Annotated in this window: 82 protein-coding genes and 3 pseudogenes (1 of these 85 running past the window's edge); 30 read left to right on the top strand and 55 right to left on the bottom strand. The window is 72.8% G+C overall.

Annotation, left to right across the window (positions count from 1 at the left end; genetic code table 11):
• Window positions 1-498: response regulator transcription factor (locus tag R6Y94_RS02765; protein WP_318394146.1), on the top strand; the 498-nt coding region annotated here is incomplete at its 5' end.
• A 5-nt stretch (window positions 499-503) separates the two neighbouring features.
• Here the strand turns inward: R6Y94_RS02765 and R6Y94_RS02760 are convergent.
• Window positions 504-2,228, bottom strand: a complete 1,725-nt coding sequence (locus R6Y94_RS02760) for a GAF domain-containing sensor histidine kinase (protein WP_318394145.1) — start codon at window positions 2,226-2,228, stop codon at window positions 504-506.
• A 196-nt stretch (window positions 2,229-2,424) separates the two neighbouring features.
• Here R6Y94_RS02760 and R6Y94_RS02755 point away from each other — a divergent pair, with 196 nt between their 5' ends.
• The 7 genes from R6Y94_RS02755 to R6Y94_RS02725 all read left to right on the top strand — a co-directional run bounded on the left by R6Y94_RS02755 (window position 2,425) and on the right by R6Y94_RS02725 (window position 10,088).
• On the top strand, window positions 2,425-2,589 hold the full coding sequence (locus R6Y94_RS02755) for a DUF397 domain-containing protein (RefSeq protein ID WP_318394153.1): 165 nt from the start codon (window positions 2,425-2,427) through the stop codon (window positions 2,587-2,589).
• Between the two features lie 484 nt (window positions 2,590-3,073).
• Window positions 3,074-3,844, top strand: coding sequence for a Sir2 family NAD-dependent protein deacetylase (locus tag R6Y94_RS02750; RefSeq protein WP_318394144.1), 771 nt, complete (start codon window positions 3,074-3,076; stop codon window positions 3,842-3,844).
• A 206-nt stretch (window positions 3,845-4,050) separates the two neighbouring features.
• Window positions 4,051-5,520, top strand: a complete 1,470-nt coding sequence (locus R6Y94_RS02745; protein WP_318394152.1) for an OFA family MFS transporter — start codon at window positions 4,051-4,053, stop codon at window positions 5,518-5,520.
• The gene (locus tag R6Y94_RS02740; RefSeq protein WP_318394143.1) at window positions 5,517-5,639 is read left to right on the top strand and encodes an MFS transporter small subunit; all 123 of its coding nucleotides are present in this window, start codon (window positions 5,517-5,519) and stop codon (window positions 5,637-5,639) included. The genes R6Y94_RS02745 and R6Y94_RS02740 overlap by 4 nt, the downstream gene beginning before the upstream one ends.
• A 252-nt stretch (window positions 5,640-5,891) precedes the next feature.
• Window positions 5,892-7,688: a hypothetical protein gene (locus R6Y94_RS02735; RefSeq protein WP_318394142.1), complete on the top strand. Its 1,797-nt coding sequence runs from the start codon at window positions 5,892-5,894 to the stop codon at window positions 7,686-7,688.
• Window positions 7,685-9,154 carry an NADH-ubiquinone oxidoreductase-F iron-sulfur binding region domain-containing protein gene (locus R6Y94_RS02730; protein WP_318394141.1) on the top strand — a complete coding sequence of 490 codons (1,470 nt, stop codon included), beginning with the start codon at window positions 7,685-7,687 and terminating at the stop codon, window positions 9,152-9,154. Before R6Y94_RS02735 ends, R6Y94_RS02730 begins: the two co-directional genes overlap by 4 nt.
• A 109-nt stretch (window positions 9,155-9,263) precedes the next feature.
• Window positions 9,264-10,088: an inositol monophosphatase gene (locus R6Y94_RS02725; RefSeq protein ID WP_318394140.1), complete on the top strand. Its 825-nt coding sequence runs from the start codon at window positions 9,264-9,266 to the stop codon at window positions 10,086-10,088.
• Here the strand turns inward: R6Y94_RS02725 and R6Y94_RS02720 are convergent.
• Window positions 10,080-10,751, bottom strand: a complete 672-nt coding sequence (locus tag R6Y94_RS02720; RefSeq protein ID WP_318394139.1) for a class I SAM-dependent methyltransferase — start codon at window positions 10,749-10,751, stop codon at window positions 10,080-10,082. The two genes, R6Y94_RS02725 and R6Y94_RS02720, sit on opposite strands and share 9 nt — an antisense overlap.
• A gap of 168 nt (window positions 10,752-10,919) precedes the next feature.
• Window positions 10,920-12,611 (bottom strand): cholesterol oxidase substrate-binding domain-containing protein, encoded by a 1,692-nt coding sequence (locus R6Y94_RS02715; protein WP_318394138.1) that lies wholly within the window; start codon window positions 12,609-12,611, stop codon window positions 10,920-10,922.
• A 316-nt stretch (window positions 12,612-12,927) separates the two neighbouring features.
• On the opposite strand from R6Y94_RS02715, the gene R6Y94_RS02710 reads away from it, so the two are divergent.
• The 4 genes from R6Y94_RS02710 to R6Y94_RS02695 all read left to right on the top strand — a co-directional run bounded on the left by R6Y94_RS02710 (window position 12,928) and on the right by R6Y94_RS02695 (window position 16,627).
• Window positions 12,928-13,866, top strand: a complete 939-nt coding sequence (locus R6Y94_RS02710) for a ribose-phosphate pyrophosphokinase (protein WP_318394137.1) — start codon at window positions 12,928-12,930, stop codon at window positions 13,864-13,866.
• A 22-nt stretch (window positions 13,867-13,888) separates the two neighbouring features.
• On the top strand, window positions 13,889-14,365 hold the full coding sequence (gene rnhA / locus R6Y94_RS02705; RefSeq protein ID WP_318394136.1) for a ribonuclease HI: 477 nt from the start codon (window positions 13,889-13,891) through the stop codon (window positions 14,363-14,365).
• A gap of 70 nt (window positions 14,366-14,435) precedes the next feature.
• Window positions 14,436-15,308: a Clp protease N-terminal domain-containing protein gene (locus R6Y94_RS02700; protein ID WP_318394135.1), complete on the top strand. Its 873-nt coding sequence runs from the start codon at window positions 14,436-14,438 to the stop codon at window positions 15,306-15,308.
• Window positions 15,305-16,627, top strand: coding sequence for an MFS transporter (locus R6Y94_RS02695; protein ID WP_318394134.1), 1,323 nt, complete (start codon window positions 15,305-15,307; stop codon window positions 16,625-16,627). The genes R6Y94_RS02700 and R6Y94_RS02695 overlap by 4 nt, the downstream gene beginning before the upstream one ends.
• A 148-nt stretch (window positions 16,628-16,775) precedes the next feature.
• Here the strand turns inward: R6Y94_RS02695 and R6Y94_RS02690 are convergent, their stop codons facing one another.
• Window positions 16,776-18,266 carry a PQQ-dependent sugar dehydrogenase gene (locus R6Y94_RS02690; RefSeq protein ID WP_318394133.1) on the bottom strand — a complete coding sequence of 497 codons (1,491 nt, stop codon included), beginning with the start codon at window positions 18,264-18,266 and terminating at the stop codon, window positions 16,776-16,778.
• Window positions 18,267-18,956: 690 nt separating this feature from the next.
• Between R6Y94_RS02690 and R6Y94_RS02685 the strand changes: the two genes are divergently transcribed.
• Entirely contained in the window at window positions 18,957-21,494 is a 2,538-nt protein-coding gene (locus R6Y94_RS02685) for a glycoside hydrolase family 3 N-terminal domain-containing protein (protein WP_318394132.1), read from the top strand.
• Window positions 21,495-21,717: 223 nt separating this feature from the next.
• On the top strand, window positions 21,718-22,467 hold the full coding sequence (locus R6Y94_RS02680; RefSeq protein ID WP_318394131.1) for a DUF72 domain-containing protein: 750 nt from the start codon (window positions 21,718-21,720) through the stop codon (window positions 22,465-22,467).
• A 57-nt stretch (window positions 22,468-22,524) separates the two neighbouring features.
• Here the strand turns inward: R6Y94_RS02680 and R6Y94_RS02675 are convergent, their stop codons facing one another.
• From R6Y94_RS02675 to R6Y94_RS02650, 6 genes are all read right to left on the bottom strand, one after another.
• Window positions 22,525-22,953, bottom strand: coding sequence for a DUF2267 domain-containing protein (locus R6Y94_RS02675; RefSeq protein ID WP_318394130.1), 429 nt, complete (start codon window positions 22,951-22,953; stop codon window positions 22,525-22,527).
• A gap of 98 nt (window positions 22,954-23,051) precedes the next feature.
• A complete protein-coding gene (locus R6Y94_RS02670) occupies window positions 23,052-23,921 on the bottom strand; it encodes a DUF72 domain-containing protein (protein ID WP_318394129.1) in 870 nt (289 codons plus the stop codon).
• Between the two features lie 97 nt (window positions 23,922-24,018).
• Window positions 24,019-24,417, bottom strand: a complete 399-nt coding sequence (locus tag R6Y94_RS02665) for a TraR/DksA family transcriptional regulator (protein WP_318394128.1) — start codon at window positions 24,415-24,417, stop codon at window positions 24,019-24,021.
• A 156-nt stretch (window positions 24,418-24,573) separates the two neighbouring features.
• Window positions 24,574-25,212: a uridine kinase gene (locus R6Y94_RS02660; RefSeq protein WP_318394127.1), complete on the bottom strand. Its 639-nt coding sequence runs from the start codon at window positions 25,210-25,212 to the stop codon at window positions 24,574-24,576.
• A gap of 135 nt (window positions 25,213-25,347) precedes the next feature.
• On the bottom strand, window positions 25,348-26,172 hold the full coding sequence (locus R6Y94_RS02655; protein ID WP_318394126.1) for an ABC transporter permease subunit: 825 nt from the start codon (window positions 26,170-26,172) through the stop codon (window positions 25,348-25,350).
• Between the two features lie 5 nt (window positions 26,173-26,177).
• Window positions 26,178-27,218, bottom strand: coding sequence for an ABC transporter ATP-binding protein (locus R6Y94_RS02650; RefSeq protein WP_318394125.1), 1,041 nt, complete (start codon window positions 27,216-27,218; stop codon window positions 26,178-26,180).
• Window positions 27,219-27,361: 143 nt separating this feature from the next.
• Here R6Y94_RS02650 and R6Y94_RS02645 point away from each other — a divergent pair, with 143 nt between their 5' ends.
• Both R6Y94_RS02645 and R6Y94_RS02640 read left to right on the top strand, forming a co-directional pair.
• Window positions 27,362-28,786, top strand: a complete 1,425-nt coding sequence (locus R6Y94_RS02645) for a histidine kinase (RefSeq protein WP_318394124.1) — start codon at window positions 27,362-27,364, stop codon at window positions 28,784-28,786.
• 1 nt (window position 28,787) lies between these two features.
• The gene (locus R6Y94_RS02640; RefSeq protein ID WP_318394123.1) at window positions 28,788-29,444 is read left to right on the top strand and encodes a response regulator transcription factor; all 657 of its coding nucleotides are present in this window, start codon (window positions 28,788-28,790) and stop codon (window positions 29,442-29,444) included.
• Window positions 29,445-29,484: 40 nt separating this feature from the next.
• Here the strand turns inward: R6Y94_RS02640 and R6Y94_RS02635 are convergent, their stop codons facing one another.
• Window positions 29,485-30,108 (bottom strand): winged helix-turn-helix domain-containing protein, encoded by a 624-nt coding sequence (locus tag R6Y94_RS02635; protein WP_318394122.1) that lies wholly within the window; start codon window positions 30,106-30,108, stop codon window positions 29,485-29,487.
• A 193-nt stretch (window positions 30,109-30,301) separates the two neighbouring features.
• Here R6Y94_RS02635 and R6Y94_RS02630 point away from each other — a divergent pair, with 193 nt between their 5' ends.
• Window positions 30,302-31,225 carry an AEC family transporter gene (locus R6Y94_RS02630; RefSeq protein ID WP_318394121.1) on the top strand — a complete coding sequence of 308 codons (924 nt, stop codon included), beginning with the start codon at window positions 30,302-30,304 and terminating at the stop codon, window positions 31,223-31,225.
• A gap of 106 nt (window positions 31,226-31,331) precedes the next feature.
• Here the strand turns inward: R6Y94_RS02630 and R6Y94_RS44980 are convergent, their stop codons facing one another.
• From R6Y94_RS44980 to R6Y94_RS02580, 10 genes and pseudogenes are all read right to left on the bottom strand, one after another.
• Entirely contained in the window at window positions 31,332-31,988 is a 657-nt protein-coding gene (locus R6Y94_RS44980; RefSeq protein ID WP_412102677.1) for a winged helix-turn-helix domain-containing protein, read from the bottom strand.
• 207 nt (window positions 31,989-32,195) lie between these two features.
• Window positions 32,196-32,459: pseudogene (locus R6Y94_RS02620) on the bottom strand (cysteine dioxygenase); the annotation flags it as partial.
• A 156-nt stretch (window positions 32,460-32,615) separates the two neighbouring features.
• A complete protein-coding gene (locus tag R6Y94_RS02615; protein WP_318394120.1) occupies window positions 32,616-33,788 on the bottom strand; it encodes an ABC transporter substrate-binding protein in 1,173 nt (390 codons plus the stop codon).
• An 87-nt stretch (window positions 33,789-33,875) separates the two neighbouring features.
• Window positions 33,876-34,745 (bottom strand): ABC transporter permease, encoded by an 870-nt coding sequence (locus tag R6Y94_RS02610; protein WP_318394119.1) that lies wholly within the window; start codon window positions 34,743-34,745, stop codon window positions 33,876-33,878.
• Window positions 34,742-35,749: an ABC transporter ATP-binding protein gene (locus R6Y94_RS02605; RefSeq protein WP_318394151.1), complete on the bottom strand. Its 1,008-nt coding sequence runs from the start codon at window positions 35,747-35,749 to the stop codon at window positions 34,742-34,744. The genes R6Y94_RS02610 and R6Y94_RS02605 overlap by 4 nt, the downstream gene beginning before the upstream one ends.
• 5 nt (window positions 35,750-35,754) lie before the next feature.
• On the bottom strand, window positions 35,755-36,636 hold the full coding sequence (locus tag R6Y94_RS02600; RefSeq protein ID WP_318394118.1) for an ABC transporter permease: 882 nt from the start codon (window positions 36,634-36,636) through the stop codon (window positions 35,755-35,757).
• A gap of 7 nt (window positions 36,637-36,643) precedes the next feature.
• The gene (locus tag R6Y94_RS02595) at window positions 36,644-37,705 is read right to left on the bottom strand and encodes a TIGR03842 family LLM class F420-dependent oxidoreductase (RefSeq protein ID WP_318394117.1); all 1,062 of its coding nucleotides are present in this window, start codon (window positions 37,703-37,705) and stop codon (window positions 36,644-36,646) included.
• A 7-nt stretch (window positions 37,706-37,712) separates the two neighbouring features.
• Window positions 37,713-39,194 (bottom strand): CoA-acylating methylmalonate-semialdehyde dehydrogenase, encoded by a 1,482-nt coding sequence (locus R6Y94_RS02590; protein WP_318394116.1) that lies wholly within the window; start codon window positions 39,192-39,194, stop codon window positions 37,713-37,715.
• Between the two features lie 9 nt (window positions 39,195-39,203).
• Window positions 39,204-40,607, bottom strand: a complete 1,404-nt coding sequence (gene hydA, locus R6Y94_RS02585; RefSeq protein ID WP_318394115.1) for a dihydropyrimidinase — start codon at window positions 40,605-40,607, stop codon at window positions 39,204-39,206.
• A gap of 14 nt (window positions 40,608-40,621) precedes the next feature.
• Complete coding sequence (locus tag R6Y94_RS02580) at window positions 40,622-41,461, bottom strand: nitrilase-related carbon-nitrogen hydrolase (protein WP_318394114.1); 840 nt, start codon at window positions 41,459-41,461, stop codon at window positions 40,622-40,624.
• A gap of 174 nt (window positions 41,462-41,635) precedes the next feature.
• Here R6Y94_RS02580 and R6Y94_RS02575 point away from each other — a divergent pair, with 174 nt between their 5' ends.
• Window positions 41,636-43,018: an aminotransferase class I/II-fold pyridoxal phosphate-dependent enzyme gene (locus tag R6Y94_RS02575; protein ID WP_318394113.1), complete on the top strand. Its 1,383-nt coding sequence runs from the start codon at window positions 41,636-41,638 to the stop codon at window positions 43,016-43,018.
• Between the two features lie 64 nt (window positions 43,019-43,082).
• Here the strand turns inward: R6Y94_RS02575 and R6Y94_RS02570 are convergent, their stop codons facing one another.
• From R6Y94_RS02570 to R6Y94_RS02520, 11 genes are all read right to left on the bottom strand, one after another.
• On the bottom strand, window positions 43,083-44,255 hold the full coding sequence (locus R6Y94_RS02570) for a PQQ-binding-like beta-propeller repeat protein (RefSeq protein ID WP_318394112.1): 1,173 nt from the start codon (window positions 44,253-44,255) through the stop codon (window positions 43,083-43,085).
• A 101-nt stretch (window positions 44,256-44,356) separates the two neighbouring features.
• Window positions 44,357-45,613 (bottom strand): glycosyltransferase family 87 protein, encoded by a 1,257-nt coding sequence (locus R6Y94_RS02565; RefSeq protein ID WP_318394111.1) that lies wholly within the window; start codon window positions 45,611-45,613, stop codon window positions 44,357-44,359.
• A 142-nt stretch (window positions 45,614-45,755) separates the two neighbouring features.
• A complete protein-coding gene (locus R6Y94_RS02560) occupies window positions 45,756-45,944 on the bottom strand; it encodes a DUF397 domain-containing protein (protein WP_318394110.1) in 189 nt (62 codons plus the stop codon).
• Window positions 45,932-46,738 (bottom strand): helix-turn-helix transcriptional regulator, encoded by an 807-nt coding sequence (locus R6Y94_RS02555; protein WP_318394109.1) that lies wholly within the window; start codon window positions 46,736-46,738, stop codon window positions 45,932-45,934. Before R6Y94_RS02555 ends, R6Y94_RS02560 begins: the two co-directional genes overlap by 13 nt.
• Before the next feature lie 788 nt (window positions 46,739-47,526).
• Window positions 47,527-48,246, bottom strand: a complete 720-nt coding sequence (locus R6Y94_RS02550; protein WP_318394108.1) for an SDR family oxidoreductase — start codon at window positions 48,244-48,246, stop codon at window positions 47,527-47,529.
• 10 nt (window positions 48,247-48,256) lie between these two features.
• Window positions 48,257-49,072 (bottom strand): helix-turn-helix domain-containing protein, encoded by an 816-nt coding sequence (locus tag R6Y94_RS02545; protein ID WP_318394107.1) that lies wholly within the window; start codon window positions 49,070-49,072, stop codon window positions 48,257-48,259.
• Window positions 49,073-49,081: 9 nt separating this feature from the next.
• The gene (locus tag R6Y94_RS02540; protein ID WP_318394106.1) at window positions 49,082-49,900 is read right to left on the bottom strand and encodes an ABC transporter ATP-binding protein; all 819 of its coding nucleotides are present in this window, start codon (window positions 49,898-49,900) and stop codon (window positions 49,082-49,084) included.
• Window positions 49,897-50,898: an ABC transporter ATP-binding protein gene (locus R6Y94_RS02535; RefSeq protein ID WP_318394105.1), complete on the bottom strand. Its 1,002-nt coding sequence runs from the start codon at window positions 50,896-50,898 to the stop codon at window positions 49,897-49,899. Before R6Y94_RS02535 ends, R6Y94_RS02540 begins: the two co-directional genes overlap by 4 nt.
• Window positions 50,895-51,779 (bottom strand): ABC transporter permease, encoded by an 885-nt coding sequence (locus R6Y94_RS02530; protein ID WP_318394104.1) that lies wholly within the window; start codon window positions 51,777-51,779, stop codon window positions 50,895-50,897. The genes R6Y94_RS02535 and R6Y94_RS02530 overlap by 4 nt, the downstream gene beginning before the upstream one ends.
• Complete coding sequence (locus R6Y94_RS02525; RefSeq protein WP_318394103.1) at window positions 51,772-52,773, bottom strand: ABC transporter permease; 1,002 nt, start codon at window positions 52,771-52,773, stop codon at window positions 51,772-51,774. The genes R6Y94_RS02530 and R6Y94_RS02525 overlap by 8 nt, the downstream gene beginning before the upstream one ends.
• Entirely contained in the window at window positions 52,770-54,368 is a 1,599-nt protein-coding gene (locus R6Y94_RS02520; protein ID WP_318394102.1) for an ABC transporter substrate-binding protein, read from the bottom strand. The genes R6Y94_RS02525 and R6Y94_RS02520 overlap by 4 nt, the downstream gene beginning before the upstream one ends.
• A 335-nt stretch (window positions 54,369-54,703) precedes the next feature.
• Here R6Y94_RS02520 and R6Y94_RS02515 point away from each other — a divergent pair, with 335 nt between their 5' ends.
• Complete coding sequence (locus tag R6Y94_RS02515) at window positions 54,704-54,835, top strand: hypothetical protein (RefSeq protein WP_318394101.1); 132 nt, start codon at window positions 54,704-54,706, stop codon at window positions 54,833-54,835.
• Window positions 54,836-54,921: 86 nt separating this feature from the next.
• Here R6Y94_RS02515 and R6Y94_RS02510 read toward each other — a convergent pair whose 3' ends face one another.
• The 3 genes and pseudogenes from R6Y94_RS02510 to R6Y94_RS02500 all read right to left on the bottom strand — a co-directional run bounded on the left by R6Y94_RS02510 (window position 54,922) and on the right by R6Y94_RS02500 (window position 56,294).
• On the bottom strand, window positions 54,922-55,413 hold the full coding sequence (locus R6Y94_RS02510) for a DinB family protein (protein ID WP_318394100.1): 492 nt from the start codon (window positions 55,411-55,413) through the stop codon (window positions 54,922-54,924).
• Between the two features lie 57 nt (window positions 55,414-55,470).
• Window positions 55,471-55,779 (bottom strand): annotated as a pseudogene (locus R6Y94_RS02505) (nuclear transport factor 2 family protein); the annotation flags it as partial.
• A 278-nt stretch (window positions 55,780-56,057) separates the two neighbouring features.
• A complete protein-coding gene (locus R6Y94_RS02500) occupies window positions 56,058-56,294 on the bottom strand; it encodes a hypothetical protein (protein WP_318394099.1) in 237 nt (78 codons plus the stop codon).
• Between the two features lie 189 nt (window positions 56,295-56,483).
• On the opposite strand from R6Y94_RS02500, the gene R6Y94_RS02495 reads away from it, so the two are divergent.
• Window positions 56,484-57,593, top strand: a complete 1,110-nt coding sequence (locus R6Y94_RS02495) for a cellulose binding domain-containing protein (protein WP_318394098.1) — start codon at window positions 56,484-56,486, stop codon at window positions 57,591-57,593.
• 4 nt (window positions 57,594-57,597) lie between these two features.
• Here R6Y94_RS02495 and R6Y94_RS02490 read toward each other — a convergent pair whose 3' ends face one another.
• Window positions 57,598-57,966: a signal peptidase I gene (locus R6Y94_RS02490; protein WP_318394097.1), complete on the bottom strand. Its 369-nt coding sequence runs from the start codon at window positions 57,964-57,966 to the stop codon at window positions 57,598-57,600.
• A gap of 95 nt (window positions 57,967-58,061) precedes the next feature.
• Window positions 58,062-59,519 carry a hypothetical protein gene (locus tag R6Y94_RS02485; protein ID WP_318394096.1) on the bottom strand — a complete coding sequence of 486 codons (1,458 nt, stop codon included), beginning with the start codon at window positions 59,517-59,519 and terminating at the stop codon, window positions 58,062-58,064.
• Between the two features lie 308 nt (window positions 59,520-59,827).
• Between R6Y94_RS02485 and R6Y94_RS02480 the strand changes: the two genes are divergently transcribed.
• A complete protein-coding gene (locus R6Y94_RS02480; RefSeq protein WP_318394095.1) occupies window positions 59,828-60,781 on the top strand; it encodes a DUF3500 domain-containing protein in 954 nt (317 codons plus the stop codon).
• A 42-nt stretch (window positions 60,782-60,823) separates the two neighbouring features.
• Here R6Y94_RS02480 and R6Y94_RS02475 read toward each other — a convergent pair whose 3' ends face one another.
• From R6Y94_RS02475 to secA2, 3 genes are all read right to left on the bottom strand, one after another.
• Complete coding sequence (locus R6Y94_RS02475; RefSeq protein ID WP_318394094.1) at window positions 60,824-61,330, bottom strand: DUF2231 domain-containing protein; 507 nt, start codon at window positions 61,328-61,330, stop codon at window positions 60,824-60,826.
• Between the two features lie 98 nt (window positions 61,331-61,428).
• Window positions 61,429-62,166 carry a GAF and ANTAR domain-containing protein gene (locus R6Y94_RS02470; RefSeq protein ID WP_318394150.1) on the bottom strand — a complete coding sequence of 246 codons (738 nt, stop codon included), beginning with the start codon at window positions 62,164-62,166 and terminating at the stop codon, window positions 61,429-61,431.
• A gap of 244 nt (window positions 62,167-62,410) precedes the next feature.
• Window positions 62,411-64,705: an accessory Sec system translocase SecA2 gene (gene secA2 / locus R6Y94_RS02465; protein WP_318394093.1), complete on the bottom strand. Its 2,295-nt coding sequence runs from the start codon at window positions 64,703-64,705 to the stop codon at window positions 62,411-62,413.
• A 261-nt stretch (window positions 64,706-64,966) separates the two neighbouring features.
• Here secA2 and R6Y94_RS02460 point away from each other — a divergent pair, with 261 nt between their 5' ends.
• The 4 genes from R6Y94_RS02460 (at window position 64,967) to ctaD (ending at window position 69,965) form a co-directional block, all read left to right on the top strand.
• Window positions 64,967-65,977 carry a glucosyl-3-phosphoglycerate synthase gene (locus R6Y94_RS02460; RefSeq protein WP_318394092.1) on the top strand — a complete coding sequence of 337 codons (1,011 nt, stop codon included), beginning with the start codon at window positions 64,967-64,969 and terminating at the stop codon, window positions 65,975-65,977.
• Between the two features lie 121 nt (window positions 65,978-66,098).
• Entirely contained in the window at window positions 66,099-67,247 is a 1,149-nt protein-coding gene (locus tag R6Y94_RS02455; RefSeq protein WP_318394091.1) for a glycosyltransferase, read from the top strand.
• Between the two features lie 106 nt (window positions 67,248-67,353).
• Window positions 67,354-67,809, top strand: a complete 456-nt coding sequence (locus tag R6Y94_RS02450; protein ID WP_318394090.1) for a DUF4383 domain-containing protein — start codon at window positions 67,354-67,356, stop codon at window positions 67,807-67,809.
• Between the two features lie 137 nt (window positions 67,810-67,946).
• Window positions 67,947-69,965 carry a cytochrome c oxidase subunit I gene (gene ctaD / locus R6Y94_RS02445; protein ID WP_318394089.1) on the top strand — a complete coding sequence of 673 codons (2,019 nt, stop codon included), beginning with the start codon at window positions 67,947-67,949 and terminating at the stop codon, window positions 69,963-69,965.
• A 36-nt stretch (window positions 69,966-70,001) separates the two neighbouring features.
• Here ctaD and R6Y94_RS02440 read toward each other — a convergent pair whose 3' ends face one another.
• Window positions 70,002-71,138 (bottom strand): SigB/SigF/SigG family RNA polymerase sigma factor, encoded by a 1,137-nt coding sequence (locus tag R6Y94_RS02440; RefSeq protein ID WP_318394088.1) that lies wholly within the window; start codon window positions 71,136-71,138, stop codon window positions 70,002-70,004.
• Between the two features lie 225 nt (window positions 71,139-71,363).
• Window positions 71,364-72,767 carry a hypothetical protein gene (locus tag R6Y94_RS02435; RefSeq protein WP_318394149.1) on the bottom strand — a complete coding sequence of 468 codons (1,404 nt, stop codon included), beginning with the start codon at window positions 72,765-72,767 and terminating at the stop codon, window positions 71,364-71,366.
• A gap of 197 nt (window positions 72,768-72,964) precedes the next feature.
• Here R6Y94_RS02435 and R6Y94_RS02430 point away from each other — a divergent pair, with 197 nt between their 5' ends.
• Window positions 72,965-73,420 (top strand): hypothetical protein, encoded by a 456-nt coding sequence (locus R6Y94_RS02430; protein ID WP_318394087.1) that lies wholly within the window; start codon window positions 72,965-72,967, stop codon window positions 73,418-73,420.
• Between the two features lie 43 nt (window positions 73,421-73,463).
• Here R6Y94_RS02430 and R6Y94_RS02425 read toward each other — a convergent pair whose 3' ends face one another.
• Window positions 73,464-75,329, bottom strand: coding sequence for a thiamine pyrophosphate-binding protein (locus tag R6Y94_RS02425; RefSeq protein WP_318394086.1), 1,866 nt, complete (start codon window positions 75,327-75,329; stop codon window positions 73,464-73,466).
• A 16-nt stretch (window positions 75,330-75,345) separates the two neighbouring features.
• Window positions 75,346-76,470 (bottom strand): Vms1/Ankzf1 family peptidyl-tRNA hydrolase, encoded by a 1,125-nt coding sequence (locus tag R6Y94_RS02420; RefSeq protein ID WP_318394085.1) that lies wholly within the window; start codon window positions 76,468-76,470, stop codon window positions 75,346-75,348.
• Window positions 76,471-76,685: 215 nt separating this feature from the next.
• Between R6Y94_RS02420 and R6Y94_RS02415 the strand changes: the two genes are divergently transcribed.
• Window positions 76,686-77,231: a hypothetical protein gene (locus R6Y94_RS02415; protein ID WP_318394084.1), complete on the top strand. Its 546-nt coding sequence runs from the start codon at window positions 76,686-76,688 to the stop codon at window positions 77,229-77,231.
• 18 nt (window positions 77,232-77,249) lie between these two features.
• On the opposite strand, the gene R6Y94_RS02410 is transcribed toward R6Y94_RS02415, so the two are convergent.
• On the bottom strand, window positions 77,250-77,612 hold the full coding sequence (locus R6Y94_RS02410; protein ID WP_318394083.1) for a DUF3817 domain-containing protein: 363 nt from the start codon (window positions 77,610-77,612) through the stop codon (window positions 77,250-77,252).
• A 299-nt stretch (window positions 77,613-77,911) separates the two neighbouring features.
• On the opposite strand from R6Y94_RS02410, the pseudogene R6Y94_RS02405 reads away from it, so the two are divergent.
• Window positions 77,912-78,733 (top strand): annotated as a pseudogene (locus R6Y94_RS02405) (DMT family transporter); the annotation flags it as partial.
• Window positions 78,734-78,809: 76 nt separating this feature from the next.
• On the opposite strand, the gene R6Y94_RS02400 reads toward R6Y94_RS02405, so the two are convergent.
• The 8 genes from R6Y94_RS02400 to R6Y94_RS02365 all read right to left on the bottom strand — a co-directional run bounded on the left by R6Y94_RS02400 (window position 78,810) and on the right by R6Y94_RS02365 (window position 88,583).
• Window positions 78,810-79,769: a PrsW family intramembrane metalloprotease gene (locus R6Y94_RS02400; protein ID WP_318394082.1), complete on the bottom strand. Its 960-nt coding sequence runs from the start codon at window positions 79,767-79,769 to the stop codon at window positions 78,810-78,812.
• 145 nt (window positions 79,770-79,914) lie between these two features.
• Window positions 79,915-81,087, bottom strand: coding sequence for a zinc-dependent alcohol dehydrogenase (locus R6Y94_RS02395; protein WP_318394081.1), 1,173 nt, complete (start codon window positions 81,085-81,087; stop codon window positions 79,915-79,917).
• A gap of 28 nt (window positions 81,088-81,115) precedes the next feature.
• Complete coding sequence (locus tag R6Y94_RS02390; protein ID WP_318394080.1) at window positions 81,116-82,081, bottom strand: SRPBCC family protein; 966 nt, start codon at window positions 82,079-82,081, stop codon at window positions 81,116-81,118.
• 229 nt (window positions 82,082-82,310) lie between these two features.
• A complete protein-coding gene (locus R6Y94_RS02385) occupies window positions 82,311-83,039 on the bottom strand; it encodes an acetate uptake transporter family protein (RefSeq protein WP_318394079.1) in 729 nt (242 codons plus the stop codon).
• Between the two features lie 199 nt (window positions 83,040-83,238).
• Entirely contained in the window at window positions 83,239-84,522 is a 1,284-nt protein-coding gene (locus R6Y94_RS02380; RefSeq protein ID WP_318394078.1) for a citrate synthase, read from the bottom strand.
• 309 nt (window positions 84,523-84,831) lie between these two features.
• Entirely contained in the window at window positions 84,832-86,955 is a 2,124-nt protein-coding gene (locus R6Y94_RS02375) for a sulfatase-like hydrolase/transferase (protein ID WP_318394077.1), read from the bottom strand.
• Window positions 86,948-88,417 (bottom strand): class I SAM-dependent methyltransferase, encoded by a 1,470-nt coding sequence (locus tag R6Y94_RS02370; RefSeq protein ID WP_318394076.1) that lies wholly within the window; start codon window positions 88,415-88,417, stop codon window positions 86,948-86,950. Before R6Y94_RS02370 ends, R6Y94_RS02375 begins: the two co-directional genes overlap by 8 nt.
• 16 nt (window positions 88,418-88,433) lie before the next feature.
• Window positions 88,434-88,583 carry a hypothetical protein gene (locus R6Y94_RS02365; RefSeq protein WP_318394075.1) on the bottom strand — a complete coding sequence of 50 codons (150 nt, stop codon included), beginning with the start codon at window positions 88,581-88,583 and terminating at the stop codon, window positions 88,434-88,436.
• 265 nt (window positions 88,584-88,848) lie between these two features.
• Between R6Y94_RS02365 and R6Y94_RS02360 the strand changes: the two genes are divergently transcribed.
• Complete coding sequence (locus tag R6Y94_RS02360) at window positions 88,849-89,250, top strand: VOC family protein (protein ID WP_318394074.1); 402 nt, start codon at window positions 88,849-88,851, stop codon at window positions 89,248-89,250.
• Here R6Y94_RS02360 and R6Y94_RS02355 read toward each other — a convergent pair.
• Window positions 89,247-89,939 (bottom strand): helix-turn-helix domain-containing protein, encoded by a 693-nt coding sequence (locus tag R6Y94_RS02355; RefSeq protein WP_318394073.1) that lies wholly within the window; start codon window positions 89,937-89,939, stop codon window positions 89,247-89,249. The genes R6Y94_RS02360 and R6Y94_RS02355 overlap by 4 nt on opposite strands.
• Window positions 89,940-90,042: 103 nt before the next feature.
• Between R6Y94_RS02355 and R6Y94_RS02350 the strand changes: the two genes are divergently transcribed.
• Entirely contained in the window at window positions 90,043-91,197 is a 1,155-nt protein-coding gene (locus tag R6Y94_RS02350) for a phospholipase D-like domain-containing protein (RefSeq protein ID WP_318394072.1), read from the top strand.
• A gap of 640 nt (window positions 91,198-91,837) precedes the next feature.
• Here the strand turns inward: R6Y94_RS02350 and R6Y94_RS02345 are convergent.
• Window positions 91,838-92,531: the 3' portion of a LysR family transcriptional regulator gene (locus tag R6Y94_RS02345; RefSeq protein WP_318394071.1), read on the bottom strand. 299 nt of this gene lie beyond the right edge of the window; the window shows 694 of its 993 coding nt (coding positions 300-993); its start codon lies off the right edge, out of view; the stop codon is at window positions 91,838-91,840.

Raw genomic sequence — 92,531 nt, 5'->3', positions numbered from 1 at the left:
CCGGACGTGGCGATCCTGGACGCACGGCTGCCGGACGGCAACGGCATCGACGTGTGCCGGGACGTCCGGGCGATCGACTCCACGATCAAGGGCCTCATCCTGACCTCCTATGAGGACGACGAGGCGCTGTTCGCGGCGATCATGGCCGGTGCCGCCGGGTACGTCCTCAAGCAGATCCGCGGCACCGACCTGGTCGACGCGGTCCGCCGGGTGGCCGCCGGCCAGTCGCTGCTGGACCCGGCGGTCACCGCCCGGGTCCTCGAACGCATTCGCAGCGGGGTCGAACAGCCGCGGGAGTTCCAGTCGTTGACCGAGCAGGAGCGCCGGATCCTGGAGTACGTGGCGGAGGGGCTCACCAACCGGGAGATCGCCGGCAGGATGTTCCTGGCCGAGAAGACCGTGAAGAACTACGTCTCCAGCCTGCTCGCCAAGCTCGGCCTGGAGCGGCGCACCCAGGCTGCGGTGCTGGCCACCCGGCTGCTCGCCGAGCGGCACTGACCGGCTCAGTCGCGCAGCGGCACCCGCCACACGATCGTGGTACCGGTCGGCTCGGTCCGGTCGATTCCGAAGCTGCCCCCGCGGCGCTCCGCGCGTTCTCGCAGGTTGACCAGGCCGCCCCGGGCCCGTGCCGGATCGGTGCCCACCCCGTCGTCGGCGACCCGTACGCAGAGCTCGCCGTCGCGCACCTCGACGGTGACCGCCACCCGGGTCGCCCGGGCGTGCCGGACGGCGTTCGAGAGCGCCTCGCCGAGCACCGCGAGCAGGTCGGGGCGCATCCCGTCGGGCACGGCGCTGTCCACCGGCCCGGTCATCTCCAGCCCCGGACGGAATCCGAGCGCCTCGGCGGCGCCGGCGACCAGGTCCCGGATCTCGGTCCGCAGCGCCGCGGTCATCGGGGTACGCAGCTCGAAGATCGCCCGCCGGATGTCCCGGATGGTGGAGTCGAGGTCGTCGACGGTGGCGTTGAGCCGCTGCCGCACGTCCGCCCGACCGGCCAGCGGGGCCACCGTCTGCAACTGGAGCCCCATCGCGAACAGCCGCTGGATCACCACGTCGTGCAGGTCCCTGGCGATCCGCTCCCGGTCCTCCAGGACCACCAGCAGTTCCCGCTCCTCCTGTGCCCGGGCCCGCTCCAGCGCCAACGCCGCCTGGCCGGCGAACGTTGCCAGCAGGGTGCCCCCGGCGTCGGTACCCGCCTGCTCCCCGGCGCGGTAGCCGACGACCAGCACCCCGTGCAGTACGTCGCCGACGATCAGCGGAGAGATCAGTCCCGGCCCGGTGCCGACCGCCACCGGCCACGGCGCCGCCTTCGCCAGGCTCTCCGCCACCGCCTGCCGGCGGCGGGTCACCGGCTCGACGAAGGCCGTGTCGTCGGCGGCCAGTACCGCGCCGACCAGCCCCTCCGCCGTCCCGTCACCGTCGGCGACCTCGACGGTGAACTCCCCGGCGTCCTCGTCGTAGAGCAGCACCATGGCGACGTCCGCCTCGGCGACCTCGCGGGCCCGACGGGCGATCAGCCGCAGCGCGTCGGTACGGCGTACCTCGCCGAGCAGCACGCCGGTGATCTCGGCGGCGGCGGCCAGCCAGCGTTCCCGCCGGTGCGCCATGGCGAAGAGGCGGGCGTTCTCTATGATCACCCCGGCGGCGGCGGCGAGCGCGACGACGATCTCCTCGTCGTCGTCGGTGAACTCCGTCGCACCCTGCTTCTCGGCCAGGTAGAGGTTGCCGAACACCTGGTCGCGGATGCGGATCGGCGCGCCGAGAAAGCTGTGCATCGGCGGGTGGTTCGGCGGGAAGCCGTACGACTGCGGATGCCGGGTGATGTCCGGCATCCGTACCGGACGGGGGTCGGCGATGAGCAGGCCGAGGACGCCCCGGCCGTGCGGCAGGTCGCCGATCCGGGCACGGGTCTCCGGATCGATCCCGTACGTGATGAACTCCGTCAGCTGCCGGTCGGGGCCGATGACCCCGAGGGCGGCGTACCGGGCGTCGGCCAGCCGGCAGGCGGCCGCGACGATCCGGTCCAGCGTGCTGTGCAGGTCGAGATCGGTGCTGATCCCGACCACGGCGGTCAGCAGCGCCCGCAGCCGTTCCCGGCTGGTGACCACCTCGCCGACCCGGACCAGCGTCTCCTGGAGCAGTTCGTCCAGCCGAACCCGGGACAGCGGCGTGATGCCCAGCGACGGGGCCGGAAAACCCGACCCGGCGGGCGGGCTCGACTCGGTCATCCGGCGATGCTATCGCCGGGTCTCCGCCTCACCGCCGCCGACCACGGCGACGGCGAGCAGGTCGGGGCTGTCCATCACGGCGCCGTGGTCCGGCCGTTCCGGCAGCGTCTCCCGGAGTGCCCGCACCTGGCAAGGTAGAAGTGCTCCGGGCCTTGGGTGCCGTCGCGCCGCTGTTCCCGCCCCCTGAGGTGCACCCATTCCAGGGCGAGCAGGTCGGCATTGCAAACCCGTGGAGGTCGCCGACGACCTTCCCGGCGTGGTCGCCGTCCGGGACAGCAAGGACCGGGATGGTGCGGCCCTGGTCTTCGCGGCGGCGGCGTGGCGCGCCTTCGTCTCCGGGGCGCGCCGACCGGCCCGATAATCACGTCGCTTGCCCGCACCGCCGGGTGCCCGGCTCTGGTCGGCCGATCAGGATCAGCGACCCCACGGCCGACCGGGGAGCGGTAGTCCGGTTCGGGCACTGTCGAGCTGGGTGCACAGACGGGGCACGGCGAGCCGGGCGGCCGGGACGGCACATGATGGCGGTTCGGGTCGAGGAGCGAGTCCGGTTCGGGTCGGCCGACCAGTGGCCCGCTGGTCGGGGCCCGGACAGCCCAGACGGCTTGCACGGCCAGCACAGCTGGGACGGCTGGGGCGGCTGGGGCGGCTGGGGCGGCTGGGGCGGTGGGCGCCCAAGCGGGGCAGCTCGACAGTGCCTCGGCAACTATCCCACCCCGGCCCGGAACCACCTCGTACCCGACCCCACGAGAGATCGCCAACCCGGAGGATGCCCGGCACCAATGGGCTACCGGACCAATGGGCTACCGGACCAACCTTCACGGGACCGGGCACTACCATCGCTCCTCGTGGAGGACGTCGAGATCCCAGACTGGTGCCGGGACGTACGCCGGGTGGCGGTGCTGACCGGGGCCGGCATCTCCACCGACTCCGGAGTGCCCGACTACCGGGGACCGGACGGGGTCTGGACCCGGGACCCGAAGCTCGCGGACGCGTTCACCCACGACCGCTTCATGGCCGACCCTCAGGTGCGGGCCAGGTTCTGGCGTACCTATCTCGGGCACGCGGCCTGGCGGGCCGAGCCGAACGCCGCGCACCATGCGCTGGCCGAGCTGGACCGGGCCGGCCTCGCGGTGCGGATCCTGACCCAGAACGTCGACGGCCTGCATCAGATGACCGGGATCGCCGCCCGCAAGGTGCTGGAGCTGCACGGCAGCATGCGCTCGGTGGTCTGCACCGGCTGCCGGGCCCGGTCCGACGCGCGGGCCGCCCTGGACCGGGTGGCCGCCGGCGAGGCCGATCCGCCGTGCCGGGACTGCGGGGGCATCCTTCAGCTCGCGGTCGTGCTCTTCGGCCAGTACCTCGATCCGGACACCGTCGACCAGGCCAAGCGGATCGCGGCGGCGAGTCAGCTGATGCTCGCGGTCGGCAGTTCGCTGCTGGTCGAGCCGGCCGCCTCGCTGTGCCGGCTCGCGGTGGGGGCCGGTGCCCGGCTGGTCATCGTCAACCGGGACCCGACCCCCTACGACGGCCTGGCCGACGAGGTGATCCGGGAGCCGATCGGCAGCGCGCTGCCTCGGATCGCCGCCGCGCTCACCGCCACCGTCCGGGCGGACTGACGACCGCGTACGGTATACGAACGACCGTTCGTCTCAGCCGATCGACCGTCCGCCGATCGGCGAGGCATCGATGATCAAGGCGGCGCGTACCGGGGACTAGGTTCCGGGCGAAGAGCAAAGCCACCGCGGCCGGCGTCGACCCGGGACGACCCATCCGGAGCACCGCGCCACGCCCGCCCTGCCCGCAAGCGAGGTACGCCGTGTCGCTGATGTCCGCACTCGACCACCAGCACACCGTCGCCCCACCGGGATACAGTCGCTGGCTGATACCACCGGCGGCACTCTCCGTACACCTGTGCATCGGTCAGGCGTACGCGACGAGCGTCTACAAGAACTCCCTGATCGCGCACTTCGACGCCAGCCAGACCGCGATCGGGGTGATCTTCAGCATCGCCATCGTGATGCTCGGCCTCTCGGCGGCGCTCGGCGGGACCTGGGTGGAGTCGAACGGGCCGCGCAAGGCGATGTTCGTCTCGGCCTGCTTCTGGGGCGCCGGTTTCCTGGTCGGCGCGCTCGGCATCGCGACCGGGCAGCTCTGGCTGGTCTACCTCGGCTACGGCTTCCTCGGCGGCATCGGGCTCGGCATCGGCTACATCTCGCCGGTCTCCACGCTGATCAAGTGGTTCCCGGACCGCCCCGGTCTGGCCACCGGTCTGGCGATCATGGGCTTCGGCGGCGGCGCGATGGTGGCCAGCCCGCTCTCCCGGCAACTGCTCTCAATCTACGACTCCGGGTACGACCCGGCCAACTCCGCCTCGGTCGCCTCCGGCGGTGCCCTGGTCGGGCTCTTCGTCACGCTGGGCGTCGGTTACTTCGCGATCATGATGTTCGGAGTGGTCAACGTCCGGGTACCGGCGCCGGGCTGGCGCCCCGCCGGCTTCGATCCGGGTACGGTGGCCGCCAAGCCCCTGGTGACCACGGCGAACGTCTCGGCGTCGAACGCGATCCGGACCCGGTCGTTCTGGCTGCTCTGGATCGTGCTGTTCTGCAACGTCACCGCCGGGATCGGGATCCTCGAACAGGCCAGCCCGATGATCCAGGACTTCTTCCGGGACGGCAGCACCTCCAGCGTCACCATCGCGGCGGCCGGCGGTTTCGTCGGGCTGCTGTCACTGTTCAACATGGCCGGCCGGTTCGTCTGGTCGTCCACCTCGGACCTGATCGGGCGCAAGCCGATCTACCTGGTCTACCTGGGCGTCGGCATGGTGCTGTACGCCCTGCTCGCCCTGGTCGGCTCTACCGCGACCGCACTCTTCGTCCTGCTGGCCTGCGTCATTCTCTCCTTCTACGGCGGCGGCTTCGCCACCGTGCCGGCGTACCTGCGGGACCTGTTCGGCACCTACCAGGTCGGCGCCATCCACGGCCGGCTGCTGACCGCCTGGTCGGCCGCGGGGATCGCCGGACCCTTGATCATCAACGGCTTCCTGGACGCACAGGGCAAGCCGGGTACCCTCACCGCCTCCGCCTACCGGCCGGCACTGTTCACCATGGTCGGTGTACTGGCCATCGGGTTCGTGGCGAACCTGCTGATCCGGCCGGTGCCGGACCGCTTCCACGAGCCGGCCCGGACGGCCGACACGCCGGTTCCGGACACCACAGAGGGTGAACGGTCCGACACCCCCGACGCCGCCACGGCCGCCGAGGCGACCGGGACCGAGAGGAGCACCACCCGATGACCGGGCAACCGAACAACCAGTCCGGCCGACTCTGGATCTCGTGGCTGCTGGTCGCCGCACTCCTCGGGTACGGCGTCGTACAGACCGTCATCACCGCGGCGAAACTCTTCACCGGTTGACCCCGGATTGCCCACCCCCGGGGGGCAGCCAACTCCACCGATCGTGAAACATAATCGGCACGGGACTCATCCCCCCGGCCCGTTTTCCCGTACCTGATGTGGGTCGGACCGCCGTCGAGCGACGCGCGGCGGTACGACTCCACCCAAAGTGGCGCGATCAGGACGGGGCACAATGGGCGGCCGTGCTCGTCGCGCGACGAGCGGGCAGGCGGGGCGCGGTGGTGGGCGCCGAGGCGGAAGATCGAGGAGCAGATGGCCCGGACGAGACAGATGCAGCGTGCCAGCGTCCCCATGAGCTTCACCAGCCGGGGAAGCACACCCAAGCCGCAGGGTGCGGTAGCGGTGCTCGTCGTCTCGACACTGGCGGCGGCGTGGGCGGCGGCGATGCTGAGCCCGATCGGCGGGCTGATCAACGCCTACATGTTCGTCTACATGACGTTCTTCGCCGGGCCGGCCACCCTGGTGTCACTGAGCCTGACCGTGATGGTCGGTCTGGTGGCGACCGACCGGATCGTCCTGCTGATCCGGCACCGGGTACTGCTCCAGTCGGCCCACCGGTCACTCGGCATCATCGCGGTCTTCTGCCTGGTGCTGCACGTGCTGACGAAGATCGCGGCCGGGCACATCAGCCCGGACAAGGCGCTGCTGCCGTTCGTCAACGGCGCCAACGTCTACGTCGGGCTGGGCACCGTCGCCGGGGCGATGATGGTGGCGGTGCTCTGGACCGGTCTGGTCCGGGCCCGGTTCGCCGGAGTCGGCAAGCCGTGGCTGTGGCGGACGCTGCACAGCATCTCGTACGCCGCCTGGCCGATCGCGCTGGTGCACGGGCTCCAGGCCGGTCGGGCCGCGGCTACCTGGGTCACCCTCAGTTATCTGCTCTGCGTGGCTCTGGTGCTGACGTTGCTGGGTGTCCGGCTATCGGTCACGCTCGGTCGCAAGCGTGCCGAGCAGGGCCAGATCACCGGTGCGCTGTCGCCGGTCGGCCGGCCCGGCAAGCCGGGGCGGCCGGGCAAGCCGGGTAAGCCGGGCCCGATCGGCCGGACCAGTTCGATGGCGCCGGCCAAGCGCCGGACCGCCGACGAGATCCGGGCCAGCCGGGCCAACTCCCCGGGCCGGGACAGCGGCCGGAGCCGGCGCACCCGGTGGGAGGACGACACCTTCGCCGGCCGGCGCGGCGGCCGGGGCAACCGCTGGGACGACCCGGACACCCTGAGCGGCCGGCGCGGCGAGCCGGGGAGCAGATCCGCCCGCGGTGACCGGGACACCTACGACGGCCGGATGGACGACACCCAGGCCGGCGGCCGGCGTCGCCGGGAGAGCCTCTCCGACCTGCGCGGCGGTTCGGAGGCGGCGATCGACGCCTGGGCCCTGGCCGGAGAGCTGGACAGCACCCACGCGCCCCGGGGCCGGTCCGACCGGTTCGCGGTGCCCGAGGTGCCGCCGCCCGGCAGCATGTCGGCCGGGACGGACTCCGACGGCGACCTCACCGACGCCGAGGTGCCCTGGGACAGTCCACGGCGCTGGGCCGCCGACGGGGCGGGAGACCCGTGGGAGCGTCCACGGGGCGGCGAGGACGACGCGATGTACCGCAGGCCGCGCGCCTGGGACGACACGGCGGCCGGCACCGGCCGCGACGAGCCCGGCGAGAGCCGGCGGTCGCGCCGGGACACCGACGGATCGGGACGGCGCTCGTGGCGGGAGCCCGAGGACGAGCCGACGTCGACCGGTGCCACCCGGGCGGGCCGGCGACGGCGGGCCGCCGACGAGGAACCGGCCGACCGTTCCGGACGGCACAGCCGGGCGCGTGGCGGGGACGACGCCGAGGAGAGCACCGCGGAGTGGGGCCGGGCCGCCCGGTACGAGCCCAACCTCGTCGCCCGGGCGGACGACGAGGATGACGACGACAAGCCTGCCCTGATCGACCTCGCCACCCGCCGGTCCCGCAGGTCCGACGAGCCGCCCAGCCGGTCCTCCCGGCGCGGGGACGACTCGGACGAGGCGGCCGAGGAGGGCGCGTACTGGACCAGTCTGAAAGGTGAAGCGCGGTGAGTCTGACCGCCGTACCCCCGGTCGCCTGCTTCGGCGAGCCCCGGCTCACCGTCGGGTTCGACGAGTTCGGCCGGCTCGACCTGGCCGCGCACGAGATGGTGCACGGTGCCGTCAATCCGCTCTCCCCCAAGGGCCTGCTCCGGCTGGTCGAGGGAATCGAGCTGAAGGGCAAGGGTGGCGCCGGCTTCCCGTTCGCCCGGAAGTTCCGGGCGGTGCTGGAGTCGGCGGACCGCCAGGACCTGCCGACCGTCGTGGTGGTGAACGCGACCGAGGGCGAGCCCGGCGCCTGGAAGGACAAGGCGCTGCTGACCCGCGCGCCGCACCTGATCCTGGACGGGGCCGCGATCGCCGCCTACGCGCTGGACGCCGACGAGATCGTCATCGGCGTCGCCGACGACGGCATCGGCGAGGCGTCGCTGACCGCCGCGCTGGCCGAGCGCCGGATGCCGGTACGCACCGGCATCGTCACCGTGCCGCACCGGTTCATCTCCGGCGAGGGCGGCGCCCTGGTGCGCGGGATCAACGGCGAGGCGCACATCCCGCCGGGGCGCAAGGTGCGGGCCAGCGACACCGGGGTGGGCGGGCTGCCGACGCTGCTCTCCAACGCCGAGACGTACGCCCAGCTCGCCCTGGCGGCCCGGCTCGGCCCGTACGAGTACGGCACGGTCGGCACCGCCGACGAGCCCGGCACGGTACTGCTCACCGTGACCGGCGCCGCGGGACGGCCGGCGGTGGTGGAGTGCCCGACCGGCATTCCGCTGCGGGACGTGCTGGAACTCTGCGAGACGCCGGAGGGGCCGGGTGTGCTGACCGGCGGTTACCACGGCAAGTGGATCAGCGCGGAGGGCGCCGCCACCGCCGAGGTGTCCCGGGCCGGTTTCGCCAAGGTCGGCGGCGCGCTCGGCGCCGGCATCATCATGCCGCTGAGCGCCGAGGTGTGCCCGCTCGGCGAGGCCGCCCAGGTCGTCACCTACCTGGCCGGGGAGTCCGCCGGGCAGTGCGGGCCGTGCCGGCTCGGCCTGCCGGACCTGGCCCGGTCGCTGGACCTGATCGTCGGCGGCAGCGCCGCCGCGGAGGTGGTCCGGGCGGCCGCCGGTGCGGTGAAGGGTCGCGGTGCGTGCAGCCACCCCGACGGCACGGCGCGGTTCGCCACCTCGGCGCTGGAGATCTTCACCGCCGACCTGGAGGCGCACGCCGCCCGGGGCACCTGCGGCAAGAAGGTGAAGGGCATCCTCGGGCTGCCCAACGCGGCCGACGCCCCGACCTCGAAGCTGGTGGTGGACTGGTCCCGCTGTGACGGGCACGGTCTCTGCGCCAGCGTGGTGCCGGAGTTCGTCCGGCTGGACTCCAACGGCTTCCCGTCGTTCCCGTCCACTCCGGTACCGACCTGGCTGGAGGGGGGCGCCCGCAAGGCGGTACGGATGTGCCCGGCCCTGGCCCTGCGGATGACCCCGGTCAACGGCTGATCGTTCACCGGCGCCAACGGCTGATCGTTCACCCGCCCGGAAGGCTCCCTTCCGGGCGCCCTCGCCACCCGGCCGCGTACCGGACAGCGGCACGGGCGAGGATGGGTCCATGGAAGACGATCTTCTCCTTGCCCGGCGGGCCGCGCTGACCGGTGCCGCCGTCGCCCTCCGGTACTTCGCCGACCTCGGCCGGCTCGACCGGGAGCGCAAGGCGGACGGCAGCGTGGTGACCGAGGCCGACCGGGCCGTCGAGGCCACCATCCGGGAGGTACTGGCCGGGGCGCGGCCCGACGACGCGATCCTGGGCGAGGAGGTCGGGCAGACCGGGCGGGCCGCCCGGCGGTGGATCGTCGACCCGATCGACGGTACGGCCCAGTTCGTCGCCGGGGACGACCGCTGGCAGGTACTCGTCGCACTGGAGGAGGCCGGCGAGATCGTCGTCGGGGTGGCCGCGCTGCCGGCACAGCGGACGATCTGGTGGGCCCGGCGCGGCGCGGGTGCCTACCAGGCGGAGATCTCCGGGACCGAGGTGACCGGAGAACGGCTCCTCCGCACCGGCGAATCCGGCGCGGCCGACCCGCTGCCCGGCAGCCGGCTCGGGGTGGTACCGCCGGACGAGCAGGTCTACCCGGCCGAACGCGAGATGATCGCCCCGCTGCGGGCGGTCACCACGCCGACCTCGTGGCGTACCCACCCCGCGCTGCTGGTGGCCCGGGGCGAACTGGACCTCGCGGTGCAGACCCGGGGGCAGGTCTGGGACTTCGCCGCCACCTCGCTGATCGTGACCGAGGCGGGTGGCCGGTACAGCGGATTCGACGGGCGGTCCCGACCGGCCGCCGGCCCGTCGCTGTTCGCCCGGACCCCGGCGCTGCACGACGCCGCGCTGCACCAACTCGGCGCCGACGGCCAGGGCCGGGCGATCGGTTCAGCCTGACCGGCGGGCCCGGACGGCGAAGACGATCGGGGTGGGTGCGCCGCCCTCGGCGAACCGCTCCAAGGCCAGCCCGGCGTCCAGGAACATGTGCAGCAGTTCGGCCAGCGGACGGTGCGTCGCGCCGACCTTGTCCCGGATCCCCTGGTCGGTCCAGGACTCCTTCGTCCAGGCGCTGTCCCGGTAACCCGGGCGGATCAGCACCGCGTTCCGGTCGGCGCGGTCGGCGAAACCGCCGCAGAAACACGGGTGGACCCCGACGTGCACGAAGGTTCCGCCGGGGGCCAGCACCCGGGCCGCCTCCCGGAGCACCGCCGGATAGCCGGGCATGTCGGTGTGCACCATCACCGCGACGACCGCCGGCAGCGCACCGTCCCGGACCGGCAGCCGGGTGGCGTCGCCCCGCACGATCGGCAGGCGGCCGCGGGCGTACCGGAGCATGCCGGCCGAGAGGTCGACCCCGAGCGGCGTCCGGCCGAGGGCGCGGACCGTGCCGGCGTACGCACCGGTGCCGCAGCCGAGTTCCAGGCAGGGTCCCTCGCCGGGGCCCAGCAGCAGACGCAGGGTCCGGCCGATCTCCAGATCGTCGTCGGCGACGGTACGTTGGGGCAGGAACTCCGCCTCGTACCAGTCGGCGATCTCGTCGTACGCCGCGCCACCACGCATCGGTTCCTCCCCCGGTCGGCTGCCCGGTTCCGGTTCCATTTCCGCATCACGTGGCAGTGCCGGGCCAGCCGTGTTCGCTCAGGGCGCAGGCCGACCTGGGCAGCAGGCCCGGATGGCGACGGTCGGCCGGGCACCCGGCCGACCGTCCGGATCAGCGGGTGGGCGGCATCAGGGCGTGCCGGGCAGCAGCACGTCGAGGAAGGCGTTGCTGAACACCCGGTGTGGGTCGTACCCGTTCAGCTCCGCCACCGCCCGGTCCCAGGTCGGGTCGGGCGCGTGCCGGTAGGAGTCCGGCACCGTCCGGGTCAGCATGGTCGGGTCGGCCCAGGCGGCGGAGTCGGTGTAGCCCCAGCCCTTCGACCACTCGACCCGGCTGCCCGCGTACGAGCCGGTGTAGTTGGTGAAGAAGAAGATCTCCATCTCCCGGTAGAAGGCGTGCGCCCGGGGCGCGGTCGGGAAGGTCAGCACGTCGAACCAGACCACGGTGTCCCACTCCGGGTGGTCGGCCCGGGGCCGGGCCGCGGAGAGCGCCGGCGGCTCCGCCCCGGGTACGCCGACGTCGGCGGCCCGGTCCAGCCCGGCGACCCGGATCTCCACCTGGCCGGTGACCGGGAACTCCCCCCGGGCCTGGTACCCGGCCAACTGCCGCTGGTAGAACCGGGCGAACTCGTGCACCACCCGCTGGATCGAGCCCCGGTTGGTGTGCACCGCGTACCCGTTGGCGGTCTCCCGCAGGGTGGTCGGCTTGACGTAGAGCAGCAGGTTCTTCGACGGCCCCCACAGGTCGGTGGCGAGCGTGCCGGTCAGCCCGGCGGCGGCGGTGGTGTACTGGACCTGCCCGAACGTCGGGGTCAGCGCCCATGCCCCGGTCAGCAGTTGCTCGGCCAGCTCCGAGACCGGCTCCGGCACGTTGTCGGAGAAGACGTAGTTGTACGGGGTGACCACCGGGCGGGAGGTCAGCGGCCGGGTCGGGCTGACGCTCCAGACCTTGAGCCACGGGTTGTCGGTGAAGGCGAACCAGATCGCCTCGACCCGGCCGGCCGCCGCGACGTGACTGGCCAGGGTACGGCCGCCGGTGCCCGGGGCGGCGAACAGTTCCGGCGCGGGGATGTCGACCCGGCTGACGCACCGGAGGTTCTGGTTGGCCCCGACCCGCATCGTCACCTCGGTGACGAACGCCCGGCCGACGTGGGCGAGCAGCGCCGTACAGTCCGGATCCGAGCGGTCGAAGGTGCGCAGCGCGTACCCGCCGGCCGCCGCGTCCCAGACCACGGCGGTGAGCGACAGGATGAGGTTGCTCAGCGACCCGTAGGTGTGCCCGGGTGCCAGCGTCTCGCCGTCTGCCGGCACGCTGGTGCCGTGGCCGTTGATCGCCAGCACCCCGCCGACGCTCAGGTCGCCGGGGGCGGGAGTGTTGGTCACGCCGAGCCCGTGCTCCTCCAGGAACGCGAGGAAGTCGTCCATCGAGGCGCCGGCCTGCACGCGTACCGCCGCGGGCGCGGTGGAGAGTACCGCCATCGAGGTCAGGTGCCGGGTGGTGTCCACCAGGATGGTCCGGTCGGCGGCACCGTCGGCCGGGACGGTCAGCGGTGCCCAGGTGTGCCGGTAGCCCCGGGCCCGCACCGAGTAGCCGTTCCGGTACGCCCAGTTGGTCACCGTCACCACGTCGGCCGCCGTCCGGGGGGTACAGGTCCAGACGCCGTCCGCCTGGATCTCGCCGGCCCAGTTGCGGTACGGCGCGCGCTCGACGGGTACCTCCGGCGGAAAGTCCGGCGGCGCCGGGCGGTCTCCCGGCGTCCACAGTGTGCCCAGTGCCGTCACGGCGGACGCTTCGAGGAAGCCGCGTCGGGTGAGAGCCATCTCGTTCCCCTCTGCTCGGACAAGGTCGACGCCGGCTGCGAAAGATCGTTGCCGGCGCGAAATGATCGCGCCTTACCCCCGGGGCCGCTCGACGGAACTCGGCCGGGCGGACAAATGGGGGTCGCTGAGCAAAGCGACAACGCCGGCACATCGCCGTCAACAGCAGCACACCGCCGTCAACAGCAGCACACCGCCGTCAACAGCAGCACACCGCCGTCAACCCGGCAGGCGTCATCCGGGGGTTGCCGACGGGATCCGATCGCGGCACTCCGCGCCCGACACCGGCCGCCGGGCCGCCGTTCACTAGAGTGGCCCCGTGCGTGACATCGCGGTCTTCACCGGCAGCGCCCACTCCGAGCTGGCCACCGAGATCTGCCACCACCTCGGGGTGCCCCTGCTCCCGACCCGGATCTCCCGGTTCGCCAACGACTGCCTCGAGGTGCAGTTGCAGGCGAACTGCCGGGAGCGGGACGTCTTCCTGATCCAGCCGCTGGTGCCGCCGGTGCAGGAGCACCTGGTGGAGCTGCTGCTGATGCTGGACGCGGCCCGGGGGGCCTCGGCGGGCCGGATCACGGTGGTGATGCCGCACTACGCGTACGCCCGCAGCGACAAGAAGGACGCCCCGCGCATCTCGATCGGCGGGCGGCTGGTCGCCGACCTCCTCACCACCGCCGGTGCCAGCCGGATTCTGGCGGTCACCCTGCACTCGCCGCAGGTGCACGGCTTCTTCAGCATCCCGGTCGACCACCTGCACGCGCTGCGTGAGCTGGCGACGCACTTCCGGGGGTACGACCTCACCGACACGGTGGTGGTCTCGCCGGACCTCGGTAACGCCAAGCAGGCGGCCGCGTTCGCCCGGATGCTGAAGGTGCCGGTGGCGGCCGGGGCCAAGCAGCGGTTCTCCGACGACAAGGTGGTGATCAGTACGGTGATCGGCGACGTGGTCGACCGGGACGTCATCGTGCTCGACGACGAGATCGCCAAGGGCAGCACGGTGTTCGAGCTGCTCGACCGGCTGCGCGAGCAGAAGGTCCGCAGCGTACGGGTGGCCTGCACGCACGGCCTGTTCGCCTCGGCGGCGCTGCGCCGGCTCTCCGCGGAGCCGGACATCGCCGAGATCGTCTGCACCAACACGGTGCCGATCCCGGCGCGGGACCGCACCGACAAGCTGACCGTGCTCTCCGTCGCCCCGGCGCTGGCCGAGGCGATGCGCCGGATCCACAACGGGGAGTCGGTCAGCGCCCTGTTCGGCTGACCGGGCAGGGTATGTTGCCCGGGTGACAGAGCAGGTGGTGCAGATCTACACCGACGGCGCGTGCAGCGGCAATCCCGGTCCCGGCGGCTGGGGCGCCGTGTTGCGGTACGGAACGGTGGAGAAGGAGCTCCACGGCGGCGAGGCGGTGGCCACCACCAACAACCGGATGGAGCTGATGGCGGCGATCCAGGCCCTGGAGAGCCTGACTCGGCCGGTGACGGTGCAGATCTACGTCGACAGCACCTACGTCCGGGACGGCATCACCAAGTGGCTGCCGAACTGGAAGCGCAACGGCTGGCAGACCGCCGCGAAGCAGCCGGTCAAGAATGCCGACCTGTGGCAGCGGCTGGAGGCTGCCGCCGCCCCCCACCAGGTGCGGTGGCACTGGGTCAAGGGGCATGCCGGGCATCCGGAGAACGAGCGGGCCGACCAGCTCGCCGTCCGGGGCATCCGGGAGGCCACCGGCGAGCGCGATCGTTCGCGGGCCGTCCCGGCCTGACCCGCGCGGTACCGGGTGATCGGTCAACCGTAGGTTGACGAAGAGCAGAGCGTCAACCTACGGTTGACGCATGGAGCGACTACCGGTACGCCTCGACGACCTCATCGAGTACGTCCGCCGCCAGCACCCGACCGGGGACGCCCTGGAACGGCTCACCGACGCGGTGCTCGTCGGCGAGTACCTCGGCGACCTCGCCGACCACCTGATCGGACACTTCGTCGACCAGGCCCGCCGCTCCGGTGCCTCCTGGACCGACATCGGCCAGAGCATGGGGGTCAGCAAGCAGGCCGTGCAGAAGCGCTTCGTGACCCGCCGGTCCGACCAGGACGAGCGGATTCCGGCCAGCGCCTTCGCCCGGTTCACCGACCGGGCCCGCAACGTGGTAACGCAGGCCCAGGCGGAGGCCCGGGACGCCGGCAGCGCCGAGGTCGGCACCGAACACCTGCTCCTCGGCATCCTGCACGAACCCGACGGCCTGGCCGGCCGGGCGATCGCGGCGCTGGGCGTTTCCGCCGAGGCGATCCGGGCGGGCGTCCGCGCCGCCGCCGGGCCCACCCCGGCCGAAACCACCGCGTCCGACGCCACCATGGCCCGGTCGACCACCGACGGGCCCGACCCGGCCGGAACCCTGCGCCGACCCGTCCGGCGGCACGATGCCCCCGCCGAGCCCGGCTCCACGGCATCCGACGATCCGGCCCGGCAGCCGGACCACCTGCCGTTCTCCCCCGGCGCCAAACGGGTACGGGACCGCACCTTCGCCGAGGCACTGCGGCTCGGCCACAACTACGTCGGCACCGAGCACATCCTGCTCGGCCTGCTGGCCGCCCCGACCGAGCCGGGCGCCCGGATCCTGATCGGGCTGAGCGTGACCCGGGACCGGGCCGAGGAGTGGATCGTCGACACGCTGCGGGACCTGTCCCGGTCGGCCAGTTCCGGCAGGTGAGCACCGGGACACCGGACGCCGGGACGCTCTGGCGCAGCCGCGACTTCCCGCTGTTCTGGGCCGGTCAGGCGCTCTCCGCGCTCGGGGACTCGTTCTCGCTGCTCGCCGTACCGCTGCTGGTGTTGCACGCGACCGGCTCGGTGACCCGGATGGGCCTGCTGACCGGACTGGTCGGGGCGGCGTCGGTGGCAGCGGGGATCTTCGCCGGCCACCTGGTCGACCGGATGGACCGGCGGCTCCTGCTGCTCGGCTGCGACCTGTTCCGGGCCGCCGGGTACGCCAGCATCCCGGCGATCTGGCTCTTCGCGCCGCAGCTCTGGCTGCTCTACCTGGTCGCGCCGGCCTGCGCCGCCGCGGGAATGGTCTTCCAGGTCGGCTACGTCGCCGCCGTGCCGGCGCTGGTCGGTCCGGCCCGGATCACCCGGGCGAACGGCCAGCTCTACGCGACGTACGCGGCGGCCGGGATCATCGGTCCGGTACTAGCCGGGCTGCTCTCCTCGGCCGTCGGGCCGACCGCCGCGCTCGCCGTCGATGCCGGCACCTTCGCCCTCTCCGCGCTCGGCCTCTGCTTCGTCCGGTTCCGCAGCCGGCCGACGCACCGGGCCGGGGACGCGGTGGCGGAGACCCCGCCGGCGGACGTACCCGACTCCGGGCCGACTCCCGGGGCCCGGGCCGGCCGGACCGGCTGGTCGGACCTGCTGGTCGGGATCCGGTTCCTCTGGCGACATCCGGTGCTGCGCACGTTGACGGTCCTGCTGTCGTTCCTGACCTTCCTCACCATCGGGTTGACCGACGTCTTCATCTACCACGTCAAGCACGACCTCGGCGGCTCCGACGGCAACGTCGGGCAGGTCCTCGCCGCCGCGGCCGGGGGCACCATCGTGGCCGCGCTGCTGGTCGCGCCGGTACGCCGGTCGCTGGGCTTCGGCACCTGCTGGATCGGGGCGTACGCGCTGGGCGGGCTGGCCGTCGCCGGTGCCGGACTGACCCGGGACGTACCGGCGCTGGCCCTGCTGGTCGCCGCCTACGCGTTCGGGACCAGCCTCGCCGGGATCTGTTCGATGTCGCTGCGCCAGCAGGTCACCCCGGATCATCTGCTCGGCCGGGTGACCTCGGCGTTCTGGACCCTGCACTCCGCGCTCGGCCCGCTCGGCGCGGCCGTGCTGACCGGTGCGGTGGCCCGGTACGGCACCGCACCGGTCTGCCTCGCCGCCGGGCTGACCTGCCTCGGCATCGCCGCCGCCGGCACGCTGACCCCGATCCGGGTGCCGCGTCCGGAACTCGTACCGGCACGGACCGCCGATCCCGCCTCGGGCTGAACATCTCGGGGCCTGCCTACTCGTCCGCAGGTAATCACACCCGAGGTCCGGCGAGCGTTGTCCCGTGGCGGCGCCGAATATCAGCGCGGCCGCACCGGGACGCTGACCGGTCGAAACGGTGGCCGGACGGCCGGCCACCGACGACCACTCAGGGGCTGGTGCAGGTGAGGTCGCTGGGCGGGGTGTTGGTCCCGGTCCACGAGCCCTGGAAGCCGAAGCTGGCCGACCCGTTGACGCCGAGCGTGCCGTTCCAGCTCACGTTCCGGACCGTGACCGACGATCCGCTCGCGGTCAGCGTCCCGTTCCAGAGCTGTCCGATCGTCTGTCCGTTGGCGAAGGTCCACCGCACCGTCCAGCCGTTCAGCGTGCCGGTGCCGTTGTTGCGGACCGTCACCTCGCCCTGGAAGCCGCCCTGCCACTGGTTGATCTGCCGGTAGGTCGCGGTGCAGGCGGTGCCGCTGGGCGGCGGGGTGCTGGTCGGCGGCACGCTCGGTGTCGGAGAGGAGGTGGGCGGCCGGGTGGTGGCGGTGGGCTCCGGGGTCGCGCCGACCGGCGGGAAACGCAGGATCCGGTCGTCGGTGGCGGCCGGCGTGCCGCGGCCGTCCCGGTTGCTGGTGGCCACCCAGAGCGAGCCGTCCGGGGCGCGTTCGACGGTACGCAGCCGGCCGTACTGGCCGGTGAGCTGGGCGGTCGGGCTGCCGGCGACCCCGCCGCTGCCGTTCAACGGCACCTGCCAGAGCCGGGTGCCGCGCAGCGCGGCGACGAAGAGCATGTTGCCGTCGATCGCGGCACCGCTCGGCGACGCCTCGGCGGTCGACCAGGTGACGATCGGGTTGCGGAACCGCGGATCGTTGCCCTGACCCTCCACCGTCGGCCATCCGTAGTTGCCGCCGGGCACGATGTAGTTGACCTCGTCCCAGCTGTTCTGCCCGAACTCGCTGGCGTAGAGCCGGCCCTGGGCGTCCCAGGCGAGCCCCTGCACGTTGCGGTGGCCGAGGCTGTAGACCAACGAGCCGGCGGTCGGGTTGTCCGGCGGGGCGCTGCCGTCCGGCCGCATCCGCAGGATCTTGCCGTTGCGGCTGGACGGGTTCTGCGAGTTGGCGGTCTGGCCCGCGTCGCCGACGCCGGCATAGAGCATGCCGTCCGGACCGAAGGCGATCCGGCCGCCGTCGTGGAAGTTCGCCCGGGCCAGCCCGGTGAGGATCGGCGTCTGGGTCTGCGGCGCGTCCAGCCGGAACCGGACGATGCGGTTGTCGCTGGCCGAGGTGAAGTAGGCGTACACGTAGCGGTCGCTGGCGTAGCTCGGCGAGACGGCCAGGCCGAGCAGCCCGGCCTCTCCGCCGGGCGAGACGCCGGAGATGGTGGCGACCTGCTGCGGGGTCTGCCCCGGGCGGATCTGCAGGACCCGGGCGGTGTCCCGCTCGGCGACCAGCGCGCTGCCGTCCGGCAGGAAGGCCATCCCCCAGGGCGCCTGGAGGTTGGTGGCGACGGTCTGCGGCCGGCCGAAGTCGAACTCGCCGGCGGCCAGCACCCCCATCCCGCCGCCCGGTGCCGACGTCGTGTCAGCGACGGCGAACCCGGCGCCACCGAGCACGACGGCGAGCGCCGCACCCGTGACGAGAAGCCGACTACTCCTCATGCCGCACCTCCAGGCGGACCAACCTCTTCCCCGGGCACGGCCGCCCGACGACACAGAGATGGTTGTCAATGTATCACCGCCGCCCGGCGCGGTCTAGATCAGCTCCGCCGAGGGCGGACGAGCCGGTCCCCGCCCGGCCGGCCCGCCCGCGTCCTCGGCGGGTTCCCCCGCCCGTCCTTCACCCGGGTGCGACCACACCACACCGGGCGACGGTCCGGTCGGACCGGGCGCCCACCTCCCCGGCCGCCTGCGCGAGTACGAAACCCGGCGCCCGCCGCCCGCCGGACCAGAGATGATCATCACGCTCGACGCGCCCTGCCAGTGGGATACCGTTCTGTTGGTCCCGACGTCGTCGCATGAGTCACCATCCCTGCCATCCGTCGGCGCGGGCCCGCTCGGCCCGGGTCGGCGGGGTGTCCCACCCCGCCGGCAGAGCCGAACGATCCGCAAACTTTCGGTGCCAGCCCGATAATTCGCTGTGATGCGGCGCACGCTACGACGCTGTGAACGAACGGTCAAGGATTGCGCCAGCCGGAAACCTTCGAGCTACTTTCGGCCTAAGTAGCCTCTCGACGCGGGCACGACTTTCCGGAAACATGTCGGAAGTACGTGTGCGCGCCCGCGTCCAACCTCACTTCGACGTGCGGGCGGCTCTGGAAGAGGCCAGCAACAAGCGACAGGAGGCTGCCCGTGAGCAGCAACCGCAACGCCGCCGACACCGGTCGGACAACCACCGACGTCGAGCGGCTTGAGGTCACGGGGGTGCACGATGGGCATCCGCACGACGGACAGCTCACCGCTACCGTCGCGGCGGACGCAGCACCCAGCGACAGCCCCGCTCCCGACGCCCTGCCCCGCTGGCAGGATCCGCGGCTGCCCGTCGCACAGCGGGTCGACGACCTGGTCGCCCGACTCTCGCTGGAGGAGAAGACAGCGCAGCTCTACGGCATCTGGGTGGGTGGCGACGCCACCGGTGAGGACCTGGCGCCGCACCAGCACGAGATGGCCAGCGAGGCCCCCGACTGGCGAGGGCTGATCAGCGCCGGCCTGGGCCAGGTCACCCGAGCGTTCGGCACCGCACCCGTCGACCCCGCCCTCGGCGCCCGGGCACTGGCCCGGATGCAGGAGGAGATCGTCGCCGCCAACCGGTTCGGCATCCCGGCGATCGCGCACGAGGAGTGCCTGACCGGCATCATGACCTGGAAGGCGACCGTTTATCCCACCCCGCTGGCCTGGGGCGCGACCTTCGACCCGGAGCTGGTCGAGCGGATGGCCGGGCAGATCGGCTCGGCGATGCGGATGCTCGGCGTGCACCAGGGGTTGGCCCCGGTGCTCGACGTGATCCGCGACCTGCGCTGGGGGCGCTGCGAGGAGTCGATCGGCGAGGACCCCTACCTGGTCGCCACCATCGGCACCGCGTACGTCCGGGGCCTGGAGTCCGCCGGCGTGGTCGCCACTCTGAAGCACCTCGTCGGATACTCGGCCTCCCGGGCGGGCCGCAACCACGGGCCGGTCGGCGCCGGCCCGCGGGAACTGGCCGACGTGCTCCTCCCGCCCTTCGAGATGGCCCTGCGGGACGGCGGCGCCAGATCGGTGATGCACGCCTACAACGAGATCGACGGCGTACCGCCGGCCGCCGACCCGGAACTGCTCACCCGGCTGCTCCGGGACGACTGGGACTTCACCGGCACCGTCGTTTCCGACTACTTCGGGATCAGCTTCCTGCAACGGCTGCACAGCGTCGCGGCCGACCTGGGCGAGGCGGCGGCGCTGGCGCTGGCCGCCGGGGTAGACGTCGAGTTGCCGTCGGCACACTGCTACGGCAGCCCGCTGGTCGACGCGGTCCGGGCCGGCACCGTACCGGAGGCCCTGGTCGACAGGGCGGTGACCCGGGTCCTGCGGCAGAAGTGCGAACTCGGCCTGCTCGACCCCGAGTGGTCGACGGTGCCGCCGGCACTCGCCGCAATCGCCGAACGGAGCAACGGCGACGCGCCGGGCATCGTCGAGGGCTCCGTCGACCTCGACCCACCCGCCAGCCGGGCGCTGGCCCGGGAACTCGCCGAGGAGTCGGTGGTGCTGCTGGCAAACTCCGGGGCGTTGCCGCTACGCCCGGAGAGCCGGATCGCCATGGTCGGGCCACTCGCCGACGACGTCGCCGGGATGCTCGGCTGCTACACCTTCCCCAGCCACGTCGGCAGCCAGCATCCGGAGCTGTCGGACGGGGTCGAGATCCAGACTCTGCTCGCCGCGCTCCGGGCCGAGCTGCCCGAGACTCCGATCAAGTACGCGCCCGGCGGCACCGTCGACGGCCCGGCCGACCTCGACGCCGAGGCGATCAGCGCGGCCGCGGCGGTGGCCGCCGAGTCCGACGTCTGCGTGGCGGTACTCGGCGACCGGGCCGGACTCTTCGGCAGAGGCACCTCCGGCGAGGGCTGCGACACCGACGACCTGCGGCTGCCCGGCGCCCAGGCGGAGCTGCTGGCGGCACTGCTGGACACCGGAACCCCGGTGGTGCTGGTGCTGCTCGCCGGCCGCCCGTACGCACTCGGCGACTCGGTCGACCGGCTCGCCGCGGTGGTGCAGGCGTTCTTCCCCGGCGAGGAGGGCGGGCCGGCGGTGGCGCGGGTGCTCAGCGGAGCGGTCTGCCCGTCCGGCCGGCTGCCGGTCGGTATGCCGCGCAACCCGGGCGGCCAGCCGAACAGCTACCTCAACCCGGTGTTGGGCCAGAAGACCGAGGTCAGCAGCGTCGACCCGACCCCGCTCTTCCCGTTCGGCCACGGCCTGTCGTACACCACGTTCAGCTGGCCGGAGGTGCGGGTGGAGGATGCGGTGCCGGTCGCGGAGCGGCCGGTGCAGGTACCGACCGACGGTGCCGTCACCGTCTCGGTCTCGGTCCGCAACGACGGCGACCGACACGGCACCGAGGTGGTACAGCTCTACCTGCACGATCCGGTGGCCCAGGTGACCCGCCCGGTGGTCCGGCTGATCGGGTACGCCCGGGTGCCGCTGGATCCGGGCCAGACCCGGCAGGTGGATTTCCGGGTGCACGCCGACCTCTCCTCCTTCACCGGCCGACTCGGTCACCGGGTGGTCGAGCCCGGCGACCTGGAACTGCGGCTCTCCGCCTCCAGCGCCGAGCACCGGCACACCGTCCCGGTCCGGCTGACCGGCCCCGAACGGCGGGTGGACCACCGCCGGCAGCTCGTCGCCGAGGTGACGCTGCGCTGAACCCCTTCCACCTCCCCCTGCAGTCCGTGGCCGAGGTGGGAACGCGGGGCGCCCGCGCGCCGCTGCCCAGGTTGACATGGGTTCGCTGACGCCGCCGCCCGCGCCAGGACGACGGGTACCCAGCCGCCCGGCGCCCCGATGGTCGGCGGTCGGGGCGCCGGGCCCACCCGGTCGGCCGGCGGTCGCCCGACGGGTGGCCGGTCGACCGGGCATACTGACCGGGGTGATCCTCGTCGGCACCTCCGGCTGGCAGTACCGCGACTGGCGGGACCGGTTCTATCCGACCGGCCTGCCGCAGCGACGCTGGCTCGAGCACTACGCGGAACGGTTCGGCACGGTAGAGGTGAACAACGCCTTCTACCGGCTGCCCGAACGGGACGTCTTCGCCGGCTGGCGCGCCCGTACCCCGGACGACTTCTGTGTGGCGGTGAAGATGAGCCGCTACCTGACGCACATCAAGCGGCTGCGGGAGCCGGCCGAACCCGTCACCCGGTTCCTCGACCGGGCCACCGCGCTCGGTGACCGGCTCGGTCCGGTGCTGCTGCAACTGCCGCCGAACCTTCCCGCCGACCTCTCCGCGCTGGCCGAGGTGCTGTCCCGGTTTCCGTCCGGCGTACAGGTCACCGTGGAGCCCAGGCATCCGTCCTGGTGGACCGACCAGACCCGGCGGGTGCTGGAGCGGTACGGCGCCGCGCTCTGCTGGGCGGACCGGGGCGGCCGGCCGGTCACGCCGCTGTGGCGTACCGCCGACTTCGGTTACCTGCGGTTGCACGAGGGCCGAGCCGAGCCGCGTCCCCGGTACGGCCGGGCCGCGCTGCGCTCCTGGCTGGACCGGATCGCCGCGGCCTTCCCCGGCGACGAGCCGGTCTTCGTCTTCTTCAACAACGACCCGGGTGGGGCCGCGATCGTCGACGCCGGTGTGCTGGCCGCGCTCGCCCGGCGCCGGGGCGTACCGGTCAGCCGGACGCCGTGAGCGTCCCGACCGACCGGCGGCCGCCCGCCCGGCACCACGGCAGGCGGGAATGCCGGGCTACGGCATGATCTTGACGAGGTCCTTCGGCATGCTCGACTTGACGTCGTCCCACTCGCCGTCGGTGACGTGCCGCCGCAGCGCGTTCAGTACCGTGTTGACCACAGTCGCCGGTCCGCCCTCGACGTCGAACGGGAAGCCGGCGCGTACCTCGTAGAGGAACTCCTCCCGATTCAGCTTGATCGGGACGACGCTCGGGTCCCAGCCGTCGAAGTAGAGCCCGCGCACCAGCAACGGCAACTGGGCCGCGAAGTGCGCGCTCTCCTGCACCGGCAACCGGTCCCGCAGCAGGTGCAGTACGGTCCGCAGCGCCGCGTACGACTGGTTGCGGCGTTCCTTCGGCCACCCGTACGCCTGCTCGATGTCCTTGAGGATGAGGTTGGTCTTGTCTATCGATGTCTCGAAGGCCGAGTACGAATTGTTCGTCACGACTGATCCCCCGTCCCGTCTCGGCTACTGGCCACCCTTGCCATGCTCCCCGGAGGGCGGGTGAGCCCCGCTCACCCGGGGCGGGTGATTCCGGCCGGCTACGCCGACAGGAGGTCGCGGAGCTTCTCGGCGTTCGTCTGGGCGTAATCGCGGTAGCAGTTGTTGAACAAGACGTGCGTCTGCGCGGTGTCGCCGGCCAGTTCGCGCAACTTCGGCGCCCAGTCCGCCAGCTCCCGCTCGGAGTAGTGGTAGCCGAACTTCTGATAGATGTCCTTGCTGGTCCACTTGTCGCTGTGCCCGTGGAACCGGACCACCGCCAGATCGGCGGTCGCGGCCAGCACCGGCGGCACCGACGAACGGTGGCCCTGCGGCATGTCGACCGAGACGTACGCCAGCTCGTGCTTGCGGAGGAACTCCAGCGTCTCCTCCCGGTTGCCGTCGGCGAACCAGGAGGCGTGCCGGAACTCGAAGACCGGCCGCAGCGGGCCGCAGCGTCGCCGCACCTCCAGCAGGTACTGTTTGTTGTCCCGGCGGATGGTGAACCACGGCGGGAACTGGAACAGCAGCGCGCCGAGTTTGCCCGCCTCGGCCAGCGGCTCCAGCGCGGAGAGGAAACGCGTCCACACCTCCTCGTACGCCTGCGCCGGCAGGTCGCCGGGGTAGACGTTCTTCTTCTCCGTCTCCGGCCGCAGGTCCTTGTAGAGCGCGGAGACCCGGGTCGGGTGCCCGGTGAGCAGGCTGAACGCCTTCACGTTGAAGGTGAACCCGGCCGGGGTGCGCTCCACCCACAGCTCGGCGGTGCGCTCGGCCGGCGGCGAATAGTAGGTGGCGTCGACCTCGACCAGCGGAAACCGTTCGGCGTAGTAGCCCAACCGCCGTTCCGGAGTGTCCGCGCCCGCCGGATACCAGCCGGATTCCAGCAGCGTCCGGTCCGTCCAGGAGGCCGTGCCGACCCTGATCTCACCCATGACTCCAGTTCACCCGCCCCGGCCGGGACGGGCAAGCCGGGCGCGGTCGGGGCGGACGAGCCGGGCGCGGCCCACCCCCGTCGTCGGTCGGGTCCGCTCAGGCCGCCCTGCGTTCCCGGGACTGCTTACAGGTGACGCAGGTGGTCGCGGAGGGGAAGATCTCCAGCCGCTCCACCGGGATCGAGTCGCCGCAGCCCTCGCACCAGCCGTACGTCCCCTCGGCCAGCCGGCTGAGCGCGTGCTCGAACTGGGCCCGACGGTCGAGGATGGTCCGCAGCAGCGACTGTGCGGTGTCCCGCTCGGCCGTTTTCGTACCGCTGTCCGCCTGGTCGTCGCCGGCCGTGTCGCCGACCTCCACCAGTCGCAGCACCTGGCTCTGCGCCAACGCCTCGTCGTATTCGACGGTCAGCTCGTCGTAGCGGACCTGCAGGGCACGGCGGATCTGGTCGCTGTCGGCCGCCGAGCGGCGAGTACCGATTGCCTCGTTGACGAGCATGCGCTGCCTGCCTTTCCGTCGAAGGTACGGATCTGCGGTCCTGGACGGTACTGTCCGGGTCGCTCCGTCATGAGCAGCGCGATTACCCCGCCGCCGTCGCCGGCAAACCGCCGATTTCCCGCCCCGCCGTCGGCCCTGGCAGGCCGTGCCGAGCGGTCAGCGGACGCTCTGCGACTCGACCAGCGCCGGATGCCGGGGATCGTCCAGCCGGACCACCACGTCGGCGAAGGACGCCGGCCCGACCTCCTCGGCGTACCGGGCGAACGCCGGCAGGGTCCAGCGCTGCGCCGGCGGCGTACGCCGGGCCAGCGCACCGGGCGAGAGCACCAGGTGGACTGCCAGGTCGAACGGGAGGCCGCCGCCGAGCAGCAGCGGCCCGCTCACCAGTACCACGCCGCCGGGCGGCAGCGTGACGTAGTCCGCCCGGGTGGCCCGGTCGGTCTCGGCGTTCCACAGCGTCGGCAGGATCCGCCCCGAACCGGCCGGGCCGGCGGGGTCGAGCACCTCCCGGCGCAGCCCGGCCTCGTCGAGCCAGCCGAGGTAGTACGCGTCCGGGTTGGTGCGGCCCTGCTCGTAGCGGAGCGACGCCGGCCGGAGGAAGTCCGCCGCGTCGACGCGTACCGCCGGGCGGCTCCGGACCCGCAGCGGGTCGACCAGCGCGTCGCCGAGCCGGCCCGGCTCGGCGGCCGGCGGCCCGTCGACCGCCACCCGCAGCCGGCCGCCGGCGCGCTCGCCGGCCAGCCGGTCGGCCAACTCCTGCACCAGCAGTTCCGGGCTGATCGGGCGGACCCTCATCCGACCATCCTGCCCCGGCCCGGGTCGGCGCCGACCGCCCGGGGCCGTGGTCGCGGCGGATCCGCCGGCGGTCGGGCGGCGGGACCGCCCGGGGACCGTGGTCGCGGCATCCGCCGGCGGTCGGGCGGCGCCCGGTCAGGTGTCGCGACGGCGCAGCACGAGGTAGCCGCCGAGCAGCGAGGCGGCGGTCCAGAGCACGAGGATGCCGATCCCGGTCCACGGTCCGTAGTCCCGGACCCACCGGCCCTCGTCCTGCGGCCCGGCGAGGTGCAGGATCACCCAACTGGTCTGGTCCGGCAGGTACTGGGTGACGGTACGCAGTCCGGGGATGTTGCCGAGGCCCTGCGAGCCGAGGAAGAAGACCGGCAGCAGCACCGCCAGCGCGCGTACCGGGCTGCGCAGCATCGCCGCCACCCCGAGCGCGAAGAGGCAGAGCAGCACGAGGTGCAGGCAGCCACCGATCACGGCGGGCAGCGCGCCGTCGGCGCCGAGCCCGACGCCGTACCGGCCGAGCGCGGCCTGGGCCGCGAAGAAGCCGACCAGCACGGTGGGCACCGCGACCGCGCCGGCCAGTAGTGCGGTGGCGAGCACCTTGCCGGCGTAGCAGCGGCCCCGGCGCGGTACCGCGACCAGGCTGGCCCGGATCGTGCCGGAGCTGTATTCGCTCGCCATCACCAGCACCCCGAACACCACCAGGGCGAGTTGGCCGAGCGTGAGGCCGTAGAAGGCGGGGAAGAGCGGGTCGAAGAAGCCGGCCCGCTGCTCGGGGGACTGCGCACCGAAGCTGAGCCCGGCCAGCAGGCTGATGCCGACGCCGACGACGAAGGTCGGCAGCAGGGTCCAGACCGTCGACCGGACGGTCCGGATCTTCGTCAGCTCGGCCCGCAGCACCGCACCGAGCCCGGGCTGGGCGGCCCGGTCCCGCACCGGCCCGCCGGTCGTCGCGCTGGTTTCCGTCACCGCACTCACCGCTCTCCCCCGTCCGCCCGCTGACCGCCCCGCACCCGCTGACCGCCGTGCACGCCTGAACTCCCGTGCACGCCCGAGCTGCCGTCCGCCCTCCGATCTCCGGCCGCGCCGCCGTCGACGCACGCCGGCGGGTCGTCGCCGGCCCGGTAGTGCACCGCCGTCGCGGTGAGCCGCATGAACGCCTCCTCCAGGGACGCCCGCTGCACGCCGACCTCGTGCACGGTCAGCCGGTTGGCCGCGACCAGCTCCCCGATCCGGGCGGCCTCGCTGTCGTACGCCAGCAGCGTCCCGTCCGGCTCCGCCTCGACCCGGATGCCGGCGGCCGCCAGTACGCCCCGCAGCCGCTCCGGCTCCGGAGTCCGGATCCGTACCGCCGTGCCGGAGTTCGCCTCGACGAACTCGCGCATCCCGGTGTCGGCGAGCAGGCGGCCCTGCCCGATCACCACCAGGTGGTCCGCGGTCAGCGCCATCTCGCTCATCAGGTGGCTGGAGACGAAGACCGTCCGCCCCTCGGCGGCGAGCCCGCGCATCAACTCCCGGATCCACCGGATGCCCTCCGGGTCGAGCCCGTTGACCGGCTCGTCGAAGAGCAGCACCGGCGGGTCGCCGAGCAGCGCGGCGGCGATGCCGAGCCGCTGCACCATGCCGAGCGAGAAGCCGCCGACCCGCCGTTTCGCCACGCTCTGCAGACCGACCAGCGCCAGCACCTCGGTGACCCGGGAGCGCGGGATCCGGTTGCTCTGCGCCAACCAGAGCAGATGGTGGTACGCGCGCCGTCCCGGATGCGCCGACCGGGCCTCCAACAACGCGCCGACCGAGCGCAGCGGTGCGGTCTGCTCCCGGTAGCTCCGGCCGTCGATCAGCACCTGGCCGGCACTCGGGCGGTCGAGGCCGAGCATCATCCGCATCGTCGTCGACTTGCCGGCGCCGTTCGGTCCGAGGAAGCCGGTCACCTGCCCGGGCCGGACGGCGAAGGAGATCCCGTCGACCGCGACGGTTCTGCCGTAGCGCTTGCTGAGATTGCACACGTCGATCACGCCCGCCACGCTAGGCAGCTCCGGCCGCCGGAACAGTCCTCGAAAGTCGTCGACTCCGGCCACCAATGTCGACGGGCCACGCCGGTCGGGTGCGGAGTCGGCGGCCGGTGCCGGCGGGTGACCGACGGACGTAACCTGCTGACATGCGTCGACACCTGCTGCCCGTGGTCGTACTGCTGGCGGAGACCGCGTTGTTGCTGGCCGGAGCCGGGGACGGGGCGTCACCGTGGGGCGTCGCCGGGCACGCGGGGCTGGTGGCGCTGGTCATCGCGGTACGCCACCGGGCCCCGGTCGGCGCGCTGATGGGCGCGCTGCTGCTCGTCGCGCTCTCCGACGGCGGGTACGTGCTGCTGCTCTGGGCCGCCTACCAGGCGGGGCGGGAGTCGCTGGACCGTACCCGGGCCGTCATGCTGGGCGGGGCGCTGACCGGCGCGCTCGCCGTACACCTGGTGAGCGCACCGGCGGATCCCCGGACGATCCCGAACCTGGTCTCCACGTACCTGGTCTTCGCCGCGCTGCCGGTGCTGGTCGGCCGGTACCTGGCCCAGCACGAGCGGCTCGTCTCCACCCTCGACCGGCACAACCGGCAGCTCCGCCGGGAACGGGAGCTGCTCGCCGAGCAGGAGCAGCTCCGGGAGCGGCTGCGGATCGCCCGGGACATGCACGACTCGCTTGGTCACCGGCTCAGCCTGGTCTCGGTGCAGGCCGCCGCGCTGGAGGTGGCGGAGCTGCCGCCGGTGCAGCGGCAGGCGGTGCGGCAGCTCGCCGGGGCCGCGCGCGGCGCCCTGGACGAGCTCTACGAGCTGGTCGGTGCGCTACGCGGCGGGCACGGCACCGATCAGCGGTCGCCGGGCTCGGAGCGGATCGGCCCGCTGGTGGCGGAGTTCCGCGCGGCCGGGACGCCGGTGACCCTGCGCGAGGAGGGAACTCCGCGCCCGCTGCGGAGCGCGGTCGGTCAGGCGGCGTACCGGGTGGTCGAGGAGGGGCTGACCAACGCGCTCAAGCACGCCCCCGGCCAGCCGGTCACGGTACGGCTCCAGTGGGAGCCGGACGCGCTGCTGCTCACCCTGGACAACCCGCTGCCCAACGACCTGAGGACGACGGCCGACCCCGGACCCACCGCCGGCACCGTCGAGGCCGCCGGCATCCGCAAGGCCGCCGGCATCCGCAAGGCCGCCGGCATCCGCAAGGCCGTCGAGCGGGGCGGCATCCGCGAGGCCGTCGAGCGGGGCGGCATCCGCGAGGCCGTCGGTGCCGGCACCGGCAGCGGCGACGCCGAGGGCATCCGGCCGGGGGCCGTCGGGCACGGGCTGGCCGGGTTGCGGGAGCGGGCCGACCAGGCGGGCGGACTCGTGGCGTACCGGATCGTCGAGCCCGGCGATCCCGCCCTCCCGGACGGCGGCGGGCGGAGCTGGCGACTCCTCGCGATGCTGCCGGCCACGGAGTCGGGCGGGGAGAGCGCGGAGCCGGCCGCGCCCGCCGGGATCCGTACCCTGGCCCTGGGGCTCACCACCGCGGCCGTGATGTTCGTGGCGATGCCGGCGAGCATGCTGCTGGGAGTGCGGTGACGTGATCAGGGTGCTGCTCGCCGACGACGAGCCACTGATCAGGGCGGGCATCCGCACGGTGCTGGAGTCGGCCGGCGACATCGAGGTGGTCGCCGAGGCGGCGGACGGCAGGGCGGCGGTCGACGCGGCGCTGCGGCACCGGGCCGACGTGGCGCTGCTGGACATCCGGATGCCGGTGCTGGACGGACTGGACGCGGTCGACGAACTCGGCCGGCGGCTGCCCGGACTCCGGGTGGTGGTGCTGACCTCCTTCGGGGCGAAGCCGAACGTGCTGCGGGCGGTACAGGCCCGGGTGGCCGGGTTCGTGCTGAAGAACTGCACGCCCGAGGAGCTGATCCGTGCGGTACGGGCCGCGAACGACGGAGACGCCTACCTCTCCCCGGCGGTGACCCGGCTGCTGCTCGGCATGGTCGCGCCGGAACCGGCGGGACGCCGGCGGCAGGCGCGGGACCGGCTGGCGGCGCTGACCGCACGCGAGTCGGAGATCCTGCGCCTGGTCGCCGAGGGTCTGTCCAACGCGGAGGTGGGCCGGCGGCTGCGGATGAGCGAGATGACCATCAAGACCTACGTGAGCCGGATCCTGGCGAAACTGGACTGCACGAACCGGGTGCAGGCCGCCCTGTTGGCCCGCGACGCCGGGCCCGCTCCGTGGGAATGACGACTCGCCCGGGGGTGGGCCAGGTGTGACGGTCGCCGGGTCAGGCGTTGCGGTCGATGGTGACCACGGCGTCGTCGGCCAGCCGGTAGCCGACCCCGTAGACGGTGGTGATCAACGGTACGTCGCCGACCTTGCCGCGCAGTCGCCGGATGTGCACGTCGACGGTGCGTACCCCGGTGTGCTCATAGCCCCAGACCGCGGTCAGGAGCTGGAGTCGGGTGAAGACCCGCCGGGGGTGCGCGACCAGGTGCATCAGCAGGTCGAACTCCAGCCGGGTGAGCGGCAGCGGCTCGCCGCCGAGCAGCACGGACCGGGACGCCGCGAGGATGTGCAGCTCGGACGAGCCGATGGCGGTAGCGGTGACCGGCCGGGCCGGGGTGCGCGGCACGGCGGCGTCGGCGCGGCGCTCCGGCTGGCCGGCGGACCCACCGGTGATCGTCGCCTCACCCCGTTCCACCAGCTCACGGGCGGCCTCGAGTAGTCGGCGGGCCGGTGCCGTCAGAACCTCCTCGTTGCCGATCAGCGGGATGGATAGCGTCACCGTCAGCGTCGGCGTCGGCGCGGTCGACCCGGCGGGCCGGCGGGACGCTCCGGGCGGTCGACCGGGGCCGACCGGCTGGGCGCTGTGCCACCCGGTACGCGACGAGGCGGGGCTGACCGACATGGTCCTCCTTGGCTGCAACGGGTGTTCCCCCACGGCCCGAACCGCCGCTGCCTCGATGCTTCCGGCCACCGAGGCAAGGGTCAAGGGGACACGACGATGCATGAATGTGACAATCGACAAACTCACCGGAATCACTTGCTCGCTCTTAGTACCAGATCATGTCACGCCCCGCACGCCCGGCAGGATGGTCAACATGCGGGGTGTGGTGACGGGGTTCGCGGTGATCTGGTCGGTCACCCTGGTCGGCTACCTCGTCGGCCGGTACGACCTGCTCGGCCCGCACGGCACCGTGGTGATCGCCCGGCTGGTCTTCCTGATCGCCACCCCCGCACTGCTCTTCGGCACCCTGGCCCGCTCCACAGTGGCCAATCTGTTCACCCCGGCACTGGCCGCCTTCGTGCTGAGCACCCTGATCGTGGCAGCGGCCTACCTGCTCGTCGCGCGCTTCGGCTGGCGCCGCCCGGCGGGCGAGTCGACCGTCGGGGCGATGTCCGCGTCGTACGTCAACGCGGCCAACCTCGGGCTGCCGGTCGCCGCGTACGTGCTGGGCGACGTCTCCTTCGTCGCCCCGGTCCTGATCTTCCAGGTGCTGGTGGCGGCGCCCCTGGCACTCGGGGTACTGGACGCCACCACCACCGACCGGGGCCTGTCGGTACGCCGGCTGGCGCTACTGCCGGCCCGTAACCCGATCATGCTGGGTTCGGCCGGCGGGTTGCTGGTCTCGGTCTCCGGCTGGCAGCCACCGGCCGAGCTGCTGCGCCCGTTCGACCTGGTCGGTTCGGCCGCCGTCCCGCTGGCCCTGATCGCGCTCGGCATGTCGCTGCCCGGCAGTCGCCCGCTGGCGGTCGGCCCCGGCGCCGCGCAGCGGTACGTCGCGGTGACCCTCAAGATCGTCGTACAACCCGTGGTGGCGTACCTGATCGCGCGGTACGCGCTGGGCCTGACCGGGCCGGCCCTGCTGGCCGCCGTGGTCACCTCGGCCCTGCCGACCGCGCAGAACGTCTTCGTCTTCGCCACCCACTACCGGCAGGCCCAGTCGCACGCCCGGGACGTCGTGGTGCTCTCCACCATCGCCGCCGCCGTCTCGCTCGCCGCCATCGCCGCCCTGCTCGGCTGAGCGCAGCCGCCCCGACCGCCGGACCGGACCCGGCCTGACCGCCGGACTGCCGGACCGGAGCCGGCGCTTCCGGACTCCACCGACCCCTGGCCCCGCACCCCGTCGGTCAGGCGCCGTCGTCGATCCGTACCGGGGCGTCGTCGGCGAGCCGGTAGCCGACCCCGTGCACGGTGGTGACCAGCGGAACCGACCGGGCCACCTTGGCCCGCAGCCGGCGTACGTGCACGTCGACGGTGCGGGCGACCGCGTGCTCGTACCCCCAGACATTGCTGAGCAACTGCAACCGGGTGAACACCCGGCGGGGGTTGCGGGCGAGGAAGACCAGCAGGTCGAACTCCAGCCGGGCGAACGGGACGGGTCGCCCGCCCTGGAGTACCACCCGGGGGCCGGTGAGCACCCGCAGCGCCCCCGCACCGGCGCCACCCGGACCGGTCGCCGACCCGGCGACGTCGGGCAGCACCGAGGTGGCACCGTCGGCCAGCAGCGGATCCGGCAGGTCGGGCAGCACCGAGCCCGGGTCGGTGGCGGCATGGCCCGGCAGGGGGGTCTCGGTCGCCACGTCGGCGCCCTGGTCGCGCAGTTCCCGGACCAGTCCCAGCAGCAGGGCCAGCTCCGGGGTGACCCGCCCGCCGACCAGCGGAAGGTCGACGGTGACCCGGATGACCGGTGCGGTCTCGGCGGCCGGCGACCGGCGACGGGCCGAGGTGGCCCGGCGCGGTCCGGCCGGCGACGGCGTACGCGGGTGGATGGCGACGACCGACATGGGAACTCCTTCGTGGGACGTTGGTCCGGTCCACCCGCGTGCGGTGGCGCGCGGGGTCAGGTGAGCGCCCGCCCGGGGGATGACCGGCGGGACGAAATCGGATTGGGCGTAGGCGTCGGTCGCGGGTTGGGCGTAGAGGTCGGTCGGCCCGAAGGCGGGTAACCCGAGCCCCCGCTGGCGGGGGTGGAGCCGGCCGCGCGCCACGGTCTCCTCGACCAGCGTTCCGGCGGCGACCAGGAAGGCACCGGCGGACCCGCCGTGATCGTGCAGGTCCGTGTGCTGGCCGGGCAGCCAGGTGAGCAGCCACACCTCGTGGTCGGTGGCGCTGGCCAGTCGGTGGTACCAGCGCTCGACCGGATCGAAGCGCAGCGGCACCGGCCAGCCGGCCGGGCTGGCCGCGTCCGCCGCGTACCGGCGGGCGACGGCCAGCGGGTCCGGCCCGGTCAACGGCTTCGAAGAAATGGAGATCATTTTCGGTCCTCAGGGCAGGCGTCCGACTACCGGCGAGGGTAGCCCATAAAACCTATCTGCTTAGTAGGTTTTTCCACAAGCCCCGATCGGCACCCGGAGTGGCCCCTCCCGGTGAACCACCGACCGGGGAAGCCACCCGAGGGCCGAGGAGTCCGCTCAGGCGCCGCCCTCGTTCAGGGTGACCGTGACCGGCTTGTACCCGGTGCCGGTCACGTCGAGGCCGGCCGCCCGGACCTGGTCCAGCGCCGCCCGGACGTGGTCGTTGGTGTACGCGGTCGGCTCCGGCCGCTTGGTCAGCACCGTCTTGCCGTCCTGGTTGCGGGTGGTCAGCGCCAGGTCGACGGTGGCGTTCCAGGCCGCCTCGTCGACCACTCCGATGCCGCCCGGCGACGGCCAGACCAGCTTGTTGACCTCGTTCGCCTGCCACAGTTGGTGACTGGCGCCGAGCTTGGACCCCCGCTTCACCACCAGGTCACGACACTGGGTCACATTGTCCCGGCAGTAGATCCACCCCTTCAGGGTGCCGGCCAGGAACTTCGTCGCGGTCTCCTGATAGCGCTTGTCGTCCGCCAGCCGCTCGCTGCTGGCCCAGACCGCGTCCTGGAGCATCGCCGTGCCGACCGTGTTCCAGTCGAGCACGGTGAACGCCTCCGGCTGGTAGAGCTGGCCGGTCTTCGGGTCCTTCGCCTCCAGCAGTTGGGCGTACTCGTTGTAGCTCATCGCCTGGGCGGCGTCGATGTCGCCGCGCAGCAGCGCCTGCATGTCGAACTGCTGCTGCACCAGCGTGACGTCCCGGCCCGGGTCGAGCCCGGCCCTGGTCATCGCGGCGAAGAGTTCGAACTCGTTGCCGAACCCCCAGTTGCCGACCTTCTTCCCCCGCAGGTCGGCGGGCGAGGTGATCTTCTTGTCGGCGAAGCTGACCTGGTAGGTCCCGGACCGCTGGAAGATCTGCGCGATCTGGGTGATCCCGGCGCCCTGCTCCCGGGAGGCCAGGGCCTTCGGCACCCAGGCCACCGCGAAGTCGGCCTGCCCCTGTGCCAGCACGGTCTGCGGCACGATATCGACGCCGCCCTCCAGGATCTGCACGTCCAGGCCCTGCTCGGCGTAGAAGCCCTGGTCGGCGGCGGCGATGAAGCCGGCGAACTGGGCCTGGACGAACCACTGCAACTGCAGGCGGACCTTGGTGGTCCCGCCCGCCCCGGTGTTCGGGGTGCCGGCGGTGTCCGCCGTGCCGCAGCCGGTCAGCAGGGCGACGCTCAGTATTCCGGCGACCAGGCCGCGGCCGAGATGGCCGCCGAAGCCCGGAAGCAGACGTGCCGATGTTCGCATCGTTCCTCCAGCGGTGAACTCCGTTCGGGGCCGGTCGGCCCCGGGGTCGGGCTGCGCCGGGCGGGCGAGGGCCAGGCGGGTCGGGACTCAGCCCGGCCGCCGCGCGCGCCAGGGCATCGCGAGGCGTTCCAGGCCAAGGGCGGCGAGATAGAAGACGAGACCGAGTACGCAGGCCCCGAGCACGAACGCCCAGGCCCTCGGGTACGCGGTGTAGGAGGCGGCCGAGGTGATCCGGGAACCGAGCCCGTCCTGCCGCCCACCGAAGTACTCGGCCACCACGGCGGCGATCACCGAGAGCGAGGCGGCCTGCCGCAGCCCGGTGAAGACGAACGGCAGCGCCCCGGGCAACCGGACCAGCCGGGTGAAGGTCCAACCGCCGGCCGCGTAGCTGGCCATCAGCTCCCGGTGCACCGGCTTGACCTCGGCCAGCCCGCGCAGCGTGTTGAGGAAGACCGGGAAGAAGACCACGATCGCCACCACCAGCCGGCGCGGGATGCTGCTGGTCGAGGAGAACATGTTGTTCAGGATCGGGGCGAGCGCGATGATCGGCAGCGCGTTCAGCGCCGCCGCGACCGGTAGCGACACCTCGGCCAGGAACCCGAACCGACTGGCCAGCATCGCGGCGCCGAGCGCGGCCAGCGCGCCGAGGAGCAGCCCGATCCCGGCGTTGCCGCCGCTGGCCAGCCCGACCTGCCAGATGGTGGCCCGGTTGTCCCAGAACTCCGCGCCGATCCGGGACGGCGCCGGCAGCAGGAACGGCGCCACCCGGCCGAGGGTGACCGTCAGCTCCCAGAGCACCAGCCCGAGTACGCCGAAGAGCAACGGCGGCCAGGCGGACCGGAGCAGCCCGAGGGCCCCGGCCGGCCGGCGGCGGCCCCCGACCGGTGCGGCCGGATCCACCGCCACGGTGGGGTCGACCAGGACGGCCGACCCCGGCGCGGCTCCGCCGGTGGTCATGCCGGTGCTCCGGCGGCAGCCGGGTCCGCCCCCGCTGGCGGGGCTGACCCCGGCCTGCGCGCGCTGCCCGGTGGTGCGAGACCCGGGCCCCGCAGCGCCTGCCGGACCCGGGTGATGCCGGCGAAGAACGCCGCCGACTGCCGGGTCGCCTCGGTCCGCTCCCCCAGCTCCACCCCGACGGTCTCGACGATCCGGCCGGGCCGGGCGGACATCACCACCACCCGGTCCGACAGGTAGACCGCCTCCGGGATCGAGTGGGTGACGAAGACCGTACTGGTGCCCTTGCGGGCGCAGATCCGCAGCAGTTCGTCCTGCAACCGTTCCCGGGTCATCTCGTCCAGCGCCCCGAACGGCTCGTCCATCAGCAGCAGCGGTGGGTCCACCGCCAGCGCTCGGGCGATCGCCACCCGCTGCTGCATCCCGCCGGAGAGCTGGTCCGGATAGTGCCCGGCGAAGTCGGCCAGCCCGACCAGTTCCAGCATCTCCCGCGCCTTGGCCTGCCGGTCCCGCCGGGACAGGCCGCGCAGCTCCAGCGGCAGCTCCACGTTGCGGGCCACCGTCCGCCAGTCCAGCAGCCCGGCCTGCTGGAACGCGATGCCGTAGGCCAGGTCCCGCCGGGCCTGCCGGGCCGACCGGTCCGCCACCCGTACGGTGCCGCCGGTCGGCGGCACCAGGTCGGCCACCAGCCGGAGCAGGGTGGACTTGCCGCAGCCGGAGGGCCCGATCAGGGTGACGAACTCGCCCCGGCCGACCGTCAGGCCGACGCCGTCGAGCGCGGTCACCTCGTCCGGCCGGCCGACGTTGAACACCTTCGTCACCCCGGCCAGCTCGACGGCCGCACCGGGTTCGACCGGCCGCCCGGCGCGACCGCCCGGGCTCGGGCCGCCGGTCGACGCGACCACCCGATCGATCGCCGCCTCGGCTCCCCGGTCGACCACCGCCTCGGTCTCGGCCTGGTCGGTCACCGCCTCGGGCGCCCGATCGGTCACCGCACCGGTCTCCATCTCCGTCACCGCGTCGAGGCCCTTCGTCGGGGGGACAGCAGCAGTTCCGCGAGGCCGACCGCGCCGGCCACGACGAGCCCGAGCAGCGCCGCACCGAGCAGCGCGGTGTAGACCTTGGCCGGGTCGGTGGTCGCCTCCCGGGCGTACTCGACGACCAGCCGGCCGATGCCGCCCCGCGTACCGGTGGAGATCTCCCCGACCACCGCGCCGACCACCGCCGCCGCCCCGGCCAGCCGCAGCGCCGGGAAGAGGTAGGGTCGGGCCGCCGGCAGCCGCAGTTTCACCAGCGTGCGCCACCAGCCGGCCGCGTAGCTGCGCATCAGCTCCTCGGCGATCGGGGCCGGGGACTGGAGCCCGCGCAGCAGCCCCACCGCGATCGGGAAGAACGCCAGGTACGCCGCGATGGTCGCCACCGACATCCACGGCTGCCACGGGCGGGAGCCGATGCTGAACTGCCCGCCCCAGCCGGCGATCACCGGGGCCAGCGCGATCAGTGGCACGGTCTGGGAGAGGATCACATACGGCAGCAGTCCCCGCTCGGCGACCCGGAACCGCTGCATCAGTACCGCCAGTACGGCACCGACCAGCACCGCCGCGACGAAGCCGACCGCCACGGCGCGCAGGGTGAACGCGGCGGCCCGCAGCACCACCAGGCCGACCGGCTCGCCACCGGCCAGTTCGGGATCGGCGAACCGGCCGAGGATCTCGGCGACGTGCGGCATGGCCCCGTCGTCGGCCCGGGGCAGCAGCCGTACCCCGAACAACGTCGTGCCGTCCGGATCGCCGACGGCCTTGTAGCCCTCCCAGAGCAGCACGCCGAGCAGCGTCGCACCGAGCGTGCCGGCGACCACCCGGCCCCGCCCCCGCCAACCGCCACTCGCCGGCATGCCGCGCTCAGCCCGCCGTCGCCGGCACGTCGGGACCGATCCGGGGTGCCGGTGCCGGGGACGGCGCCCCGCCCAGCGCCGGGATCACCGACTCGCCGTACGCGGCCAGGGTGTGTTCCTTGTCGTCGTGCTGGAGATAGACGGCGAACTGGTCGACGCCGAGTTCCCGCAGCGCGGCCAGCTTCTCCAGGTGTGCCGAGACCGGCCCGAGCAGGCAGAACCGGTCGACGATCTCGTCCGGTACGAAGTCGGTGTGCGTGTTGCCGACCCGGCCGTGCTCGGCGTAGTCGTAGCCGCGCCGCCCGGCGATGTAGTCGGTCAGCGCTCTCGGTACCGCGCCCGAGCCGTCGGCACCGTACCGGGCGACGATGTCGGCGACGTGGTTGCCGACCATCCCGCCGAACCACCGGCACTGGTCGCGCTGGTGTGCCAGGTCGTCACCGACGTAGGCGGGTGCGGCGACGCAGAACGTGATCGCCGCCGGGTCCCGGCCGGCCCGTTCGGCGGCCCGCCGGACCGTGCCGATCATCCAGGCCGCGATGTCCGGGTCGGCGAGTTGCAGGATATAGCCGTCACCCACCTCGCCGGCCAGCCTCAGCGCCCGGGGCCCGTACGCGGCGATCCACATCTCCAGCGCCCCGCCGGAGACCCACGGGAACCGCACCTGCCGCCCCCGGTAGTCGGCGGTCCGGCCGTGCGCCAGTTCCCGGATCACCGTCACGCAGTCCCGCAGTTCCCCGATGGTGGTCGGCGGATAGCCGAGGGTACGCAGTGCCGAGTCGCCCCGGCCGATCCCGCAGACCGTACGGTTGCCGTACATCTCGTTGAGGGTGGCGAAGAGCGAGGCGGTGACGGTCCAGTCCCGGGTGCCGGGGTTGGTGACCATCGGTCCGACCATCACCCGCTCGGTCTCGGCGAGGATCTGCGAGTAGATCACGAACGGCTCCTGCCAGAGCAGGTGCGAGTCGAAGGTCCAGACGTGGCTGAAGCCGGCCGCCTCGGCCCGTTTCGCCAGCGCCACCACCTCGCGGGCCGGCGGGTCGCACTGGAAGACCACCCCGATGTCCATCAGCCGCTCACCGCACCCTCGGGAAGCCGAGGTCGACTCCGCTCGAGGCCGGGTCGGGCCAGCGCGAGGTGACCACCTTGGTCCTGGTGTAGAAGGCCAGCCCCTCCGGGCCGTACATGTGCAGGTCGCCGAAGAGCGACGACTTCCAGCCGCCGAAGCTGTAGTAGGCGACCGGTACCGGGATCGGCACGTTGATCCCGACCATGCCGCAGACCACGTCGTACTGGAACCGCCGGGCCGCGCCGCCGTCCCGGGTGAAGATCGCGGTGCCGTTGCCGTACTCGTTGGAATTGACCAGGGCGACGGCCTCGGCGTAGCTGTCCACCCGGACCACCGACAGCACCGGCCCGAAGATCTCGTCGAGGTAGTAGTCGGAGTCGGCCGCGACGTGGTCCACCAGGGACGGGCCGAGGAAGAAACCGGGCCCGTCGGCGGCCGGCAGCGCCCGGCCGTCCACCACCACCCGGCCGCCGGGCCGGTCCAGGTAGGCCCGCACCCGGTCCCGGTGCTCGCCGGTGATCAGCGGCCCCATCTCGGCGTCCGGGTCGCTGGCCGGGCCGACCCGGATCCGCGCCATCCGCTCCGAGATCGCCTCGACCAGCGGGTCGGCGACCGCGCCGACCGCGACCACCACCGAGACCGCCATGCAGCGCTCCCCCGCCGAACCGAACCCGGCCGAGACGGCGGCGTCGGCGGCGGCCCCGACGTCGGCGTCCGGCAGCACCACCATGTGGTTCTTGGCCCCGCCGAGCGCCTGTACCCGCTTGCCGGCGGCGGTGCCGGCGGTGTAGATCGACCGGGCGACCGGGGTGGAGCCGACGAAGGAGAGCGCGGCCACGTCCGGGTCGGCGATCAGCGCCTCGACCGCCGACCGGTCGCCCTGGACGACGTTGAACGCCCCGTCCGGCAGCCCGGCCCGGCGCAGCAGGTCGGCCAGGAGCAGCGAGACGCTCGGGTCCTTCTCGCTCGGCTTGAGCACGAAGGTGTTGCCGGCGACCAGCGCGGTGCAGAACATCCACATCGGCACCATGGCCGGGAAGTTGAACGGGGTGATCCCGGCGACCACCCCGAGCGGCTGCCGGATCGAATAGACGTCCACCCCGGTCGCGGCCTGCTCGCTGTAGCCGCCCTTGAGCAGGTGCGGCGCGCCGGCCGCGAACTCGACGTTCTCCAGGCCCCGGGCCAGTTCCCCGGCCGCGTCGGCCACCGTCTTGCCGTGCTCGGCGGAGAGCAGGGTGGCGATCTCCTTCCGGTTGGCGTCCACCAGGTCGCGGAACCGGAACATCACCTCGGCCCGCCGGGACAGCGACGCCGCCCGCCAGGCCGGTTGCGCGGCGGCGGCGGAGCGGACCGCGGCGCGTACCTCGGCGTCGGTGGCGGCGACCACCACGGCCTGCCGTTCTCCGGTCGCCGGGTCGTAGACCGGCAGCCGCCGGTCCCCGGTGCCGGCGACCTCGGCCCCGTCGATCCAGTGTGGAATCTCCCGCATCACGCCACCTCAGTTCAGGTAGGTCGACAGTCCGCGCCGCAGGTAGCGCCCGTGCCCGCGCCGCCCGTGGTACGCCCCGTCGGCGACCAGTACACTGCCCCGGCTGATCACGGTGTCGACCCGGCCGGCGATCTCGTAGCCCTCGTACGCCGAATGGTCCATGTTCATGTGGTGGGTGGCGACGCCGATGCTGGTCCGGCCGACCGGGTCGTAGACGACGATGTCGGCGTCGGAGCCGGGGGCGAGCACCCCCTTGCGGGGATAGAGCCCGAACATCCGGGCCGGGGTGGTGGCGATCGTCTCCACCCAGCGCTCCAGGGTCAGCCTGCCGTCCACCACGCCCTGGTAGAGCAGGTCGACCCGGTGTTCCACCCCGCCGATCCCGTTCGGGATCTTGGAGAAGTCGCCGAGCCCCAGCTCCTTCTGGTCCTTGAAGCAGAACGGGCAGTGGTCGGTGGAGACCACCGCCAGGTCGTTGGTGCGCAGCCCCTGCCACAGGTCGCGGTGGTGCGACTCGTGCCGGCTGCGCAGCGGGGTCGAGCAGACCCACTTGGCGCCCTCGAAGCCGGGGGCGCCGAGCTGGTCCTCCAGGGTCAGGTAGAGGTACTGCGGGCAGGTCTCGGCGAAGACGTTCCGGCCGGCGTGCCGGGCCGCCGCGACCTGTTCGAGGGCCTGGCTGGCGCTCAGGTGCACGATGTAGAGCGGGCAGTCCCGGGCCACCTCGGCGAGCCGGATCGCCCGGTGCGTCGCCTCCGCCTCCAGGGCCTCCGGCCGGGTCAGGCCGTGGTGGATCGGGTCGGTCTCGCCCCGGGCCAGCGCCTGCTGCACGAGTACGTCGATCGCGATGCCGTTCTCGGCGTGCATCATGATCATGGCGCCGTTCTCCCGGGCCCGCTGCATCGCCCGGAGGATCTGGCCGTCGTCGGAGTAGAACACCCCCGGGTACGCCATGAAGAGCTTGAAGCTGCTGATCCCCTCGTCGGCGACGAGCATGTCCATCGCCTTGAGCGCGTCGTCGTCGACCCCGCCGAGGATCATGTGGAACGCGTAGTCGACGTGGCAGTTGCCGTCGGCCTTGGCGTGCCAGGCGGCCAGCCCGTCCTGCACCACCTCGCCGGTACGCTGCACCGCGAAGTCGACGATGGTGGTGGTGCCGCCGTACGCGGCCGCCCGGGTGCCGGTGTCGAAGGTGTCGGAGGCGTTGGTGCCGCCGAACGGCAGCTCCATGTGGGTGTGCGCGTCGATCCCGCCGGGGATGACGTACTTCCCGGTGGCGTCGACGACCTGGTGGTCGCCGTCCGGCGCCCGCCCGGGTGCGAAGAGCGCGACGATGGTCTCGCCGTCGACCAGGACGTCGGCGGCGTGCGTGCCGGTCGCCCCGACGACGGTGCCACCCCTGACCAGCAGTGTCATGGTGTGCCTCCTGTTCAGGGCTGGACCAGGTCGCCGTACGCGTCCGGGCGGCGGTCCCGGTAGAAGGCCCACCGGTCGCGTACCTCGGCGAGCAGGCCCAGGTCGAGGTCCCGGACGATCAGCTCCGCGGCGTGGTCGTCGCCGACCTCGCCGACGAACTGCCCCTCCGGATCCACGAAGTACGACGTGCCGTAGAAGTCGTTGTCGCCGAGGTCCTCCACCCCGACCCGGTTGATCGCCCCGACGAAGTACTCGTTCGCCACCGCCGAGGCCGGCTGCTCCAGCTTCCACAGGTACGCCGAGAGGCCCCGGCTGGTCGCCGACGGGTTGAACACCACGGTGGCACCGGCCAGGCCGAGCGCCCGCCAGCCCTCCGGGAAGTGCCGGTCGTAGCAGATGTAGACGCCGATCCGGCCGACGGCGGTGTCGAAGACCGGATATCCGAGGTTGCCGGGGCGGAAGTAGAACTTCTCCCAGAATCCCTTCACCTGCGGGATGTGCGTCTTCCGGTATTTGCCGAGATATCTGCCGTCGGCATCGACCACCGCGGCGGTGTTGTAGAGCACGCCGGGCTGCTCCTGCTCGTACATCGGCAGCACCATCACCATGCCGAGTTCGGCGGCGAGCGCGGCGAACCGCTCCGTGGTCGGGCCGGGGATCGACTCGGCGTACGCGTAGTAGCCCTGGTCCTGCACCTGGCAGAAGTACGGGCCGTAGAACAGCTCCTGGAAACAGATGACCTTGGCGCCCTGTGCGGCGGCCTGCCGGGCGTACTCCTCGTGCGCCTTGATCATCGATTCCTTGTCGCCGGTCCAGTTCGTCTGCACCAGGGCCGCGCGGATGATCTCTGCCATGGTCGAACCTCCTCGGCACCGTGCCCGCTGGTGGTGCTCGTCGGTGGAGAGCCTGCTGACCTTGCGATGACCTTGTGTGACCTTTGATTTTCCGACCGGATGGCGTAGGACTTTAGTGACACAAGTCGGGGCGGACAATGGCCAATTTGTTACTGATTTTTTCGGAGAAGTAACATGCTGCAGCTCATCGCCAGCGCGATCGACGACCGTACGGCCCGGGGCGTCGCCGCGGCGGTGAGCCGGCTGGTCCGTACCGGCGAGCTGCCGGCCGGCACCCGGTTGCCGACGGTCCGCTCCGTCGCCCGGGAACTCGGGATCAGCCCGACCACGGTCAGCGAGGCGTGGCGCTCGCTGGCCAGTGCCGGGGCGATCCAGACCCGGGGTCGTTCCGGCACCTTCGTGCTGCCACCCAACCGGCTCCGGCAGAGCCTCCGGTACGCCCGGCTCACCGCCAGCCCGGCGACGCTGCCGCACGACTTCTCCACCGGCGTACCCGATCACGACCTGCTGCCGGACCTGGCACCCGCGCTGCGCCGGATCGGCGACACCCGGCTCACCACCTCGTACCTGGAGGAGCCGGTGCTGCCCCGCCTGGAGGTGGTACTCCGGGACCGCTGGCCCTTTCCACCGCAGCAGCTCACCGTGGTCGACGGCGCGCTGGACGCGCTGGACCGAGTGGTCGGGGTGGCCGTCCGGCTCGGCGACCGGGTACTCGTGGAGAATCCGGCCTTTCCGCCCCTGCTCGACCTGCTCGACACCGTCGGTGCGGTGCCGGTACCGGTCACCCTGGACGGCTCCGGCATCGCGCCGGGCTCGCTCGCGGCCGGACTCGATCGGGCCCCGGTGGGGCTGCTGCTCCAGCCCCGGGCGCACAACCCGACCGGCATCTCGATGACGCCGGAGCGCGCCGCCGAGCTGGCCAGCGTGCTCGCAGGGCACCCGCTGGGCGGCACCGTCGTGGTGGTCGAGGACGACCACGCGGGCGACATCGCCTCCGCCCCACCGGTCTCGCTCGGCGAGTGGCTGCCCGAGCAGGTGGTGCACATCCGCAGCTTCTCCAAGAGCCACGGCCCCGACCTGCGGCTCGCCGCCGTCGGCGGGCCGGCCGCGCTGGTCGCCTCGGTCGCCGACCGGCGCCTGCTCGGCCCCGGCTGGTCCAGCCGGGTACTCCAGGCCGTACTGCTCGACCTGCTCACCGATCCGGCGACGGTCCGGGTGCTGGCCGGCGCCCGCCGCGAGTACGCCCGCCGCCGCGACCTGCTCACCGCCGCGCTGGCCGACCGGGGTGTCGACGCTCCGGCCCCGGACGGGATCAACATGTGGATTCCGGTACGCGACCAGCAGCAGGCGATGCTCTCGCTCGCCGCGCACGGGATCGCGGTCGCCCCCGGCAGCCCGTTCGAGATCGATCCGCTCGGCACCGACCACGTCCGGCTCACTGTCGGACTGGTCCGGGACGGCTTCGACGACCTCGCCGACCTGCTCGCCGACGCGGCCGGCGGACCACACCGGGCCAGCGGCCGCCGCCTGCGTACCCTGCGCCGCAGCATCCGCTGAACCGAGCCGGGGCGACCGTTCGGCCGCCCCGGCTCGGTGGTACGGCGGGCGGTGCGTCGGTGGCTCACCGCCACGGTGGCGGCGGCGGGGCCCGGACCGCGAAGAGGGTCTTTTCGCCGTCCGGCACGTAGACCGTGTCGCCGGTCGCTGCGGGCGCACCCGAGTTCCGGTCCCCGGCCGCGAAGCGCCAGCCCACCTGGCCGGTCGCCGGATCGAACGCGTACACCGTGCCGTCGCCAGCCGCGCTGGAGTAGAGGATCGCACCGGCCGTGACCAGCTCGGACGCGTGGAACACCGCCGACCAGAGCAGCTCGCCGGTCGACGCCCGGTAGGCGTTGGTACGCCAGCGGTCGAAACAGCAGCCGGTGCCGAACGGCACGTAGACGGTGTCGTTCCGGACGACCGGGGCGGCCACGAGCTCGGACTCGTGGCTCCACAGTTTCCGGCCGTCCCACAGGTCGAAGGCGCCCAGGTAGCTGGCGGCTGCCGTGATGTGCACGGCCCGCTCCGAGACCACCGGGGCGGCATCCACCGGGCCCGGCAGCCCGGAATAGCTCCACCGGACGGCACCGGTAGCCGCGTCGAGCGCGTACAGCGTGCGGTCGCCGCCGACGTAGACGACGCCGTGTGCCACCGTCGGACCGGTACCGTCCGAGCGGCCCAGGTTGCGGCTCCACCGGAGCTGGCCGGTGGCCTGGTCCAGCGCGTAGAGGTTCGGGCCGAGACTGCCGTGCTGGTCGGCGACGTAGACGAGCCCGTCGGCCGCGCTCAGCGTCGCGCGGAGGCTGCCGCCGACCCGGTAGCTCCAGCGGATCCGGTGGGTGTCGACGTCGAGTGCGTACAGCAGCTCGGAACCGGCGAGGTAGAGGACGCCGTCGGCGATCGTCAGGGTGGTGTCCGGTTCGGGAACCGGGTGCGTCCAGCGGACGGTGCCGGTCGCGGCGTCGAGCGCGTAGAGGGTGCCGTCGGCGCTGCCGAGATAGACCGTGCCGACCGCGACGACCGGGCCGGCGTGGGTCTCGTCGGCGGCGGTGAAGGTCCACCGGAGCTGCGGTCCGGTGGGTCCGGTCGGCCGGCCCGGCAGGCCGAGGTGTATCCCGGAGAGGTAACCGAGCAGGAGTGCGAGCGCCGCTCCGGCCATGGCCCCGGCGAGGGTGCCGGCGGAGGTGCGGCGTCGAATCGGCTCGGGCGGAGCCCGCAGGACCGTCGAGCGACGGTCGATCCCGGTGACGTTCACGTTTCCCACCCATCCCCAGCGCACGTCGGCTACGACGAAGCGGAGTCCGGGTAAGCCACCACTTACCCGGTCATCGTAACCCCCGGAATGACGTACTTCAATCAAACGGGCGAAAGGCGCACGGCGCTGCCGCCGGCCGTGCGCTCGCGGGCCCGCCTGGTCAGCGCGTGGAAGCCGGTGCCGAGCGCCGCGACGACGACGACGTTCCGGACGACCAGCAGGACCGTGCCGGGCCAGTCGGGATCCGTCGACACCTGCGCGTAGTACCACGGGAACAGCGCACTGGTCAGCGCGGTCGCGACCATGATCAGCGCGCTCGCGACGCGCTGCGTGGTGTCCCGGCGGGTCAGGCAGACCGCCGCCACCCCGATCAGCCAGAGCATGTACTGCGGGGAGAAGACCCGGCTGGTCACCACTGTGGTCAGGAGCGCGAGCAGCGCGACGTCGAAGCCGAAAGTACCGGTCCAGATGCGTCGCCGTCCGCTGACCAGCCACCAGAGGCCCAGTGCGCCCAGTCCGAGCACGGTCAGGACGGGAAGCCCGATCGCCACGGGTCGCACCAACGGGTGGTCGACGAACTCCATCGCGCCGTAGGTGTACCGGACGTCGATGGTGCGGTCGCCGAGCCGGGCCAACACCAGTGGGGTGGCGCCGATCGACTCGATCTGGAGGCCGCGATCCGCCTGGTTGCCGGTGAAGCCGGACCAGGCGCCGGTGAAGGCGAGCGTGAGGGCACCGCCGAGCGCGGCGAGCGTCACGACGAAGCCGGTGAGGATCGGCCGGAGGCCGCCGAACGGTCTGGCGGCGATCAGCAGCACCGCCGGCCAGACCTTGATCAGCGCGCCGATGCCCAACGCCGCACCGGCGACGACCGGACGGCGCAGCATCGCGGCGAGCGCGATGACGGCGGCCGCGGTGACGAAGATGTCATACCGGGCGTACGTCAGCAGGTTGAGGAGCGGGACGACCACGGCCCACGCCCCGGCGCCGAGGAGCAGGCCGTCGCCACGGGCGAGTCGGAGCAGGGTGAGCAGGACCAGCAGGTCGGCGACGAGGGCAAGGGTGAAGAACGTGATCTCGTACGAGCCGACCGGGTCTCCCGCGACGTGCCGGAGGGAGCGGAAGAGTGCGGCGGCGCCGGGCGGGTACTGCCACATCGGATCGTCGTGCGGAACCTGCCAGTCGAGCAGCGCGTCGGTCCAGCGGCGGTAGAGCGCCACGTCGGCGAAGACGTTCCCGACCGGAGCATTGATCACGTTCGCATAGATCAGGACGAACACCGCCCGGGTGACGGCCCAGACTCCGACCACACCGATTGCCGACCGCAGCCGGCCCCTCGGATGGGACTGTCCACCCACGCGATCGATCGTCGGCACCCGCTCCGCCTATCCACCAGGGTCAATGCCGGCGGAAGGAGTCTAGATCCGGCGGGCGGCTCGGCACCCCCGGTTGCAGAATCTGGTGCCGTGCACCCGTACCCCGAGACGGGCGGGTAGGCCGTCAGCGCGTCGGTGGGTGCCCGACGAACGCCCGCCAGGCAGCCGACGCGAAGCTCAACACCAGCCCCGACCGTTCCTTGCTGTCCCGCACCGCAACCACCCCCGGCAGATTGTCCGCCACCTCGACACAGTTGCCGGTCTGGCCACTTCGACTACTCGTCCGCCAGCACGCACCGCTCAGGTCGCCCATTTCTCCGCCGCCTCCGAAATCCGCTCGATCGACTGCTGGTGCGGCAGTGCCTCGGATCGGATCGCCTCCCACGCCTTCAGGATCCAGGCCAGAACCGGACCGCCGACCACCACCTGCCCCGGCGCCTGGTGGTCCAGATAGGCGACGTCCTCGTTGTCAGGCAGGGTGGCGATGATGAAGGCACCGCCGAGCCCAGAGTACGCACCGACCGATTCCGGCACGACCTGCATTCGGACGTGCGGCATCTCCTTGGCGATGTCGACGAGGTGGAGGAGTTGCTCCCGCATCACCTCGGGTCCGCCGACCGGCCGCCGCAGCACCCCGGCGTCCAGCACAACGGTGAACTGCGGCGGGTTCTCCCGACGCAACACCGCCTGCCGTTCAAGCCGAGCCGCCACCCGTCGCTCCACCTCGCCAGGAGTCAGCAGGCCACCACTTTCGAAGATCGCCCGGGCGTATGCCTCGGTCTGGAGCAAACCGGGGATCGTCGTGTTCTCGAACGTCCGCAGCGCCTCGGCCAGTTCCTCGTAGAACAACCACTCCTTGGCCCAGACCGGTGACTCGTCAGCCTTGACCAGGTCCTCGTGGAGACGCATGAGCAGGCCGCCGGTGTTCAGCACTTCGTCCGCGACCTTGAGGAACTTGGGGGTCGGTGGGCGTTGGCCGGTCTCGACCGAGCTGACGTGCGAGCCGGAGAAGTGCATCAGCTCCCCCAGCGCCTCCTGACTGAGCCCGGCCGCGACTCTGCGGCGGCGCAACTCGCGGGTCAGGAACTCGGACGGTGACATGGTCATCTGCCGCTTCTCCCCTGCTCGTGATGGACTCGTGCCGTCAACCGCCTCCACGGCCTCAGTCGATCACTCTCCGCGATCAGCAGAGTGCCGGATCAGGGCGTAGTCGCGTCAACAGCGGACCGTCACCGCCGCCAATGCTCCGGGTTGCCCATCCTCTGCCCACACATCGGCTGGTTTCGCTCACGGTCGCCCATCGTCTCTGCTCCTCGTCCTGTCGGGGCGGACCGGCCAACCCAGGCGGACGGCATCAGCGCTCTGAGCGTGATACCACCAGGTCATCATGATGACTTGGTGGTATCACGCCCAGCCGGCATATGTCCCCGCGCCCGGACGACCGACCCGGCCGGCGTGCGTCCATCGCTGTCACGACCGGGACCGGGCCGACACCGCAGCCGGGACCGTGTCGACACCGAGAGCCGGGACCGTGTCGACGCCGAGAGCCGGGACGAGGACGAGAGCCGGGACGACGCCGAGGGCCGGTAGCACCAGGGTTGGATCGCCGGCTGACCGGAGCGGCGGGGCCTCCCGGGCAGCCGCATTAGGATCGAGGCGGCGAAGCCTGCGCCCGCCGGTGCCCGTGGTGCCGGCGGGCGCGACTCACCGGAACGGGGGAGAACTGATGGGTGCGGTGGTGACGGCGGTGTCCCGGGACGAGGGGCACCATGGGCGTGGTACGCCAGGGCGGTGAGATCCGGCCCGGCGACGGGATCACGGTCGAGCTGCCGCCCGAGCCGCACCGCCCCCTCGACCGGGTCTGATCCGCCCGGCGCCCCCGCCGGCAGCGGTACTCAGACGAGCAGGCCGCCGGTCGCCCGGATGTTCTGTCCGGTGATCCACCCGCCCTCGGGTCCGGCGAGGAAGGCAACGACGGCCGCGATGTCGTCCGGCAGGCCGAGCCGGCCGAGTGCGGTGAGGGTGGTGGCCCGGGTCAGCGCCTCGGCCGGATTCGACGCCCGGAGCAGGTCGGTGTCGGTCGCGCCGGGCGAGACCGTGTTGACGGTGATGCCCCGGGGGCCGAGTTCCCGGGCGGCCACCGCCGTGAGCTGTTCGAGGGCGGCCTTGCTGGCGCAGTAGAGGGCGAGTCCCGGAGCCGGCAGCACGGTGTTCAGGGTGGAGATGTTCACGATCCGACCGCCGTCCCGCAGCACCGTGGCCGCCTCACGCATCGCCAGCAGCGAAAATTTCGCGTTGACCGTCATCACCCGGTCGAACTCCTCGCCGGTGAGGTCGGCGATCGGCGTCGACACGGCTATCCCCGCGTTGTTGACCAGGATGTCGAGGCCGTCGCGCACCGGAGCGAACATCGGCCCGAGGCTGGCCGGGTCCGCCTGGTCGGCGCGGACGGCGACCACGTCGTCGTACCGGGAGACGAGTTCGTCGGCCGCCACCCGGTCGCTGCGATAGGTGAAGACCACCCGGGCGCCGGCCTCGGCGAGTCGTCGTACGATCGCCCGGCCGATGCCCCGGGAACCGCCGGTGACCAGTGCCGTCCTGCCATCCAGCTTCATGCGCGGGACGCTATCCGGAGCCTGGTGCGTGGTCTTGAAGAAATGCGCACAGCTCGGTCGGGGTGAGGCCGGAGAGTGCGCGCACCTCGCGGGTGAAGTGCGGCTGGTCGGCGTACCCGGTGTCGGCCGCCGTTCCCGCCAGGTCCGCACCCTCGACCAGGAGCCCGATCGCGTGCTGGAACCGGGCGGTCCGGGCCACGGTCGCCGGTGACAGCCCGATCTGGCGGCGGAAGCCGACCTCGAGATAGCGACGGCTGACTCCGAGCCGATCGGCCAGCGCGCCGATCCGGAGCCGCTCGGGGCTCTGCGAAAGCAGCCACCAGGCGGCGGTGACCAGGCCACCCGCCGCCCCGGCCGGCGCACCGGCCAGCCAGCCGGTGAGCGTCTGGTCAAGGAGTCTGAACCGGCTCGGCCAGTCCGGTGCCGCGCCCAGCCGTTCGGCCAATCCGGCGGCGCGCGGACCGACCAGCTCCGTCAGCGGTACCGTGACCTCGGCCAGCTCCGGCATCGGTACGCCGAGCAGCGCCGACACCCCGGCCGGAGTCATCCCGACGCTGACCCCGTACGCCCAATCGGTCTGCCCGGCCACCGTCGCCGTACGACGTGCCCCGGTGACCAGGGCGCACGGCTCCGCGAAGTCGACCAGCAGGATGACGTAGCTCAACGGCAGCAGCCGGTGCGGGATCCGGACCCGGGATCCGGCCCGGAATCCCGCATAGCCCAGCACATGGTGCCGCAGCCGGGGGTGCGGGAGCCGGACGATCGTCTCGCACGCCAGGGACTGTGGTTCCGCCGGTATCGAATGGATCTGCGTCAGCCGGGTCATCAGCCACCATCATGGCCGGCCGGGCAGACCACCTGCCACGGGCCGGTCGATGCCCGTTGACGTCCCCGCCCCGGCCACTGACGTCTCCGCACCGGCCGTTGACCTCCCCGCCTCGCCCACTGACCTCCCCGCCTCGCCGATTCCTGCCGCCGCCGTCGGAAGCTCGACGACCCGGTCCGCCCAGCGGCTCAGCAGCGCCGGGTCGTGCGTGACGAGCAGCACCCCGGCCCGGTGCGCCCGCTGGTAGTCCGTGATCACGGCGGCGACGTGCGCCTGGGTGGAGGCGTCGAGCATGGCGGTGGCCTCGTCGCAGAGCAGGTAGTCGGGGCGGTGGGTGAGGGCGCGGGCCAGGCAGGCGCGCTGGAGCTGCCCGTCGCTGACCGCGTGCGGGCGCCGGCCGAGCAGGTCGGGGGTGAGTCCGACGTGGTCGGCGAGTTCGGCGACCCGGCGGAGGATCCCGTCGTCGGGGTGCCGGGTGGCCCGGAGCGGTTCGGCGATCAGGTCGGCCAGGTTCAGCCGGGGGTCGGCGGCGGCGCGGGGACTCTGGAAGAGCACGGCGATCCGGGTACGCAGGGCGACCGGCACGGCGTACCGGGTGCCGGCGACCGGGGTACCGTCGACCGTCACCCGTCCATGATCCGGCCGGTGCAGCAGGGCGAGCACCCGGACCAGAGTGGACTTGCCGCCGCCGGACGGTCCACGTAGCCCGACCGTCTCGCCTCGGTCGATCCACAGGCTCACCCGGTCGAGCACCACCTGCCGCCCGTAGCTCGCGGTGACCTCCTGCGCGGCAAGCTGTGCCGGTACGGGTACGGGTGTGACGGTCACGACGGGACTCCGGCGGCGAGCGGGTGGTGGCAGGCGACCGCCCTGACGTCGTACGCCGTCAACGGGGGTTGCCGCTGGCAGGCGTCGGTGGCGTACGTGCAGCGGGCGGCGAAGGCGCAGCCGTCCGGCAGGGCGGTGAGCATCGGCGGATGCCCGGGTACGGCTCGGAAGGCGCGATCCGGTAGCGCGTCGAGCAGGGCGGCACCGTACGGGTGCGCGGGGGCTGCGAAGAACCGCCCAGCGGGCAGGTGTTCGACGATCCGGCTGGCGTACATCACCGCGACGGTGTCGGCGACCCGTTCGGCGGCGCCCAGGTCGTGGGTGATCAGCACGACGGATTGTCCGCTGTCGCACCTGCGGCGCAGCAGGTCGAGGGTGTGGTCGACCAGGGGCCGGTCCAGCCCGCTGGTGGGTTCGTCGGCGATCAGCAGGGTCGGGTCCGGGGCGAGGGCGAGCGCGGTGACCAGGCGTTGCGCCATGCCGCCGGAGAGTTCGTGCGGAAAGCGGTCCAGGTCGGCAACGTCGAGGCCAACCTGGGCGGCGACGCGTTCCGCCGCGCCGACGGCTTCGGCTCGGGTGTGCCGGTGGGCCCGGAGCGTCTCCTCGATCAGCCGCCGGCCGGTACGCACCGGGTTGAGCGCGGTGGCCGGGCTCTGCGGCACCAGACCGGCCAGCCGGCCCCGGACCCGTCCGGCGAGTACCCGTTCGCCGCAGCCGATCAGGTCGATCGGGCCGCTCGGTCCGCCGCCGGGCTGGTGCAGCCGAGCCTGGCCGCTGACGGTGGCGTTCCGGGGCAGCAGCCCGAGCAGGGCGTGGGCCAGCACGGACTTGCCGCAGCCGGATTCGCCGACGACGGCCAGCAGTTCGCCGGGGTGGACCCCGAGGGTGAGGTCGGTGACGGCGTGCACGGTCGCGTCCCGGAGCCGGAACCGGACGGTGAGCCCCTCGACGTCGAGCACCGGACCCGCACCGGCGGTGCTGCTCCGATCGGTCTTCACAGTTGCAACTCCGCTCGGACGCGGGGATCGAGCCGGTCCCGCCAACGGGCGGCGAGCACGGCGATGGCCAGGGTGACCACGACGATGACCGCCCCGGGGGCGAGGCTGGCCCACCAGGCACCGGCCAGCAGCGATCCCTGTCCGTCGTTGATCATGTTGCCGAGCGAGGCGAGGTGCGGCGGCAGGCCGAGCCCGAGAAAGGAGAGCGCGGTCTCGTGCCAGACGGCGTGCGGAATCATCAGCGTGATGGCCAGGGCCAGCCGGGGCAGCACGTGCGGCAACAGGTGTCGGGTCAGCACCCGTCCCCGGCTCGCACCCCCGGTGATCGCCGCGTCCACGAACGGCCGGGTACGCAGGCTCAGCAGCTCGGACCGGACGATCCGGGCGGTGGAGAGCCAGTGGGTGAGCCCGATCGAGGCGATCACCGCGCCGAGGCTGGGGCGCAGCATCGCGACGATGAAGATGCCGAGCAGCAGGTGTGGCAGGGCCGCGACGGTGTCCACGATCCGCATCAGTACCCGGTCGACGCGGCCGCCGACGGTGCCGGCGATCCCACCGACGATCCCGCCGATCACGGTGGCGACCAGCGCGGCGACCGCACCGACCAGCAGCGACACCCGCAGCCCGTAGAGGGCACGGTGCGCGACGTCGCGGCCGAGGTCGTCGGTGCCGGCCGGATGGGTCCAGGACGGGGCCAGCCGGGTCCGGTCCAGGGCGACGGCGCTCTGGTCGAGCGGCCAGAGCAGGGGTGCGAGCAGGCCGGCGGCGATCGCCACCGCCAGCACCGTGCCGGCCACGGCTGCCCCGGTCCGGCCGGCACCCAGGCGGAGACGGGGCCGCCGGCCGGCGAGCCCGGCGCGGGTACGGGTCAGCTCAGCCATCGAGGCGTACCCGGGGATCGGCGGCGGCGTAGCCGAGGTCGGCGGCGAGGTTCGCGGCCAGCACCACGGCGGTGGTCAGCAGGGTGATCGCGGCCAGCAGCGGGAAGTCGCTGCCCAGCGCGGCCTGCACGGTGACCGCGCCGAGTCCGGGCAGCGAGAAGACGGTCTCGACCAGTACCGCACCGCCGACGAGTTCCGGCAGGTGCGTGCCGACCAGGGTGAGGAACGGCAGCAACGCGGTGCGCAGCGCGTGCCCGAACAGCACCGTCCGGCCGGGCAGTCCCCGGGCCCGGGCGGCGAGCACATGGTCGTCGCGGAGGCTCTCGGCGACCGCGTCCCGGACGAAGAGCACGAACCACGGGGCCTGGGAGACCGCGAGGACGCCGATCGGTAGCACGAGGTGGTGGGCGACGTCGGTCCACGAGGTGCCGGTCGCGGTCACGTCGGTCAGGCCGCCGGCCGGCAACCAGCCCAGGGCGAGTGCGAAGAGGGCGATGGCGGCGAGGCCGAGCCAGAACACCGGCATCGACCCGACGGCGTACGCGGCCGCCCGCAGGCCGCGGTCGAAAAGCCCGCCGCGCCGGTACGCGGCCAGCGACCCGAGCAGCAGGCTCGCCACGAGTACGACGGCGAGCGCGGCGCCGACCAGCAGCAGCGTCCAGCCGGCCCGGGCCGCGATGACCGAGCCGACCGCCTCGTGCCGGCTCGTCGACCACCCCAGGTCGCCGCGGAGCAGGTTGCCGACCCAGCGCAGGTACTGCACCGGCAGCGGGTCGTCGACACCCCAGTTGGCCCGGAGCTGCGCCAGGTTCTCCTCGGTGGTGGTGAACGCCGCCGCCCCGGCGTACTGCTTGGCGGCGTCGACCGGGGAGGCCGCGCCGAGGGCAAACATGCCGATGCTGGTGGCCACGAGCACCGGTACGGCGACCAGGAGCCGGCGCCGGACCACGGCACCCGCCCCGGCGAGCCGGCGCCGGGTCGGTTGCCGCGTCACCGCCGGGTCCAGGTGTTGATGTTCCACCAGAGGCTGTTCGCCACGTCGTGCTCGTGCGCCTCGACCCGGGGCGTCACGCCGTCGATCGAATCCCGCAGCACGTAGCTGTGCTTGAGATAGCTCAGGTAAACCCACGGCACGTCGGCGGCGAGCTGCTTCTGGAACGTCGAGTACGCCGCCTTGCGCCGGGCCGGGTCGGACTGGTCCCGGCCCTGCTGCAACGCCTGGTCCACCACACTGGACTTGTAGTGTCCCGGGTTGAAGTAGCCCTGCCCGGCGAACCGGGACCCGAACAGCTTGTAGGAGACGAAGTCCGGGTCGTACGGGGTGCCGTAGCCCATGATCAGGGCGTCCGAGTTGAGCCGCGGGTCGATCGCGTCCCAGGTCAGCCCCTCGGGGGTGATCTCGATGCCGACCTTCTTGGCGTCGGCGGTCACCGCCAGCGCCAGTTCCTTGCGCAGGCTGTCGCTGGCCGGGTACATCAGGGTGAACCGGGCCGGGCGGCCGCCCCTGGCCCGGATGCCGCCCGCGCCGGGCGTCCAGCCGGCCGCGTCGAGCAGCGCGGTGGCGGCGGTCGGATCGGCGGTCGGCTTGCCGACGACGGCCGGTTCGGCGTATTCCGAGGTGGGTGGGACGGGGCCGTAGGCCGGTTCACCGGCGCCGCCGAGTACCCCGGCCACCATCGCGGCCCGGTCGACGGCGAGGTTGAGGGCGCGGCGGATCGCCGGGTCGGCGGTGACCCGGTTGCCCATCGGCAGCATCACGCCCCGGTAGTCGGCCGTCGGCACCCGCTCGACCCGGTAGCCGGCGCTGCCGTCGAAACCGGCGGCGAGCTTCGGGGCCAGCTCGGCGACGTCGAACTCGCCGGCCCGCATCCGCTGGGCCCGGATGTTGTCGTCGGCGACGAACGCCACCACCAGCCGCCGGTTCGGCGGCCGGCCGCCGAAGTACCGGTCGTTGGCGGTGAGCACCAGCCGGTCGCCGGGGGTCCAGGACTCCACCTGGTACGGGCCGGTGCCGACCGGCTTCCGGTTGAACTCGGCCTTGTTGACGTCCTGCCCGCTCAGCGCCCTGGCCGGCACGACGCCGAGGGTGAGTCGTTGCAGGAACGGCGCGTACGCGTGCCGGAGCCGGAACACCACCGTGGCCCGGTCCGGCGCGTCGACCGACTCCAGCATCTCCAGGTCGGATCGGAGCGTGGAGTCGACCTTCGGGTCCAGCACGGTCCGGTAGGTGAAGACCACGTCGGCGGCGGTGAGCGCCGCACCGTCGTGGAACACCACCCCGTCGCGCAGCTTGGCCGTCACCGTCCGGCCGTCCGCCGAGACCGTCGGCAGTTCCGCCGCGAGGCCCGGCACCAGCCGGTTCTGCGCGTCCCTGGCGACCAGCCCGTCGAAGATCAGCGACGCCCCGTCGACACCGTAGTTGAGCACCGGGTTCAACGTGTCCGGTTCACCGGCGGTGGCGACCACGAAGGTGTCACCGGCGGCAGGCGCCCCGGGCGTCGTCGATGACGAGCAGGACGCGAGAGCGAGCAGGCCACCGGCGGCGGCCACCGCCACCAGTCGTCGGACGGTCGGACGGATCCGGATCACGGAGGTCTCCCACACAGGTCGGACATGGACGCGCCGGCCGACCGGGCACGGTGCTCGACACCGGCGCCGGACGGCCTGGGACCGGGCGCCGACGACCTGACGGAGCCGTCTGGCCCAGGCGATGCCAGGTCAGCAACACCCTTGACTGATCACGGTGGCAGAGTTGCAAAACTTTGGCAACAACGATGAGTTGGCTTTAAGCTTGTGATCTTGTTCGCGTAACCGGCTGTCCGCGAAGCGGTCACGCCACACGGTCGGCACTGTTGCCATATCAACCACCCGGCGGTGGCGAGCGGCGGTAGCGCCGGCACGCGCGGCGTACGGTGCCGATCTCGGTGGTGCAGGACGGCGCGCAGTCCGGTCGTACGGTCGCGGGCCGGCCCGGCGCACCGGTGTGGGCAGCGTTCGAGGCGGACCGGGCCGCGTTCGAGGAGCGCTTCCTCGACTCGCTCAACGGTCGCCGCTGACCCGATTCTTCGGCCGGAGCGCCGTGCCCCGATAGTGGGCGCGCCTGGAGTCGACACCGGTAGTCGGCGGCGAGCCAGGCCGACGGCTACGAGCCGCGGCTGATGTCGAGCAGGTGGTGCTCCCCCTCGTGCACCGTGTGCCGGCCCAGCCACAACAGCGTCCGGACCTGCCGCTGCGGCCACGGATAGCTGCCGGTCCTGGCCAGCTCGGGCGGGCCGAGCCCGCCGAAGGCTGTCGCCAGTTCTCCGGCGGCTGTGGCGAGCTCGCCGAGCACCACGGCCGGATCCCGCCGGTTGTACGCGTCCGCGACCACCCGCTCGTCGCGTCCCATCGGAGTGAACTCCGGTTCGTCGACGGCCAGCGCCAGGGCGAGCCGCTGGTGCTGCACCCGGAAGACGTCCCGCACGTGGCAGGCGTACTCCAGTGGCGACCAGACCCGCTCCGCCGGACGTCGGCGCGGATCCCGGGCGGCGCGCAGCCCGGCGGAATACCGCGGCCCGAACCCGCGCAGCCGGTCGGGCAGCGCCTCGGCCGGCACGGAGGCATAGTCGAACCCGCACTCGTCGCAACGCTCCACGACACCAACGGTACGACCGCCGCCGCGACCGGCCCCGCTCCGACTGGGTCGGGCGGGTCACACGGCGCTGACGTGTGCGGCCAGCAGACGCCACCCGGACCCCTCGGTGTGGATCCAGGTCCGGGTGTACCGGACCCGGGCGGTGAACGGCGTGCCGGCGAGCGCCCCCGTGAGGGCACCCAGGAACCAGGTGACGCCGGTGTCCCCGCTGACCAGGACGGTCAACTCCTCCTCCTTGACCTCGGTCAGCACCTGCTCCCGGGTACGGTGCACCCGCAGGTCGTCCTGCTTGTCGTAGAGCCGACCGCCCGGCCCGGTGAAGACGAGCCGCTCGTCGATCAGCCGGTCCAGCTCGGCGACGTCCGAGCTGAGCTGGGCGGCCTATAGCCGCCGCTCGGCCGCACGGAGCGCCTCGACCCGGGAATCGTCGGACATCCGAACCCACCTCCAGCGTCGCACCGCCCACCACTCGGGCCCCGACCCAGGGTCGACCCGGCGGTGGTGCCGGGGCAACGGTTTGCGCTCTCGGCGGATTCCGCTGCCGGGCGACCGTCGCCACCGGTTGCACGTCGGCCGCCCACTCCGCCGCCCTGGCTTCGGACACGACTGGCGGCGCCAGGGACGCGGTCCGCCAGTATCGCGCCTCAGCGGGACGAGGGCTCCCAGACCGCGCCGTCGTGCGCGAAGAGCACCCGGGCCGGGTCGCGCTCCAGCAGCCGGGGCAGCCACTCCGGCACCGGCGGCAGCGGTTCCGCCACCCCGTCCCGGGCCGCCCGCAGGGCGAGCCGGGCCGCGCCGAACTGGAAGGCGAAGTCGTGGGCCTGCCCGGCCAGGATCACCGTGCCGTCCGGTTGGCGTACCGCCGGGTCGGACCGGTTCACCGGTCCATCGTCGCGGCCGGCGGCGGCCCGGCAAAGACCGGTTCACCATCATCGGCGTAACGGTGCCACGGCGACGGCCAGCCGTACGCCCACTTGACCGGTTGAGTTCCGATCCGGTGACCTGCTTGAATGTCTCGGGAGCACCGGGCCGGGCACGTCTCACCTCTCGCACCGTGACAGGAGACAACCATGCTCCGCAGGCCCCTGCTCAGCACCGTACTGGCCGCGCTCGTCGTCGCGCTCGGCACGGTCGTCATCGCCAGACCCGCGCTGCCGGCGGAGGCGCCGGCACCCGTGCGCATCATGCCGCTCGGTGACTCGATCACCGGCTCCCCGGGCTGCTGGCGCTCCGTCCTCTGGAACCGCTTGCAGAACACCGGCTACACCGGTATCGACTTCGTCGGCACGCTCGGCCCGCAGGGCTGCGGACAGCCGTACGACGGGGAGAACGAGGGGCACGGCGGCGCTCTGGTGACCACCGTGGCCGACCAGAACCAGTTGCCGTCCTGGCTGGCCGCCACCCGCCCGGACGTCGTACTGATGCACTTCGGCACCAACGACGTCTGGAGCAACCGGGCCACCGCGACCATCCTCGCCGCGTACGGGAAACTGGTGGACCAGATGCGAGCCAGCAACCCGGGCATGAAGATCCTGGTCGCGAAGATCATCCCGATGGCGCCGAGCACCTGCGCCGAGTGTGGCCAGCGGGTGGTGGCGCTCAACGACGCCATTCCGGGCTGGGCGGTTTCGAAGACCACCGCCGGATCGCCGATCGTGGTGGTCGACCAGTGGAGCGGCTTCAGCACGGGCACCGACACCTACGACGGCGTGCACCCCAACGCCGCCGGCGACCAGAAGATGTCCGACCGGTGGTACCCGGCGCTGACGGCCGCGCTGGACGGCGTCACGCCCACCCCGCCGCCGACCCGGACCCCCACACCACCGCCGACCCGGACGCCGACCCCGCCACCGCCCACCACCACTCCGCCGCCGGCCGGCGGCTGCGCGGCGACCTACCGGAGCATCGGGCAGTGGCAGGGCGGCTTCCAGGGTGAGGTGACGGTACGCAACGACGGCACCGCACCGAGCCGGTCCTGGACGGTCGAGCTGGCGTTCGGTTCCGGCCAGCAGGTCAGCCAGGCCTGGAATGCCACCGTTTCGCAGAGCGGCAGCACCGTGACCGCCCGGAACGTCGGCTGGAACGGCGCGCTCGCCCCCGCCGGTACGGCCACGTTCGGCTTCGTAGGCAGTTGGACCGGTAGCAATCCGCCTCCGGCGGTCGGCTGTACGTTCGGCTGACCGATCAGCCCGCGGCGACCTTGTAACCGGCGACCGACGGCCAGCGGACGGTGAGTACCACCGCCGGTTCCGGGGCCAGCCAGGAGTGGTCGACACCCGGTCCCCAGACGACGTAGTCACCCGGCCTGGTCAGCACGACGGTGCGGTCCCGCAACTCGACGTGGAACCGGCCGGAGACCAGCACCAGCAGGGCGGTACGCCGTTCCCCGGTCACCCACTCGGCCCGGGTGTCGCCGGCCGGGTGCACGCCCCACTTGACCTCCACGTCGGCGCTGTGCCGTACGTCCACACCGGGCATGAAGTGGCCGAGCAGCCAGCCCCCGTTGTCCGCGCCGTCGACACCCGCCTGGCCCACGTAGATGCCGTCCCGCACCCGGCCCTCCCCTCCACAGGTCGGGCAAGTTATCACGGGAGCGGCCCGGTCCCCACCGCTGGGGACCGGGCCGTCCGTGCCGGATACGGCTGTGGCTACCAGTTGCTGCCCAGGAAGCTGGGCTGGCTCTGCACGTTCAGCTCCTTGAACCTGGTCAGGTGCGCCGTCCAGATCCGCCAGTCCCGCAGCTCCAGTACGTCCAGACCCTTCTGGATGTCGTTGGAGTAGATGTGGCCGTTGTACCAGTACGCCGACCACGATCCGCCGATGATCCGGCGGTCCGTCGAGAGCGGGCCGCGCTCCCAGTAGGCGATCTCGACCGGGCGGGCCGAGTTGGTGAAGTCGAAGACCGAGACGCCGCCCTGGTACCACGCCTGGACCATGATGTCCCGACCCAGCACCGGAATCAGCGAACCGTTGTGCGCGACGCAGTTCTCCAGGCTGGTGTTCAACCGCGGGATCTTGTAGTAGCTCTTGAAGACGAGGTTGCGGCCGTCACCCCGACCGGCGATGTCGTAGATGGCGTTGGCGCCTCGGGTCGGCGCGACCGTCTCGACGCAGGTCGCCCCGGAGCCGCCACCGAGTTCGTCGGTGAAGACCACCTTGGTGCCGGAGTTGTTGAACGTTGCCGAGTGCCAGAACGAGAAGTTCACGGTGTCCCGCACCCGGTTGATCACCCGAGGCGCCTCCCGGTTGGCGATGTTCAGCAGGATGCCGTCACCCATGCAGGCGCCGGCAGCCAGGTCCTTGCTCGGGTAGACGGTGATGTCGTGGCAGCCGCTCGTGGTCGAACTGCCGTTGCTACCCGGGTTGCCACCGTCCGGGAACAGGTTCGGCACCGCTACCACGGCGGCCTGGGTCGGCTTCTTCACCGGCACCTTGACGATCGAGATCGAGTCGTGCGGGGTCGCGCAGCCGGCGTAGGTGTCCGACGGTCCGTACGAGGCGACGTAGAGGTAGACCGACTTCTTGTCCTTGCTCGGCACCAGGGTGTGGGTGTGCGAGCCGCAGGCGGTCTTCACCGCCTTGATGTAGCGCGGGTTGCGCTTGTCCTTGATGTCGAAGATCTTGATGCCCTCCCAGACCGTCTCGCTGCGCGGCACGCTCGTGCTGGCGCACGAGTCGTCGCTGCGCGGGTCGTCGGTGGAGAGGAACAACAGGTCACCGTAGACGGAGATGTCGTTCTGCGAGCCCGAGCACTGGACCTGCGAGACGATGGAGGGCCGGGCCGGGTTCTTGACGTCGTAGATGACGAAGCCCTCGTAGTTGCCGGCGAAGACGTACCGGCCCTGGAAGGCGAGGTCCGAGTCGAGGGCGCCCTCGGTGGCGAAGGTGCCCTGCTTCGGGACGTTGGCTATCTGGCGGAGGTTCGGACTGCTGGAGATCTCGTCCACGCCGGGCGGGCTGGCAACGTCCGTTGTGGTCTGGCCCGTTGCGGCCACTGGCTGGGCGTTGCTTGCCGGGGCAACGGCAACGGTCACCACCAGGAAGGAGAGGGCGGCGAGCCCGACGATCCGTAGTCGCCGCGGCCCTTGTGGGGAGAGTTTGAACATCTGGCGGCACCCTTCGAAAGGGGTTGACGATTGTGCAGACCTTACCTGGAGTCAGAGTACGTCGATGTGATCCCTATCACATTATTGATGATCAAGGAACTTCCCCTGATCATGCTCCGACCAGGGGCGGTCCACAAGGCATAAACCGGGCCCACCGGCCGGGACAGGCCCGGAGCAGGTAGCTCTGAAGTGGACGGACACCGAAGGGGTCGACGAGTAGATTTCATGTTCGTCCACCGAATGGTCGACCTTGCCCGCACCGCGAGCCTGGCCGACAGGGTCACCGGGGCAGCCGGTATACAGGGGCAATGCGCAACACCTCCCTGGCCGGACAGATGCGGACGGCGGCCACCGCACTGCTGGACGCGCTGCCGGGGCCGGCCCGGGCGCTGGCCGCCCGCCCGTTCGACGACGAGGCCGGCCGCCGCTGGATCGAGTACCGGCCACTGCCCCGGCCGGGTGCCTGCCTCGCCGACCTCGACCGGACCGGCCGCAAGGCGACGCACCGGCTGCTGGCCAGCGCGCTGAGCCCGCACGCCTACGCCCAGGCGGCCGCCGTCATGGCCCTGGAGGAGGTACTCGACCGGCAGGAGGACTGGCGGCGGGGCCGACACAGCGACGACTACCGGATCGTGGTCTTCGGCGACCCGGCCCGGGACGACCACTGGTCCTGGCGGTTCGAGGGACACCACCTGTCGGTGACGATGACCGTCGCCGGCGACCGGGTCTCCCCCGCACCGCTCTTCCTGGGCGCCAACCCGGCGACGGTGAGCTACGGCGGCCGCCCGGTCAGCCGGCCGCTCGGGCCCGAGGAGGATCTCGCCCACGCCCTGCTCGACGCGGTCGGCCCGGACGGGCGCGGCGCGGCGGTGGTCGCCGACGAGGCACCCGCCGACATCCGCAGCGGCACCCGGGCACGGTCCGACGGCCGGATCGAGCCGGTCGGGCTCCGGGCCGGCGGGCTCGGACCGACCGGCCGGGCGCTGCTCGACCAGCTCGTCGCGCTCTATCTCGACCGGCTCCCGCCCGAACTGGCCGGTCAGGAGGCGGCCCGGGTCCGCCGGGGTGACCTCTACTTCGCCTGGGAGGGCCCGACCAGGCCGGGCGGGCGGCACTACTACCGCGTCCAGGGCGAGGACCTGCTGATCGAGTACGACAACACCAGCGAGGACGGCAACCACGCGCACACTGTGCTGCGCCGCCCGCGCGGCGACTTCGGTGCCGACCTGCTCACCGAACACCGGGCCACCGGCCACTCCTGAGACGGCGACGCCGAGTCGGGCGGCCGGCGCCCGGCCGTCGGGTCAGCCGCCGCGGCGCCGGCCGAAACCGCCGGCCACCGAACTCGCCGGTGGGCCGAACCCGTCGAAGCTGGTCGGTTCACCGCGCCCCTGGTCGAACTGCCGGACCAGGCTGCCGCCGAGTCGTACCCCGACCGAGCCGAGCAGCAGGCCGAGCAGCTCGACCGCGACCAGCCCACCGCTCGCCCCGTGCTCCGGCTCACCCGACCTGATCAGGCAGGCGAAGACAAAGAGCACCGCGACGGCGGCGTTCACCAGGTTGAAGATGATCGCGGTGCGCCGGGTCGGATCGCCCGGCACGTCCCACAGGTCGACCATGCCGGCCGCGGTCGCGAGCCCGCCCGCGACCAGCGCCGCGACCGCGGTCCAGTAGCCGACCAGCCCCAGGATCGCCGGGCCGCCGAGCACGTCGGCCAGGTCGAAGACCGTGGCGCAGACGAACAGCCCGAACGGAAAGGTCACCAGCATGGGCTGGATCGGGTGTCCGTGCACCCGCAGGCGGCTCTGCATGGTGACGCCTCCCCGGCTCGCTCTCGACCAGCCCCAGCCTGCTACCCCCGGGCCACCCGGCCGAAACGGACCGCAATCGCGCGGTCCACGCCGGACGGTCAGCCGTCGCGGCGCCGGGCCACCGAGGTGACCAGCCGCTCGGCCACGTCCCGGAGCGGGATGGCCAGCGCCGCCGAGGCGGACCGCAACACCCGTAGCGCCTCCGTGGCCGGACAGCCACGTTGAGTCATGATAACCCCGACCGCCTGGTCGATGACCTGCCCTGCGGTGAGCGTTTCGTCTGGGTCGCCGGCGGCCCCGGTCTGCCGTGACCGGTCCCGCACCGCGCCGAGCAGCAGTCCGGCGTGTTCGGCCAGCAGCATCGCGCTGAGCTGTTGGCTGGCGGTCAGCGCTCCGGGCTGGCGTGCGTACAGGTTGATCGAGCCGACCACGTGCTCGTCGACGTCCACCGGTACGGCGAGCACCCCGCGTACGCCGAGGGCCAGCGCGCGGCCGGTCCACGGCCGCCACCGGGTCTCGGTGCGCAGGTCCCCGGACCAGACCAGTTCCCGGGAGCGGATCGCCACCATCGCCGGCCCGTCCTGGCCGTGCCGGACGTCGTCGAGATCGCCGAGTCGAGGCTCCGAGGCCGCGACCGAGGGGGGCGCCCCGGCCCGCAGCACGGTGACCCCGCACCAGGTCACCGCCGGGATGGCGTCCCGGACGGTACGTACCAGCCGGTCCAGCGCGGCGTCGAAGTCGTCGCTCGCGATCAGTCCGGCAGTCACCTCGCGGAGCAGGGCGGCGGTCTCCAGCACGCCCGGGGCTTCGGTCGACGGCTCCGTCGTCGTCCTCAGCCTCAGCACCGGTCCGAAACCCCCGCCACCACCGCGGCTGCCGCGGTACGTCCGGTTCGCGCCGTCGCCTGTCTCATGGTCGCCTCTCCCCCGCCGTTCCCGATCCCGTGCCGGTACGGACCTGCGCTACTACCCGAGCGCCGGGTGGACAAACCACCCGTTCCAGGAAGAGAACGATCCCGCCCGTCCCGGGGTTGCCGTCAGGCTTCCGACGATCAACCCCGGGATCGCGGTGCGGTCCGGGTCAGCGCGAGCCGGAGCTGAGCCGGCGGCCGACGGCGGCGATCAGCCGGTCGAGTTCCGAGCCGAACGGGTTGTCGTGCACCAGGTAGGTCCAGGTGGCGCTGGGTCGCGCCAGCTCTCCGTCGCCCGGCTCCCAGTCGTCGTCGAACTCGTTCTCCTCGAAGGTCTCCACCGTACGGGTCTCGATCTCCGGTACCAGCGCGTTGAACGCCGGCACCGCCGACCGGTGGAACTCGTCGAGCGGGTCGAGCCGGCCCAGCGCCCGCAGGTGTACGCCCTCGCGCACCTCGGAGAGCTCGGCCAGGTGCAGGGCCCAGAGCCGGTCGAGGTGGTAGAGCGCGATCGACCGGCCGACCTTGGAGAGGAGTTCCTCGTCCATCTCCTTGGCCCGGTCCGGGAAGCGCTCGGTCAGCATCTCCGCCGCCACCTCGGTGGTGAGCAGCCGCTCCCGGCGCTCGGCCAGCGCCTTGCGCTGCTGCTCGATCACCACGCTGTAGCGCCAGGTGTTGCGGTGGATCTCGTGGTTGACGCCCTCGGCGATCCGCTGGGCGTGCTCGACGGCGAAGTCGACCTGCTCGTCGGTGACCAGACCGTCGGCGTTCATCCGGGGCGACGGCGGGATCGCGTCCGGGGCGTGTCGGATGACCAGGTTGTCCTCCAGGCTGACGAAGAAGACGGAGCGACCGGGGTCGCCCTGCCGGCCGGCCCGGCCCCGGAGCTGGTCGTCGACCCGCCGGCTGTCGTGCCGGCCGCTGCCGATCACGAAGAGGCCGCCGAGTTCGGCGACCCGGTCCCGGTCGGCCTGGTCGCTGCCGCCGAGCCGGATGTCGACACCCCGGCCGGCCATCTGGGTGGAGACGGTCACCGCGCCGTACTTGCCGGCCTCGGCGATGATCGCCGCCTCCTCGGCGTCGTTCTTGGCGTTGAGTACCGTGCACGGCACCCCGGCCTCGCGCAGCGCCTCGGCGAGCCGCTCCGACTCCTGCACGTCCAGGGTGCCGATCAGCACCGGACGCCCGGTCTCGTGCTGCTCCTGGATCTCCTGGATCAGCGCCTCTTCCTTCTCACCCCGGGTGGCGTAGATCCGGTCCGGGTCGTCCACCCGGACGCAGGGGGTGTTCGGCGGGATCACCGCGACCTCGAGCGAGAAGAACTCCCGCAACTGGTCGCCGACCAGCACCGCCGTGGCGGTCATCCCGCAGACGGTCTTGTAGAGCGCGACGAACGCCTGCACGGTGATGGTGCCCAGCACCTCACCCTCGGCGGTGGCGTCGAGCCCCTCCTTCGCCTCGACGGCCGCCTGGAGCCCGTCCGGCCAGCGGCGGCGCTGGGCGACCCGGCCGCGCATCTCGTCGATCAGCTCGACCCCGTCGTTGCGGACGATGTAGTCGACGTCCCGGTGCAGCAGGGCGTGCGCGTGCAGGGCGACGTTGACCGCGGAGAGCTGCTCGACGTGCTCGGCGTCGTAGAGGTCCACACCGCCGAGCCGGGATTCGACCTCGGCCAGCCCGGCGTCGGTGAAGGCGACGCTGCGGCCGTCGTCGGCCACCGTGTAGTGCCGGCCGGCGCGCAGCCCACGCACCACCGCCGCTGCCTGGTGCACCGGGTCCTGCTCGCCCGGCACCGCACCGGCCAGCACCATCGGCACCCGGGCCTCGTCGATCAGGATGGAGTCGGCCTCGTCCACGATCGCGGTGGTCAGCGGCGGCTGCACCCGGTCGTCGATGTCGGTGACGAGCTGGTCGCGGAGGAAGTCGAAGCCGGCCTCGCTGACCGAGACGTAGGTGACGTCGCAGGCGTACGCCGCCTGGCGCTCTTCGCGGGTGGACGCCTCGGTCACCCAGCCGACGCGCAGCCCGAGCAGCCGGTAGACCGGCTCCATCCACTCGGCGTCCCGGCGGGCCAGGTAGTCGTTGACGGTGAGCACGTGCACCGGCCCGTTACCCCGCCGGACGTGCCCGTACGCGGCGATCGTCGCGGTCAGCGTCTTGCCCTCACCGGTGGCCATCTCGGCGACCTTGCCGGCGAGCAGCGACATGGCGCCGAGCAGCTGGACGTCGTACGGCCGCTGGTCGAGCCCGCGCCGGGCGGCCTCGCGGCCCACCGCGCAGATCTCGACGAAGTCCTCGGCCTTGCCGGCCGTCTCGGTCAGCTCGGCGTCGTCCAGCTCGGTGAGTTCCTCCTCGCGCGCCTCGATCGTGGGCAGCAGCTTCTCCAGCGGCGCCAGATCAACTGTGGTGCCCGGACGCTGGAGGAAACGCCGGACCCTGGTCTTCAACCGTTGCGACACACCCATGACGGGCAACGGTACGCGAACTCTCCGGCAAAGTGCGGCCCGCCCGGCCGCGTGCCGGGTCCGCTCTCGGCCGGGCCGGTGGCCGGATGTCCGTACCGCCCGAGTGTGCCCGGATGGGCGGAATGCGAGCGGGCCCCCGGCGCCCTCCCCGGAGTGGTCCCGGGCGGGTGCCGGGACGGTTGATCCGGGGCCGGCGGGGAAGGCTGTAGGGCTGCACCGGGCCCGGCCGGGCACCGGTCGAGGCAGTGGGGGAGGTCGTCCATGCGGCGCTCGCGTACACCCGTGTCACCGGCGCTGGAGGCGTGGTCCACCCACCGTACCGGGGTGGCCGACCAGTGGACGCCGCGACAGCTCGCGTACCTGAAGGGGGACCGCACGGTCAGTGTGGTGATACCGGCCCGGGACGAGGAGTCCACCGTCGGCGCGATCGTGGCGGCGATCCGGGCCTGCCTGGTCGAACAGGTCGAGCTGGTCGACGAGGTCGTGGTGGTCGACTCCCGGTCCAGCGACCGGACCGCGGTGGTGGCGGCGGCGGCCGGGGCCCGGGTGGTCGGCCAGGACGAGATGACCCGGGGGCTGCCCCGGCTGGACGGCAAGGGGGACGCGCTCTGGGCCGGGCTGGCCGCGTCGACCGGGGACCTGGTCGCCTTCATCGACGCCGACCTGCGGGAGTTCCAGCCCCACTTCGTCACCGGACTGCTCGGCCCGCTGCTGACCGACCCGTCCGTCGCGTTCGTCAAGGGCTTCTACCACCGCCCGCTGGTCGGCACCAGCGGAGTGGAGGCGGAGGGCGGCGGCCGGGTGACCGAGCTGGTGGCCCGCCCGCTTTTCAACCTCTTCTGGCCGGAACTGGCCGGCTTCGTCCAGCCGCTGGCCGGGGAGTACGCCGGCCGGCGGGACGTACTCGAACGGGTGCCCTTCGTCTCCGGTTACGGCGTCGAAACGGCGATGCTGATCGACCTGCTGGAGATGTGCGGCCTGGACGCCCTCGCCCAGGTCGACCTCGGCGAACGCCTGCACCGGCACCAGGACACCGAGGCGCTCGGCCGGATGTCCGGGCAGATCATGCACACGGTGTGGCAGCGGCTGTGCCGGCGGGGCCTGGTCGAGGAGACCGCGCCGCCGGGGAACCTGCTGGTGCAGTTCCGCCGGGACGGCAGCAGCGCACTGCCCAACCTGGATCGGGAGATCGTGGTCAGCGACGTCTCCGTCCGAGAGCGCCCGCCGCTGGCGGAACTCCGGCCGTCGTCGTCCCGGCGGGCGGCGGTATGACCGGGCACCGGGGTCCGGCCGGGCGGCGCCGCGTGACGGGGCATGCCGGCCCGGCCGGACGGGTTGCGGGGGACGACGCCGGACGAGCCGCGGAGGTCGCCGGACGGGCCGGGGAGGGCGGATGAGCCTGACCGTGCTGATGAACGCCGGGCCGTGGCTTCCAGTGCCACCGCCCGGGTACGGCGGGATCGAGAACGTGGTCGCCACCCTGGTGCCGGAGCTGCGCCGGCTCGGCGTACGGGTGGTGCTGGCCTCCACCGCCGACGCCACGCTGCCGGTCGACGAACTGCTGTCGGTCTTTTCCGACGGCCAGTTCGGGGCGCTGCAACGGCCGTACAACCAGGTCTGCGGGATCTCGCACGCGCACCTGTCCGGGGTGGTCCGGGCGCTACGCGAACGGGACGACATCGACCTGGTGCACGACCACGTGGAGGCGGTCGGGTTGGCGGTGCTGACCGCGATGGGCCCGGGGAGCGGTCCGGCGCTGCACACCCTGCACTGGGACCTCGGCAAGCACCCGGACCTCTACGGGTATCTGGACGGCGGTGACCGGGTCCGGGTGAACGGCGTCTCGGCGGCGCAGCTCGCCCGGGCGCCGCGGGCGCTGCGCGCCCACGCGGTCGGGCATGTGCACCTGGCGACCCCGTTGGCGGTGCAGGCCGATCGTCGATCGCCGGTCGAGAAGTCCGACCACCTGGTGATCCTCGGCCGGATCACGCCGGGCAAGGGGCAGCACGTCGGGGCCCGGCTCGCCCACCAGGCCGGGTTCGACCTGGTGCTGGCCGGACCGGTCGGGCCGTACCGGCGGCCCGAGGAGCTGGCCGCGGCCGGGCCGGAGGCGGGACAGAACCCGGACGTACGGTACTGGCGCGAGCAGGTCGCCCCGATGGTGGACGGCGACCGGGTGCGCTGGGTCGGAATGGTGGCTGGGAGCGCCCGGGACGAGCTGGTGGCGGCGGCCCGGGCCAGCCTCTTCCCGCTGTGCTGGGAGGAGCCCGGGGGCACGGCGGTGATCGAGTCGCTCGCGCTCGGCACCCCGGTGCTGGCGATCGGCCGGGGCTGCCTGCCGGAGCTGATCGAGCACGGTAGGACGGGCCTGCTCGCCGACGACGAGGAAGGGCTGGCCGACCTGGTGCGGGGGGCCGTCGGGCTGGACGAGCGGGACTGCCGCCGGGAGGCCAGCCGCCGGTTCACCCCGGCGATCATGGCCGAGCGGTATGTCGAGCTGTACGAGCAGGTACGCCGGTCGGCCGTCGCCGCGCCGGGCTGACCCATGCGGGTCCGGTCCGGGCATCGCCGGACAGGGCGGTCGGCGTCGGCATGGCTGTGCCGGGGCGGCGCGACCGGGGAGACGACACACGGAAGGGTCCAGCGCAGTGCACAGAGCCAGTTCGACGGTGACCCGGCCGCACACCGGCCGGTCACCGGTGAGCACCGCCGCGGTCGGGGTCGCGGTCGCCTTCCTGGCGCTCGGCGTACTCGGTTTCATTCCGGAGATCACCAGCGACTACGACGAGCTGCGGCTGGCCGGGCACCGGTCCGACGCCCGGCTCTTCGGGCTGTTCCAGGTCTCCGTGCTGCTCAACCTGGTACACCTGCTCACCGGGGTGGTCGGGCTGGCGCTGGCCCGGACGGCCACCGGAGCCCGCAGCTTCCTGATCGGCGCCGGCGCGGTCTACCTGGTCCTGATGGTCTACGGCAGCGCGATCGAGCAGGACAGCGCGGCGAACTTCCTGCCGGTCAACGACGCGGACAACTGGCTGCACCTGGGCCTCGGCATCGCCATGATCGCGCTCGCCACCCTGGGTGGCCGGCGCCGAACCCGCCGCTGACCCGGGCAGTTGCGCCGGTTTTCACCCGTTAGAGGCAAAGAGAGCGGAAATTGCTGGCCTGCCGGGTTTTGCCGTTCGAATACCGGGTAGCCGCCCCCTCGTCCTAGCTGGCGAATCAGGTACGGGGTGAGCCGGGCATGCCGAAGCGGGTGGTCACCGATCCCGGGCAGCAGCGCGGGCCGCTGGTCCTGGCCCCCGCCCGGTCCGGCGGCTATCCGGGCCCGGTACGCCGGGCGATCCGGGGCAGCACGCTGATCCGGCTGCTCGGCACCACGGACGCCAAGCAGATCGGCCTGCTCTACATGGTCACCGGGTTCGGCTTCTTCCTCGTCGCCGGCGCGATGGCGATGCTGATGCGGGCCGAGCTGGGCCGTCCGGGGTTGCAGTTCCTCTCCACCGAGCAGTACAACCAGCTCTTCACCGCGCACGGCACGATCATGCTGCTGCTCTTCGCCACCCCGCTGGCGTTCGCGTTCGGCAACTACGTGGTGCCGTTGCAGATCGGGGCCCCGGACGTGTCGTTCCCCCGGCTCAACGCGCTGGCGTACTGGCTCTACCTGCTCGGCGGCTCGCTGGTGCTGCTCGGCTTCCTCACCCCGAACGGCTCGGCGGACTTCGGCTGGACCGCATACACCCCGCTGAGCCGGGACCAGCACTCGCCGGGGATCGGCCCGGACATGTGGGTGATCGGGCTGGTCCTCTCCGGGCTCGGCACCATCCTCGGCGCGGTCAACCTGATCACCACCATCCTGACCCTGCGGGCACCCGGGATGACCATGTTCCGGATGCCGGTCTTCACCTGGAACATGCTCTTCACCGCCCTGCTGGTGGTGCTGGTCTTCCCGCTGCTCGCCGCCGCCCTGCTCGCGCTCTACGCCGACCGGCGGATGGGTGCGCACGTCTACGACCCGGCCAACGCCGGCCCGCTGCTCTGGCAGCACCTGTTCTGGTTCTTCGGCCATCCCGAGGTCTACATCGTGGCGCTGCCCTTCTTCGGCATCATCACCGAGGTCATCCCGGTGTTCGCCCGCAAGCCGATCTTCGGCTACAAGGGGCTGGTCGCCGCGACCATCGCGATCACGATCCTCTCGATGACCGTCTGGGCGCACCACATGTTCGGCACCGGCCAGGTGCTGCTGCCGTTCTTCAGTTGGCTGAGCTATCTGATCGCCGTACCGACCGGAGTGAAGTTCTTCAACTGGATCGGCACGATGTGGAAGGGGCAGTTGACCTTCGAGACGCCGATGCTCTTCTCGGTCGGGTTCCTGGTCACCTTCCTCTTCGGCGGGCTCACCGGGGTGCTGCTGGCCAGCCCGCCGGTGGACTTCCACACCACGGACACCTACTTCGTCGTCGGCCACTTCCACTACGTGCTCTTCGGCACCATCGTCTTCGCCGCGTTCGCCGGGGTCTACTTCTGGTTCCCCAAGATGACCGGCCGGCTCCTCGACGAACGGCTGGGCCGGGTCCACTTCTGGACGATGTTCCTGGGCTTCCACGGCACCTTCCTGGTGCACCACTGGCTCGGCAACGAGGGCATGCCCCGCCGGTACGCCGACTACCTGCCCACCGACGGCTTCACCGTGCTGAACACCTTCTCCACGATCAGTTCGTTCGTGCTCGGCGCCTCCACGCTGTTCTTCATCTACAACGTCTGGAAGTCGTGGCGGTTCGGCCGGATGGTCGACGTCGACGACCCCTGGGGATTCGGCAACTCGCTGGAATGGGCCACCACCTGCCCGCCGCCGCTGCGCAACTTCGACCGGATGCCCCGGATCCGGTCCGAGCGGCCCGCCTTCGACGCGAAGTACGGCCCGCTCGTCGCCGACCTCGGCCGGGACCTGCCACAGCGGTCCACCCGACCGCCCCAGGAGGTCCGCGACGAACTGCGGCACGAGGAGCGCCACCCGGAGGCCGAGGTGCCCGCCCCGGAGGGGGCGCACGGCGCCGAGGCCGCGGTGGCGCACCACCCACCGGCCCGGTCCGGTGCCCGCCCGATCGAGGTGCCGGAACCCGACGAGGTACGCCGGCCGGCGTTCGAGCCGAGCCAACCCGACGAAGACATCGACGACGCTGCCCGGGGCGGCTCGGAGAGCCCACGGTGGCGCACCGGGCGGACCCCTGGCGACCAACCGGAAGAGGAGGACGGTCGATGACGACGAGCGGCGTACCAGCGGCCCCCGGCGCGCCGGTCAGTCCGCGGGCAGCGCGACCAGGCCGGCGGCGCTGAGCGAATGCTGCACCACTGGTTGCGCCCGAGCCAGCCGCCACCGGACTCCGGCCCGGTGCGCGGCGTCCCGCCCGGCGACCAGGGCGGCCAGCGCCGGTCCGTCGAGCTTCGTTACGTCGGTCAGGTCGATCGCCACCTCCGACGGATGCCGGTCGGCGACCGCCTCGACCACCGCCTGGCGCAACTGCTCGGCGGTGTCCCGGTCGATCTCCCCGGTCACCTCGACCACCACCCGCTCCCCCACCTGGCGCACCGAGAGCCGGGCCGGCTGGCCGCCGGCCTCGGCCCCGCCGGCCTGCCACGGCGACGGCGAATCGGCGAGCATCGCCTGCCGCAGCCAGGTGAGCGCCCGGGAGAGCAGCCGGGAGACGTGCATCTGCGAGATGCCGAACCGGGCGGCGATCTCGGCCTGGGTCTGGTTGCCGTAGAACCGCATGGCGAGGATCCGCCGCTCCCGCCAGGGCAGCCGGCCGAGCAGCCCGCTGACCGTCACCCGGTCATCCACCGACTCCAGGTCGGTGTCGGACTCGCCGACGAGGTCGCCGAACTCCGCCGAACTCTCCCCGCCGACCGGCGCGTTCAGCGAGGCCGGACTGTAGCCGGCCGCCGATTCCAGCGCCGCGAGGATCTCCTCCTCCGGCGTCTCCAGCCGGGCGGCCAGCTCGGCCACGCTGGGCGAGCGGGACAGCTCGCTGGTCAACGCCGCGGTCGCCTGGCCGACCTCCAGGATCAGGTCGCGCAGCCGCCGGGGCACGTGCACCCCCCAGGTCCGGTCCCGGAAATGCCGCTTGATCTCGCCCACGATGGTGATCGCGGCGTACGCGGTGAACGAGCCCCGTTCCGGGTCGTACCGGTCGACCGCGTTCACCAGGCCCAACCGGGCCACCTGTTCCAGGTCCTCCAGCGGTTCACCCCGGCCCCGGTAGCGCCGGGCCAACCTGCCGGCGAACGGCAGGGCGAACCGGACGAGGTCGTCCCGAGCCTCCTGCCGGCGTTCCGGCGGCAGGCCGGCGATTCTCGCCGCGTACGCCAAGGCGGCCGCGTCCAGGTCCTCCAGCCCACGCTCGGCCGGTGGTGTGGTCGTGATCTGTCCGAACATCCGCGCCTCCCTCAGGAAGGTCCCCCGCCCGGGATGCGAATCCGGTCATCGGTGCCGTACGGAACGTCACCTCGCCGGAAGCGAACATGTACCGAAACTGGACGGATGAACGCCCGCACACTCCGCTGCGCAGCACGATTGACCAGTAGCGTCAGCGTTCTTCCCGCCCTGTAGGTACTCAATCACGGGACGTGACGTCCGCGAGGAGTTTTGCGATCAGGGGGATCAGCAGACCAGCAGCCCCTGCGGGGCGCCGCTGGCCCGCAGCCCGGCCAGCGCCTCCACCACCCGCAGCGGCGCGGGCGCCGGCAGGTCGTAGGGCTGGTTCCGGAGTACCTCGGTGGCGTGCCGGGTGGCCACCGAGGTCACCGGGTAGCCCCGGGCGGCGACCCGGTCCACCGCCCGGCGGAGGCGCCCGAACGAGGCCACCGCGAGCCACTGCGGCAGCCCCGCCAGCGCCGGCGAGCGCAGCCCGGGCGGCTCCGGCAGTACGTCCAGCGAGCTGAACGGCGCGCTGCCGGCCAGCCACCACTCGGCACCGGTCACGCTGCGCGCCGTGGCGTTCTCGCACCAGTACGGCACCAGCCCGGCCCGGACCACCTGCCACGGGTCGATCAGCCGCCCGCACTCCACCACGCACCGGTCGCCGCTCTTGCCGGCCCCGCGCAGCCACCACCGGTACACGTCCGCCGCGGCGGCACTCAGCGCGTCCGGACCGGGGAAGAGCACCCGGTGCAGCGGGCTGCCGGCCCCCCGTGCCCAGTCCAGCAGGCTGGTCTCGAAACCGGGCTCGACGCCCTGTTCGGCGTACCCGGGGCGGTCGCCCTCCGGCGCGTCCCAGCTCGCCCCGTCACCGCCGGCCCCGCGCAGCACCTGACCGAGCAGATCGCTGCCGGCCCGGAAGTCGGCCGGCTCCAGCCCGCTGGCCGGGCCGCCGAGTTGGAAGCTGTGCCCGTCACCCGAGTCGAACACCGGCCAGGTACGCACATCGCGCAGCAGCAGCACCGGAGCGCCTGGCGCCAGCCGGCTGCCGAGGAACTCCCGGTACGCCTCCGGCAACGTGTGCCAGCGGACCACCAGGGACACCGTCGAGCCGGCCAGTACGCCCCGACCGGCCGGATCGTGCACCTGCCGCACCCGTACCCCCGGATTGCCCCCGATCAGCCGGGCCGCGATCCGAGCGCCGTACGCAAACGCCTCGACCGGTCTGTCCACCCGGCCGTCCGGCCACTGCACCGCCACGTCGAAACCGGCCGGCAGCCACGGCACCCCCATCGCGGTGGCCAGGTGGATCGCCCCGCCGTGCGGCGAGCCGATCACGACACCCGGATACCAGCGCGGCGGATAGTGCCCAACCATCCACCGGGCCACCCGGCCGGCGTCGAACGCACCGGCCTGCTCGGCGGTGAGCGCGGTGCGGGTGGCGGCCCGGGCCAGCGCGGAGCGGCGTACCGCCTCCGGCGCGCCCCGGAAGCGCGACAGCAGCGGGTGGTACCCGAGGTCCGCGCAGTCCCGGCCGCGGACCCCGCGGGACGCCACGGCCAGCAGCACCCGGCCAGTACTCTCCGGCGACACGATGCGGTCCGGCTCCGGGAGCCCGGACCCGCCCGCGGCCAGCCACTCCTGCATCTCCCGCACCGGGCTCACCTCCCTCGTCCGCGCTGCCCGGGCCTTCCCGTCCCGATCGCGTCTAAACGGGCGGTCAGCAACCTCGCGGGCGCAATTCGGAGGACGGCCGGTTATGTCCGGCCGCAGCGCCTCCGGCCCGCCACGCCCGGTGCGGGTCGAGTTGCCCCGGGCGGGCCGGAGCCGGATGATCGAGGGCTGTGCGCCAGTTGAACTTCGGGCCAGCCGGCGGCCCCCGGTACGCCAGCTACTTTGCCATCGCCGTCGTCCCGTTCGCCCTGGTCGTGACGGCGATGGCCGGCTGGCAGGCAGCGTCGGGCGAGGGGCTTCGGCCGCTCGCGTTGGCGACCCTGGTGACCAGCCTGGGCGGCCTGTTGATGGCGGTCGGCCTGCTGCTGGCGGAGCGGCGGAGCCGGGCCGGACGGTCGGCGGGCCCGGACGGGATCCGCACCGGGCGGCAGAGCGTGCTCGCCTGGACCCGGGTCGGCAGGCTGAGCCTGCACAGCGGGGCCGGCGACCAGCGCCTGCTGGCGGCCTGGCCGACCGGGGCGCGCACCCCGGTCTGGCTCGGTTCGGTGGACCGGGCCGACGTGCCGGCCGAGGAGGCGATCCGGCTGGTCGAGCAGTGGGCCGGCCGGCAGGTCGAGCGCGCCTGATCCGGCGCTCAGAACTGGCGAACCGACCCCGCCATGGTCACAGTCAGACCAGGTCGGCGCCGTTGGCGGCGCGTTCGGCCAGGGTCTGGGCGCGGCCACGGACCGCCGAACCGGCTCCCTCCGCGACCCCGCCGGCGGTCAGGGCACGCAGGTCGGCGAAGGGCTGATCCGGTGCGTCCAGCGGGATCGACGGGTCGACCACCGCCTCGATCAGGGTGGGCCGGTCGGCGGCGATCGCCTCCTCCCAGGCCGGCCCGATCTGGTCCGGCCGGTCGACCCCGATGCCGTGCAATCCGAGCAGCCGGGCCCAGCCGGCGTACGGAATGTCTCCGGCGCGTACCGCCTCGGGTGACGGCATCCCGGGCGCGGCCGGCCGGTCCAGGTCCGGCCAGGGTGCCCGGACCGCCCCGGTGTCCGGCCCCCGCTCGGGCTCGCCGCCCCGACCGGCCCGGTCCTCGTTGTTGAGCACCAGCAGCACCAGCCGGGGATCCGGCCACTCCGGCCAGTGCTGGGCCACGGTGATCAGCTCGGCCAGTCCGCCGGACTGCATCGCACCATCGCCGAGCAGCACGAAGACCGGCCGGTCCGGCTGGGCGAACTTGGCCGCGACGGCGTACGGCACCGCCGAACCTACCGAGGCCAGCGTGCCACAGAGGTGTGCCCGGACTCCGGGGGGAAGTTGGAGGTGCCGGGCGTACCAGTAGGTCACCGACCCGACGTCCACCGCGACCGAGGCATCGACCGGAAGTCGCGGCGAGAGTTCCCGGAGCACCAGCCGGGGGTTCAACCGCGCGGTCCGCTCCTCGGCCCGGGCGTCGCACTCGGTCCGGGCCCGGTCGACGGCCCCCTCGATCATGCCGCGCCAGTCCCGGTTCTGCCGCTGCGGCACCCGGGACAGCAGCGCCCGCAGTGTCTCCCGGGCGTCGCCGATGAGCGGGATGTCGATCGGATACCGGCTGGCCAGCCGGCTGCCGTCGATGTCGATCTGCACCGCCGTGGCCTGCCCCGGCACCGGGTAGTAACCGGTCCACGGGTCGTTGGTGCCGACCATCAGCAGGGTGTCGCAGCCGGCCATCAACTGTGCGCTGGCCGCCGTGCCGACCTGGCCCAGCACGCCCGTGTGGTAGGGCAGCCGCTCGTCCAGCACCGGCTTGCCCAGCAGCGAGGTCGCCACCCCGGCGTCGAGCCGGTCGGCCAGTTCGACGATCTCGTCGGCGGCGCCGTAGCCGCCCTGGCCGACCAGGATCGCGACCCGCCGCCCCGCGCCGAGCAGTTGGGCGGCGGCGTTCAGGTCCTCATCGTGCGGCACCACCCGGGCCGGCGGCAGGCCGGGCGCCGAGGCGAGCACGCCACCGCCGTCGGGGTGTGGCATCCCGTCGGGTACGGCCTGGCCGAGCAGATCGTGCGGCACCACCAGGCAGGTCGGGCTCCGGGTCGAGACGGCGGTACGGATCGCCTGGTCGAGCAGGTAGGGCACCTGCTCCGGCACGGCGGCGGTACGCAGGAACTGGGCGCAGGCGTCGCCGAACAGCCGGGGCAGCTCGATCTCCTGGTACGCGCTGCCCAGCGCGCTGTACGTCTGCTGCCCGATGATCGCGACCATCGGCTTGCTGTCCAGCTTGGCATCGTAGAGGCCGCCGAGCAGGTGCAGCGCGCCCGGTCCCTGGGTGGCCAGGCACACTCCGACCGTGCCGGTGTACTTGGCGTGCCCGGCCGCCATGAACCCCGCCGCCTCCGGCTGCCGGGACGGTACGAAGCCCGGATCGCCGCCAGCCCGGCGCAGCGCCTCGACGATCAGCGCCACCCCCTCGCCGGGTTGCCCGAACACCCGGGGCACCCGCCAGGCCCGCAGCCGTTCGACCAGCAGGTCGGCGATGGTCCGGTCCGCCGTCGCCGTGCTCGTCCGCACCGTCGACCGCCCCGGGTCAGCCATTGCGACCTGCCGGGGTGCTGGCGTCGACGTAGCGCAGGACGGCGCCGACCCCGTCGGTGAGGTCGGGCGCCTGCTCGGGGCCGAGCACCGTGACCCCGGCGTCGGTGCCGACCAGCGCGCGGACCAGGGCCGCGTCGGCGCGTACCCGCAGTGGCTCGGCGATTGACATCGCCCGGAGTTCGTCCGGACCGGTGGCGATCTCGGTCGGCTCCGGGCCGATCCAGAGTTCCTCGGTCGAGGAGGGGTCGTCCACGATCAGCATCGTGTCCACCTGGCCGCGTTGCAGTGCGGTCACCACGGCGTCCAGGCCGGCGCCGACGTCGCGCTGCATGCCGAACTTGTCCATCGCCACGTCGGTGTGCGCGGCGGCGACCTCGGCGATGGCCTGCACGGTGACGTCGTCCAGGGCGGTCTGGTCGGCGCCGGCGGCCGGGAAGCCGGCGTCGGTGTGCACCACCCGGTCCTGCCAGAAAACCGGAAGCTGTGCGGCGAGCAACTGCCGGGCCCGGGTCTCCCCGGCGACCACGATCACCTCGGCACCGACCCGCTCGGCCAGCGCGGCGGTGGCCGACGCGGCGTCGCCGGCGTTGCGCTGCCAGGCCAGCTCGGCCGCGTGCTGGAAGTGCGGCTGCGACCAGCCACCCGGCTGCACCTTGCGCAGCGGCCACTGGTTGCCGCCCTTGACGTGCGCGTGCCGGGGTACCCCACCGGCGCTCACCGCGGCCACGTCCGCGCCGGTGCGGCTGGCCAGTACCCGGACCCAGGGCACCTGCTCGCGGCGCTGGGCGACCAGCGGCATGGTGTGCGCGACCGGCCCGTGCGCGGCGATGTCCTTGCGCGGCGGTGCGGTGAGGTACTCGGTGAGCACCGCCTCGCCGCCGGTGGCGAACGCGGCGAGTCCGTAGTCGCCGGGCATCGGGTCGTGCCCCCGGATCACGGCGTCGAGGGCCGCCACGTCGCGCGGGTCGGTCCGCTGCTCAGCGAGCCGTTCCTGGAGGGCCCGCCAGCGCAGGTCGAGCGCGGGATGGGCGTCGTGGGTGTCCCGGGAGGCGTCCAGGTAGACCGACGTCCACGGGCCGGGATGGGCACAGATCGGACGCAGGAAGGACAGCTGCATGGGTCGTCCCCTCTCCAAGGTCGTGCCGGGGTTACCCACGCCGGTCGGCTTGTCACCTGAGCGCGCCGCCGGGAACCACCGGGTGTCCGGAAGCGTCCCCAGCAGCCAGGAGTGAGCAGTTCGTCACATCACGTGAAACTGATTCACTCATTGCGGGTTCATTCGCCATGATCGATACAATTTGTGCTCGGGAGCGGACTCTCGGTGGTGAGCAGATGGACGGTGAACTGTTTCCCGAACGGGTCGCCTGGCGTCCCGGACCGGTCATCACCGGTCACGTCGTACGGCTGATGGAGGGTTACTCCCGGGAGATCCGGGTCGGGCAGCCCGTCCTGGTCGCCGTACTCGGCACGGCGGCGGTGGTCCGGGTGGCGCTGCTGCTGCTCGCCTCGGTGCTCCGGGCCGGTGCCGGTGCGGGCGCCAGACGGAAGTGGAAGGAACTGCGCAAGGGGCCGGAGTTCCTGGTGACCCCGCTGAGACTGCGGGACGGCGGTGGTGTGCTCTGCGAGATGGAGATCCACGGACACCTGCCGCAGAGCGCGCTGGAGCCGGCGGACCACGTGCAGGTGACCGTACGCTCGCAGAAGGACGCCGGGCTCGCACCCCGGGTGGAGCGGATCGTCAACCTCACCACCGGACAACTGCTCACGCCACGTACCCCGACCCTCTGGTCACACCTCGGGCCGGCACTGCTGTCCCAGGCCGCGATCGGCCTGCTGCTGATCGGCGCGCTCGTCGCCTGGCTCGCGCTGGGACGCTAGCGCGCACCCCGGACGGGCTCAGGGTCGGGCCGCGTCCTCCAGCGGCCGGTCGGCTCCGGCCGGCTGCCCCGCACCGGTGCCCGAGCCGGTGGAGGAGACGGTCAACAGGCCACGGCGCCGGGCCCACCGCTCGAAGCCGAGGGTGGCGAACGGCGGTACCGCGCAGACCAGTGCGACGCCGACGGTCAGCCAGCGCCACCGGCCGAGCCGGGCCACCAGCAGGACCAGCCCGACGTACGCGAGGAAGAGTCCACCGTGCACCGGGCCGAAGATCTGCACCCCGATCTCGTTGCCGGGCGGGCCGTACTTGACCGCCATCCCGACCAACAGGGCCAGCCAGGAGATCGCCTCGGCGACCGCCGCCAGCACGAACAGTCTCACCGCCGTACGGTGCATCCGCTCCCCTCCCGCTGGTCCGCATCGGCGATCCCGCCGGCCGACCGCTTGAGATCCGGTCCGGCTGACAGCTTAGGCGACGCCGCCGCCCCGGCTGTCCGGACCGTCCTCCGCACCGGCGCGGCACCCCCTCTCGGGGAGGAGGTTCTCCCCCTCCCGGGTGAACCGGGCGGCATCCTTCTACGCCCAGCGGCGTACGGGTGATGCCCACCACGGGGGGACGCCAGGAGAGCGGCTACGGAGGATCATGAGGTCATGACGATTCATGGTCCCGGGGACCGGCCGTGATCGCACTGACACTGGCGATCGTCCTGTCGGTGGCCTCGGCAGCGGCGTACGCGGGCGCGGCGGTGCTGCAGGAACGGCTCGCCACCCAGGCCGGACCGACGGGGGACGCAGGGCGAGGCTATCTCGGCACCGTCCTGCGCCGGTCCGGCTGGTGGCTGTCGGTGGCGGGCAACGGCGCGGGCGCCGCCCTGCACGTCGCCGCGCTGGCGTACGGGCCGCTCTCGGTGGTGCAGCCGCTGGGCGTACTCACCCTGGTGCTCGCGCTGCCGATCGCGGCGGCCGCCATCGGTCGCCGCGCGTCGGCCCGGCAGTGGTCCGGGGCCGCCGCCACGGTGGCCGGCCTGGTGCTGCTGCTCGCGCTGACGCTGCCCGGGGCGGGCGACCACGACCTCCTGCCCGAGCAGGGCTGGGCGCTGGCCGGGGTGGCGACCGCGCTGGTGGCCGCGCTGGTACTGGCCGGCCGGGCGAGCCGGTCGGCGCTGCCGCGCAGCCTGCTCACCGCCACCGCGGCCGGGATCGCCTTCGCGGTGGCCTCCGCACTCACCCAGCTCGTCTCCGGACTCGTCACCGACGGCGGCGCGGTGTTCGCCACCGCCGGCCTGGCGGTGGCGGTGGCCGGGATGGCCGCGGCCGGGCTGCTGCTGTCCCAGGTCGCCTACCGGGGCGCCGGGCTGGGCGCACCGCTGGCCACCGTCACGCTGGCCAACCCGGTCGCCTCGGCCGCCATCGCCGTGCTGCTGCTCGGGGAACGGACCGCGGGCGGCTACTGGGGCGGCCTGGCCGCGATGGCCGGTGCCGGCCTGGCCGCCTGGGGCGTGCTGCGACTCGCCTCGACCGACCAGCTCCCGCCGCGCCGGCGGCGGTCACGGCCGGGGCGCCGGGGTCCGGCGCGGCTCAGGGGCGCGGTGCCGATGCCCTGCCCGAACCGGTCGGCACCCGCCAGCCGCTCGTCGGCCGCCCCGGTCCGCGCCGGGCGGACCGCCACAGCACCACCAGCCAGACGACCCCGATCACGGCGACGAGCGCCAGCCCAAGCCCTTCCAGCGCCGGCATCAACACCGCCTGGACCGGGGTCGGCTGGCCCAGCGAACCGTCCAGGGTGAGCAGGCCGCGCGCGCCGGTGAAGAACAGGGTCAGGTAGAACGCGATCGTGTGCATCGCGTCCCAGAGCGCGTGCAGGATCGCCACACCCAGATAGGCGAAGAGCAGCCGCAGGCCGACCACGAAGTGGTCCCGGCCGCTCGGCGCGAAGAGCACACCGCCGAGGATGGCGGTCCACAGCCCGTGCCCGACCGGCGCGACCAGGCCACGCAGGATCTCCGTCTGCACCACCTGCACCACCGACAGGCCCTGCACGGTGAAGAGCGCGATGAAGGCGTACCCGGCGGACTCCAGTGCGGAGAAGCCGAAGCCGACCGCGGCGCCGAGGATCATCCCGTCCCGGATGCTCTTGGCCGCGAGATGCCGGGTCAGCAGCGCCAGCGCGGCCAGCTTGGCGGCCTCCTCGATCAGGCCGACCCCGAGGAAGAGCAGCACCGACGGGCGCAGCAGGTACGACTCCAGCACGGCCGAGGCGAGGATCCCGAGTACGCCCCCGGCGAGGAAGGTGCCGAAGACCGCGCTCACGGTGACCTCGCCGGTGTCCCGGCGCTGGAACGCCCAGGCCACGAAGGTCACCGGCACCAGGAAGCTGCCGAGCAGCACCAGGGTGGGCAGCAGGGTCGGGTTCCCGGTGAGGAAGATGACCACCACCGTGGCGAGCCAGAGCGCGAGGCCGACCAGGAAGATCCGCAGCCACTGGCGGCGCGGCGTGACCGGCAGCGCCGCCGTCCACTGCCTGCCGACGCCGTCCATCACGCCTCCGCACGGTCCGCCGCACCCCGGTGGCCAATCCGGGGCGTACCCGCTGCGGGTGGGGTCGAACGTGCCGTTGCGGCGCGCCGCTGGTCCGGCCGAGCGACCGGGACAGCGCCTCGCGGCGGTCGGGCCGGGGTCCGGGTCACGCCCTGAGTACGACCTTGACGCACTCGTCCGCCTTCTGCCGGAACATCTCGAAGCCGATCGGCGCGTCCTCCAGCCGCAGCCGGTGGGTGATGACGAAACTCGGGTCGACCTCGCCACGGCGGATCCGGTCCAGCAGCATCCGGGTGTAGCGCTGCACGTGGCACTGCCCGCTGCGCAGCGTCAGCGACCTGTTCATCAGCGAACCGATCGGGAACTTGTCGACGAAGCCCGCGTACGCCCCGATCACCGAGACCGTGCCGCCGTTGCGACAGCTCATGATCGCCTGGCGCAGCGCATGCGGCCGGTCGGTCTCCAGCCGGGCCGACTGCTTGACCCGGTCGTATCCGGACAGCACCGCCGACGAGTGGTGCCCCTCCATGCCGACCGCGTCGATGCAGGCGTCCGGGCCCCGGCCGCCGGTCATCTCGCGCAGCGCCTCGACCACGTCGACCTCCTCGTAGTTCAGCGGCTCCGCGCCGGCCCGCTCCTGCGCCATCCGCAGCCGGTACGGATAACGGTCGATCGCGATCACCCGCTCGGCGCCGAGCAGGTATGCGCTGCGCATCGCCAGCAGGCCCACCGCACCGGCGCCCCAGACCGCGACGACCTCGCCACCGGTGAGCCCACACATCTCGGCACCCATGTAACCGGTCGGGAAGATGTCGGAGAGGAAGAGCACCTTCTCGTCGGACAGGTCGTCGGGGACCTTCAGCGGTCCGACGTCGGCGAAGGGCACCCGGGCGTACTCGGCCTGGCCGCCGGCGTACCCGCCGAGCATGTGCGAGTAGCCGAAGAGGCCGCCCGGCGAGTGCCCGAGCAGCTTCTCGGCGAGTCCCGCGTTCGGGTTGGAGTTCTCGCAGAGCGAGTAGAACCCGGTCTGGCAGGCCCGGCAGTTGCCGCAGGCGATCGGGAACGGCACCACCACCCGGTCGCCGATCCGCAGGTTGCCGACCTCCGGCCCGACCTCGACCACCTCGCCCATGAACTCGTGGCCGAGGATGTCGCCGTGCTTCATCGTCGGGATGTACCCGTGGAAGAGGTGCAGGTCGGAGCCGCAGATGGCGGTGCTGGTGACCCGTACGACGGCGTCCCGGGCGTTCAGGATCCGCGGCTCGGGCACCTCCTCCACCCGGACGCTCTCCCGGCCCTGCCAGCAGTTCGCCTTCATGCACCACCTCCGGTCTGCGCGCGGTCGGTCAGCCGGACGCGCGCCCGGCCCGGGGCCGCGCCGGTTTCTGGAGTACCTGCTGCGGGGTGGCCAGCCCGGCCGGGCTGCCGTCCGAGCGGACGACCTCCCCGGTCTCGATGACCTGCTTGAACCGGCGCAGGTCGTCCCGGATCTGCTGCCCGGGTTCCTCGCCGAAAAGCGCGGCGACGGCCCGGCCCACCGCCCCGCCCGGCGGCGCGTACGCCAGGTCGACCCGGACCTCGGTGCCCCGGCCGCCGGCCGCGCGGGCGAACCGGACCCGCCCCGCGTTGGGTACCCGGGCACCACGCGCCGAACGCCAGGTGATCATCTCGCTGAGGTTGTCCTCGACCAGTTCGGCGTCCCACTCGATCCGCCGCCCGCCCGGGCCCCGGACGGTCCAGTGTGACCGCCCGTCCCCGTCGGAGCGGACCGACTCCACGTGGTACATGAACCGGGGCAGGTTCTCGAAGTCCCGCCAGAACCGGTAGACCTCGTCGGCCGGCCGGTTGACGGTGACGGTGGCACTGGCGCGCAGCGTCCGACGCCGTGCCCCGGCAGAGCGCCCGCTCCGCAGCGCGGCCAGCACGTCGACGGCGGTGATCCCGGCGACGGCGCCCAGGGTGGCGGCGACCCGCTGGAGGTGTTCGCCGCGCCGGTGCGGCAGCGCCCGGGCGAGCAGTAGCAGGTCCAGCAGGTCCCCGGCGACCCGGACCCAGGCCCAGCCGGCCGGCCGGCCGGCGAACAGCAGCCCCGGGACCGGCACCAGTTCCCGGGCACCGATCGCCCGCAGTACGACGGACGGGGCCGGCGCCGGGCCGTCCAGCCCGACCAGCCTGCCGACCTGGTGCGGCGCCGCGAGCGCCGCGACACCGAGGCCGAGGCCCAGCAGGCCGAGCGCGCGTGGCAGGAGTTGGCCGTCGCCGTCGGGCATGTCCAGCGTTCCGCCGGGCGTGTCCAGCGGTACTCCCCGCATTGTTCCCCCGTTCACCGTCGCCCGGCCGTCCTCGCCCGGCCGTCGTCGCGGACGCCGCGCACCATCAGGCTATCGGGCTGAACCCGAACAACCGTCGCAAAGCGGCAAACCAGCCGCACCGGACCCGGGCGGGCACCCGGGGTGGGCGCCGGGAGCGGACGGGCTCCGGCCTGTCGTCCGGAACCCGTCCGTGCGGCGTGTCGGGCCGGCACCGCCGCCGGCCGGTCGACTACTGGCCGACCTTGATGCCGGGCTCGCCCGCCATGAACTGGATGACCTGGCGCGGCTCCCGGCCCGGCACGTTCGGGCCGCGCAGCTTGCCTATCGGCAGGATGACCCGCCGGAAGGTGCCCTCGAGCATCATCGCCGTCGCGGTGTACCAGGCGACCACCGCGGAGGCGATCAGGATGTAGGCACCGGCGGTACGCCACGGCGAGATGTCGGCGATCTGGCCGACGGCCAGACAGGTCGCTCCGGCGGCGAGGGTCGCCAGCACCAGGGTCAGTCCGATGTTCTCGGCCAGCGCGGCGAACGCGCCGGACCAGGTGATCGCGGCGAGCGCGGCGAACCAGAAACCGAGCGCCACGAACGGGGTCGGCTGGACCAGCACGCCGATCGCGATCAGCAGGTAGAGGATCCCGTAGGAGAGCCAGAACGCACCCCAGATCCCGTGCATCGCGGTAGCCAGCCCGTCACGCGCCCGGTACGCCCACATCCCGGCCAGGAACTGCGCGAGCCCGCCCAGCATCGCGGCGAACGGGAACAGGAACGTCTGGGTGGTGGTGTTGCCGTACCAGCCGGCAAGGTTCGTGGCGACGACGAAGGTGGCGGCCGCGTAACCGAAGAGTCCCAGGATCGATGGCGCGGCCACCGGCTGCAGGGAGATCTGCGCGTGGTTACGCCAGAATTCGAACTCGCCATCATGACTGGGTTGCGCCGAACGTGACATATGGGTCATCACAGGCTCCTTCTACGCAGCGGTTCGCACCGCTTTGACGCGGTCGGGCACGTGGCCACCGCCGACTACCCGATGTAAGCGCCATTACACGGAAGGTCGACTTCGTCCGCCGCCGGGCGGCCCACGACAAACCGGCCGCCGGCGCGCACGGTACGCGTCGACGGCCGGTGAACGACCGGGCCTTACGGCCTGGGCTGGATCAGCGCTTCTCGACCGGTACGTAGTCCCGCTCGGCGGGGCCGGTGTAGACCTGCCGGGGGCGGCCGATCTTGGTCTCCGGGTCCGAGATCATCTCCCGCCACTGTGCGATCCAGCCGGGCAGCCGGCCGAGCGCGAAGAGCACGGTGAACATCTTGGTCGGGAAGCCCATCGCCTTGTAGATCAGCCCCGTGTAGAAGTCGACGTTCGGGTAGAGCCGGCGGGACACGAAGTAGTCGTCGGCGAGGGCGATCTCCTCCAACTGCATCGCGAGGTCCAGCAGCGGGTCCGGCTTGTTCATCCGGGCCAGTACGTCCTGGGCGGCCTTCTTGACGATGGCGGCCCTGGGGTCGTAGTTCTTGTAGACCCGGTGCCCGAAGCCCATCAGCTTGACGCCCGGCTCCTTGTCCTTCACCCGCCGGACGAAGGCCGGCACGTCGCCGCCGCCGGCCCTGATGTCGTCGAGCATCTCCAGCACCGCCTGGTTGGCGCCGCCGTGCAGCGGACCGAACAGCGCGTTCACCCCGGCCGAGACCGAAGCGAAGAGGTTCGCCTGGCTCGAACCGACCAGCCGGACGGTGGAGGTGGAGCAGTTCTGCTCGTGGTCGGCGTGCAGCACCAGGAGCATGTCGAGCACCCGGGCCACGACCGGATCGACCTCGTACGGCTCCGCCGGCACCCCGAAGGTCATCCGGAGGAGATTCTCGACGTACCCGAGCGAGTTGTCCGGGTAGAGCATCGCCTGCCCGATCGACTTCTTGTACGCGTACGACGCGATGGTCGGCACCTTGGCCATCAGCCGCACGGTGGAGATCTCCACGTGCTCCCGGTCGAACGGGTCGAGGCTGTCCTGGTAAAAGGTGGAGATGGCGCTCACCGCGGAGGAGAGCACGGCCATCGGGTGCGCATCCCGGGGGAAACCGTCGAAGAAGCGCCGCATCTCCTCGTGCAGCAGCGAGTGCCGCCGGATCCACTCGTCGAACTCGGTGAGCTGTGCCGTGGTGGGCAGCTCGCCGTAGATCAGCAGGTACGACACCTCCAGGAAGGAGGACTTCTCGGCCAACTGCTCGATCGGGTAGCCCCGGTAACGCAGGATGCCCGCGTCGCCGTCGATGTAGGTGATCCCCGAGGAGCAGGCCGCGGTGTTGACGAATCCGGGGTCGTAGGTGACGTACCCCGTCTCTTTCAACAGGTTGCCCGTGGCGATGCCGGCTGGGCCGTCGACCGCGGGCTTGACCGGTATCGACAGCTGGCCGCCCGGGTGGTCGAGTTTGACATCCGTCATGTGATCCTCGCTTCGCCGGCAGAATCTACGTTGAATTGCCTTCACTTTTTACGGTAATCGTGCAGGGTAGCCGAGGACCTCGGGTGGTCGACCGGTGAGTGATGGATCACGCTGGTCACACGTTTGCCGCCGGGACGAAACCTGCTATCCGCTGCCCCGACGCCGAAGTCCCGTCCGGGGGCGCATTGGCCGCGATCATGGGAGCCGGGTCCCGGCCGGGCCGGCGCGGATGGTCCCGGCACACCCGCCGGCGGCCGTCGCCGGCCGGGCCGATCCCCAGGTCAGACCGGGCCCGGCCGGCTGGACGGGTCAGTCGCGCAGTGGGCGCAGGGTGCCGGCGTCGGTGACCTGGAACACGTCCACGGTGTTCCGTCCCGGCAGGAAGAGCGACTCGTCGGTCACCAGGGCGCCGAACCGCTGCCCGCCCGGGTCCGGCGGCACCACCGGAGCCACCGCACCGATCCGGCCGTTGACCGCCACCGCCAGCAGCGCCCCGTTCGGTACCGAGTCGGGCACGGTGCCGTAGACCAGTGCCGGCAGCCGACCACCCGTTTGGTCAATCTGATCGAAATCGGACCGGTTCCGTACGGTCACCGAGCCGGCCTCCGGGCCGAGTGGAAGCTCGGCGACGGAGCGACCGATCAGGTCCGGTCGAGGCTGCGCCGGCAGCACCGGGCCCGCCCGACCGGCGACCACGTCGGCGAAGACACCGGCCGGCACCATACGCGGCTGCCCCGGCTGGTCGTAGTAGTGCTTGTCCGCGGGAGCCCGGGTGGTACGCAGCGCCGAGGCGCCGTCGGTCCGCCACGGCACCTCGACACCGGCCAGGTCGGCGACGGTCGGCAGCAGGTCGACGTGCTCCCAGTTCCGGTCGTCGACCGCGCCGGCCCGTTGCCCCGGCCGCTTCACGAAGAGCGGTACCCAGAGCACCTCGCCCGGCACCCGCTGCACCGCGCCCAGCCCGCGCCCCTGCACCCCCGGGGTGAAGCTGACCCCGTGGTCCGCGGTGAGCACCACCAGCGCGTCGTCGTAGAGGCCGGTCTCGTCCAGCCGGCGCAGCGTCTCGCCGAGCAGCCGGTCGGTGTACTCCACTTGCAGCAGGTACCGCCGGTAGGCCAGTTCGACCCAGCCGTCGCCGTCGTTGGGCATCCCGTCCGGTGAGCCGTAGCGGATCCCGGAGGGCAGGTAGTTGTACGGCGAGTGTGGCAGCAGCAGGTGCAGGAAGTGCAACGTCGGCCGGACGGTCGGCCGCAGGGTGGCGAGGAAGTCGGCGAACCGGGCCGGCTGGTTCTCGTCCAGCGCACCAAAGCGGAACTGCGGGTCCGTCGGCGGCGGATCGTCGGCGTCCCCGGCCTCGCGCCGGGTGATCTCCCGGTACGAGTCCTCGGGGTCGCGCTGCCCCGTCTCGGAGGGCGAGACGATCTGCTGCAGCAGGGTGGCGCTCTCCCGCAGCAGCGTCGGCAGGCCGCCCCGGGCGGATCCGGCGGCCCGGTCCGGGCAGACCCGTGGCGGGCAGAGCTGGGTGATGCTCTCCTGGGCCTGGATCTGGTACGGCCCGGCGAACGCCGTGAACAGGTTGTCCGGATAGCGCGAGTGGTGCGGCGCCTGCTGCTCGCCCGGATACCGACCGGTCAGCATCGCCGGCAGCGCGTACGGGGTGTAGCCGCTCACCCCGGTCGCGTTGCGGTACCAGGTCGACTCGCCGGCCAGCCGGGCGAAGTTCGGGTAGCGGCGGGCGTCGATCGCGCCCGACGCGTCGAGCAGGGAGGTCAGCGGAAACTCGTCCAGGATCAGCATCACCACCGGCGGATGCCTGACCCCGCCCCGGCTCGCCCCGGCGCCCGCCCCGGACCGCTCCCCCGGCAGCACCACGGCCGAGGCGGGCGAGGCGAAGACGAAGAGCAGTACGAAGACCAGTGGACCGACCGCGGCGACCCGGAGCACCTGGCCGGTGACCTGCCAGCGCCGGTACGCGTACGCCCCGGCGGCGCCGCCCGCCACGGCGAGCACGACCAGCGGCGCCCCGCGTACCGGGGTGAGTTGCTTGCCCACCTGGATCGCCAGCGCGGCGAGCAGCAGGCCGAGGGTCACCGTGTGCAGTACCGCCCGGACCGCCCCGCCCCGGGCCGGCCCCGCGACCCGGCGGCCCAGCAGCCCGAGCACCGCACCGGTCCCCCACAGCACCAACGGCGGCAGCACGGTGTACGCGGCCACCAGCAGCAGGATGTCCCGCCGGCCGGCGCCGTGGAAGAGGAAGAAGTCCGGGCTCTTTCCGGTCACGTCCAGCAGTGGCTGGGTGATCACCAGTCCGCAGAGCGCCACGATCTCCACCAGGGCCCGCGACTCGACCCGACGCCTTGACCCGGCCAATGGGGCGGCGTCGGTCGGTGGGGCGTCGTCGGGGGCGGGCCCGGCGGCAGCGGGCTCAGCCACGCGGCGTCCCGAGGTAGAGGGTGCGGGTGCCGGACGGCAGTTCGAGCCGGCGGACGATCGTGCACCGCTGCCCGAGCAGCCGCTCGAACTCCTCCCGGCGGTAGTCCGGGAAGAGGCCGGCCGGCTTGTTCGCCAGCAGCCGGGCCGCCATCGGGTCGTCCGGATGCACGAACTCGACCACCAGCCGGCCGCCGCCCTCCGCCGCCGCGAGCAGCCCGACCAGCCAGTCGACCACCTCGGGCAGCGGGACGTTGCGCCCGATGGCGAGATGGTGCACCACGGCCAGCGCGAGCACCGCGTCCGCCTCGGCGCGGGCGGCGAAGGAACCCCGCTCCACCCCGCGCCAGCCGCCGCCCGGTGACGGGTCGGCCAGGTCCATCACCAGCGGCAGCACCCGGCGCTCGCCGTCGGCCCGCAGCCGGCGGTAGAGCTGGTCGACCACGGCCGGGTCGCTCTCCACCGCGACCACGTAGTCGGCGTACCCGGCGGCCAGCCGCGAGTACGTGCCGTCGTTGGCGCCGAGGTCCAGCACCAGCCGGGACCGGTTCGGCTCGGCCAGGGCCTCGGCGACGAACCGCTCCTTGGCCTCCCGGTCGGCGGTCGAGTAGGTGCAGGTTTCCCGGTAGCCGGACCAGTGGCTGGCCGGCGGCTGCCAGTCGAGCCGGCCGACCAGCTTCTCCAGCGCGCGCAGGGTGGCCAGGACCAGGTCCCGGGAGAAGCCGGCGTCCTTCAACTCGGCCCGGACGGTGCCGGTGCTGGCGGCGGCGTACCGGGACTGGATGGCGTCGTGCAGGTGCACGTGCTTGAGCACGCCGGCCCGGAACCGCCGGGTGCCGCCGAAGAGCTTGCGCAGTTCGCCCGCCTCGATGCCGTCGATCCGGGATCGCAGCCAGGGCTGGAAGTCCAGCCCCAGATGTGCCTGGAGCAGCAGCGGATAGAGCAGGGTCTGGCAGAACTGCCGGTAGCCGGCCCACGGCTCGCCGTCCCGGGCCGGCTCGAACGAACCGATGTCGATGAAGACCGGCTCGGCGCCCCGCCACTGGAGGTTGTACGCCGAACCGTCCTTCGTGGTGAAGCCGGCCGGTACGGCCGTACGGAGGATCTCCAGGTGCAGCAGTGCGGCATCCCGCAACATGGCGAAGGACCACTCGTACGGGTACGACACGAACGGGATGCGCTCGTGCCGGAGTACGGTCGCCCACTGCTCGGCAGCGCTCGCCGGCAGTGTCGCCGGGTCGACGGTCTCGGTGCCGCAGACCTTACCGTCGGCGAGCAGCCGGCCGAAGAACTCTGCACCGGCGAGTGCTCGCCAGTCCTCGGCGGCCTGCGGGCCGAGGCCCCGGAGGACCTGGCCGTCGGCGTGGAAGACCCGGTTCGCCGGGTCGCGGAAGGAGCCGGGATCGGCTCGGGGAACGGAATCGGGGGCGCTGGACGTTGCCGGGACGGGAGGTGGTGCGACCATCGGGTGTGGACCGCCCTCAGTCCTGCTTCGAGGGCTGCTTGCGGAACCGGCTGGTCAGTCTGCGCCAGTAGAGTTTCGCCGCCACCGCGACCCCGGCGACGCCGCCGACCACGGCCTGCACGATGAGGCTGCCCGATCCCGCGTCCAGGTAGGCCAGATGTTCCATCTCCCGGCTACCTCCCTTTCTGTCTACCCCCGTACCCAAAAAAGAGCGCCGTGTCCGGCCGCCTGCCCGGACGACCCGACCCGCGCGCACGACAACCACGCCGACGCCCCGCAACCCACCGGCCAAGTGGCGGAAAGCAGAACGTCGGATGCCGTTAAACACACCGTACGCCGATGATCCGCCGACCGCACCGGCACCCGGAACGCCGGGCCGGCAGGTCCGATTCGTTCAAGACGCGGACGCAACCGGTTCCTACGCTGGCCGAATGACACCGAGACTAGACGCATTCGGGCTGGTCGTGGCCGACATGGCCCGATCTCTCGCCTTCTACCGGCAGCTGGGACTGGAGATCCCGGCCGGTACCGACACCGAGCCGCACGCGGAGTTCACCCTGCCCGGTGGAGTGCGCCTGATGTGGGACACCCACGAGATGGTCCGCTCGATCGAGCCGGACTTTTCGCCGCCGACCGGGTCGCAGATGAGCCTCGCCGTCCGGTGCGCCGATCCGGCCGAGGTGGACAGCGTGTACGCCGAGATGACCGCCGCCGGCCACGAGGGCCGCCTCAAGCCGTGGGACGCGCCCTGGGGGCAGCGGTACGCGGTGCTGCTCGACCCGGACGGCAACGGCGTCGACCTCTACGCCCCGCTCGCACCCGCAGCCGGCTAGGACCTGACAAGCTGCCGCAGTGGTACCCCGGCCAGGCTCCTGACCTCGCGGGACAGGTGCGCCTGGTCGGCGTACCCGGTGCGGGCGGCGACCTCGGCGGCCGGCGTACCGGACCGGGCCAGGGCGAGCGCGCGGCGCATCCGCAGGATCCGGGCCAGCGTCTTGGGGCCGTACCCGAACAGTGCCAGGCTGCGCCGGTGCAGTTGCCGGGTGCCGAGCCCCAGCGCGTCGGCCGTGCCGGCCACGTCGCCGCCGACGGCGAGCCCGGCGGCCAACGGCGCGGCGAGCGGGTCCGGGCCGCCGTCGGCGGCGAGCCGGGCGGCCGCGACCGACTCCAGCACCCGGCCGGGCCGGTCGTGCGACGCCACCCGCTCGGCCAGCTCGGCCACCTCCGGTCCCGGCCAGAGCGCGGCGAGCGGAACCCGCTGGTCCCGCAGCGCGTGTGCCGGCAGCCCGAAGACCGCCGGGCCGGTGCCCGGCGGGAAGCGCAGTCCCACGTACCGCTCGCCGGCCGGTCCGGCGGCGACCTGGGCGACCGTGTCCGGGCCGGCGACCAGCAGGCCGCTCCGGCTGGACCAGATCAGGTCCATGCAGCCGTCCGGCAGGACCCGTCCCGGGCCGGCGTCGGCGGTCCGGGTGACCGTCCAGACGACGGCACCGGCCAGCCCGGACATCCGCTCCCGATACACGGCCCCCAGCCTGCCACCCGAACGGGTACGCCTGCCCGGTCCGGGGCCGGGTTTGTAACCAGGACGACACCGGTGCGGAGCCCGGGATGCGAACCTGTGCCGCATGGCGACCTTCGCCGGCAAGAAGATCGAGGCGTACGTCGGCCCTCGGGAACTCGGCGCGGCCGACGACCTCGAACAGGTGGTGGTCGACTTCATCGCCGGCGCCCGGGAGAGCCTCGACATCGCCGTCCAGGAACTCGACTCGGAGCCGATCGCCCAGGCGATCCTGGACGCCCGGTTCCGGGGCGTCAGTGTCCGGATGGTGCTGGAGCAGGACTACCTGCGGACGGCCAAACTGCCCCGGGTCACCGTCCGGGCCGGCGAACCCGAGGCGGACGCCCGGCGCCGGGCCCAGTGGGAACCGGAGCCCGGCAGCCGCAGTCTGGAGCCGAACCGGCGGATCGTCGCCGCGTTGCTGCGCTGCAACGTCGACGTCAAGGCCGACTACAACCCGGCGATCTTCCACCAGAAGTTCGCGGTCCGCGACTACCGGCAGCGGGCCGCCGGGCGGGCGGCGGTGCTCTCCGGCTCGGCCAACTTCACCGGCACCGACTGCCACCGCAACCTGAACCACGTCGTGGTCTTCCACGACACCCGGATCTGCCGGGAGTACGCCGACGAGTTCGCCCGGCTCCGGCAGGGGCGGTTCGGGCGCGGCGAGCACGGCCGGGTGCCGAACGCGTACAACGTCGGCGGGGTGCCGGTGAAGGTGCTGTTCGCGCCGGACCACACCCCGGAACTGGAGATCATGAAGCAGATGCTGAAGGCGACCGCCCGGGTCGACTTCGCCGTCTTCACCTTCTCCGGCTCGTCCGGGATCGACGACGCGATGATCGCGCTGGCCGCCGCCGGACGTACCGTGACCGGGGCGGTGGACCCCGGGCAGGGCACGCAGAAGTGGGCCGCCACCCACGACCTCGACCGGGCCAACATCGCGCTGTACGCCCCGATCCGCTCACCGGCCTTCGGCAAGCTGCACCACAAGCTGATGGTGATCGACGAGGCGGTGGTGGTCGCCGGCTCGTTCAACTACACGGCCCCGGCGAACCAGTTCAACGACGAGAACATCTTCGTGGTCGGCAGCCCCTATCCGGACCTGCCCCGCCGGGAGGGTGGCCCGACCAACCTCGACCGGTGCGCCGAGATCGCCGGCCTCTTCCGTACTGAGATCGAACGGATCGAACTCGCCGGCCAGCGGTTCCTCGGGCGACGGTAGCCCCGGGCCCGGCACTCCGCCGGTGCGCGCGGCTGCGCGACGAGCGGCGGCTGCGTGCCCTCGGGATCGCCCGGGCAGGCGGGCCGGAGTGCCCGGTGGAGCCGTCGGACGTCGGAGACGCGGGTGAGCCGGCGGTGGTCGAGGGGTCAAGGGCGTCTGGCGGGTCGACCCGGCACAACCGGGCCAGCCGTTCGCCCGGGCGGGGGCCGTGCGCGACTGGGCGACGGTGGCCGACGCCTGGGCGGCACTCGTCACCCTGCTCCGGGCGTCGATCCCCGCCCCGGTCCCCCGCCGCCCCTGACCGGCACAGTGCCTGGCCCCGCCTGGGCGGTATATGCCGGACGAGCCTGATACCACGGAGTCATCACGATGACTCGGTGGTATCACCGGTAGCGGGAAGTGTCGCTCCGGGGCGCCCGTGCCCGTCGCCCGGAACGCCGAGCCGAGGAGCAACCCGGCAGAGGCCGTCGGTTCTGCTCAGACCTGGTGTTCGACGCGATGCCGGAGGTAGTCGTCCGAGGAGGTGCGGGCGATGCGGATCGCCAGCGCCACGGTCTCGTGCGGCTCCTCGGGATAGGCGGCCACCCTATCCGCCGGGCGCGACCCGGATCCGCGCCGGGCGTGGGCCGGGTGAACCGGATCAGCCCGTGGGTACGCCGAGCCGGTGCCGCTGCTCCGACGTCGGAGCAGCCCCGGACTCGACCTGACCGGCGTCGTGTCCCACAGGCGGGTCGGCCGGGGGGCGTACCTGGGCCAGCGCCTCCAGCACGGCGGCGACCGCCGGATGGACGGGCCCGTCGCCGCGCGGGCGCGTCACCGCGAAGATCCGGCGACCGGTGACCGGCCGGAGCAGCGGCTCGACGTGCACCCCGGCCGGTACGTTGCGCAGCGCCATCCCGGGCACCAGTGCAGCACCGAGCCCGGCTGCCACCAGGTCCAGGGTGAGGGCGAAGTCGATCGCCCGGTGCCGGATGTCGGGCTCGAAGCCGGCCAGGTGGCAGGCGTGCAGGGTGGACCGGCCGCACGGGGTGTGCGCGGCACTGGCCACCCAGGACACGTCGGACAGGTCGGCGAGCCGCCCGGTGCGCCGGCCCCAGCCGAGCGGAGTGATCAGGTGCATCGGGTCGGTCGCGATCGGATGCCGGTCCAGCTCGGCGGTGGCGATCCCGGGCACGTGGTCGTACTCCTGCAGGACCGCGATGTCCAGCACGGCGGAGCGCAGGTCCAGCCGGCTCTGCTCGTCCTCGGCCTCGCTCACCCGTACGTCGAGGCTGGGGTGTGCGGCCATCGCCCGGGCGGCGGCCGGGGCGACCAGGGCGCCGGCCGCGGACGGG

It is taken from the genome of Plantactinospora sp. KLBMP9567, assembly GCF_033446045.1.
Lineage (GTDB): Bacteria > Actinomycetota > Actinomycetes > Mycobacteriales > Micromonosporaceae > Plantactinospora.
This window is presented reverse-complemented; position numbering and strand designations above follow the sequence as displayed.

Bases quoted from the DNA above. Each gene is read 5' to 3' on its own strand.
- R6Y94_RS02760 (WP_318394145.1), bottom strand. From the start codon at position 2,228: ATGACCGAGTCGAGCCCGCCCGCCGGGTCGGGTTTTCCGGCCCCGTCG.
- R6Y94_RS02740 (WP_318394143.1), top strand. From the start codon at position 5,517: ATGACCGGGCAACCGAACAACCAGTCCGGCCGACTCTGGATCTCGTGG.
- R6Y94_RS02735 (WP_318394142.1), top strand. From the start codon at position 5,892: ATGGCCCGGACGAGACAGATGCAGCGTGCCAGCGTCCCCATGAGCTTC.
- R6Y94_RS02725 (WP_318394140.1), top strand. From the start codon at position 9,264: ATGGAAGACGATCTTCTCCTTGCCCGGCGGGCCGCGCTGACCGGTGCC.
- R6Y94_RS02720 (WP_318394139.1), bottom strand. From the start codon at position 10,751: ATGCGTGGTGGCGCGGCGTACGACGAGATCGCCGACTGGTACGAGGCG.
- R6Y94_RS02715 (WP_318394138.1), bottom strand. From the start codon at position 12,611: ATGGCTCTCACCCGACGCGGCTTCCTCGAAGCGTCCGCCGTGACGGCA.
- R6Y94_RS02700 (WP_318394135.1), top strand. From the start codon at position 14,436: ATGGAGCGACTACCGGTACGCCTCGACGACCTCATCGAGTACGTCCGC.
- R6Y94_RS02690 (WP_318394133.1), bottom strand. From the start codon at position 18,266: ATGAGGAGTAGTCGGCTTCTCGTCACGGGTGCGGCGCTCGCCGTCGTG.
- R6Y94_RS02670 (WP_318394129.1), bottom strand. From the start codon at position 23,921: ATGGGTGAGATCAGGGTCGGCACGGCCTCCTGGACGGACCGGACGCTG.
- R6Y94_RS02665 (WP_318394128.1), bottom strand. From the start codon at position 24,417: ATGCTCGTCAACGAGGCAATCGGTACTCGCCGCTCGGCGGCCGACAGC.
- R6Y94_RS02660 (WP_318394127.1), bottom strand. From the start codon at position 25,212: ATGAGGGTCCGCCCGATCAGCCCGGAACTGCTGGTGCAGGAGTTGGCC.
- R6Y94_RS02645 (WP_318394124.1), top strand. From the start codon at position 27,362: ATGCGTCGACACCTGCTGCCCGTGGTCGTACTGCTGGCGGAGACCGCG.
- R6Y94_RS02635 (WP_318394122.1), bottom strand. From the start codon at position 30,108: ATGTCGGTCAGCCCCGCCTCGTCGCGTACCGGGTGGCACAGCGCCCAG.
- R6Y94_RS02630 (WP_318394121.1), top strand. From the start codon at position 30,302: ATGCGGGGTGTGGTGACGGGGTTCGCGGTGATCTGGTCGGTCACCCTG.
- R6Y94_RS44980 (WP_412102677.1), bottom strand. From the start codon at position 31,988: ATGTCGGTCGTCGCCATCCACCCGCGTACGCCGTCGCCGGCCGGACCG.
- R6Y94_RS02615 (WP_318394120.1), bottom strand. From the start codon at position 33,788: ATGCGAACATCGGCACGTCTGCTTCCGGGCTTCGGCGGCCATCTCGGC.
- R6Y94_RS02610 (WP_318394119.1), bottom strand. From the start codon at position 34,745: ATGACCACCGGCGGAGCCGCGCCGGGGTCGGCCGTCCTGGTCGACCCC.
- R6Y94_RS02605 (WP_318394151.1), bottom strand. From the start codon at position 35,749: ATGGAGACCGGTGCGGTGACCGATCGGGCGCCCGAGGCGGTGACCGAC.
- R6Y94_RS02600 (WP_318394118.1), bottom strand. From the start codon at position 36,636: ATGCCGGCGAGTGGCGGTTGGCGGGGGCGGGGCCGGGTGGTCGCCGGC.
- R6Y94_RS02595 (WP_318394117.1), bottom strand. From the start codon at position 37,705: ATGGACATCGGGGTGGTCTTCCAGTGCGACCCGCCGGCCCGCGAGGTG.
- R6Y94_RS02590 (WP_318394116.1), bottom strand. From the start codon at position 39,194: ATGCGGGAGATTCCACACTGGATCGACGGGGCCGAGGTCGCCGGCACC.
- hydA (WP_318394115.1), bottom strand. From the start codon at position 40,607: ATGACACTGCTGGTCAGGGGTGGCACCGTCGTCGGGGCGACCGGCACG.
- R6Y94_RS02580 (WP_318394114.1), bottom strand. From the start codon at position 41,461: ATGGCAGAGATCATCCGCGCGGCCCTGGTGCAGACGAACTGGACCGGC.
- R6Y94_RS02575 (WP_318394113.1), top strand. From the start codon at position 41,636: ATGCTGCAGCTCATCGCCAGCGCGATCGACGACCGTACGGCCCGGGGC.
- R6Y94_RS02560 (WP_318394110.1), bottom strand. From the start codon at position 45,944: ATGGGCGACCTGAGCGGTGCGTGCTGGCGGACGAGTAGTCGAAGTGGC.
- R6Y94_RS02555 (WP_318394109.1), bottom strand. From the start codon at position 46,738: ATGACCATGTCACCGTCCGAGTTCCTGACCCGCGAGTTGCGCCGCCGC.
- R6Y94_RS02550 (WP_318394108.1), bottom strand. From the start codon at position 48,246: ATGAAGCTGGATGGCAGGACGGCACTGGTCACCGGCGGTTCCCGGGGC.
- R6Y94_RS02545 (WP_318394107.1), bottom strand. From the start codon at position 49,072: ATGACCCGGCTGACGCAGATCCATTCGATACCGGCGGAACCACAGTCC.
- R6Y94_RS02530 (WP_318394104.1), bottom strand. From the start codon at position 51,779: ATGGCTGAGCTGACCCGTACCCGCGCCGGGCTCGCCGGCCGGCGGCCC.
- R6Y94_RS02495 (WP_318394098.1), top strand. From the start codon at position 56,484: ATGCTCCGCAGGCCCCTGCTCAGCACCGTACTGGCCGCGCTCGTCGTC.
- R6Y94_RS02485 (WP_318394096.1), bottom strand. From the start codon at position 59,519: ATGTTCAAACTCTCCCCACAAGGGCCGCGGCGACTACGGATCGTCGGG.
- R6Y94_RS02480 (WP_318394095.1), top strand. From the start codon at position 59,828: ATGCGCAACACCTCCCTGGCCGGACAGATGCGGACGGCGGCCACCGCA.
- R6Y94_RS02475 (WP_318394094.1), bottom strand. From the start codon at position 61,330: ATGCAGAGCCGCCTGCGGGTGCACGGACACCCGATCCAGCCCATGCTG.
- secA2 (WP_318394093.1), bottom strand. From the start codon at position 64,705: ATGGGTGTGTCGCAACGGTTGAAGACCAGGGTCCGGCGTTTCCTCCAG.
- R6Y94_RS02460 (WP_318394092.1), top strand. From the start codon at position 64,967: ATGCGGCGCTCGCGTACACCCGTGTCACCGGCGCTGGAGGCGTGGTCC.
- R6Y94_RS02455 (WP_318394091.1), top strand. From the start codon at position 66,099: ATGAGCCTGACCGTGCTGATGAACGCCGGGCCGTGGCTTCCAGTGCCA.
- ctaD (WP_318394089.1), top strand. From the start codon at position 67,947: ATGCCGAAGCGGGTGGTCACCGATCCCGGGCAGCAGCGCGGGCCGCTG.
- R6Y94_RS02440 (WP_318394088.1), bottom strand. From the start codon at position 71,138: ATGTTCGGACAGATCACGACCACACCACCGGCCGAGCGTGGGCTGGAG.
- R6Y94_RS02435 (WP_318394149.1), bottom strand. From the start codon at position 72,767: ATGCAGGAGTGGCTGGCCGCGGGCGGGTCCGGGCTCCCGGAGCCGGAC.
- R6Y94_RS02420 (WP_318394085.1), bottom strand. From the start codon at position 76,470: ATGCAGCTGTCCTTCCTGCGTCCGATCTGTGCCCATCCCGGCCCGTGG.
- R6Y94_RS02415 (WP_318394084.1), top strand. From the start codon at position 76,686: ATGGACGGTGAACTGTTTCCCGAACGGGTCGCCTGGCGTCCCGGACCG.
- R6Y94_RS02400 (WP_318394082.1), bottom strand. From the start codon at position 79,769: ATGGACGGCGTCGGCAGGCAGTGGACGGCGGCGCTGCCGGTCACGCCG.
- R6Y94_RS02395 (WP_318394081.1), bottom strand. From the start codon at position 81,087: ATGAAGGCGAACTGCTGGCAGGGCCGGGAGAGCGTCCGGGTGGAGGAG.
- R6Y94_RS02390 (WP_318394080.1), bottom strand. From the start codon at position 82,081: ATGCGGGGAGTACCGCTGGACACGCCCGGCGGAACGCTGGACATGCCC.
- R6Y94_RS02385 (WP_318394079.1), bottom strand. From the start codon at position 83,039: ATGACCCATATGTCACGTTCGGCGCAACCCAGTCATGATGGCGAGTTC.
- R6Y94_RS02380 (WP_318394078.1), bottom strand. From the start codon at position 84,522: ATGACGGATGTCAAACTCGACCACCCGGGCGGCCAGCTGTCGATACCG.
- R6Y94_RS02370 (WP_318394076.1), bottom strand. From the start codon at position 88,417: ATGGTCGCACCACCTCCCGTCCCGGCAACGTCCAGCGCCCCCGATTCC.
- R6Y94_RS02365 (WP_318394075.1), bottom strand. From the start codon at position 88,583: ATGGAACATCTGGCCTACCTGGACGCGGGATCGGGCAGCCTCATCGTG.
- R6Y94_RS02360 (WP_318394074.1), top strand. From the start codon at position 88,849: ATGACACCGAGACTAGACGCATTCGGGCTGGTCGTGGCCGACATGGCC.
- R6Y94_RS02350 (WP_318394072.1), top strand. From the start codon at position 90,043: ATGGCGACCTTCGCCGGCAAGAAGATCGAGGCGTACGTCGGCCCTCGG.